The following is an 81,307-nucleotide window of genomic DNA, read 5'->3' on the forward strand; positions in this document are numbered from 1 at the left end:
ATCGTGGCGACGAGCCGGGCGGTCTGGTTGGCGTCGCATGGGTAGAGCACGGTGCTGCCGTGGACCGCGCGGAGCATCGCCAGGTCCTCCAGGCCCATCTGGGACGGCCCGTCCTGGCCGATGGCGACGCCCGCGTGGGAGCCGACCAGGTTGATGCCGGCGCGGCTGACGGCGGCCATGCGGATGAAGTCGTACGCCCGGGTGAGGAAGGCCGCGAACGTCGACGCGTACGGGACGTACCCGCGCGTCTGGATGCCGACGGCCGCCGCGACGAGCTGCTGTTCGGCGATGTAGCACTCGAAGTACCGGTCGGGGTGGGCCTTGGCGAAGAACTCGGTGCGCGTGGAGTCGCTCACCTCCGCGTCGAGCGCCACCACGTCGCCGCGCGCCGAACCGAGGGCCTCCAGGGCGTGCCCGTACGCGGTGCGGGTGGCGACCGTGTCGCCGACGTCGTAGCGCGGCAGCTCGACGGTGCCGCCCCGGGCGGGCCGGGGAGCCTCCACGTCCGGCGGGCTCTGTACGGACACGTGGTGGGGGTGCGGGCCGCCCAGCTCCCCGATGGCGGCCTCCGCGTCCTTGAGCGGCTTGCCGTGGAAGCCCTCCCGGTCCTCGACCGCGGCGACCCCGCGCCCCTTGTGGGTGGCGGCGAGGATCGCGGTGGGCTGCCGGATGGTGGAGCGGGCCTCGGCGTAGGCGCGGTCGACGGCCTCGACGTCGTGCCCGTCGACCTCGACCACGTGCCAGCCGAAGGCGTGCAGGCGCCGGGCGTAGGCGCCGAGGTCGTGTTCGTGGCGCGTGGGCCCGCGCTGGCCGAGCCGGTTGACGTCGACGACGAGGGTGAGGTTGTCGAGGTGGTTGTACGCGGCGTGCTCGACCGCCTCCCACACCGAGCCCTCAGCCATCTCGCTGTCGCCGGACAGGACGTAGACGCGGTACGGCGCCTGGTCGAGGCGCTTGCCCGCGAGCGCCATGCCGACGCCGACGGGCAGGCCCTGGCCGAGGGAGCCGGTGGCCACGTCCACCCAGGGCAGCCGGGGCGTGGGGTGCCCTTCGAGGCGGCTGCCGAGGGTGCGGTAGGTGGCGAGCTCGTCGTCGTCGATGGCGCCGGCGGCCCGGTACATGGCGTAGAGCAGGGGCGTGGCGTGGCCCTTGGAGAGCACGAACTTGTCGTTGCCGGGGTGGTCGGGCCGGTCGAAGTCGTAGCGCAGGTGGTGCGCGAGGAGGACGGCGCCGAGCTCGGCGGCGGACATCGAGGACGTGGGGTGCCCGGAGCCGGCGGATGCCGAGGCCCGGACCGCGTCGACCCTCAACTGCTGGGCGAGTGAGGCGAGTTCTTCGTAGTGCATGTCACTCCTTGCGAGCGCCGGAGCCGGTCGCGGCGGTGCTGTCGGTGCTGCTCTTGGCGCCGCCGTTCCCGGCGCCGCTCTTGGCCAGTTCGGGCGAGGCGGTGTCCAGCGGTACCTGCCAGGAGCGGACCAGGCCCAGCTGGACGGCCTGCCGGGGCAGCGCCGCGTCCAGCAGCCAGTCCGCGGCGACCCGCACCCGGTTGCCCGGCATGGCGGCCAGGTGGTACCCCCGGGTGACGGCCCCGGCGACGGGCCCGGACAGCGGGACGCCCATCGGGTTGGCGGCCGCCTTCACCCCGCCGAGGTCGACGGCGAAGCCCATGTCGCTGTGGCGGTACGGGGCGGCCTCGCCGATACCGAGGGACGCGGCGACGTTGCGGGCGGCGGTCTTGCCCTGCCGCGAGGCGTGCTGCGCCGTCATGGGCGTGTACTCGCCGGGCCGGTTCAGGTCGGGTACGGCGGCGGCGTCGCCGCAGGCGAAGACGTCGGGGTGGCCGGGCACGCGCAGCTCGGGCGTGACGACGAGCCGGCCGCGTTCGACGGGCAGGCCCAGCTCGGAGACGAGCGGGTCGGGGCGCACGCCGACGCACCAGATGAGGGAGCGCGTCTCGACGAAGTCGCCGTTGTCGAGGAGCACGCCGTCGGACGTGGACTCCTTGACGGAGGTGCCCATCCGCACGTCGACGCCCCGGGCGCGCAGCACCTGGTCGGCGGTGTCGGAGAGCCGCTTGTCGAGTCCGGGCAGGACGCGGTCGGCGACGTCGAGGAGCATCCAGCGGGGGCGTACGCCCTTGGGCCAGGACGGGTACTTGCGCGCGAGCGCGTCGGTGAACATCTTGCCGTGGGCGGCGACCTCCGTGCCGGTGTAACCGGCGCCCACCACGACGAAGGTGCAGCGGGAGGTGCACTCGGCGGGGTCGCCGGCGGACGCGGCGAGCTCTATCTGCCGGGTGATGTGGTCGCGCAGGTAGAGCGCCTCGGGCAGGCCGCGGAAGCCGGTGGCGTGCTCGGCGACGCCCGGGATGGGCAGGAGCTTGCTGACGCTGCCGACGGCGAGGACGAGCCGGTCGTAGCCGAGCTCGCCGGTGGTGCCCTCGGGGTCGGTGTAGTGCACCTTCCGCCCGTCGAGGTCGATGTGGTCGGCTTCGCCCAGCACCAGGCGGACGTGCCGGAGCGTGCCGGGCAGCGAGACGGTGACCCGGCGGGGCTCCAGGATGCCCGCGGAGACCTGCGGCAGCAGGGGCAGGTAGAGGAAGTAGTCGGTGGGGTTGAGCAGCACGATCTCGGCGCGGCCGCGCAGGCTCTTGCTGAGGCCGCGGGCGGTCTGGTAGCCGGCGAATCCCGCGCCGACGATCACGATGCGCGGCCGGCGGCGGGACGGCGTACCGGCGGGCGGGTTGACGGACGGGGTCACAGCGCCTCCAGCGTCAGGTCGAACGGTGACAGGTCGAGTGGTGACGGGTCGGTCGGGGTCGGATCGATCAGGGTCGGATCGGCCGGTGTCAGATCGGTCGGGTCGCACGCCGACGGGTCGGTGTCCGGCGCCGCACGAACCTTCCCGGTGCCCGTGCGGCCGCCTGCCAAACGCCGCCGCCCCGGCGGCGCAGCACCGTGCCGGCGCCCGCCGCGATCCCGGCGGCGGCTCCGGCCGCCGCGGTGGCCAGCACGGCCGGGTGGCGCAGCAGCACGGTGTCCGCGTACAGGTCGCGCGCCTCGGCGTCGAAGCGGCCGTGGGCGCCGAAGTCCTGGCCCAGCGGGCCGTCGACCGGCGCCCACAGGTTGCTGGGGGCGGGTTCGTCGGAGTGCGGCGCGGCCCCCTCACCGGCGCCGTCCCACGGCTCCTGCTGGGCGCGGTATCCGGTGCGGGCGAGGTAGCGGTCGAGCAGCGCGGGCGCGACCGCGTTGGCGACGAGCGTCAGCGCCGTACGGGCGCCGACGCGGTACTCCCGGCGGCCGGGGTGGTCGGCGGCGTGCACGACGGCGCGGGCGGCGACCTCCGGCTGGTAGACCGGCGGGACGGGGCGGGCGCGGCCCGGCATGCGCGACAGCGCCCAGTCGAACTGCGGGGTGTTGACGGCCGGGAGCTGCACCATGGTGGTGCGCACCTTGCTGCCGGCGTGCAGCAGCTCGCAGCGCACGGACTCGTTCCAGCCCTGGATGGCGTGCTTGGCGCCGCAGTACGCGGACTGGAGCGGGACGCCACGGTAGGCGAGGGCGGAGCCGACCTGGACGACGGTGCCGTGGTCGCGCGGCACCATGCGGCGCAGGGCGGCGCGGGTGCCGTTGGCGTACCCGAAGTAGGTGACCTCGGTGACGCGGCGGAACTCGTCGGGATGGATCTCGGTGAAGGGCGCGAAGACGCCGACGAAGGCGTTGTTGACCCAGACGTCGATCGGGCCGAGCTCGCGCTCCACCCGGTCGGCGGCCTCCTCGACGGCCCGGGTGTCGGAGACGTCGACGGACACGGTCAACGCGGTGCCACCGGCGGCGCGTACGTCGGCGGCCGCGCCCGCGAGCCCCTTCTCGCCACGCGCGAGCAGCGCCACGCGGTCGCCGCGCGCGGCGAAGGCGCGGGCCGTGGCGCGGCCCACCCCGCCGCCGGCTCCGGTGATCACGACCGTGCGGGCGGCCTCGGCAAGGTTCGCGTTCATGGGCGGCGGGTACCCGGGCGTCCCGGCGGATAACGCCGGAGGGAGGAGGCCCGCATGCCCATGCCCGAGGCGTCCGGGGGCGGCGGTCAGGACGTGGTGGCGCTCTTGGAAGAGCAGCACGTACGGCTCCGCCGCCTCTTCGACGAGCTGATGGGGAGCGAGGGGAAGGCGCGCGAGGAGCGCTTCGGTGAACTGGCCGGGCTGCTCGCGGCGCACGAGGCCGCGGAGGAGGAGATGGTCCACCCGTTCGCGCGCGGCCGCATCGAGGACGGCGAACGGATCGTCGAGCAGCGGCTGGAGGAGGAGAAGCGCGTACGGGCGGGGCTGCGTGCCCTGGAGGAACTGGGCGGGCAACTCGGCGTGGACACCCCGGAGTTCGCGGAGCGGTGCGCGGCGCTGCGGGACGACCTGCTGGCCCACGCGGAGGCCGAGGAGCGCGAGGAGTTCGCCCGGTTGCGGGAGACCTCGGAGCACGACCAGCTGGAGAACCTCGCGAAGGCGGTGAAGGCGGCTCAGGCGGTGGCGCCGTCGCGGCCGGGCCGCGGAACAACTCCTGCGACCAGATAGCGAGATGGGGATCTCACGATCCGACACACCGGCGTACGGTGACGGCATGACGGATGCTGTGTACACCCATGGCCACCACGAGTCGGTGCTGCGGTCCCACCGGTGGCGTACCGCCGCCAACTCCGCGGCCTATCTGATCGACCGGCTCCGGCCGGGCCTCGACGTACTGGATCTGGGCTGCGGCCCGGGCACCATCACCGCGGACCTGGCCGCGCTGGTCGCCCCCGGCCGGGTGACGGCCGTGGACACCGCCGAGGACGTACTGGACCAGGCGCGCGCGGTGGCCGCCGAACGGGGCCTGGACAACGTCGGGTTCCGTGTCGCCGACGTACTCGCGCTGGACTTCCCCGACGACTCCTTCGACGTGGTCCACGCCCACCAGGTGCTCCAGCACGTGGGCGACCCGGTGGCCGCGCTCCGCGAGATGCGGCGGGTGTGCCGCCCCGGCGGTGTCGTCGCGGCGCGCGACAGCGACTACGGGGCCTTCACCTGGTTCCCCGAGGTGCCGGTACTGGACGGCTGGCTGCGGCTCTACCACCGGGTCGCGCGCGGCAACGGCGGCGAGCCGGACGCCGGACGCCGACTGCTCTCCTGGGCGCGGCGCGCCGGCTTCACCGACGTCACCGCCACCGCCTCGACCTGGTGTTTCGCCACCACGGACGAGCGCGCGTGGTGGAGCGGGCTGTGGGCGGACCGCACGACCGCCTCGGCGTACGCCCGGCTCGCGGTCGAGGGCGGGTACGCGACCGAGGACGAGCTGGCCGCCATCGCGGAGGGCTGGCGCGCATGGGGCCGCGAGGAGGACGGCTGGTTCCTGGTGCCGCACGGCGAGGTGCTGTGCCGGGCGTGAGACCCCACCCCGGCGAGCGGATCACATGCTCCGCCGCCGTCAACTACCCTCGCCCGCATGGAGATCATCGGCGCCACGCTGCGCATCTGCCTCGACGACCCGAACACCCTGGAGGAGTCGGTCCTCTTCTACGAACGGCTCACCGGCAGCCCCGCACTCCGCTTCGAACGCGGCGGCGTGTCGGTGGCGGCGGTGGGGTGCTTCCTGCTGATGACGGGCCCGCAGTCGGAGCTGGAGGTGCTGCGCAAGGTGGCGGCCACGATCGCGGTGGACGACGTCGACGTGGCGCGGGACAGGCTCGCCGAGGTCGGCGCACGGGTCGTGGCGGGCCCGGTGCCGACGCCGGTGGGGCGCAACCTGATCGCGGCCCACCCGGACGGCTCGGTGTTCGAGTACGTCGACCGACGGCGCCCGTAGCGGCGCGCGTAGCCACGCGGCGCGGCTGCCCCCGCCGCAGTAGCGCTGTGTAGTCGCATGACGCGGTCACTCGGCCCGGCCGTTCGGACGGATCCCCGTGAGAACGGCCGGGCCCACCCACATGTCCTATATGATTCATTTAATGCTTTTGCGCAGCTTTGACAGTGGGTGAGCAGTGCAATGCCCTCCGAGCGACAGGCCCACGGACCCGGACCCCACCCCGACGACCCGCGCGACGAGCCCCGCGACAGCGGGCGCAGCGACGGACGTCAGGGGCCGCGCAAGCGACTGTCCGCTCCCAAGGCGATGCGTTTCGCCGCCGACCAGCTGTCGGAGCTGCTGGGGAGAGCCCCGGAGTCCATTTCGGCCCTCCGGCCCACCGAGGACGGGTGGGAGGCGGAGGTGGAGGTCCTGGAGCTCGAAAGGATCCCCGAGACCACCAGCGTGCTGGCCAGCTACCGGGTCACGCTCGACGCGGACGGCGAGCTGATGGCGTACGAACGGATCCGTCGCTATACGCGGGGCCAGATCGACCCACGAAGGTGAGGAGGCACCATGACCGTGGTGCCACAAGGCGGCGGAGGCGCCGTCGCACGCGGCGGGGGCGGTGGCTCGTCGTCATCGCTCTACGACGTGCTGGAACTGGTTCTGGACCGCGGCCTCGTCATCGACGTGTTCGCCCGCGTGTCCCTGGTGGGCATCGAGATACTGAAGGTCGACGCCCGCGTCGTGGTGGCCAGCGTGGACACGTACCTCCGCTTCGCCGAGGCGTGCAACCGCCTCGACCTGGAGACCGGACGGAAGGCTCCGGCGCAGCTGACCGACGTGGTCGGCGAGGTCACCGAGGGCGGTGCCCGCGGCAAGAGCAAGGGAGCTCTGACGGGGGCCGTGGAGGCGTTCTCCGAGTCGTTCCGCAAGGGCCGGGACGAGGGGCGCGAGGAAGAGCCCGAACCGGTCGAGGAGCGTGAGAGGCCCCGCTCCGAGCGCAGGCCCCCCAGGCACCGGGAAGAGTGAGCCCCATGTCGGTCTACGTCTACGCGATCACGGCCGCGACCCATCCCCTCGGGCTCGACGGCGTGGCCGGGGTGGGAGACCCCCCGCGGCAGCTCCGCGTGGTGAAGGGCTCGTCGCTCGCCGCCGTCGTCAGCGACGCGCCGGACGGGCTGCGCGCCAAGCGCCGCGACGTGCTCGCCCACGAGACGGTCCTCGAAGAACTGATGGGCCAGGCGACCGTGCTCCCGCTGCGCTTCGGCGCCCTCGCCCCGGACGACGAGTCCGTCCGCGAGACCCTGGAGGAGCGCGCCGACGCGTACCGGGAGCGGCTCGCGGCCCTCGACGGCTGCGCCGAGTTCCACCTGAAGGTCGCCTGCGACGAGGACGTCCTGCTGCGCGAAGTGCTGCGGCAGTCCGACGACGCGCGCCGCATGAACGACGAGGTCCGGGCCGGACGCGGCGGGCAGGAACTCAAGCTGGCGCTCGGCGAGCTCGTCGCCCGGGAGGTCGGCGCCCGCCACGAGTCGTTCGGCTCCGGCATCGTCGAGGCGCTGCGCCCGCTGGCGCGCGAGACCAAGGTGTCCGATCCGGCGGGGGACGACTTCCTCGGCGCCTCCTTCCTCGTCGAGCGGTCCCGGCAGCAGGAGTTCGCGGCCCGGGAGGCCCAGCTGGCCGAGGAGTACGGCGAGGACTTCGACTTCCGGATGCACGGGCCGCTTCCCCCGTACAGCTTCGTCTAGGCGCCGGTCATGGGCGTACTGAGTCAGCTGCTCACCCTCCCGCTCGCCCCGGTGCGGGGCGTGGGGTGGGTGGTGCGGCGCGTCACCGAGGCGGCGGAGCAGGAGTACTACGACGAAGGGCCCGTCATCCGCGAGCTCGCGCGGCTGGAGCACGAACTCGTCTCGGGCCGGATCGACCAGGAGACCTTCGACCGGCGGGAGGACGAGCTGCTGGACCGGCTCGACGAGATCCGCCGCTTCCGGGAGGGCACACCATGACGAACATGACGACCGGCGCCGCGCTGCTCGGCGGCTACGTGCTGGGCCGTACCAAGAAGGGCAGGTTCGCCATCACCGTGGCGAGCTGGATGCTCCGCAAGAAGATCGACCCCACCAAGGTCAGCTCGCAGATCATGGGCTCGCCCGCCCTGGGGCACCTCGGTGGCCGGATCCGCGAGGAGTTGCTCACGGCCGGCCGCGAGGCCGCCGCCACGGCCGTGGCCGCCCAGGCGGACCGGCTGGCCGACACCCTGCACGAGCGGACCCTCAGCCTCCGGGAGCAGGCCCCGGCCCGCGAGCGCGACCGCGAACAGGACCGGGAGCCCCAGGACCAGGACGAGAACCAGGACCGGGAGCCGGACCGGGGGCGGGACCGGGAACCCCAGGACCAGGACCGGGGACGCGACCGCGAGCGTACGAAGAGGAGGGCCGAGGAATGACCGGCAGCAGCGGACCCGCGGGCCTGACCGGCGAGGCCGGCAACCGGCTCATGGAGGAACTGCGGCAGTACATGGAGGCCCGGGCGGAGCGGGCCGTCACCACCGTCGGGGAGCGCCTCGGTGAGGCGACCAAGCAGCTCGGCGATCCGAAGAAGGCCCTGGGCTCCGCGGTGATGTCGCAGGTGACCGGCGGTGTGAAGGACAAGGTGTCCGGGCTGCTGGGCCTGGGCGGCAAGGGTGGGCGCAAGGGCGAGACCAGGGCCAAGAGCGTCGTCGTCATCGAGGACATCGACGTGGGCGTACCCGTCCGCCACGCGTACGACCAGTGGACGCGCTTCCAGGAGTTCGGCCGCTTCGCCAAGGGCGTGGTCAACGTGGACCGCGCCGACGACACCACCTCGCAGTGGCAGGTGAAGGTCGCCAAGGCCAACCGCAGCTGGAAGGCGACCGTCGTCGAGCAGGTCCCCGACGAGCGGATCGTGTGGACGTCGGAGGGCGCCAAGGGCACCACCAAGGGAGCCGTCACCTTCCACCCGCTGGGCGACAGCCTGACCAAGGTGCTGCTGGTCCTGGAGTACTTCCCGAAGGGGCTGGTGGAGAAGACCGGGAACCTGGTGCGCGCCCAGGGCAGGCGTGCCCGTCTGGACCTGAAGCTGTTCCGCAAGTACGTCACGTTCCAGGACGAGCCCCCCGAGGGCTGGCGCGGCGAGATCCACGACGGCCGGGTGGCCGAGGACCGCGGAGAGGACGAGGACCGCGGGAAGGACGAGGACCGCGCCAAGGGCGAGGACCGCAGGAAGGACGAGGCCCGGCAGGACGACGACCGCGTGAGGGACGACGACCGCGGAGAGGACGAGGAGCCGGGGACCGAGACCGAGGAGCCGTACGAGCGCGAGAAGAGGTACGACGACGATGCGCCCGAGGACGACGATGCGCGTGACGACGAGGACTACGAAGCGTACGAGGAGTACGAGGACGAACGGCCGCGCCGCCGCGCCCCCTCGCGCCACTGAGTGGCGCCGGACCGAAGCCGTCCGGCCGTGAACGACCCCCTCCCCCGCGACCTCGGCTCCTTCCCCTCCCGCGCGGGATCGCCGTACGGGCAGGGTTCGTCGACCAACCTGGCCGACATCCTCGAACGCGTCCTGGACAAGGGCATCGTCATCGCGGGGGACATCCGGATCAATCTCCTCGACATCGAGCTCCTCACCATCAAGCTGCGCCTGCTGGTGGCATCGGTCGACAAGGCCAAGGAGATGGGCATCGACTGGTGGGAGCACGACCCGGCGCTCTCGTCCCGGGCGACCGAGCGGCCCGGGCTCGCCGAGGAGAACCGGCGGCTGCGCGAGGAGATCGCCGCACTCCGCACCGGCCGGCGGGCCGTCCCGGCGGGCGGGGAAACCGTACGGGACGAGGAGGACCCGGGCGACGGGCGGCGTTCCGGAGGCCGGTGATGAGCGGCACGGTCCGTTACGTGTACGGGGTCGCGGAGGCGGCACCGGGGCTGGACGACGGCGTCGCCGGGCTGCGGGGCGTCGCCGGCGCGCCGGTCCGCGCGGTGACGGACCGCGGGGTTGCGGCGGTGGTCAGCGACGTGCCGGCCGCCGATTTCGAAGAGGCCCCGCTCGCCGCCCACCTGGAGGACCTCGCCTGGCTGGAGGCCGTGGCCCGGGCCCACCACGGTGTCGTCGACGCGGTGGCGGCCCGCGCCACCGTGCTGCCGCTGCGGCTGGCCACGGTGTACCGCGACGACACGGGGGTCCACGCCCTGCTGACGGCGGGCCGGGACGAGTTCCTGCCCCGCCTCGCACACCTCGCGGGCCATGTGGAGTGGGGCGTGAAGGTCTTCTTCGTGCCTCCGGCGGACGCGTCGGCGGCCGGCTCGGCCCCGCCTCCCGAGGACGAGCTGAGCCCCGGCCGGGCCTACCTGCGCACCCGCCGCCACGAACGGCACGCCCGGGACGACGCGTACCGCGAGGCCCTGGCGGCGGCGGAGCGCGTCCACACCGCCGCCCGTTCCCGTGCCGTCGAACACACACGGCACCGGGTGCAGCAGGGGCCACTGGTGCAGGGGCCGTTCGAGAACATCGCCAACCACGCCTACCTGGTGGCGGCCGACCGGTCCGACGCCTTCCGCGCCGCCGTCGAGGAGGCGGCGGCGGACACCGAGGTCGTCCGCGCCGAGGTCACCGGCCCGTGGGCACCGTACTCCTTCGCGGCCGCCGCGCCGGCCGCGCCCGGGCGGGAGGCGGGCACGGGATGACGAGCGCGAGCGGCAGGGAGGGCGCAGGGGGCGTCGGCGGCGGGGCGCGGGCGCCCGGCCGGCAGATCGCGCTGATCGACCTGCTGGACCGGCTGCTCACCAGCGGGGTCGTGGTCACCGGCGACATCACGCTGTCCGTCGCCGACATCGACCTCGTACGGATCTCCCTGCGCACCCTGATCGTGTCCATCAGCGCGGAGAATCCCTCCCCGTGGACGGGCCTCCCCCTGCCCGACGTGCGAGGCGTCCCGGGTACCGGGCAGGTGCGGGATGTCCGATGACCCCGGCGGGCCCGTCGACCGCTACCGGGAGCTCGCCGACGCGGCGGCCCGCGCCTTCCGGCTGCTCCCCGCCGCGCCGCGCGAGCTGCCCCGACCCGGCGCCGGGCGCCCGTCCGCGCCCACGCACCGGATCAACGCCGACCCCGACACGGTGGAGCGCGACCTGATGAGGCTGGTCCTCACCCTGGTCGAGCTGCTGCGGCAGCTCATGGAGCGGCAGGCGCTGCACCGGGTGGACGCCGGTGACCTCACCGAGGACGAGGAGGAGCGCCTCGGGACGACCCTCATGCTCCTGCACGACCGGATGACCGAGCTGTGCGCCCGCTACGGCCTGACCATGGCGGAGCTGAATCTGGACCTCGGCCCGCTCGGCAGTCTGCTCCCGCCGCCCGAGGATCCGCGTTGATCCTGCTTTGACCCTGATTGGCCCGCGCCGCAGCGGGCAGAAGCGGACTGGAGGTGACAGATATGAGCAGTGAGAAGAAGGCGAAGAACGCCGGTCAGACCGCCAAGGGGAAGGCGAAGGAGGCCGTCGGAAGGGCTACGGGGAACGAGAGCCTGGAGATGGAGGGCCGGGCGGAGCAGGCCAAGGGTGACGCCAAGCAGGCGGTCGAGAAGGCCAAGGACACCTTCAAGCACTGACCGCCGGGGTTCCGGGTCACGGGCGGCGGAAGCGGGGAAGCCCGCTTTCGCCGCCCGTTCCCATGCGGTCACACGTCCGCGACCATGTCCGCGGTGATCGCCCAGCGCTCGTGGTCGCGCCACTCCCCGTCGACGAAGAGGAACGCGGGCGAGAAGCCCTCCAGCCGGAAGCCGGCACGGCGTACGAGCGCGAGGGAGGCGGTGTTCAGCGGCTGGACGTTGGCCTCCAGCCGGTGCAGGCCCAGCGGGCCGAAGGCGTACTGCAGCACCAGGCCGAGCGCCTCGCTCATCAGGCCGCGCCCGGCGGCGTGGGCGAAGGCTCCGTACCCGAGCGCGCCGCTGAGGAAGCCGCCGCGCACGATGTTGTTGATGTTGACGAACCCGGCGATGGCGCCGTCCGCGTCCCGCTCGCAGACCAGGAAGGACTCGCGGTCGTCCCCCTCGACGAGGGGCCGGGCGTAGCGGGCGTACGCGTCGGCGTCCACGGGGGGGAAGAGCCAGGGCCTGTGCAGTTCCCGGCTCTCCCTCGCCCGCGCGGTGAACTCGTCGGCGTCCTCGTACGTCAGGTGGCGCAGGGCCACGCGGGGGCCCTCGGTCAGGTACGGAGGGGTGGACGAACGGATGCCGTGCATCCGGTCAGGCTAGCCGGGTGATCAACGGACCGCCGCCCCCGGGACCAGGACGAGTGGATCCTGGTCGCACGGGGGCGGTGGAAGCGGCCGTACGGGTGAGAGGGCTCAGTGGTGGGTGAGGACCACCTGGCGCTCGTCGTCCGCGTCGTCGGCCTCCGCCGGGTCCGGGCGCTGGATGAGCAGGGCGGTGACGACTCCGACGGCGAGCAGCGCGAGCGCCGTGTACATGGCGTGCTGGTAACCGGCCTCGGTGACGCCGCCCGCGTCGCTGCCCGCCGTGATCATGGCGGAGGCGAGGGCGATGCCGAGCGAGGCCCCGATGCCGAAGCAGGCGCCGTTGAGGCCGGAGAGCGAACCGGGCTTGTCCTTGGGGGCGGTGGTGACGGCGAGACCGTTGAGGCCGGTGAGCATGAAGCCGCCGTACGTGACGCCGAGCGCGGCGAGGGCGGCCACCAGGATCCACTCGTTGTGCAGGAACAGCGTGGCGAAGACGAAGATGGCGAAGTTGGCGATCGCGCCGGCGACCACGATCGTGCGCCAGCCGATCTTCGGGCCGAGGCGGCCGGTCAGCGGGGCGGACACCACGCCGATCAGCTGGATGGGGGTGAGGAAGAGGACGGCGGCGGTGACGGCGGAGAGGCCGAGGCCGACCCGGGCGTCCTGGGAGAAGAGCGGGATGGTGAGCGCGATCGCGCCGAAGGCTCCGCCGAGGGTGCAGATCGTGGTCAGCAGCAGCGGCCAGGCGCGGCGCGAGGCGAGGACGTCGAGGTCGATGACCGGGTTGGCGGCGCTCTTCTGCGAGACGACGAAGAAGACGAGTGCGGCGACGCCGCCGATCAGGAAGCCCAGGGTGAGGGCGGAGGTCCAGCCCCAGGCGGCGCCCTGGGCGAGGCCGACGAGGATGCCGGTGAGGCCGAGGGCGAGGGCGGCGATGCCGCGGGAGTCGAAGCGGGCGTCGGCGTCGGCGGTGGGCGGGACGTCGGGGACGTACCGGCGTACGCCGAGGAGGCCGGCGACGGCGATCAGCGTGGAGCAGACGAAGATGCCGCGGAAGCCGATGGTGTCGGCGATCTGGCCGCCCGCGATGGCGTCGACACCGGCGAGGCCGCCGTTGACGGCGGTGATGATGCCGGCGGCCTTGCCGAAGCCGGCCGGGGTGAGCAGCTGGTTCAGGGTGAGGAAGGCGAGGGTGAACATCGCGGCGGAGACGCCCTGGAGGACGCGGCCCGCGATGAAGATCTCGATGTTCGGCGCGAAGACGCAGAGCAGGTTGCCGACGATCAGGACGACCGCGCAGAGCAGCATCATCGGCTTGCGGCCGCGCTGGTCGCTCAGGCGGGCGAGGGTGACCTGGCCGATGGCCGCCATGAGGAAGAACAGCGTCTGGGAGAGGCCGGCGGCCGCGGTGGTGGTGCCGAGGCGCTCGATGACATCGGGCAGTGCGGGGCTGAGCATGGTGGCGTTGATCTGGTAGCCGAGGACGGCGAGCACCATCGCCAGCAGCATGGGGCCGCGCCCCGCCAGGTCGGATGTGGCCGCTTCGGCTCCGGAACGCGTCCGGCCGAACGAGATGGACATGTCGGCCCCTTTGCCTTGGATGTCATGTCGAATGGCGCTTGTCAGACAAGCATTGCTGACACAGCCTGGGATCTACGCGCGTCGACGTCAAGACCTCCGAGCAAACTTTTGGCGTTTTCGCAGCTCAGATGAGAGGGACCAGGGAGGTTGGCCATTGCCTGCCCGGGTCGGCTCGGCATAACTTGCAGACAAGTGAGCCGAGGAGGGGCAGTGGTGGTCAGCGCAGAGCAGCGGAGACCGGTCGTGGTGCTGTACGAGCGGATCGTGGACGCGATCCACGCGGGCACCTATCCGCCCGGCTCCACCCTCCCCTCCGAGCCGAAGCTCGCCGCCGAGCTGGGCGTCAGCCGCCCGGCCCTGCGCGAGGCCCTGCTGCTGCTCCAGGAGGACGGCCTGCTGTCGGTGCGCCGCGGCGTGGGCCGCACCGTCAACGACCGGCCGCCGCGGCGCGGCTTCGAGCACATCCAGCCGCTCGAGGAGCTGATCGGCGCGGGCGCGCCGGTGCGCGTGCGGGGGCTGCTGCGCACGGTGGAGGAGCCGACGGACTTCACCACCCAGCACCTGCTGGCACCCGCCCGCGCGGAGCTGCGGTTCTGGGAGTCACTGCTGGCGGCGGACGGTACGGCGGCGGCGCTGAGCCAGGAGTGGGCGGCGGCGGAGGACGTCCTGGAGCGGGTGCACCCCGCCTTCGCCCGGGCCCTGGACGCCCAGCCCGACCCCGTCGGCACCTCGATGCTGGCCGTACTGACCGGCGCCTCGCGCGGCGTGCCGCTGTCGGCGCACAGCACCGTGACGGCGACGCTCGTCGGCCAGCGGCGCGGCGAACAGCTGGCCCGGTCGGCCGACACCCCGGCGGTGCTGGTCACGCAGGTGGTGCGGGTGGGCGACACCCCGGTCATGGCGGCCAAGCACATGCTCCCGACGGGCGCGGCGGCGCTCCCGGTCCTCCAGTCGTCCTGAGGCCCTCACCCGGCGCCCTTCGGGCGGCCGCGCCAGTGGGGGCTGTCGCCCGCGTCACGGCGCCGCCCGCGCCCCTTGGCGTACACTCGCGCCCCATGCACTTGTCTGACAACCTCCCCGCCGCTGCCCTCGCCCCCGCCGACTGGATCGTGCGCGCCCCCAAGGCCGTCCTCCACGACCATCTGGACGGCGGCCTGCGCCCCGCCACGATCATCGAGCTGGCCCGCGACTGCGGCTACACCGGCCTGCCGACCGAGGACCCGGCCGCGCTGGCCGTGTGGTTCCGGGACGCCGCGGACTCCGGGTCGCTGGAGCGCTACCTGGAGACGTTCGCCCACACCTGTGCGGTGATGCAGACCCGCGAGGCGCTGTTCCGCGTCGCGGCCGAGTGCGCCGAGGACCTGGCGGCGGACGGCGTGGTCTACGCCGAGGTGCGGTACGCCCCCGAGCAGCACCTCGCCGCCGGGCTCACCCTCGACGAGGTCGTGGAGGCGGTGAACGACGGCTTCCGCGAGGGCGAGCGCCGCGCGGGCGGCCGCATCACGGTCGGCACGCTGCTGACCGGCATGCGCCACACGGACCGCTCGCTGGAGATAGCCGAGCTGACCGTCGCGCACCGCGAGCGCGGCGTGGCGGGCTTCGACATCGCGGGCGGCGAGATCGGCAACCCGCCGGCCCGCCACCTGCCCGCCTTCCAGCACCTCAAGCGGCACAACTGCCACTTCACCATCCACGCGGGCGAGGCCGTCGGCGCCGAGTCCATCCACGAGGCGGTGCAGGTCTGCGGCGCCGAGCGGATCGGCCACGGCGTCCGGATCACCGACGACATCGCCGAGGACGGCACGCTCGGCCACCTGGCCGCGTACGTCCGCGACAACCGCATCGCCCTGGAGGTCTGCCCGACCTCCAACCTCCAGACGGGCGCCGCGAAGGACTACGCCACGCACCCCATCGACCAGCTGCGCCGCCTCGGCTTCCGCATCACGCTGAACACCGACAACCGCCTGGTCTCCGGCACCACCATGAGCCGGGAGTTCCAGCACATGGCGGACGCCTTCGGCTACGGTCCCGAGGTCTTCGAGGAGTTCACGGTCGCCGCCGTCGAGGCCGCGTTCCTGCCGCTGCCGGAGCGCCGGCGCCTCATCGACGAGGTGATCCACCCGGGTTACGCCGCCCTCGCGGCCGGCCGCTGAGCCACCGGGCCCGGCCGCGCGGGAGTGCTCCGGCGTCGGTCAGACGTCGTACCCCTGCGCGGCCAGCCAGCGGTGCACCGCCGCCTTGTCGGCGACGCTGACGTGCACGGGGCCCCGCCGGGCGGGGCCCTCGTCCCGGTTGAAGGCCGTCTCGGTCACGCGCGCCGTGACCCAGTCGGCCAGCTCCCGGGCGGCATCGGGCGACAGCCGCCCCCGCTCCCAGCCGCGCCTCGCCTCCTCGGCCGCGGGCGCGTCGAACCGGGCGGCCTCCTCCAGCCATGCGGGGACGAGGCGCGCGGCGACCTCTTCATCGGGCGGCGGTGTGGAAGGCCTGGAAGGCGTACCTGAGGATTCGCTCATGCGGACAAGGTGACCGGACGGCCCGCCGGCCATACCCGGGCGGCACCCGAGTGCGCCCGATCGGACGCGGCCCGCAGGTGCTGCGGCGCGCCCTGCGCCGCCGCGGCCTGACGACGGGGGCGGCTCACCGCAGCGCAGGCACCTCGCACGTCAGCGTGCCCTCCTCCGCGTCCAGGACGGCGGGCACGCCCAGCGGCACGGTCAGGTTCGTCGGGCCGTGCCCGAAGCCCAGCTCCTCGACGACCGGCACACCGAGCCCGGCCAGCCGGTCGCGCAGGGTCGCGCGGACCGCTTCGTACGGGCCGCAGGCCTGCCAGGAGCCGAGGGCGACACCCGCGACGCCGTCGAGCCATCCGGACCGCAGCAGCTGGGTGAGCGCGCGGTCCAGACGGTACGGCTCCTCGCCGGTGTCCTCCAGGAGGAGCAGGCCGCCCCGCGCGGACGGCCGCGCCCCGGACGTGCCGAGCTCGGCGGCGAGGAGGGTGAGGCAGCCGCCCAGGGTGACGCCCCGCGCCCGGCCGGGCACCAGCGGACGGGCGGTGTCCAGGCCCAGGGTGCGTACGGACTCGGGGTCGAGGAGCGTGGCGCGCAGCGACTCCCGGGTGCGGGCGTCCTCAAGGAAGGTGACCGCGGCGGCCATCGGGCCGTGCAGCGTGGCCAGGCCCAGCCGTACGGCGAACGCCTCGTGGAGCGCGGTCACGTCGCTGTAGCCGACGAACACCTTGGGCCGGGCCGCGCGCATCGCCGGCCAGTCGACGAGGTCGGCCATGCGCTGGGCGCCGTAGCCGCCGCGTGCGCACAGGACCGCCGCGACCGTCGGGTCGCACCAGGCCCGCGTCAGGTCGCGGGCGCGTGCCGCGTCCTCGCCCGCGAGGTACCCGAGGCCGCCCGGGTGCCGGTCGAGGACGTGGGGCCCCACCACCGGGTCGAGCCCCCAGCCGCGCAGGATGTCCAGCCCCGCACGGAGCCGCTCCTCGGCCACCGGCCCGCTGGTCGCGACGATCGCGACGCGGTCACCGGGCCGCAGCCGGCGCGGCCGCTCCAGCGGGCGGACGACCGGAGGGGTCACTTCCGCAGCTCCAGCAGCGGTACGTCGAAGCGGGTGACGCCGAAGACCTGGACGTACAGGGCGAGTTCCGACTCCAGCGCCCGCGTCATCGTGTCGGCCTGCCGGAAACCGTGCCCCTCCCCCTCGAAGGCGAGGTACGTGTGCGGTACGCCGCGCCCCGCCATCCGGGCCAGGAAACGTTCCGTCTGGGCGGGCGGGCAGACGACGTCGTCGAGCCCCTGGAGCAGCAGGAACGGCGCGGTGATCCGCTCGGCCAGCTCGATCGGCGCACGCTCGCGGTAGCGGCCGGGGACCTCGCCGGGCGGGCCGATCAGGGACTCCAGGTAGCGGGACTCGAAGTCGTGGGTCTCCTCGGCCCAGCCCTCCAGGTCCAGGACGGGGTAGAGGAGCGTGCCGCAGGCGTAGACGCGGGTGACGGCGAGCGAGACGGCGGCGGTCCAGCCGCCCGCGCTGCCGCCGCGGATCGCGAGGCGGGCCGGGTCGGCGGTGCCTTCGGCGGCGAGCGCCTCGGCGACGGCGGCGCAGTCCTCGACGTCCACGACGCCCCACTGCTCGCGCAGCCGCTCGCGGTAGGCGCGCCCGTAGCCGGTGGAGCCGCCGTAGTTGACCTCGGCGACGCCGATGCCGCGCGAGGTGAAGTAGGCGATCTCCAGGTCGAGGACGAGCGGCGCGTGGCCGGTGGGGCCGCCGTGCGCCCACACCACGAACGGCGGCAGCTCGTCGTCGGGGGCGCTGCGGTCGGGGTTGTGCGGTGGGTAGATGTGGGCGTGGATCTCGCGGTTGTCGGGGCCGGTGAAGGTGCGGATCTGCGGTTCGGGGTAGTACGCGGGGTCGACGGGGTCGTCGTGCGCGGAACCGATCACCCGTGCCCTGCCCGTGCCGGTGTCGAGTTCGACGACCTCGTACGCGCTGCGGGGGCTGGCCGCGACGCCGACGACGCGGCTGCCGTGGGCGGCGAGGGTGGGCGCCCACTCGGTCCAGGGCCCGGCGGCGTCGACGAGTTCGCCGGTCTCGGGGTCGAGTATGCCGAGGGCGGTGGCGCCCCGGCCGTGGATGACGGCGACGAGGCCGTTGTCGAGCGGGTGGAACCACCGCATGCCCACCTTCCACAGCGGCCCGCCGAACTCCTCGGCGCGGCCGGTGCACAGCGCGGCCGGCGTGGACGAGCCGGGCCGCAGGCGGTACGGCTCCCACCAGCCGCGCCGGTCGGAGACGTACAGCAGCGACCCGTCGGCCGCCCAGTCGGCCTGGCAGACCGCCTCGCCGTCACCGCCCCCGGCCTGCCGTACGCCCGTGAAGGGGCCGTCCTCGTTCACCTCCCCGGTCATCAGGAGCGTGCCGTCCCACGGCATGTCCGGGTGGTCCCAGGCGATCCACGCGGCGCGGCGCCCGTCCGGTGAGAGGCGGGGTCCGGTGACGAACCGGTGCGTGCCGTCGGTCAGTTCGCGTACGGCGGCCCGGTCGTCGGCGGCCGAGCCGTCGAGCGGTACGGCGGCGATGACCCGCCGCACGTCCCCCGGCCCCTCGCCGGTGAACTCCTCCAGGACGCACCACACCTCGCCGCGCTCGGGGCGGACGACGGGGTCGGCCCAGCGCAGCCCGCCGCCGACCGGGGAGAGCGGGGTGAGGGGGCGCGGCGGGGTGTCGCCGTCGGGCTCGTACGCGTACAGCCGCTGGTCGGGGAAGTGGCTGAAGACGACCAGCGGTCCGGTCGCGCGCACCGTCCCGGCCCAGGGGCTGCCGCCGTACTCGAGGACCCGGCTGCGGACGTTCCACGGGGCGGGCAGCACCGGCTCCTCGGTGCCGTCGGTGCGCCGGCGCACCAGGGTGCGCCGGCCTCCCTCGGTGGGCCGGGGCTCGGTCCACCACATCTCGTCGCCGACCACGCCGACGTACTCGGGACGGCCGTCGTGCGCGGCGGCGAGCGAGGCGCCGATGGGTGACGGCCAGGTTCCGTAAGCCCCCGTGGGTACCATCCGGGTGCTCCCCCTCACATGTTCTTGTCGCGCGGTCTTACGCGTTACGCGGTCTGCAGGTAGCGGTCGAGGACGCGGATGCCGAAGTGGAGCGCCTCGATGGGGACGCGCTCGTCGACGCCGTGGAAGAGCGCCTGGTAGTCGAAGCCGATGGGCAGCCTCAGCGGGGAGAAGCCGTAGCCGGTGATGCCGAGGCGGGCGAAGTGCTTGGCGTCGGTGCCACCGGACATGCAGAACGGCACGACGTGCGCGTCCGGGTCGAAGTGCAGCAGCGCGGCGCGCATCTTCTCGTACGTCGGCGAGTCGACCGGCGCCTGGAGGGCGATCTCCCGGTGCTGGAACTCCCACGCGACGTCCGGGCCGGTGAGCCGGTCCATGGTCGCGGCGAACTCGTCCTCGCCGCCGGGGACGAACCGCCCGTCGATGTGGGCGCTGGCGGTCCCCGGGATGACGTTCACCTTGTAACCGGCGTGCAGCATGGTCGGGTTGGCGCTGTTGCGTACGGTCGGCTCGACGAGGGCGGCGGCCCGGCCGAGCTTCGCCAGCAGCGCGTCCGCGTCGAAGTCGGGCGCGTCGACGTCGGCTTCGATGCCGTACAGCGCGGCGATCTCGGTGAGCGCGGCGCGCACGGTGGGGGTGAGCCGGACGGGCCACTGGTGCTCGCCGATGCGGGCGACGGCCGCCGCGATGCGGCTGACGGCGTTCTCCCGGTTGACCTTGGAGCCGTGGCCGGCCCGGCCCTCGGCGGTGAGCTTGACCCAGCCGGTGCCCCGCTCCCCCGCCCCGATGGGGTAGAGCGCGAGGTCGGGTCCGGCGTGGAAGGTGTAGGCGCCGGACTCGCCGATGCCCTCGGTGCAGCCCTCGAAGAGGTGCGCCTGGTGGCGGGCGAGGTAGCCGGCGCCGTCGATGGCGCTGGCCTCCTCGTCGGCGGTGTACGCGATGACGATGTCGCGCCGGGGCCGGATGCCGTGGCGCGCCCATTCGCGGACGACCGCCAGGATCATCGCGTCCATGTTCTTCATGTCGACGGCGCCCCGGCCCCAGACCAGCCCGTCGCGGACCTCGCCGGAGAAGGGGTGCACGTCCCAGTCGTCGGCGTCGGCGGGGACGACGTCGAGGTGGCCGTGGACGAGGAGGGCGTCGGCGGACGGGTCGGTGCCCTCGATCCGCGCCACCACGTTGGTACGGCCGGGCGTGCGCTCCAGCAGGGCCGGTTCCAGGCCGGCCTCGGCGAGCTTCTCGGCGACGTACTCGGCGGCGGGCCGCTCCCGGCAGTCGCCGCTGCCGCGGTTGGTGGTGTCGATCCGGATGAGCTCGGAGGTGAAGGTCACGACCTCGTCGAGCGCCTCCGAGTCGGTGTCGAAGGGCCCGTTCTCCGGGGTGCCCAGGGACGTCACGTCAGCCATACTGCTCCTCCACCGCGGCCGAGACGATCGTGGTGACCGCCTTGAAGGCGCGGATGCCCTCGTACATCGTCTCGCTGGTGTACGCCACCCGCCGCTCCCCGCTCACCGCCACGCCGGGTACGACGGTGGCGGCCGCCGCGAGGTGCTCGGCGTCGAACTCCAGCTCCACGGTGAACGGCCCGCCGCGCACCGGTTCGTACCGTACGGCGAGAGCGGTCGCCTCCTTGGCCGCGGCGCGGATGTCAGCGGCCGTACGGGTGGGGGTGCGGCACACCGCGGCATACCGCGACACGTGGTCCTTGACCGCGACCTTGCGGGCCTCGGGCGCGTAGCCGAGTGCGTCGTCGCAGGTCAGGTCGTCGCCGGTGACGAGGATGACGGGTACGCCGTACTCGGCGACGACATGCGCGTTGAGCAGGCCCTCGCTGGCGCGCACGCCGTTGAGCCAGACGCCGGTGATGGAGTTGGCGAGGTAGGTGTGGGCGAGGACGCCCTCGGTGCCGGCGCCCGTGTGGTAGCCGACGAAGGCGACGCCGTCGACGTCGCCGTGCTGGACGCCCTCCACCATGGACAGCGACTTGTGGCGGCCGGTGAGCATCTCGGCGCGCTCGTCGAGCCGTTCCAGCAGCAGGTTGCGCATGGTCCAGTGGGCTTCGTTGATCAGGACGCGCTCGGCGCCGCCGTCGAGGAAGCCGAGGACCGCGGCGTTCACGTCGGAGGTGAACAGGGCGCGGCAGCGTTCCCACTGGGGTGTGCCCGGCAGCACGTCGGCCGGCCAGGTGACGCCGGTGGCGCCCTCCATGTCGGCGCTGATGAGGATCTTCAAGCCCACTTGGCGTGCCACTCCGTTCCGTCGTGCGTTCCGTGCTGCGTGCGTTCCGTGCTGCGTGCGTTCCGTGCTGCGTGCGTCGCGTGCGTTCCGTGCTCCGTGCGGGAGAGGTCCGACCCTACCGACCGCCCCGGGCCCCGAAACAGACCCCGCGTACCGCATGTCACGCCCGTCGCTGGGTACCCCGGGCGGCGGGAGAGCCGGACGGACGTGGGCTGGACGGAGGTGTGGGCCATGACGACGGCATCGCGGACCGCCCGTATCGACGCCGGTGACGCGCCCCTGGTCGGCGACCTGGCGCTCCCGGCGGACGCGCGGGCCGTGGTGGCCTTCGCCCACGGCAGCGGCAGCTCGCGGCACAGCCCCCGCAACCGGGCGGTCGCGGAGGCGCTCCGGGAGGCGGGGCTCGGCACCCTGCTCCTCGACCTGCTCACCCAGCAGGAGGAGCGTGTCGACATGGTCACCGCCGAGCTGCGCTTCGACATCGCGCTGCTGGGGCGGCGGATGACGGCGACGGTGGACTGGCTGGGTACGGAGCCGGACACGGCGGGGCTGCCGGTGGGGCTGTTCGGCGCGAGCACCGGGGCCGCGGCGGCGCTGGTGGCGGCCGCCGAGCGGCCGGACGGCGTCCGGGCCGTGGTGTCGCGGGGCGGGCGGCCGGATCTGGCGGGCGACGAGGTGCTGCCCGCCGTGCGCGCGCCGGTCCTGCTGGTGGTCGGCGGCGAGGACCACCAGGTGCTGCGGCTGAACGAGGAGGCCGCGGAGCGGCTGAGCGCCCCGTACCGCATCCACGTGGTGCCGGGTGCCACGCATCTCTTCGAGGAGCCGGGGGCTCTGGAGGAGGTCGCGGCGGCGGCGCGGAAGTGGTTCGGCCAGATGGCCGTGCCCGGCGGGGCGGGAGGGCAGTGAGCGAGGGAGGTGAGGGAGCCGTGCTCCTGCGGAACCGCACCGAGGCCGGGCGCGAACTCGCCGCCCGCCTCGCCGGCCGGCAGCGCGAGGGCCGGCTGACGGATCCGGTGGTGCTGGCCCTGCCCCGCGGCGGGGTGCCGGTCGCCGTCGAGATCGCGAAGGCGCTGGGCGCGCCGCTGGACGTCCTCGTCGTCCGCAAGATCGGCGCGCCGTTCAATCCGGAGCTGGGCGTCGGCGCGGTGGCCGGGGACGGGCCGCCGCTGTACGACCAGCGGACGCTGGCCATGCTGGACCTCACGGAGGACCGCCTCGGGCCGACGGTGGCGCGCGAACGGACCGAGCTCCACCGGCGCGAGGACCTCTACCGGGGCGGCCGGCCGCTGCCGGACGTACACGGCCGCACGGTCGTCCTGGTCGACGACGGCCTGGCCACCGGCGTCACCGCCCGCGCGGCGCTGAGGTCCGCGCGCGGCCTGGAGCCGGCCGAGCTGATCATGGCCGTGCCGGTGTGCTCGCGCGAGGCGGCGGAGCTGGTGGGCGCGGAGGCCGACGACCTGGTCTGGCTGCACCAGCCGCGGCCGTTCTCGTCGGTGGGCCAGTGGTACCTGGACTTCGACCAGGTGGGCGACGACGAGGTGATCCGCCTCCTGAGCGCGGCGCGCGAGCCGCGCGGGGATGCGGCGGGCGGCGGGTCGGCGGACGATGGGGGACGTGTTGAGTGACATGAGGAGAGGCGCGGAGGCGCCCGTGGAAGCAGCCCGGCGGGCCCTGCTGTCGACCGGCACGCACCCGATGGAGCCGGCCGAGGTGTCCGCGTGCGTGGGCACGGACGCGGACGGCTGGGCGCGGTTCGCCGCCCACTGGGACGACCTGGCGCCGGACCCGTACGCGGCCGAGAGCGGCACGGTGCGGATGCGCCGGTACGGCACGTTCGCCCTGACGCGCGACGGACGGCTGACCCCGCGGCCGCACGACGCGTTCGTCCAGCCGGAGGCCAGCAATCCGATGTACGTCGGCGTCGACCGGCACTTCGAGCCGCTGACCGACGCGTTCACCGCCGATCCCCTGCTGGCGTCCCTGATCCGGCTGCTCGGGCGGGTGGCGAGCTGTCTGGAGGACCGGGACGAGTGGCAGGTGAAGGTGCACCCCTTCCGGGTGCTCGCCTCCGCCGGGCAGGACGGGCAGCCCACCCCCGAGGGGCGGCACCGCGACGGCGTCACGCTCGTCACCTCGCTGCTGATCGGCCGCGAGAACGCCACGGGCGGCGCCAGCTCGGTGTACGGCGCCGACGGCGAGCACCTCCTGACGACGACGCTCGACGAGCCGGGCAGCCTGCTGCTGGGCGACGACCGGCGCACCCTCCACGAGGTGTCCCCGATCCGCCCGCTCGCCCCGGAGCGGCCCGCGCGCCGCGACGTCCTGGTGACGACGCTGCTCCCGCCCGGCTGAGGCCCCGCCTTACGCGCCGTCTTCCGGGCACGTGTCGCGGACCAGGCCCTCCACCACCGCGCCCAGGCGCGGCTCGGCGGCCAGGCGGGCCCGCTGGCGCTCGGCGCCGGACCCGCGCAGCTCCAGCCGCCGCAGGAAGGCCGCGACCTCGCCCTCGTCCCCGTACGCGCGGAGGGCGGGGCCCACGTGCTCGACCAGGCGCCGCGCCTGGACCGGCGTGGGCAGCACGCGCCCGGTCGGCGCGTCGACGCCGTGGCCGGACCAGCCGTCCCGCGCGGCGCGCCAGTACGCCGCGCGCAGCAGCTCGGCGCCGGTGCGGGGCCCTGGGTCGCCGGCGGCCACGCGCCGGGCGGCCGTCGCGACGAGCGCCCTGATCAGCGCCGTGAGCGCCACCGTGTCGTCCACGTCCGACAGGACGTCCATGGTGCGGACCTCGACCGTCGGCAGGCGCGGGTTGGGCCGTACGTCCCAGAACGGCATGCCGGGCTCCAGCATCGCCTCACTGGCCGCCATGGCGGCGGCGATCCGCTCGTGATCGGCGAGCGACTCGGCGTACGGCGGCGGGCCGAGGCACGGGAAGCGGCCGCGGATCACGGAGCGCCAGCTGGCGTAGCCGGTGTCCCGGCCCTGGTGGAAGGGCGAGTTGGCGCTCATCGCGACGAGCAGCGGCAGCCAGGGCCGCAGATGGTTGCCGACGAGGACGGCCGTCTCCCGGTCGGGCAGGTGGACGTGGGCGTGGAAGGCGCAGACGGCGAAGTCGTCGTGCATCGCGCGGTACTGCCGTGCCCCCGCCCCGTAGCGCGGATGGCCGGCGATCTCGGCGCGCCCGCCGTCGCCGCCGATGACCGGCGTGCCGGAGGCGCACAGGCGCAGGCCCTCGGCCCGCGCGGCGGCGGCCAGGCCGGCGCGGACGGCGAGCAGCTGGGCGCGCAGCTCGTCCACGCGGGAGCAGGGCGCGGTCTTCCCCTCGACCTGGTACTCCGTGAACTCCCCCGAGACGCTCTCCGCGAGTGGGGGCGGAACGCGCGCGACCACGCGCGTACCGGCCGCTGCCGCGCTGTGGTCGGCCGGGTCGACGAGGAAGAACTCCTCCTCCACCCCGACCGTGGGCGGCTCGCCGAAATCCGGGCTGTTCACGGATTCAGCATCGCGCCCTTCGGCGGCGTTGTCGCCTTGGATGGCGTACGCGCTCGCCCACGGCGCCTCGCGGGTCTTGTGGCTGTTCCTCACCGTCGAGGTGGCCTGCGGAATCGTCCAGCTCGTCCCGTGGCGACGGAGTCCCGCCTTCCCTGTAGTGGCCCGGTGACGGACCTCGGGAGCGGCAGGGGGCTACCGCGCGTGCCCGCCGACCCCGGCTTCCAGGCGCTCCAGCAGTTCCGTGCGGTGCAGGTCCGCTATCGGCGCGAGCAGGTCGGGGTGGCGCAGCAGCGCGGCGGCGCGCCGGTCGTGTTCGTCGGGCGTGACCAGGCGGCGGAAGTCGACCGGTGCCCCCGTCAGGCGGCCGCAGGCGGCCAGCGCGTCCATGGCGGTCGCGGCCAGCCCCGGGGTGCTGAGCAGGACCGCCGCCCAGCTGGCGACGACCTCGTCGACCCAGGTGCGCCAGGCGTAGGTGTCGGCGTCGGTGTCGTCCGCGCCGGTGACCCAGTCGAGCCGGGCCGAGCCGCCCGGCCCGGCGATGGCGACGAGCGCCGCGTCCAGGTCGGTGGGGTAGCGCAGCCACGCCGCAACGGTCACGGCCTGCCGCGCCTGTACGCCGGCGAGGGCGGACTCCAGCGCACCGCCGCCCGACGGGTAGGCGCGGGTCAGCCACTGCGCGGTCGCCGTGATGAGCGGGGTGAGGTGGTGTGCGGTCACGCCGGAACGCTATCGCCGCCATTCGCGGCGACAAATGGCGTGGCTCACGGGAAGTGCGTGGCCTGAACCACATCATGGGCATCCGAATCCCGCACACCGCGCAGAGGAGTGAGGTCATGGGACACGGCGGAGACGTGATCGCGGAGCTGACCAGCGACCACGAGGAGGTGGAGGAACTGTTCAGCACCATCGAGGAACTGCCGTCCGGTGACGAACAGCGGAAGCAGTACGCGGACCAGGTCACCATGGAACTGGTCCGGCACTCGGTGGCCGAGGAGGAGTACCTCTACCCGGCGGTGCGCAAGCACATCGACGGGGGTGACGCCCTCGCCGACAAGGAGCTCCGCGACCACGCCGCCGCCGAGCAGACCATGAAGGACCTGGAGGGCTGCGCGGCGGACGACCCCCGCTTCGACATGCTCATGAACAAGCTCATGACGGAGATCCGGGCGCACGTGGTGGACGAGGAGAACAACCTCTTCCCGCGGCTGCGGGAGGCGTGCTCCCCCGAGATGCTGAACGAGCTGGGCGACAAGGTGCGCCAGGCGAAGAAGACCGCCCCGACGCGCCCGCACCCCTCGGCCCCGGACAAGCCTCCGGCGAACAAGCTCCTCGCCCCGGGCGCCGGGATGGTGGACCGCCTTCGCGACATGATGTCCGGCCGCGGCAAGAGCTGAGCCGGCCCCTGACGCACGTGCTGAGGGCCGCCCGGTGGATCTCCGGGCGGCCCTCAGCATGTCCCCCGGTAGGGGGCGCCGGGGACCAGGGCCGCCCATTCCGCCGGGGTGAGCGGCGCGGGGGCGCGGCGGCAGAGGCTCTTGACGACGGTCTCGGCGTCCAGGTCGTGCGCGCGGGCCTCCGTGTGGGAGCCCGCGACGTGCAGCTTTCGGCCCGCCGGATCGAAGGCGAGGTCGAGGACGGCGTCCCCCGGACCGGGCAGCTGCGTGCCCAGGGGCTGGTGGGACGGTACGTCCCAGAGCCGCACCGCTCCCGCCGCGTCTCCGACGGCGAGGGTCCGGCCGTCGGGTGAGAACGCCAGGGCGGTGACCGCCCCCGGGGCGCCGACCGTGAGCGGGGCGAGGACGCCGAGACGCCGGTGCCCCGTGCCGTCCCACAGGGCGACGTGCCCCTGGTCCGTGCCCACGGCCAGCAGTGCACCGTCGGGACTGAACGCGAGGGGGTGGTCCCGCCCTCCTCGCCATGCCTGATGCGACAGCGCCCCGCGCGGGAGCTCGACGACCGTCCCGGTTCCGGCGGCCAGCCTGTCGCCGGATGGCCGGAGGGCGAGAGCCGAATGGCCCGTCTCCGCGTCCTTCGCGTCGGCGAGCTTCCTCCCTCGGGTCAGGTCCCACACGCCGTTCGGAGAGGCGGCGTACGCCGGCGGCTTCTTCGCCCGGCCGGGGTTGCCGGCCAGGAGCACGGCGATGAGCGGTCCCCGGCCCCCCGGCTCGGTGAGGGTGCCCTCGCTGCGGCGGTGGCGGACGCTCCAGAGCCTCGCGGGCTGGGCGCTGGTGTGCGTCGTACCGTACGTGAGCCATGCTCCGTCGGGGCTGAACGAGTTGAGCCGCGTCGTGTAGCCCTCGTCGACGCTCGGGTCGGCCGGCAGGGGCAGGCTCGGCAGGGTGACCGGTGGAGTCCCGCCCTCTAGGTCGCGCAGCCGGAAGCGTGCCGTCCCCGCCTGGTGGCTTTCGGTCAGCAGCAGACGGGCGCCGGGCCCGAAGCGTGCGGACTGCAGTGGGGCGGCGTGCCAGGTCCGGGTGGTCAGGGCCAGGCCGGGAACGAGGGTACGTACGGCCGCCTCCTGACCGCCGTCGGAGGTCAGGTACCGCAGGGTTCCGCCGGAGGCGTCGATCGTGAGCGCCGTGGCCGCCTCACCGGCCAGGGGATAGCGGAAGACGGGCGGAGGGGCGGCCCCCGACCCGATTGGCTCGAGGCTCATGCGGGAGGCCGGCACGGCCGGAGTCAGGGCGTCCGTTCGCCACAGCAGCGCTTCGTCCTCGCCGAGCGCCGCCAGGTAGCGGGAGTCGGCGCTGAAGGAGAACTCGCGGAGGCCCGTACGCATGACGCGGGCCCGCAGCCGGCCCGTCGCGGGGTCGATCAGCCGGATGCCCTCGGGGTCGAGGAGGGCCAGGGCCCTGGCGTCGGGGGTGAAGCCCAGGGAGAGCTCTCCGCAGTCGACCCGCATCGCGCGTGCCTTCGCGGGGGTGGCGGGGCGTCCCGGAGAGGCGAGGTTCCACAGCGTCAGGGCGCTGCCGACGCACACCGCGGCGGCACGGTCGTCGGGGCTGACGGCGACGCGTGCGGGGGCCGTCGCGTCCCCGGCGGGGGCCGGGAAGTGGTCGAGGACGCGGCGCCCGTCGCGTACGTCCCAGAGCTGCACGCCCGCGTCCAGCAGCAGGACGGCGAGGTGGTCGGAGCCCTCCCACGACGCGCGGAACGCGACCGGCCGCTCCGGCAGGCGGGCGAGGACCCGGCGGGTGCCCGTGGCGGTGTCCCAGGCGAGGATCTCGTCGTCCATCGGATCGGTGCCGAGGACGTGGCGGCCGCTCGGACTGGGGGTGACCGAGTGGTTCGGTCCGGCACCGGGCAGCGCGCGGGTGGCGGCATGGCGCCGGGTGGAAACGTCCCACTCCTCCAGCCGGTCGCCCCGGTGCAGGCGCAGGGTGCGGCCGTCGGGGCTCAGGAAGATGTCCTTGGGGGTGGCCGCGCCGGAGGCCGGAGCGGTGAAGAGGTCGGACTCGGGCTGGGTGGCCGCCCGCATCAGCGCGGCGTACGTCTCCGGAGTCCGGGCGATCCGCCACGCGGCGACGCTGAGCCGCACCGCCGTACGGGGGTCGCTGCGGCGCATGCTGTCGGCGAGGGCGGCGACGCGCCGGGCCGTGAGCTGGGCCTGCTGCTGCTCGCTGGTCCGGTTCTGCTGCCAGGCGACGACGCCCGCGACGAGCACGAGGACGAGAAGCAGGGACACGCTCCCGGCCAGTCCGCGCAGGCGGCGGCGTTCCCGGGCCCGGCTGACGCGGCTGGTTTCCAGGAACTCCCGCTCCAGCGCCGTCAGCTCGCTCGTGCCGGGCCCGCCGAAGTGTGCCTCCGCCTCGTCCAGCCGCGCCCCTCGGTACAGCGCTCCGGCGTCGCGGCCCAGGTCGTTCCAGGCGACGGCCGCCTGGGTGAGGCGGCGCAGGATCCGCAGGCGGTGCCGGTCCTCCTCGATCCATGTCCGCAGCCGGGGCCAAGCGGTGATCAGCGCCTCGTGCGCGAGCTGGACGGCGGTGCCGTCCAGGGTGATCAGCCGGGCACGAGCCAGGCGTTCCAGTACCTCGTCCACCCCGTCGCTCCCGGCCGTCGCGGCCGTCGCGGCCGTGCTTGCGGGGCCGTCCGTCCGCAGCTCCGCGCGGTCCGCGGGGCGGCGGGTGTCGGGGGTGCCGTCGCCCGGGGTGATCAGCCGGAGCAGGATCCTGCGTACCAGGACGCGCTGCCCGGCGGTCAGCCGCCCGTACAGGTCCTCCGCCGTCTTGGCGATCGCCCCGCGCACCCCGCCGGCCGCCTCGTACGCCCGTAGGGTCAGCACGCGCCCGGAGCGCCGGCGCCAGGTTTCCAGCAGGGCGTGCGACAGCAGGGGCAGGCCCCCCGGTTCGCCGGCGGTCTCGGTCACCAACCGGGTGGTGAGGGCGCGTTCCACGATCAGGCCGCGTACGGTCGCGGGTCTGACGATCGCCTCCCTCAGTTCCGCGGGGCTCATGGGCCCTACGGGCAGGGCGGCGTCCTTCAGGACGGACACGAGTTCCGGGTACTCCAGGCACCGGCCGTAGAAGTCGGCGCGCACGCCCAGCACCACGCGCAGTCGGCTGCCTGGCTCCCGGGCGGCGAGGAGACGGCGGAGGAACTCGGCTCGTTCGGCGGGATCCGCGCAGAGGGTGAAGACCTCCTCGAACTGGTCCACCAGCACGAAGGTGTCCCCCGCGCCGGCGGCCGGCTCCAGCGCGTCGGCGTGCGTGCGCGCCGGACGGTCGCCCGGGGTGAGGATGCGCAGGGCGGCGGGGCGGTCCTCCGGCAGGTCGGCCTGGCGGAGACGGGGTATCAGACCGGCGCGCAGGAGGGAGGACTTGCCGCTGCCGGAGGGGCCGAGCACCGCTGTGCACCGGTGCGTGCGCAGCAGCTCCATCAGCCCGTCGACCAGTTCCTCGCGCCCGAAGAACACGTCGCTGTCGGCCGGTTCGAACCGGGTCAGCCCCCGGTACGGCGATTCCTCGCCGTCGTCCTCGGCGCGGGACGACGCGGCCGCGTCCTCCGCCGCCGCGTGCCACCGCTTCTCCCACCGCGCCGCGTCACCGCCGCAGGCGGCCACGTACGCCAGCGTCACGGCGAGCGTGGGCAGCTTCTCGCCGGAGGCGGCCTGGGACAAGGCCGGAGCGGAGTAGGTCGTTCGCTGCGCCATCGCGCGGTAGGTGGGCCCGCCCGCTGCCGCGCGCAACGCCCGCAGCTCCGCGGCGAACCGCTCCACCGGCCCCGCGTTCGGGTCCAGCGGCTTCTCCCGACGCCCCACGTCCGCCCCCTCGGCCCCTCGGCCCCCGGTGCCGGGCCACGCCGCCGTCCTGTGGGAAGCGGCCCGGCTCAAGATCGACCGCCACCGTACGAAGGTGCGAAGAGTCGTGACAAGGCCCGTTTCCGGCCGCCCCGGCTCGACCACCCCATGTCCCCCCCATGTCCGACAGCTGTCCCGGAATTGAAAAGCCCCAGGTGAGGGGGGTGCTTAACAAATACCGCCCCGACAAGATCGGTCGAGCCGGAGGACGGGGCGCGGCAGCGTCCGCCCGTCGTCCGACGGCGTGCGGTACCCGGAGCGCGGTCGCGTACTCCGGTACTACGACACCTCTTGTACGGAAAGGGATACGCACTCATGACCAAGACGATGCGTGGTCTCGTCCCCGCCGCCCTCGCCGGCGCGCTCCTCCTCGGCGGCGCCGCCTCGGCCATGGCCGCCCCGGCTCCGGCCCCCGCCTCCGGTGAGCAGGTGGCGGCCGCCGCGTTCTACTGCGGCTACCACAGCGGCACCAAGTACGCGGACCGCGGTGACCGAGGCAACCACGTGAAGGAGATCCAGTGCCTCCTGCGTGACTACTGGGGTTACGGCATCGGCTCGTCCGGCATCGACGGCGACTTCGGGCCGTCCACCGAGAGCGCGGTCAAGAAGTTCCAGCGTGACCGCGGGCTCGCCGCCGACGGCAAGGTCGGGCCGAACACCTGGCGGGCGCTGCGCGGCTGACGACACGAGCCGGGACCGGCCGGGGCGCTGCCCTGGCCGGTCCCGGCCGGTCCTGGCCGTCGACCAGCCCGCCTCGACACGAGGAGACACATGCGACTCTCCCGAAGACACATCCTCCTGACAGCCTGCTCGGCAGCCGCCGCCACGGCGCTCTCGCTCAGCGGCGCCCGGACCGCTGCCGCCGCCATACCTTCCCCCGCCGGACCCGGCACGCGGGACATGCTCAAACCCACGGACCCGGACGCCATCATCCCGGTGGTCTCCGACCACTGGTACGCCGAGGGCGTGTCCCGCGAACCGCTCAACGGCTGGGTCCACTGCACGGGCGGGGGCGAGCGCTGATGGCGTCCCGGCTGGTCACCCGTGCGGCATGGGGCGCCAAGGCGCCGAAAAAGGTGTCCCACGACATACGGCCCGGCGACGGCGGTGTGGCCGTCCACCACATCGGCGAAAGGCCGCTGGCCCTCGCAAGCCATGCCCAGTGCGCTCCACTGGTACGCAGTGTGCAGGACACCCATATGAGCGGGGAGTACGACGACATCGCCTACTCCTTCCTGGCGTGCCCGCACGGCTATGTGTTCGAAGGCCGCGGATACGGCGTCAGGACCGGGGCGAACGGCACCAAGGACGCCAACGACCGCTTCTACGCGGTGTGCGCGCTGACGGGCGGACCCGCCGGCGGCTACGACCCCGTCACCCCCGGGTTGGTCGAGGCGATCCGCACCGCCATCGCCGGCCTGCGTTCCCTCGGCGGCGCCGGGGCCCGCATCGTCGGGCACCGTGATCTCACGGCCACGGAATGCCCCGGGGCGCTCTACGCGTATGTGCGCGACGGGCGGTTCGAGCCCGGAACCGCCCCGGGGCCGGGCGGGGAGGAACCGCCTCCGCCCGGGCAGGAGGTCCCCTGGCCGGGCGTGCTGCTGCAGTACCCGCCCGTCACCGTGCACTGGAGCGCGAGGACGTGGCAGGAACAGATGCGCAAGCGCGGCTGGACCATCGACGTGGACGGCGCGTACGGGGAGCAGTCCCGCCGGGTGTGCCTCGCCTTCCAGCGGGAGAAGGGGCTCACCGTCGACGGCGTCGTCGGCCGCGACACCTGGCAGGCGGCCTGGCGCGCCCCCGTGACCGCCCCCGCGGACGGCGACAGCTCCCACCGCGACGCACCGCCCTGGCCCGGGGTGCTCTTCAGCTACCCGCCGTTCACCCGGCACCCCGGGGTCGCCACGTGGCAGGCCCGCATGCGCGAGAGGGGCTGGTCCCTCGACGCGGACGGGGTGTACGGCAGCCGGTCGCGGGAGGTGTGCCTCGCCTTCCAGCGGGAGAAGCGGCTCACCGCGGACGGCACCGTCGGACCGGCGACCTGGCAGGCGGCCTGGTCCGCCCCCGTCACCTGAGACCACGTCACCTGACATCGAATCACCTGACACCGGAAGGAGACCGCCTTGCTCCCCTCGCCCACGCCCCGCGGCCGTGGCCGCGCACGGATCAGCACCTGGATCGGCACGTTCGCCGCCGCGACCCTGGCCGCGCTCACGGTCACGGCCACGTCCGCCCGCGCCTCCACCGCGCCCCCGGCCGCGCCCCAGCCGACGGTCGCCGCCGCGCCGAGCGACGGCCTGCCGGGCTACTGCGGCCACTACTCCGGCAGCGACATGGTCATCCGGGGAGAGACCGGGAAGAAGGTCCTGGAAATCCAGTGCCTGCTGCGGCAATGCGGCTACGCCGCAGAGCTCGACGGCGTGTTCGGACCGGGCCTGGAAGCGTCCGTCAAGCGCTTCCAGCGCGACCACGGCATCGCCCCCGACGGGAAAGTCGGCCCGCACACCTGGCGAGAGCTGCGGAAGTGCGGTGACCCGGCCGCGGCCTGATCCGGACCCGTCGTCAGTCGCCGTGCCCCAGCTGGAGGTCCCGTTCGGTGCGCCCGCCGCCCGCCACCTGGAGCACCGTCGCCACGGGCGGGTAGCCGGAGGCGATGACCGTGTACGCGCCGGACGACAGGTCCGCGAAGCGGAAGACGCCGTCGGGGCCCGTGGTGAGCGTGTCGACCACGTTGCCCGCGGCGTCGAGCAGCGTCACGCGCGCGTCCTCCACGAGGCGGCCGCCGGTGGTCCGTACGGTTCCGCGCAGCATCGCGCCGCCGGCCAGCTCGATGATCTGCCGGGTCTCGCGGGAGGCGTGCACGCTCACCGGCAGGGCGACGGGCCGGAAGTCCGGGGCACTCGCGGCCAGGGTGTACTCCCCCGCGACCAACGCGGCCATCACATAGCCGCCGTCGCGGCCGCTGCGCGTGGCGGCGACGACCTCGCCGCGTACGTCGGTCAGGGTGACGGCGGCGTCCCGTACGGGCGTGCCGTCGGCGGTGACCACGGTTCCGGCGAGGCGCCCGGCGCCGCCGAGCGCGATGTCGAGCTCGACGGGCCGGTCGCCCGCGGTGACGGTGACGCTCACGGCCTGCGGCTGGTGCCCGGGGGCCGCGGCGATCAGCACGTACGCCCCGGGCCCCGGCACGCTGAGCGCGTACCGGCCGTCGTCGCCGCTCGCCCCGCGCCCGACCTGCCGCCCCTGCCCGTCGACGAGCGTGAGGGCGGCGCGCGGTACGCAGCTGCCGTCGTGGTGCTGGACGGCGCCGCAGACGGGCACGCCGGAGCCGTACGGCGAGGAAGGCCAGACGGCCCCGTCGGAAGCGGAAGCGGGAGCGGGGCCGAGGTCGGGAGCGGGAGCGGCGGTGCGGGCCGCGGGAACGGAGGCCGTCGACGCGGTGGGGGCGTTCTGGGACACCAGCGGTTTCTCCTTGAGGAAGCAGGCGAGCAACAGGCCCAGCGCGAGTACGGGCACCAGGACGACGAGGAAGAACCGCGGCGTCATACCGCCGTGTCCCTGGACGCCTCCGTCGCCCGCCAGGGTGGAGACGGCGGCGGCGCCCAGGCAGCCGCCGAGCAGCCGCACCTGGAAGTGCGCGGCCGTGGCGGCGCCGAGGTCGGCGCGCGGCGCGGCCTGCTGGACGGCGGCGACGAGCGCGGGCAGCGCCAGACCGACGCCGGTGCCGAGCACGGCCTGCCAGACGCTGTGGTCGAGGACCGGCGTGCCGGGTTCGAGGCGGGAGAGCAGCCCCGTGCCGACGGCGGCGACGGCGCAGCCGAACACCGGGTGGATCCGGTGGTGCCCGGTGCGGGCGATGAGCTGTCCGGAGACCAGCGAGCCCAGCACGATGCCGCCCGCGAGCGGGACGAGCGGCGGCAGCGCGCCCCGCGGCCCGAGGAGCACCGGCAGCCAGGCGGCGGCCGCGTACAGCGCCGTGCCGGTCAGCGCGCCCACGAGTCCGCTGACGAGGAGGGGGCGTGCGAGCCCGAGCGGCACGAGCGGTTCGGCGGCGTAGTGCCCGGCGACGAAGGAGAGCAGCAGCGTTCCGGCGGCGCCGCAGGCGAGGCCGAGGATGACGCGGGAGTCCCAGGCGTACCGCGTACCGCCCCAGGTGGCCAGCAGCACCAGGCAGGTGGAGGCGGTGCCCAGCAGCAGCGCGCCGAGGACGTCGAAGCGGCGGCGCTCGTCCGCGTACGACGGCCGGAGCGGCCGGAGCGGCCTCAGCCCGGCGCCGACGACGATCAGCACCAGCAGGCCCAGGGGGGCGTTGGCGTAGAAGATCCAGCGCCAGGAGACCCGCACGGCCTCCCCGACCGGCGGCCCGGCCACGGCGGCGGCCCCGAGCACCGCGCCGAGCACGCCCAGGAAGCGGGCGCGGGCCGGGGCGGGAACGAGGTCGGCGGTGATCGCGTGCGCGCCGGCCAGCAACCCGGCGGCGCCGACGCCCTGCAGGGCGCGGCAGGCGATGAGCTGGTCCATGGTGCGCGACCAGCCGGCCAGCGCGGACCCGGCCACGAAGAGGACGAGGGCCGCCTGGAAGACGCCCTTGCGGCCGCGCAGATCCCCGAGCCGGCCCTGGACGGGCAGGGTCACGGCGGCGGCCAGCACGGGGGCGACGACCACCCACACCGACCGCGCGCCGCCGCCGAGTTCGTCGACGATGCGCGGCAGGAAGGGGACGACGGCCGTCTGCTGGAGCGCCGCGAGGAGCAGCGCGAGCACGAGCGCGGTGAAGACGAGGCGGACGTGCCGCTGCGCGGGGGCGTCGGCCGGGTGGTCCGGACCGGGTGGCGGCGCGTCCTCCGGAGCGGCCGCCTGCTCGTCATCGGTCAGCGTGATCCCACCCACGAACCTGCTCCCCTCCGTCGCGTCCGCTCCGGCGTCCGCTCGGACGCCTGCGCGGCGCCATTCTTCGCATTGCGCGCTCAGCGGGAGCAAGCCGCCCAATTGGGGTGACGGCGGGCGTGGGAGAGGGGGCGGCCCCCGGCCATCAGGGGCTTTGCCGCGCTCCCCGGCGTACGCAACGCCGAGGAGCGGACGGCAAGATCACCCGAATCGGTGACCCGTACCGGTGGCCTTGGCCCGAGGCTCTACTTCTCGACCTCGGAGGCAAGCTTGGCGAGCACCTCGTCGTAGATGCGGCCCAGGCCCTTGGGGGCAAAGGTGCGCTCGAAGAAGCCGCCGATGCCGCCGGCGCCGTTCCAGACGGTGGTGACGACGACCCGGGAGCGGCCCTCGCCGGCCGGGGTGACGGTCCAGGTGGTGACCATGGAGGAGTTGCGGTCCTTCTCCACCAGGCGGCCGTCGCTGGGCTCGGTCACCTCCAGCAGGCAGTCGCGGACGCGCTTGCTGGTGGCCTGGAGCTTCCAGTGGACGAGGGTGCCCTCGCCGTCGCCGCCCTCGCGCACCTGGTACTCGCTGAAGTGCTGGGGCAGCAGCTTCGCGCGGGTGTCCTTGTAGTCGGCCAGCGCGTCGAACACCGTCTCCGCGTCCGCCGCGATGACCCGCTCCGTCGTGGCCTCGACCTGCGCCATGCCTTGTCCTCCAGCACTCGTTCCATAAGGGGGACCCAGCCAACCACTTGGACCGGACACGCCCAAATCGAGGGCCCCACGGACAGGGCGCAAGCGATCATGGGAACAATTGTTCTATTCTCTGGCCCATGCGCTGGGACCATCTGAGCGACCGCTCCGCCGACGCCGTGCTGTTCGGTACGGACGCCGTGACCACCCGTACCTTCGACACGCCCGAGTTCCGGGGCATCACGTTCCACGAGGTGCGGGCCCGTTCGATCGTGAACCGGGTTCCCGGCGCCTCGCGCATGCCGTTCGAATGGACGGTCAACCCCTACCGGGGCTGCACCCACGCCTGCGTGTACTGCTTCGCGCGCAAGACGCACAGCTACCTCGACCTCGACACCGGACTCGGCTTCGACTCGCAGATCGTGGTGAAGATCAACGCCCCCGACCTGCTGCGCCGTCAGCTCGCCGCCCCGAGCTGGCGGGGCGCGCACATCGCGATGGGCACGAACGTCGACTGCTACCAGCGCGCGGAAGGCAGGTACCGGCTCATGCCGGGCATCATCGCCGCCCTGCGCGACCGGGCGAACCCGTTCTCGATCCTCACCAAGGGCACCCTGCTCCTGCGCGACCTGGAGCTCATCCTCCAGGCCGCCGAGGTCACCGACGTCTCCATCTCGGTCTCGGTCGGCTTCACCGACCACGAGCTGTGGCGCACCGTCGAGCCGGGCACGCCCGCGCCCGAACGCCGCCTCGACGTCGTACGGACCCTCACGGACCACGGCGTCGAATGCGGGGTGCTGATGGCCCCGGTCATCCCGTTCCTCGGCGACCACCCCGACCAGCTGCGCGCCACCGTCCGCGCGATCGCCGCCTCCGGGGCGGTCTCCGTGACCCCGCTCGCCCTGCACCTGCGGCCCGGCGCACGCGAGTGGTACATGTCCTGGCTGCACCGCCACCACCCGCACCTGGTGGGCCGGTACGCGCGGCTGTACGCGGACGGGGCCTACGCCCCGAAGTGGTACCAGCGCCGGATCACCCGTCAGGTGCACGAGTTCGCCGACGAGTTCGGCATCGGGCCCGGCCGGCGCCGGGGTGAGACGCCCCCCGTCCCGGTCGCCGAGGAGCCCACCCAGCTCACCCTGTTGTGAACGGACTTCTGATCAGATCCTCTGATCGGGTCAAGTCTGACCGGAAGCCGACTTCCGGGCCGGATTGCGGGGACGATCCGCCGAGGGACCGTTCCGTCCGGCTCGGGAGGCCATATGCAGAAACGCGCCGCAGTGCTGATCGCCGCCGGGGCGGTGATGGCGGGCGCCGTCACCGCCGTCCCCTCCATGGCGGAGCCCAGAACCCCCGAGCCGAGAGCCGCGGCGCCCAGCTGGAAGGCGTGCGCCACCAAGCAGTACCCCAAGCTCCAGTGCGCGACGGTCCGGGCACCGCTGGACCACGACGACCCGGGCGGCGAGCAGATCACGCTGGCGCTGTCGCGGATCCCGCACACCGCGAAGACCTCGCAGGGCCCGCTGCTCGTCAACCCGGGCGGCCCGGGCGCGAGCGGGCTCACCATGGCCGGGTTCGTCGCGGCGTCGCTGCCCGCCGAGGTCGCCGCGCAGTACGACATCATCGGCTTCGACCCGCGCGGCGTGGGCGCGAGCAAGCCGGCGCTCGACTGCAAGCCGGGCTACTTCGCCCCCGTACGCCCCGACTCCCTGCCCCGCGACTTCGACACCGAGCGCACCAACCTCACCAGGGCCGCGTCCTTCGCGCGGGCGTGCGACGACAAGTACGGCACCCTGCTGCACCACATGGGCACGGTCAGCGCGGCGAAGGACCTGGACGTGATCCGGCAGGCCCTCGGTGCGGAGAAGATCAACTACTTCGGTTACTCGTACGGCACGTACCTCGGCGCCGTCTACGCCAAGCTCTTCCCGCAGCGGGTGCGGCGGGCCGTGCTGGACTCCGTGGTCGACCCGCAGGCGGTGTGGTACGACGCCAACCTCGCGCAGGACCTCGCCTTCGACGCCCGCCACAAGGCGTTCCTGGCCTGGGTCGCGCGGCACGATGCGACGTACCGCCTGGGCACCGACCCGGCGAAGGTCGAGGCGCGCTGGTACGCGATGCGCGCCGCGCTGGCGAAGGCCCCGGCGGCGGGGAAGGTGGGCCCGGCCGAGCTGGAGGACACCTATCTGCCGGGCGGGTACTACAACGGCTTCTGGCCGACGCTGGCCGAGGCGTTCTCCGCGTACGCCAACGAGAAGGACACCGCGCCCCTCGTGTCGGCCTTCGAGTCGCTGGCGGCGGCCGACCCCACGGACGACAACGGTTACTCGGTCTACACGGCGGTGCAGTGCCGGGACGCCGCGTGGCCCCGCGACTGGGGCCTGTGGCACCGCGACAACTGGGCCGTCCACGCCAAGGCGCCCTTCTCCACCTGGAACAACGCCTGGTACAACGCGCCGTGCGCCTTCTGGCCCGTCGGGTCGGCGACCCCGCCGGAGATCGCGAACGACGCGCTGCCCCCGGTACTGCTCTTCCAGGCGACGGAGGACGCCGCCACGCCGTACGGCGGCGGCGTCAGCGTCCGCCGCGCGCTGCGCGGCTCCAGCCTGATCGTCGAACAGGGCGGCGGCAACCACGCGATCACCCTGGCCGGCAACGCCTGCCTCGACGGCCACTTGGCGCGCTACCTGGAAACCGGCGAGGTCCCCCGCGCCACGGTCACCGGCACCGGCGCGGCCGCCGACGCGGACGCGGTCTGCGCGGCGACACCGGAGCCGAGCCCCCGGACGGCCCGCGCGGCCGCCCCGCTCCCCCACCCGGCCCACCGCGTCTGACCAGGGCTGATCAAGACGACACCCCCTACGGCCCCGGCCGCTCCAGGCGCGTGAGCGCCTCCGTGGCGGCCGGGGCCAGGCGCGGGCGGAGGCGGGCCGCTTCGAGGACCGGCCGGGCGCGGGCGTCGCCCAAGGCGCCCAAGCCCTCCGCGCAGGCGACCGCCACCCGCCAGTACGGGTCGGCCGGATCGGCGAGGCGCCGCTCCAGGACCGTGACCAGCGCCGGTACGGACTCGGGCGCCCGCAGCCGGGCCAACAGCCGTACCGGCGTGAGCGCGTAGGCGACGCGCAGCTCGTTGGTGGCGAGCGCGGCGGCGGCCCGCGCCGTCCGCGGATCACCCAGCCGCGCCAGCGCGTACGCGGCGGAGACGCAGCGCTCCGGGTCCCGGTGGTTCAGCAGCAGCACCAGCGCCTCGAAGGCGCGCCGGTCACCGGCGAGCCCCAGCCGGAACGCCGCGAGCTCGCGCGCCCACAGCGGCTGACCGCCCCGCGTGAGCACCGCCGCGAGCTCCTCCGGGTCGTCGACGGCGACGAGCCGTTCGTACGCGTCCGACGCGCCCGCCCCCTCCGCCTCGTCCCGCAACCGGTCCACGAGCGAGCGGAACTCCTCATCCACGGCCGTCATGGCCGTCAGCGTAGCGAGCGTCACATGGTCCGGGGAGTCCCAGGACTGGCGCGCTCGTTACCCGCCGGTTAATCTCAAGTGAGCGGGACACACCCGCGAACGCACTCACGGCGGCCTGGTGACGCAGCCGCCGCGAGCGCCGTGTCCGTCGGTTCGGCACACCTGGCACTTCTGTACGACGTGGCTCCGGGACAGGGTCCGTCGCTTCTCCACCGCGACCCGCGCGCGACGCGCGGCAGCGCGAACGCACCCGCATGTGCACTCGCGCTCACGCCGAGAACGCACGCGCTCCGCGAGGCACCGCACCGCACGCATCGCCGCCGTGCGCGCCCGCGCCCCTCATTCAGTCGTCACTCATCCCTGGAGTCCCGTGATGGACACCCCTCTCTCCACCATCGCCGTCGTCGGTCTGGGCACGATGGGCTCCGGCATCGCCGAGGTTCTCGTCCGGGCGGGCCGTGAGGTCATCGGCATCGACGTCAGCGAGGCCGCCGCCCGCCGCGCCGTCGGCTGCCTGGAGGCCGCCACCGCCCGCTCCGTGGCCCGTGAGCGGATCACCGAGGAGGAGCGGCGCGACATCCTCGCCCGCTTCCGCACCTTCTCCGACCTCCGGGCCGCCGCCGACGCCGACCTCGTGATCGAGGTCGTGCCCGAGTCGTACGAGCTCAAGCAGCAGGTCTTCCGGGAACTGGACGGCATCGTCCGCCCGGACGCGATCCTCGCCACCGGCACCAACGCCCTGTCGGTCACGCGGCTCGCCGCCGACTCCGCGCACCCCGAGCGCGTGCTGGGCCTGCACTTCTTCAACCCGGCCCCGGCGATGAAGCTGGTCGAGGTGGTGTCCTCGGTGCTGACCGCCCCGCAGGCCGTCGCCGCCGTCACGGACCTCGCCCACCAGCTGGGCAAGGAGCCCGTCGCCGTCGGCGACCGGCCCGGCTTCGTCGCCGACGGCCTCCTCTTCGGCTACCTGAACCAGGCCGCGGCGATGTACGAGTCGAAGTACGCCTCCCGCGAGGACATCGACGCCGCGATGCGGCTGGGCTGCGGCCTGCCGATGGGCCCGCTCGCCCTGCTGGACCTGATCGGCATCGACACCGCCCGTACGGTCCTGGACGCGATGTACGCCGAGTCGGGTGACCGCCTGCACGCCCCCGCGCCGGTCCTCCGGCACCTGAGCGAGGCAGGCCTGACGGGCCGTAAGGCGGGCCGGGGCTTCTACACGTACGAGGAGCCGGGCAGCGGCGTCGTGGTGCGCGACGCGCTCACGCCCTCGGAGACGGCCGCCACGGGCGAGGTCCGCGAGGTCCGCTCCGTCGGCGTCGCGGGCTCCGGCACCATGGCGAGCGGCATCGCGGAGGTCTTCGCGAAGGCCGGGTACGCCGTGGTCCTGGCCGCCCGCTCGCTTGAGAAGGCCGAGACGGCCAAGGGGCGCATCGCGAAGTCGCTCGCGCGCTCCGTCGAGAAGGGCAGGCTGACCGCCGAGGCGGCCGACGAGGCGCTCGCCCGCGTCACCCCCGCCGGCTCCCTGGACGCCTTCGCCGACGTCGACCTCGCCGTGGAGGCGGTGGCCGAGGACCTGGAGGTCAAGCGGCAGCTGTTCGCCACGCTCGACAAGGTCTGCAAGCCGGGCGCGGTGCTCGCCACCACCACCTCCTCCCTGCCCGTGGTCGCCTGCGCGCGCGCCACCTCGCGCCCGCAGGACGTGATCGGGATGCACTTCTTCAACCCGGCGCCCGCGATGAAGCTGGTGGAGGTCGTCCGTACGGTGCTGACCGCCGACGACGTCCACGCCACCGTCCGCGAGGTGACCGCGAAGATCCGCAAGCACCCGGTGGACTGCGGTGACCGGGCCGGTTTCATCGTGAACGCGCTGCTCTTCCCGTACCTGAACAACGCGATCAAGATGGTCGAGAACCACTACGCCTCGCTCGACGACATCGACGCCGCGATGCGGCTGGGCGGCGGCTACCCGATGGGTCCCTTCGAGCTGCTGGACGTGGTCGGCCTGGACGTCTCGCTCGCCATCGAGCGGGTGCTGCACCGCGAGTTCCGCGACCCCGGCCTGGCGCCGGCCCCCCTCCTGGAGCACCTGGTGGCGGCCGGCTGCCTGGGCCGGAAGACGGGGCGCGGTTTCCGCGAATATGCCCGGCGCTGAGCCGTACGGGGAGTGGGGCGGGCTGCTCGGCGGGGCGGCCGAGCGGTCGGGCAGCCCGGCCCCACAGGCGCGGTCTCCTGCACCGATGCAGTACGTTCAGGTCATGTCCCAGCCCGCTGATGCCGCCCGCCGACCCCCTCGTGCCGCCTCCTCGTCCGACGCCCCGGAGAGTGCCGCGGGCAGCCGCGCCGCCGCGCAGCGGCTCAAGATGCGCCGTGAGCTCGCGGCCGCGGCCATGGAACTGTTCGCGACCAAGGGGTACGAGGCGACGACGGTCGACGAGATCGCCGCCGCGGCGGGGGTCGCCCGCCGGACCTTCTTCCGCCACTTCCGTTCCAAGGAAGAGGCGATCTTCCCCGACCACGACGACACCCTGGTGCGCGCCGAGGCGGTGCTCAACGCCGCCCCGCCGCACGAGCACCCGCTGGACACGGTCTGCCGGGGCATCAAGGAAGTCATGAAGATGTACGCGGCGTCCCCCTCGGTCTCGGTCGCGCGCTACCGCCTCACCCGCGAGGTACCCACCCTGCGGGAGCGCGAGATCGCCTCGGTGGCCCGTTACGAACGGCTGTTCACGCGTTATCTGCTGGGCCATTTCGACGAACGCGACCACCACGACGGCAACGACGACCCGCTGCTGGCGGAGGTGGCCGCGTCGGCGGTGGTCACGGCGCACAACCACGTGCTGCGCCGCTGGCTGCGGGCCGGCGGCCAGGGCGACGTGGAGGCGCAGCTGGACCACGCCTTCGCGATCGTGCGGGAGACCTTCGGCACCGGCATAGGCGCCGGCCGCTCCGGTGCGGGCGGCGCCCCGGTCCCGACGCCGGCCGCCACGGCGAGCACCACCGGCGACGTGCTGGTGACGGTGGCCCGCACGGACGCGCCGCTGGAGGAGATCATGCGCAGCATCGAGCGCACCCTGAAGGAACACGGCTAGCCGCTCTCCTTCCCCACGCCCGCCGGGCTCGACGTCACCGTCGAGCCCGGCGGGCGTTTGGCATGCCGGAAAACCCTGCGCCCGATCGATCATCGCTCATCTGTGACCGGCAGATGACATCTGAGAGAAATTGTTGGCACTCAGTGTCTTGCGGCCTGGCACGCGGTGTCATACGTTGATGTTGTCCGGGCGGCCGGCGTGCAGAGAACTTCTCGTACGCCGGCTGTCCCCGCACAACATCGTTGTCGCGCGCCCGGACGCCTGCGTCACAGGCACTCTTCGCGCACCACCCAGCGCTGCCAAGCCGAGCACCACCCGCCGAACCGACGGCACACCTCCCAGCAGCACTTCCCCGACGTTCAACCCAGCGTCTTCCCCTCAAAGACGCTTCTTCGCCGGAGGCAACACCGTGAAGGAAATCCTGGACGCGATCCAGTCGCCGGACACCACGACCGCCGACTTCGCCGCACTGCCGCTCCCCGAGTCGTACCGCGCGGTGACCGTGCACAAGGACGAGACCGAGATGTTCGCCGGTCTCACCACGCGCGAGAAGGACCCGCGCAAGTCGCTGCACGTCGACGACGTGCCGCTGCCCGAACTGGGTCCGGGCGAGGCCCTGGTGGCCGTCATGGCGTCCTCGGTGAACTACAACTCCGTGTGGACGTCGATCTTCGAGCCGGTCTCGACCTTCGCCTTCCTGGAGCGGTACGGAAAGCTCTCGCCGCTCGCCAAGCGCCACGACCTGCCGTACCACATCATCGGCTCCGACCTCGCGGGCGTCGTCCTGCGCACCGGCCCCGGCGTCAACGCCTGGAAGCCGGGCGACGAGGTGGTCGCGCACTGCCTGTCGGTGGAGCTGGAGAGCCCCGACGGCCACTCCGACACGATGATGGACCCCGAGCAGCGCATCTGGGGCTTCGAGACCAACTTCGGCGGCCTGGCGGAGATCGCCCTCGTCAAGTCCAACCAGCTGATGCCCAAGCCCGACCACCTCAGCTGGGAGGAGGCGGCGGCGCCGGGCCTGGTCAACTCGACCGCGTACCGCCAGCTGGTCTCCCGCAACGGCGCCGGCATGAAGCAGGGCGACAACGTGCTCATCTGGGGCGCCAGCGGCGGCCTCGGCTCGTACGCCACCCAGTTCGCGCTGGCCGGCGGCGCCAACCCCATCTGCGTCGTCTCCAGCGACCAGAAGGCCGACATCTGCCGCTCGATGGGCGCCGAGGCGATCATCGACCGCAACGCCGAGGGCTACAGGTTCTGGAAGGACGAGCACACCCAGGACCCCAAGGAGTGGAAGCGCTTCGGCAAGCGCATCCGCGAGCTCACCGGCGGCGAGGACATCGACATCGTCTTCGAGCACCCCGGCCGCGAGACCTTCGGCGCCAGCGTCTACGTCACCCGCAAGGGCGGCACCATCACCACCTGCGCCTCCACCTCCGGCTACATGCACGAGTACGACAACCGCTACCTGTGGATGTCGCTGAAGCGGATCGTCGGCTCCCACTTCGCCAACTACCGCGAGGCGTGGGAGGCCAACCGCCTGATCGCCAAGGGCAAGATCCACCCCACCCTGTCGAAGGTGTACGCGATGGAGGACACCGGCCAGGCCGCGTACGACGTCCACCGCAACCTCCACCAGGGCAAGGTCGGCGTGCTCTGCCTCTCCCCCGAGGAGGGCCTGGGCGTGAAGAACCAGGAGATGCGGGACCAGCACATCGACGCCATCAACCGCTTCCGTAACGTCTGAGGTCTGAGGTTTCCTAGATGACAGAGCGTCAGAAGGACCGGCCGTGGCTCATGCGGACGTACGCCGGTCACTCCACGGCGGAGGCGTCGAACGAGCTGTACCGGCGCAACCTCGCCAAGGGCCAGACCGGCCTCTCGGTCGCGTTCGACCTGCCGACGCAGACCGGGTACGACCCCGACCACATCCTCGCCCGCGGCGAGGTGGGCCGGGTCGGGGTCCCGGTCTCGCACCTCGGTGACATGCGCCGGCTGTTCCAGGACATCCCGCTGGAGCGCATGAACACGTCCATGACCATCAACGCCACCGCCATGTGGCTGCTGGCGCTCTATCAGGTGGTCGCCGAGGAGCAGGGCGCGGACATCACCAGGCTCCAGGGGACGACGCAGAACGACATCGTCAAGGAGTACCTGTCGCGCGGGACGCACGTCTTCCCGCCGGGTCCGTCCCTGCGCCTGACCACCGACATGATCACCTACACGGTGAACCACATCCCGAAGTGGAACCCGATCAACATCTGCAGCTACCACCTGCAGGAGGCGGGCGCCACTCCGGTCCAGGAGATCTCGTACGCCATGTCCACGGCGATCGCCGTCCTCGACGCGGTGTTCGCCTCCGGGCAGGTGCCCGAGGAGCGGAAGGGCGACGTCGTCGCGCGGATCTCCTTCTTCGTGAACGCAGGCGTCCGCTTCATCGAGGAGATGTGCAAGATGCGCGCCTTCGGCCGCATCTGGGACACGATCACGCGCGAGCGGTACGGCATCGAGGACCCCAAGCAGCGCCGGTTCCGCTACGGCGTGCAGGTGAACTCGCTCGGGCTGACCGAGGCGCAGCCGGAGAACAACGTCCAGCGCATCGTCCTGGAGATGCTGGCCGTGACGCTGTCGAAGGACGCCCGAGCCCGTGCCGTGCAGCTCCCGGCGTGGAACGAGGCCCTGGGCCTGCCCCGCCCCTGGGACCAGCAGTGGTCCCTGCGCATCCAGCAGGTGCTGGCCCACGAGAGCGACCTGCTGGAGTACGACGACATCTTCGCCGGCTCGCACGTCGTCGAGGCCAAGGTGGACGCCCTGGTCACCGAGTGCCTCGCGGAGATCGAGCGGATCCAGGAGATGGGCGGCGCGATGGCCGCCGTCGAGTCGGGCTACCTCAAGTCGCAGCTGGTCTCCTCGCACGCCGAGCGGCGGGCCCGGATCGAGGCCGGCGAGGAGAAGATCGTCGGCGTCAACATCTTCGAGACGACCGAGCCCAACCCGCTCACCGCCGACCTGGACACCGCGATCATGACGGTGGACCCGGCCAACGAGGCGCGCGTGGTCGCGAAGCTGCACGAGTGGCGCGACAACCGCGACGAGGGCCGGGCCCAGGAGGCCCTGGCCCGGCTGAAGGCGACGGCGGCCGGGGACGAGAACCTGTTCCCCGCGACCCTGGAATGCGCCCGCGCGGGCGTCACCACCGGGGAGTGGGCCTGGGCACTGCGGGACGTCTTCGGCGAGTTCCGGGCGCCGACGGGCGTGTCGTCCGCGCCGGTGGCGGTCGCCGCCGAGGAGGGCACCCCGCTCGCCGCCGTACGCGAGAAGGTGGCGCGGACGGCGTCCGAGCTGGGCGCGGGGCGGCTGCGGCTGCTGGTCGGCAAGCCGGGCCTGGACGGGCACTCCAACGGCGCCGAGCAGATCGCGGTGCGTGCGCGGGACGCCGGCTTCGAGGTGGTCTACCAGGGCATCCGGCTGACGCCCGAGCAGATCGTGGACGCCGCCCTGGCGGAGGACGTGCACTGCGTGGGACTGTCCATCCTGTCCGGCTCGCACGCCGAGCTGGTCCCCGACGTACTGGCCCGGCTGCGTGAGGCCGGCGCGTCGGACATCCCGGTGATCGTCGGCGGGATCATCCCGAACGCCGACGCCGCCGAACTGAAGCGGGCGGGCGTGGCCGCCGTCTTCACCCCGAAGGACTTCGGTATCACCGAGATCATCGGACGTATCGTCGACGAGATCCGGACAGCGAACAAGCTCAACCCTGTAGAAACCACGGAGGTCCCCGCATGACGACCGTCAACCGTCTCCGCCCGCGCCGCTCCTGCCTGGCGGTCCCCGGCTCCAACCCGCGCTTCCTGGAGAAGGCGCAGGGGCTGCCGGCCGACCAGGTCTTCCTGGACCTGGAGGACGCGTGCGCGCCGCTCGCCAAGCCGGAGGCGCGGCACACCATCGTCAAGTTCCTCAACGAGGGCGACTGGACGGGCAAGACCCGGGTCGTGCGGGTCAACGACTGGACCACCGAGTGGACGTACCGCGACGTGGTCACGGTCGTCGAGGGTGCGGGCCCGAACCTCGACTGCATCATGCTGCCGAAGGTGCAGACCGCCGAGCAGGTCGTGGCGCTGGACCTCCTCCTCACCCAGATCGAGAAGACGATGGGCTTCGAGGTCGGCCGGATCGGCATCGAGGCGCAGATCGAGAACGCCCAGGGCCTCAACAACGTCAACGCGATCGCGCAGGCCTCGCCGCGCATCGAGACGATCATCTTCGGCCCGGCGGACTTCATGGCCTCCATCAACATGAAGTCGCTGGTCGTCGGCGAGCAGCCGCCCGGCTACCCGGCGGACGCGTACCACTACATCCTGATGAAGATCCTGATGGCGGCCCGCGCCAACGATCTGCAGGCGATCGACGGCCCGTACCTTCAGATCAAGAACGTGGACGGCTTCCGCGCGGTCGCCGGCCGCGCCGCCGCGCTCGGCTTCGACGGCAAGTGGGTGCTCCACCCGGGTCAGGTCGACGCGGCGAACGAGGTGTTCTCGCCCTCCCAGGAGGACTTCGACCACGCCGAGCTGATCCTGGACGCGTACGAGTACTACACGTCCGAGGCGGGCGGCAAGAAGGGCTCCGCGATGCTCGGCGACGAGATGATCGACGAGGCCAGCCGCAAGATGGCGCTCGTCATCTCCGGCAAGGGCCGCGCCGCCGGCATGACCCGTACGTCGAAGTTCGAAGCCCCGGAGGCGTGAGCACCATGCAGTTCGGCCGTACCTACGAAGAGTTCGAAGTCGGTGCCGTCTACAAGCACTGGCCCGGGAAGACGGTCACCGAGTACGACGACCACCTCTTCTGTCTGCTGACGATGAACCACCACCCCCTCCACATGGACACGAACTATGCGGAGAAGACGACGGATTTCGGGAAGAACGTCGTCGTCGGCAACTACATCTACTCGCTCCTGCTGGGCATGTCCGTGCCGGACGTCTCCGGCAAGGCGATCGCCAACCTGGAGATCGAGTCGCTGCGCCACGTGGCGCCGACCTTCCACGGCGACACCATCTACGGCGAGACCACCGTCCTCGACAAGACGCCGTCGAAGTCGAAGAGCGACCGCGGGATCGTGTACGTCGAGACCAAGGGCTACAAGCAGGACGGCACGCTGGTCTGCGTCTTCCGCCGCAAGGTGATGGTGCCGACCGAGCAGTACATCAAGGAGCGCGGCGGCGAGCAGCCGGGCCGCCCGGAACCGAAGGTGCAGGAGAAGTAGCCATGGCCCGACTCGCCCAGACCCACGGTCTGACCGATGTCCAGCAGGAGATCCTCTCCACGGTCCGGGACTTCGTCGACAAGGAGATCATCCCGGTCGCCACGGAGCTGGAGCACCGCGACGAGTACCCGCAGGCGATCGTCGACGGTCTGAAGGAGCTGGGTGTCTTCGGCCTGATGATCCCGGAGGAGTACGGGGGGCTGGGCGAGTCCCTGCTCACGTACGCGCTGTGCGTGGAGGAGATAGCGCGCGGCTGGATGTCCGTCTCGGGCATCATCAACACCCACTTCATCGTCGCGTACATGCTCAAGCAGCACGGCACGCAGGAGCAGAAGGACACCTTCCTGCCCCGGATGGCGGCCGGCGAGGTGCGGGGCGCCTTCTCGATGTCGGAGCCGGGGCTCGGCTCCGATGTGTCGGCGATCACGTCGAAGGCGGTCAAGGACGGCGACGAGTACGTTCTGAACGGCCAGAAGATGTGGCTCACGAACGGCGGAACGTCCACGCTCGTGGCCGTCCTCGTCCGAAGTGACGAAGGACACCCCGAGGGCACCGCGCCCCACAAGTCGATGACGACCTTCCTCGTGGAGAAGGAGCCCGGCTTCGGAGAGGTCCGGCCCGGCCTGACCATCCCGGGGAAGATCGACAAGATGGGCTACAAGGGGGTCGACACCACCGAGCTCATCATGGACGGACTGCGCATTCCGGCCAATCGCGTGCTCGGCGGGGTCACCGGCCGAGGGTTTTACCAAATGATGGACGGCGTCGAGGTGGGACGCGTGAACGTGGCGGCACGTGGCTGTGGCGTCGCGCAGCGTGCCTTCGAGCTGGGTGTCTCGTATGCCCAGCAACGTCACACTTTCGGGAAGCCGATCGCTCAGCACCAGGCGATCCAGTTCAAGCTGGCCGAAATGGCTACCAAGGTCGAGGCCGCTCATGCCATGATGGTCAACGCAGCTCGCAAAAAGGACTCCGGGGAGCGAAACGACCTGGAAGCAGGGATGGCGAAGTACCTCGCCTCCGAGTACTGCAAAGAGGTCGTGGAGGATGCCTTCCGTATCCATGGTGGCTACGGGTTCTCGAAGGAGTACGAGATCGAGCGTCTCTACCGAGAGGCTCCGATGCTGCTGATCGGTGAAGGTACCGCCGAAATCCAGAAAATGATCATTGGGCGTCGGCTGCTCGAGGAGTACCGGTTCCAGGGTTGATTGTCGCTTTTCGGTCGGTTCGGCCGCGAAGAAGATCACACCCTGTCATCTTCTTCCGGCCGCCGACTCGGCTTCTGGCTTGCCCAGTTGCGGCCCGCAACCGATAGCATCGCCGAAAAGCCGCCGTCCCCCGCATCCGCGCGGCATCATCCGCTACGAAGGTCATCCATGCCCCACAGCCAAACCTCTGCACCTCGCGACAGCCGATTTGGCGTGCGTATCGCTCGCGGAGCATCGCCGTGGCTTCTGCCGACCGTCGCCACCGCAGCACTCAGTCTTGCCCGCGCGCGCCGTTCCAAGCGTGCCGCGGCCATCGCCGTGCCCACCACCGCGCTCGCGGCGGGCATGCTGTGGTTCTTCCGCGACCCCGAGCGCGAGATCGCGCAGGGCAGGGTCATCTCGCCCGCCGACGGGGTGGTGCAGAGCATCATGCCGTGGAAGGACGGGCGCACCCGGGTCGCCATCTTCATGAGCCCGCTGAACGTCCACGTGAACCGCGCCCCGCTGGCGGGCACGGTGACGTCGGTGGAGCACATCCCCGGCGGCTTCGTGCCGGCGTTCAACAAGGAGAGCGAGAACAACGAGCGCGTTGTCTGGCACTTCGACACCGAGCTCGGTGACATCGAGATGGTGCAGATCGCGGGTGCGGTCGCGCGCCGCATCGTGCCGTACGTCCCGCAGGGGACCAAGGTCGAGCAGGGCGAGCGCATCGGTCTGATCCGCTTCGGATCGCGCGTTGACATCTACCTTCCGGAAGGTGTCGACGTCGCAGTCGAGGTCGGTCAGACCACGACCGCGGGGGTGACTCGAATTGACCGTGATTGATCCCGACACACGGGCCGACTGGGTGGCCGACGCCGAGGCGGACATCGTGGAGGAAGCCGAGGAGATGCCGCTGTCGCTGCGTCTCTCAATAGCGGACACCCTCACGCTGGGCAACGCCACGTGCGGCTTCATGGCGGTGTACTTCACCACCACCGGCATCCTGATCCCGCACCTCACCGGGAGCCAGGAGACCGGCATGGCGCGGCACAGCGCCGCCACGGCCGTGATCCTGATGCTCCTCGCGGCGATCTTCGATCTCTTCGACGGGCTGGTGGCGCGCAAGCTGCGCAGCTCGCCGATGGGCGCGGAGCTGGACAACCTGTCCGACCTGATCAGCTTCGGGCTCGCCCCGGCGTACTTCGTACTCGTGTACGGGATGGTCGCGGACGACGCCCACCAGAAGGTCTCGGCGGTGGCCGCGATCGTGGTGCTGCTGGCGGTGGTGCTGCGGCTCGCCAGATTCAGCTGCGTGACCATGAAGGACGGCATGTTCCAGGGCATGCCGTCCCCGTTCGGCGCGCTGACGGTCGTGTCGATCGTGCTGCTGGAGCTGCCGTTCATCCCGACGCTGCTGGCGATCATCGGCACGGCGTGGCTGATGGTCAGCCGGGTCGAGTACCCGAAGCCGCGGGGCATCCTCGCGGTGGCGATGCTCAGCTGGATCGTCGGGGCGATGGGTCTGCTGGCGGCGTGGGCGTTCGACGCGCCGGGCGGCCAGCTGCTGCTCCAGACCGGCTGCGCGCTGCAGGTCGTGCTGGGCGCGGTGATCCCCCTCTTCGCGACGGCCCGGCGGGTGAACACCTTCCGCGACAACCGGCGCGTGAGCCGCGAGGCGCGGGCGGCGCAGCTGCCGTAGTCCCCGTCGTACGGATGTGAGAAGGGCCCGGGTGCTTCCCCAAGCACCCGGGCCCTTCCGCTGTGCTCAGGGCCGGTCCAGGACCTTGTAGTAGTACGTCGTCGGGTGCGGGACGCCGTCGGGGGTGAGGGCGTAGCCGGGGATGGAGCCGGCCCGGGTCCAGCCCGCCTTCCGGTAGAGGCTCTCGGCGCCGCTGCCCGTCTCGGTGTCCAGCACCAGCAGGGTGCGGCCCTCGGCGGCGGCCGCGCGCTCGGCCGTCTCCAGCAGGCGGCGGCCCAGCCCCCGGCCCCGGGCCGCGCGGTGCACCAGGAGCTTGGCGACGTCGGCGCGGTGCGGCTGGTTGGGCAGGCCCGCCCGGACCAGGCTGATCGTGCCGGAGACCGTGCCGTCGGGCCCGTACGACGCCCAGACGGTCCGTACGCCCCGCTCGGTCTCCTCGGCGGCGCCGCGCCACCAGGAGGCCGCCTCCGCGGGGCTCAGCGGGGCGAGGAAGCCTACGGAGGCGCCGCCGTCGACGGCGTCGACCAGGAGCGCGGCGAGCCCCTCGGCCGCGTCGGCGTGGATCCGCCGTGCGGTGAGGGGCTCGATGCGGTGCTGCGGGTCGGGGTGATCACTCATGGGGCGAGCTTCACACGCCCGGGTTTCGGCGCGGTGACGGGGGCCTCCCCTCCGGTCAGCCGCCCGGGGTGAAGCCCTGCGCGGCCTCGGCGGCCTGCGGCTGCCGGACCACCCTGGCCCCGCCGGGCACGGTCTTGTCGGGCTGGAGGATGGCGCTCTGCCGGGACGACGGCGCCTTGGGGTCGGAGAAGTCGTGCGTCATGCCGAAGCCCGCGTCGTGGGCCTTCAGGGTCAGCAGGGCCCTGCCGACGCCCTCGCGGGTCAGGTCCTTGGCCGCGCACGCCTTCTTCAGGGCCTCGCCGAAGACCTGGGCCGCGGACCAGCCGGCGACGACGCCGTTGTCGAGGGAGTCCTTCGGGTAGGCGGCGCGGTAGTCCGCCACCAGCTTGCGGGCGGCCGGGGTGTCGGCGCCGATGGGCAGGCTGGGTGTGGCGACGTAGTACGCCTTCTGAAGCGCCGGCCCGGCCTGGGTGGCCAGCAGCTGCGGGGAGAAGGCCGAGTTGTTGCCGATGACCGGCACGGCGAGCTTCACGGCCGCGGCGACGCCCACGAAGGAGGCGGCCTGGCGCGGGCCCGTGCTGAGGAGGACCGCCTTGACCCCGGCCTGCTTGAGCGCCGCGACCTGCGCCGACATGTCGTTGTCGGTCGGCTTGACCTTCTGCTCGACGACCGTGAGCCCGGCCTGCCCGGCCATGTGCTGCGAGCCCTCGAGGGCGTTCTCGCCGTAGTCGCCCTCGAAGTAGACGTGGCCGAGCTTGTCGCCCTTCCGCAGGCCCTTCTCCTTCATCAGGAAGTCGACGGCGTTGATCGTCTCGATGTCGTACGTGGTGCCGATCACCCGGATGTGCGGGCTGCCGAGCAGCTCGGCCGACCAGGCCTGCGGCAGGACGAGCGCCTTGTCCCCGTCGATCCGCTGCTTGACGGCGGCCACGAACGGCGAGCCGATGAACTGCGGGAAGCCCAGCACCTTCGGCTCCAGCTCGGTGTACCCGGCGAGCGCCTTCTGCGGGTCGTAGCCGTGGTCGCGGACGGTGAGCTCCACGGTGCGGCCGCAGACGCCGCCCGCGGCGTTGAGCTGCGTGACGTACAGCTGCTGGGCCTGGGTGATGCTCTTGCCGAGGGTGGCGTACACGCCGGTCATGTCGGTGAGCGCGCCGAGCCGGATCGTCTCGGCGTCGACGCCCTCGCCGGTCTTCACGCCGTCGGCGCCGGCCGCGCCCTGCGTGCCGGTCTTCGCCTTGGAGCTGCATCCCGCGACTCCGGCGGTCAGGGCGACGAGCGCGGTGAGGGCGGCGGCGAGCCGCCGGTGTCTGAGCATGGTCATCGTTCCTCCGCTGGGGTACCTGAGGGTCGTACGGGACGCTTGGCGGCAAGGCCGGCCAGGCCGCCGGGCAGGAAGAGCACCACCGCGACGACGGCGGCGCCGTACAGGTAGCGCGCGGCCTCGCCCGGGGCGACGCCGCCCGTGCCGGGGGCGGAGACCAGGGGCAGGGCGTCGCTGTAGCGGTTCAACAGCTGCGGCAGCAGGGAGACGAAGACGCCGCCGGCCACCGCACCCGCCACCGAGCCGAGACCGCCGATGACGATCATGGCGAGGTACTCCAGCGAGAGGAGCATGCCGAAGTACTCGGGCACGGTCCGCTGGAAGACCAGCGCCAGCAGCACCCCGGCGAGCCCGGCGTACATCGACGACAGCACGAACGCCGCCGCCCGGTAGCGGGCGACCGGGATGCCCAGCACCCCGGCGGCGATGCGGTGGTCCCGGATGGCGTTGAGCGCCCGCCCGGGCCTGCCGCGCAGCACGCCGCGGGCGAAGAGGGCGGCGGCCGCGAGCAGCGCCAGTCCCAGGTACCAGAGCTTCTCGGCGGCGCCGAACGGGACCGCCGCGACGAGGAGCTCGGTGTCGTCGAAGGTGACGCCGAGGAGGCTGAGCGGCGGGACGGCGCGGCCGTTGAAGCCGCCGGTCAGGTCGTGGGCGTTGAACAGCACGTGCTGCCCGATGAAGATCAGGGCGAGGGTGGCGATGCCGAGGTACGCCCCGCGCAGCCTCCCCGCGATCGGGCTGAACAGCCCGCCGGCCGCGCCCGCCAGCGCCACCGCGCCGACGGCGGCGAGCCAGCCGGGCAGGCCGAGTCCGGCGAGCCCGTCGGTGCCGTCCCCCGCGAGGGCGCAGTAGCCGTACGCGCCGACGGCGAGGAAGAAGGCGTGCCCCATGGACAGCTGCCCGGTGGCGCCGGTGAGGAGGTTGATGCCGACGGCGCCGATCGCGGCGGCCATGGCGAAGAGGCCGGCCTGCAGCCAGAAGCGGTCGAGGTAGAAGGGCAGGGCGAGGAGGAGGGCCGTGGCGAGTACCCACGCGTACGTACGCGGGCGGGTGAGCCTCTTCGAGCGCCTTTTCCAGACGGTGTCAGACACGCGCGAGCTCCTTCGTCCCGAAGAGCCCCGCGGGGCGGATCAGCAGGACCGCGACCATGACGAGGTAGGGCGCCAGGTCGCCGATGCCGCGGCCGAGGAAGGCCAGGTCGCTCTGGTAGCCGGTGGCGAGGGACTCGGTGACGCCGACGAGCAGCCCGCCGACGAGCGCGCCGGTGGTGGAGTCGAGGCCGCCGAGGATGGCCGCGGGGAAGGCCTTGAGTGCGGCGAGGGAGGTGGAGCGCTCCAGTCCGGGTGTGGGGAAGACGGTGAGGAAGAGGGCCGCGACGGCGGCGAGGCCCCCGGCCACCGCCCACGCGCCGAGCGAGACCCGCCCGAGGCGTACGCCCATCAGCGCGGCCGTGGACGGGGACTCGGCGGCGGCGCGCATGGCGACGCCCCAGGAGGTGAACCGGAAGGCGAGCAGGAACGCCGTGATGAGCAGCGCGGCGGCGAGGAACGCGGCGATCCGCGTCTGGGCGAGGGTGACCGGGCCGAGGCTCACCACCGCGTCGCCCCACGGGTCGCCGAGGGCGAGCACGTCCGTACCGATGCGGCGGGTGAGCTCGGTGGTGAGGAGGATGTCCACGCCGATGGTGACGATGGCGAGGACGCTGTGGTCGGCGCCCCGGTGGCGGCGCATCACCAGGAACTCGACGGCGGCGCCGACGAGCGCGGCGCCCGCGATCCCGGCGGCGAGCGCGGGCCAGAAGCCGAGACGCTCGTGGAGCACGGCGGTGACGTACCCGCCCGCGAGGAGCAGGGAGGCGTGGGCGAAGTTGACGACCTCGGTGGCGCGGAAGATGACGACGAAACCGAGCGCGATGAGGGCGTAGACGGACCCGAGGGAGAGCCCGTTGAGCAGGAGTTCGGTGAAGGTGGTCACTCGGCGGTGTCCTCTCCGAGGTAGGCGCGGACGACGGCCGGGTCGTTCTGTACGTCGGCGGGGGCGCCGTCGGCGATGCGGCGGCCGAAGTCGAGGACGGTGACCGTGTCGGCGAGGCGCATCACCACGCCCATGTCGTGTTCGACGAGGACGATGGAGATGCCGAGGCTGTCGCGGACGCCCGCGATGACGGCGGCGGTGCGGCGGCGTTCGTCGGCGGTCATGCCGGCGACCGGCTCGTCGAGGAGGAGGAGCCTGGGCTCCATGCACAGGGCGCGGGCCAGTTCGGCGAGCTTCTGCTGCCCGTACGGGAGGGAGGCGGCCGGCTGGTCGAGCCGGTCGGCGAGTCCCACGAAGTCGGCGATCTCGCGGACGCGGGCGCGGTGGCGGGCCTCCTCGCGGGTGGCGGACGGCAGCCGGAGCCCGGTGGCGAGGAACCCGGCGCGGGTGAGGCGGTGGCGGCCGAGCATCAGCGCGTCGGCGACGGTGGCGCGGGGCGGCAGGGCCAGGTTCTGGAAGATGCGGGCGACGCCGAGGGCGGCGATGCGGTGCGGGGGCAGGCCGGTGAGCTCGTGGCCGTCGAAGCGGACACTGCCGGAGGTGGCGCGGTAGACGCCGGAGAGCACGTTGAAGGTGGTGGACTTGCCGGCGCCGTTGGGGCCGATGACGGCGTGGACGGTGCCGGGGCGGACGGTGAAGCCGACGCCGTCGAGGGCGGTGAGGCCGGCGAACCGTACGGTGAGGTCGCGGACTTCGAGGATGGTCACGCCCCCTCCCAGGGGGCCAGCCGCCGGGCGTGGGCGGGTGACGGGTCGTCGGCCGCCCGCTCGTCCACGACGCCGAGGTAGCGGCGGCGGATCTCGTCGGATGCGGCGAGCTCGGCGGCGGGTCCCGCGGCCGTGACCTCGCCGACTTCGAGGACGTACGCGTGGGTCGCGAGGCGCAGGGCGAGCGCGGCGTTCTGCTCGACGAGGAGGACGGAGGTGCCCTGGGCGTGGATCTCGCGGAGGGTGCCGGCGATCCGGGCGGCCATCAGGGGCGCGAGGCCGAGGGACGGCTCGTCGAGGAGGAGCAGGCGCGGGGAGGCCATGAGGGCGCGGGCGACGGCGAGCATCTGCTGTTCGCCGCCGGAGAGGAGGCCGGCACGCTGGCGGGCGCGTTCGGCGAGGACGGGGAAGAGGGCGTGGACGCGGCGCAGGGCTTCCGCCTTCGTGCCTCTGCTCGCGGCGAGGGCGCCCGCGCGCAGGTTGTCCTCGACGGTCATGCGGGCGAAGACCTGGCGGCCCTCGGGTACGTGGCACAGCCCGGCGGCGACGACCCGGTCGGGCGGCAGGCCGTGCAGGGGGCGGCCGGCGAAGGTGACGGTGCCGGCGGTGGCGGCGCCGCCGTGGAAGGCCAGCGTGCGCGACAGGGCCCGCAGCAGGGTGGACTTGCCTGCGCCGTTGCCGCCGAGGACGGCGACGACGGTGCCTTCCGGTACGTCCAGCGAGACGTCGCGCAGGGCCCGCACCTTGCCGTACCCGGCTGTCAGACCCCGCACCCGCAGGGCGGCAGCACTCATGGAACCCCCTCGATGCTTGTTCGGTGGCGCTCACCCCAGCACCGGGGCGGGTCCCCCGTCCACGTGGGCCGTCCGAATCGCTGCCGGTGCCCAGCGGGCGCGGCGGCGGGTTGTGCACGCGCACAACACCACGTGTCAGGGGCATGCCGGATGGGGTGCGGAGGTGGCATCCTCCGGCCATGGGAGCCCGTGGACCACGTACCGGAGACGACTGGAAGCTGCTCGGCCAGGCCTGTACGACGCTGCTGGAGCGGCTGCCGGAGCTGGTGGACCGGCACCTGCGGGAGTTGCACGCGCACTCCCCCGCGTACGAGCGGGTCATCGGCTACGACCAGCACTGGCAGGAGGCGCGCGACGCGATGCGCATCGGCATCGAGATGATCTCGGCGCCACGGGCCGCGCCGCGCCGCGACCTGGAGCACGCCGAGTGGCTGGGGCGGCGGCGCGCCGAGCAGGGGCTGCCGCTGGAGCTGGTGGTGCACGCCTACCGGCTCGCCGGGCACCTGGTGTGGGACGCGCTGCTGGAGGACGCGGGCGCGGACGCGGGGCGCCTCGCCGCGCTGATGCAGGCGGCGACGATGGTGTGGTCGGCGGTGGACGCGCAGACGGACACCGCGTCGGAGGCGTACCGCGTCACCGAGCGGGAGCTGCGGCGCCGTACCGACGAGCAGCTCCAGGCGCTGCTCGACGCCCTGCTGGACGGCGGCCGGTCGCCGGAGGTCTCGGCGCGGGCCGCGGCGGGCCTGGACCTGCCCGAGCGGGGGCGGTACGCCGTGGTGGTGCTGCGCACCGAGCGGCGGGACGTGGCGCACCGGCGGCTGGCGGGGCCGGGGCTGCGGTTCGTCTGGCGGATGCGGACGGACTGCGAGATCGGCGTGGTGTCGCTGGCGGACGGCACGGGGCTCGACGCCCTGGTGGAGCTGATGGAGGGCCGCTGCCCGGGCCCCGGCGGCGTCAGCCCGGTGGTGTCGGGCCTGACGGAGCTGGGCAGGGCGCGGCGCCTGGCGGAACTGGCGCTGCGCACCTGCCCGCCCGACGCCCCGTCCCTCGCCCGGCTGGACCGGCGGATGGCCGGGGCGCTGGTGGTCAGCCAGCCGGAGCTGGCGTCCCTGCTGGTCTCCGAGGTCCTGGGTGCGCTGCTGGACCTGGACCCGGCGGACCGGGCGGTGCTGCTGGAGACCCTCGACGTGTGGCTCGACTGCGAGGGCTCGGCGGGGCGGGCGGCGAGCCGCCTGTACTGCCACCGGAACACGGTCTTCAACCGGCTGCGCCGCCTGGAGCAGCTCACCTCGCGGTCGCTGTCGCGGCCGAGGGACCTCACGGAGATGACGCTGGCCCTGGACGCGTTCCGCCTGACGGCGGGGTGAGTACGCGGTTTGAGTACGTGTACTCATCGCCCGGCCCGGCGGGGTACCGACACTGGGAGCACACCGACGAGAAAGGCCCCCGCCGCCCATGCCGCCCTACTGCCGCACCCTCCCCTGCCTCGCCCTCACCGGCGCCGTCGCGGCACTGCTGCTGACCGGCTGCGCTTACCGGGAGCGGGTCTGCCTGCCCGACCACTACCCCGTGCTCGCCGTGAACAACTCGGGCGGCGACTGCGTCCCCGACGGCGAGGAGCCCGGGGAGGGCTGGGCCCGCTACCCGGAGGGCAAGGTCCCGGAGTACCTGAACGACGAGTGGGACCGCTACTGGGACGACAAGACCCTCGACGAGCGGGGCCGGATCGTCCCGCAGCCGACGGGCTGAAGGCCGAGGACCTCCCGGAAGTCGGCGAGCGCGGCGATCGCTTCGTCGTACCGGTCGGCGACCTCCCCCGGGTACGCCGCCGCCCCCGGGGTCCGGCGGATGCCGGTCCGGGGGCGGTACGCGTGCGGTGAGGGGTTACGACAGGAAGTCGCGGGCGATGTTCGCCGCCTGGCGTTCCAGCAGGGGTCCCGCCTCGGCGATGCACTTCGCCGTGTCCGGCTCCAGGTCCGTCAGCGGGTAGGCGCGGCGGATGCCGGCCCGGCCGAGGGCCTCGGGCTGGAGGGCGAGGCGGCCGCAGACCGCGACGACCTCGATGCCGGCGGCGCGGGCGGCCGCCGCGACACCGGCGGGGGCCTTGCCGTGGAGGGTCTGCTCGTCGAGGGAGCCCTCGCCGGTGATGACGAGGGTCGCGCGGTCGAGCGCCGGACCGAAGCCGAGGACGTCCAGCATGACCTCGATGCCGGCGCGGAAGCTCGCGCCGAGGCCGACCAGCGCGCCGTAGCCGATGCCGCCGGCCGCGCCCGCGCCCGGGGAGGCGGCGAGCTCGGTGGCCCGGGGGCCGATGGCGTCGGCGAGGACCTCGGCGAAGTGGGCGAGGGCCGCGTCGAGCTCGGCCACGTCCTCGGGCGAGGCGCCCTTCTGCGGCCCGTACACGGCGGGCGCGCCCTTCGGGCCGGTCAGCGGGTTGTCGACGTCGCTCGCGAGGACCAGCTCCACGTCCTCGAAGCGGGCGTCGAGACCCGACAGGTCGGCGGTCGCGAGGTCGCGCAGGGCGCCGCCGCCCGGGCCGACGGGCTTGCCGTCCGCGTCGAGGAAGCGGGCGCCGAGAGCGGCGAGCATGCCGGCGCCGCCGTCGGTGGTGGCGCTGCCGCCCACGCCGAAGACGATGGTGCGCGCGCCCGCGTCCAGCGCGGCGGCGAGCAGCTCGCCGGAGCCGTACGTGGTGGAGGTCAGCGGCGCGAAGACACCCTCGGGCAGCAGCTGGAGGCCGGAGGCCTCCGCCATCTCCACCACCGCCGTGGTGTCGCGCAGCGCGTACGCGGCGGTCACCGGCTCGCCGAGCGGGCCGGTCACCCGTACCTCACGCCGTTCGAACCCGGCCGCGACGGCGGCCGCGACCGTGCCGTCGCCGCCGTCGGCTACGGGCAGGGTCTCCACCTCGAGCCCGGGGACGACGTGCCGGAGCCCGGCCGTCACCCGCTCCGCGACCTGTACGGCCGTGAGCGAACCTTTGAACTTGTCAGCCGCGACGAGTACACGCGCGGCCTCAGTTACTGCTCCGTCCGTCACCCTTGCATCCCTTGCTATCGAACAGGCAGTCGCGCCGAGGCCGACCCTATCCGTACTCCCGGAGGCTGTGCCACCCCTGTCCGGCGTACGGACCCGCTGGTCAGGCCCGTGACCAGGGCCAGTGGGCCGCCCGCCCGGCCTCCAGCAGCGGCACCATCCGGAAAGCCGCGTCCGTCAGGCCGCCGAAGGTGTGCCGGTTGTCCCGGCCGGAGGGCGCATGGCCGGGGCGGTAGCCCGCGAGGTTCCACGTGTAGACCGGCACGTCCGCCGGGACCTGCGCCGGCGGGTCGCCGTAGTGGCTGTAGGTGGCCTGCTCGTCGGTGACGATCAGCACCCGGTCGTGGCCGCGGTAGTGCGCGCGTACGGCCTCGGTGGTGCGGGTGCCGCCCAGGTCGCCGAAGCGGTCCAGCACCTTCAGGACGGACTCGCCCGCGCGGTACTCCACGGGGCTGCTGGTGGTGCCGAACTGCACCAGGTCCGCGTCGGCGGCGCGCAGCGCCAGCGCCGTACCGAAGACGGCGGCCGCGTCCGCCCGGTTCAGCTCCGAGCGGGCGGACAGCGGCTCCCACATCGAGCCGGAGCGGTCGACCAGGACGAGGGTGCGGCCGGGCAGCGCCGGCACATTGGCCAGCGAGTGGCCGAGTGCCTGCTCCAGCGGGTAGGACCAGCGCAGCGAGGGCGCGTGCTGGTACGCCGCGAGGTAACGGAACGGGAACTGGCGGGAGGCGGCGACGGTCTCCGGGTCGGAGATCTTCGCCGCGACGCGCGCGGCGACCTCGTCGCTGACGCCCGCCTGGTCGAAGTTGCGCAGGTTGCGCAGGAGGGCCATCACGCCCATGGAGGGGATGACCGCCTCCCAGGCGGCCGCGTCCAGCGGGCCCTGGAGCCAGCCGGCGAGGGCCTCCCAGGTCATGCCCGCCTCGGCGAGCCGCTCGGCCCCGCCCGGCCCGGTGACCACGGCGCGGCGCTCGGCGACCGGCAGCTCCATCAGCGCCCGGTGGGCGGTGAGCATGCGGTGCGAGGCGGGCGGGAGCGCGGTCTCCGGGTGGTGGCGGCGGTCGAGGGCGTACCGGAACAGCTCGCCCTGCCACGGCTGCTTCGCCGGGTCGGGCGCGGCGTGCACGAGGTTGAGGATGTCGCCGAAGCGGTAGCCCTTGGCGGCCGTGTCGTACTTCAGCAGCGACCGGGCGGTGTAGAGGCACCGGACGGCGTCCGCGATGCCCCGCTTGACCGGCTTGGGCACGTTGCGCCCGTACCGGGAGGTCCAGTAGCCGAGGAGCTCGCCGGGCTCGTCGGCGCGCTGCAGGACGGAGGCGATGACCTGGCGGCCCGTGGGGCCCTCGGTGGCGCCGGCGTCGAGGCGTGCCTTGACGTACTCGGCGGCGCCGACGAGGGAGGCGGTCCGCAGGTTGCCCTCGCCGCGCAGCCAGCCCAGCAGTCCGGCGGTCCACTCGGGGTCCTCGACGGCGAGCGTGCGGACGAGCGCGGCGAACCGGTCGTCGCGGTCCTCGGCGGACTCGTAGAAGGTGTTCTGCGTGACGAAGTTGGCGACGGCCAGCAGGAACAGCTCGGAACGCGGGTCGCGCAGCACGCCGGTGCCACCCTGGTGGGTGGTGGCGCTACCGGTGGAGCGCACGGGCGAGACCGCGCGGGCCACGGCGGCCACGGCGGCCGAGGCACGGGTGTTGAAGCGGGCCATGATGTGGTGAATCCCCCCGAATTCGGTGGGGACGCGGCAGGGAGCACCGCCGCGCCTCCCGAGATCAAAGTGGCCGCGGCGTGCGTTCTCTACAGGAAGGAGCCGCGGTCCGGCGCACCGGGAGGTGCGTGACGTACAGGTGTCCAGAGATCAAGGCCGGCGGAACCGACAGTGGTGCTCTACCAACTGAGCTACACCGGCCGGAAAGCCGGTGACGGGACTCGAACCCGCGGCCGCCCCATTAACAGTGGAAGTAGGTCCTGCCTTCGCACCTGGACGTTGATCACTGTAGGCAGTCACCTGTTCGAGCGCCACGGATTAATTTCTGCGCACGGCCACGCTGTGCGCGGCCGGTTAGGCTGACGCCCGTGAGCACCGATTACGCGACGTACATCGCCGGTCTGCCCCGGGTGCTGGCCGGGGCCGCCGCGCTCTTCCGGGACGCGGAGGGGCGCGTGCTGCTCGTCGAGCCGAACTACCGCGAGGGGTGGACGCTGCCCGGCGGCACCATCGAGTCGGACGCGGGCGAGACCCCGCGGCAGGCGGCCCGGCGGGAGACGCTGGAGGAGATCGGCCTCGACGTGGAGCTGGGCACGCTGCTCGCGGTGGACTGGTCGCCGGGGCCCGGGCGGCCGCCGATCGTGTCGTACGTGTACGACGGGGGTGTGCTCAGCGGGGAGCAGTTCCGGGCGATCCGCCTCCAGGAGGAGGAGCTGATCTCCTGGAAGCTGGTGGAGCGCGCGGAGCTGCCGACGTATCTGCTGGGCGCGCTCGGTCCGCGCGTGCTGCACGCCCTCGACGCGCTGGCGGACGGCGGGGGCCCGGTGGAGCTGGAGTACGGGCGTCCGCCGCGCGCGAGGTAGCCGCTGACCTCCGTCGGAAAGGCGTTCGCGGGGGCGGACGGGTGCTGCTTACGCTCGCGGCATGACTCTCGTCGCGATCCTCAGCGGTGCCGGCATCTCCACGGACTCGGGCATCAGTGACTACCGGGGCCCGAACGGCCTGTGGCGGCGCGATCCGGAGGCGGAGAAGCTCGTCACGTACGCCTTCTACATGGCGGATCCGGAGATCCGGCGCCGCTCGTGGCGGATGCGCCGCGACAGCGCGGCCCTGCGGGCCGAGCCGAACGCCGCCCACCGGGCCGTCGCCGAGCTCGAGCGCACCCCCGGCTTCGCGGTGCGGGTGCTCACGCAGAACGTGGACGGCCTGCACCAGCTGGCCGGGATGCCCGACCGCAAGGTGCTCGAACTGCACGGCACCGCGCGGGCGGTGGTGTGCACCCGCTGCCATGCGCGCTCCTCGATGGCGGACGCGCTGGCGCGGGTGGAGGCGGGCGAGGAGGACCCGGCGTGCGAGGCGTGCGGCGGGATCCTGAAGTCGGCGACGGTGATGTTCGGGGAGCGGCTCGACCCGGTGGTGCTGGGCGAGGCGATGTCGATCGCCAAGGCGGCCGAGGTCTTCCTCGCGGTCGGTTCGACGCTCCAGGTGCAGCCGGCCGCCTCGCTGGCGGGCATCGCGGCCGAGCACGGGGCGCGGCTGATCATCGTGAACGCCGAGCCGACGCCGTACGACGCACTCGCCGACGAGGTCGTACGGGAGCCGATCGGCACGGCGCTGCCGGAGTTGCTGGGGCGGCTGCGGAGCTGAGGGGGGGCTCAGGTCAATGGGGCAGCGCCAGCAGGCGGCCCTCACCGACGAACGCGACCTCGCCGCCGACCTTCACCGAGTGGATGTGCTCCCCGTGGCCGTGCGCGCTGACCAGCATGCGGCTGGGCCGGCCGGTGAACCGTCCCTGCCGCAGGACCACCTCCTCACCGTCGCCGGTCCGGCCGTGGCGGCGCAGGTAGGCGGCGGCGCAGCCGGCGCCGCTGCCGGTGGCGACGTCCTCGGTGTGTCCGTCGTTGTTCCAGTGCCTGGCCTCCATGGCGGCCGCGTCGATGAGGTAGGCGTACTGGGCGCCGAGCCCGGCCAGCCGGGCCGAGAGGTCCGCGTCGATCCGGGCGCGGGCCAGTGCGCCGGGGCGGACCGGCAGGACGAGGTAGCGCAGGCCGGTCGACACGACCTCCGGCGGCAGGTCCGGGTCCAGGTCGCCGGCGTCGAGCGAGAACCACGACGCGAGGTCGTGCGCGACCGCGGCGTCAGCCGCGGCCGTCGCGGCCGGTCGGCCGAGGAACGCGGCCGGCCCCTGGTCCAGCACGCTGGTGTACCGCGTCGCCCCGCGCCGCCGCGTCGTGACCTCGACGGTGCGGGCCTTCAGCCGCAGCGACCAGGTCTCGCTGTCACCGGCGCCGTGCAGGGCGTGCAGGACGCAGGCCGCCCCGATGAGCGGGTGCCCGGCGAAGTCGAGCTCCTCGACCAGATCGAAGACCCGCGCGGTCCAGCCGCCGTCCACCACGTCGTCCGGAGCGAGGAAGACGGATTCGAAGTGCCGCAACTCCTTGGTGATCCGCTCCATCTGGCCACCGCTCAACCGGGCGGCGTCGGGGAAGACGGCGAGGCTGTTGCCGCTGTAGGGCCGGCTGCTGAAGACGTCGACGTGGAGATAGCGCATGCCCGTACGCGTTACCCCATCAGCACGTCGGGGTGCAGACCGCCCATGCAGACGGCTCCGTTCACGCCGAAGCCGCTGCCCGCGTTGCTGCTGAACCTGCCGGAGCCGATGGTGCCGGCCGGCTTCCAGCCGGAGTCGTACTCCCAGATGACCGCACTGACCGGCAGGTTGTTCACGTACGACGCTACGGAGTACATGTAGTACGGATAGCCTCCCAGGACGAAACACGCCTTGGTGCTGGTCGAGGTCAGCCGCAGGTCGTTGTAGTTGGGGCTGTTGTACAGGCACAGCTTTCCGGACGGGCAGCCGCCGACCGCAGCCGCCGGAGCCGTGGTGGCGGCGAGGCCGCCGACCGCCATCGCCAGCGCGCTCATCGCGAGAGTGGCCTTGCGAACCCATGCCATGTCGAGCCCTTCGTTGCTGCGAGGTGCACCCGGCGTGCCGCAGGATCATAAATTTGTTCGATCGCGGAAGGTGAGACGCCTCGATCGATCTGGCCGGAATCCATCCCTTGTCCCGCATCGCACGGCTTGATCTCGATGGCGGTTCCTAGAAGAGCGCGTCCGGCTCCGGAAGTCCGCTCTCGAACGCGAGCAGACGCTGCTTGCGCTCCAGACCGCCGCCGTAGCCGGTCAGGCCGCCGCTCGCGCCGATGACCCGGTGGCACGGGACGATGATGCCGATGGGGTTCTTGCCGTTGGCCAGGCCGACCGCGCGGGAGGCGCCGGGTTTGCCGAGGGCCACGGCCAGTTCGCCGTACGAACGGGTCTCGCCGTACGGGATCTTCCGCAGCTGCTCCCAGACGCTGCGCTGGAACGGTGTGCCGTCGAGGTGCAGCGGCAGGTCGAAGACGGTGAGCTCGCGCGCGTAGTAGGCGTCGAGTTGGCGGACGGCCTCGGCGAAGGGGCGCGGGTCCGGGGCGCCGAAGTTCTCCTCCGGGGGGCGGTGGCGCTGGTCGGTCATGTAGAGCCCGCTGAGGACCCCGTCGGTGGCGACGAGGGTGAGGAGGCCGTACGGGCTGTCGACCACGGTGTGCTGACGGTGCATCGGAGGGCTTCCTTCGAGTCGTTACGCGGGCAGGTGGTTGATCGGGTGGCTGTCGGTGGCCCACAGGTACTGGACGGCGTACGCGCGCCAGGGACGCCAGGCGGCGGCGCGTGCCGTCAGCGCGGCGGGGGTCGAGGGCAGGCCGAGCCCCGCTGCGGCGCGGCGGACGCCGAGGTCCGTGGGGAGGAAGGCGTCCGGGTCGCCGAGGGCGCGCATCGCGATGGCCTCGACCGTCCAGGGGCCGAAGCCGGGGAGCGCGGCGAGGCGGGCGCGGGCCTCGTCCCAGTCGGTGTCCAGGCCGAGCCGGAGCGAGCCGTCGGCGAGGGCGCCGACCAGGGTGGTGAGGGTGGCCCGGCGGCTACGCGGCAGGGCCAGGGCCTCCGGGTCGAGGGCGGCGAGCGCCTCGGGGCCGGGGAAGAGGTGCGTGAGGCCGCCCTCGGGGTCGTCGACGGGGGTGCCGTGCGCCGTGACGAGCCGTCCGGCGTGGGTGCGGGCGGCGGCGGTGGAGACCTGCTGGCCGAGGACCGCGCGTACGGCGAACTCGGCGGCGTCGACGGTGCGGGGGACCCGGCGGCCGGGGGCCTTGTCGACGAGGGGCGCGAGCAGCGGGTCGGTGCGCAGCTGGTCGTCGATGGCGACGGGGTCGGCGTCCAGGTCGAGCAGGCGGCGGCAGCGGCTGATGGCGAGGGTGAGGTCGCGCGGGTCGGTGAGCGAGAGGCGGCAGGCGATGTGGTCGGGGCGGGGCGCGAGCGCGACGATGCCGTGGCCGTGCGGCAGGGCGAGGGTGCGGCGGTAGGCGCCGTCGCGCCACTCCTCGACGCCGGGGACGGCGGTGGCGGCCAGGTGCCCGAAGAGGTTGTCGGGGTTGAGGGGGGCGCGGTAGGGCAGCCGCAGCGCGATCACGCCGGGGGTGTGGGGCGTCTTCGCCGCGCTGCGGGCGGCCCGGGCGCGCAGCTCGCTCGGGGCGAGGGCGAAGACCTCGCGGACGGTGTCGTTGAAGGTGCGGATGGAGGCGAACCCGGCGGCGAACGCCACGTCCGCCATGGGCAGTTCGGTCGTCTCGATGAGCAGCCGCGCGGTCTGGGCGCGCTGGGCGCGGGCGAGGGCAAGCGGTCCGGCGCCGAGCTCGGCGAGGAGCTGGCGCTCGATCTGCCGGGTCGAGTAGCCGAGCCGGGCCGCGAGCCCGGGCACGCCCTCGCGGTCGACGACCCCGTCCTGGATGAGGCGCATGGCGCGGGCGACGGTGTCGGCGCGGGCGTTCCACTCGGGAGATCCGGGGCTGGTGTCGGGGCGGCACCGCTTGCACGCGCGGAAGCCGGCCTGCTGGCAGGCGGCGGCGCTGGGGTAGAAGGTCATGTTCTCGGGCTTGGGCGGCACGACCGGGCAGCTCGGCCGGCAGTAGATCCGGGTGGTGACGACGGCCGTGAAGAACCAGCCGTCGAACCGGGCGTCCTTGGAGCGGACGGCCCGCACGCAGCGATCGGTGTCGGTGTGCATGGCGGTGTGCATGGTCCAAGCATTCAGCAGCGGAGCGCGCGGGGCTGGCGGGAATACGACACCATCCTCGCACTGCCTGCACGCTCGCGCGTCGCCTGCCCGGGGTCAGCTGCCGGCCCGGGTTGCTCGCCGCCCGGGCTACTCGTCGCCGGGTTACGTGTCGCGTACGCGGGCGGCGGCCAGCTCGGCCTCCCTGATCACGGTGTCGGTGTCGACGTCGACGAGCGCGCCGTGCGCCTTGCGCAGGCGGCCGTCCACGAAGACGTGGCTGACGTTGGGGGGCTGGCCGTTGAGGACGATCTGGCTGATCCAGTCGAAGCGGGGCGCGAAGTTCAGGGTGCCCGGGTCGAGGACGACCACGTCCGCGCGTTTGCCGGGGGTCAGGGAGCCGACGCGGTCGGCCATGCCGACGCACTCGGCGCCGCCCAGGGTCGCCATGCGCAGCACCGCCGGGATGGTGGGGTGTACCTCGGCGTCCTGGTGCAGGGCGCGCTGGAGTCCCACGGCCGCCTTCATCACGTTGAACATGTCGGAGGTGTCGTTGGTGCCGCCGTCGTGGCCGAGCCCGGCCTTCACGCCGCGCGCGTGGAGGGCGGGCAGGCGCATGATGCCGGAGGCGAGGCGCATGTTGCTGAGGGGGCAGTGGGCCACGCGGACGTCGTGCTCGGCGATGAGGGCGATCTCGTCGTCGGTGAGGTGGATGGCGTGGTTCATCAGCAGGTCGGGGCCGAAGGCCCCGGCGAGGCGGAGGGCGCCGATCGGGTCGTCCCTGCGGTCGACGGGGTGTTCGAGGACGTGAGAGTTGAACATCACCCCGAGGTCGCGGGCGATCTCGTGGAAGCGGCGCAGGCGGTTGACCGCGTACATGCCCGCGTGGACGGACACCTGCGCCGAGGCGAGCGGCAGCGGGTCGAGCAGCTCCTTCTTCACGCGGGGTACGAGGTCGGCGTGGGCCTCGCTCTGCATCATCGCGTAGACGAAGCGGAGCCCGGAGTCGTCGAGCGCCTGGACGTAGCGCTCGCTGGTGGCGTACGGGATGGGGTGGACCCAGTCGACGAGGGTGGTGACACCGGTTTGGAGCGCGTCGAGGGCGGCGAGGTGGACGAAGCGGTACATGTCGTCGGGGCCGATGCGGGCGAGGGTCGCGCTGTTGCAGTCGGCGAGCCAGCCGTACAGGTCCTGGGTGGAGCAGCCGCCGCGGATGCTGGACTGCCACAGGTGGTTGTGGATGTCGACGAACCCGGGCAGCACCATGCGGCCGGTCGCGTCGATCACGCGCGCCCCGGTCGGCGCGGCGAGCCGCCGGCCCACGGCGGCGATGGCGCCGTCGCGCAGGAGCACGTCGGCGTGGCGGAGGGTACCGAGGGTGCCGTCCCCGATGCCGGGGTCCATGGTGAGGACGAGCTCCGCGCCGCGGAGCAGGGTGGTGCGGGGCTGGTCGGGTCTCCGCCCTCCCTGCTGGGGCTGTCTACGGGGGACGGGGCGGGCGGCACCGGTCAGACCCGCCGTCACTCCGCCCATGAGGGGGACGGTGCCGAGACCGGCGAGGACGGTGCGGCGACGCGGGTGGCGGGATGCGGAGTGGGGGGACTCGGAGGAAGGGGAGTCGGCGGAGAGGGGTTCGGAGTGGGGGGATGCGGGACGGGGGGATTCCAGGCGGGGGGATTCCGTCATGGGGGTTATATCCCGCGTCGGCACCCCCCGGAAAAGCCCAATTCAGGCCGGGGGGCCGCGCCTTACCCGTCCGCGTGACGGCTGATGGCTAGAGTCGCGCGTGTGGCGGACTCGGACCTCGACTTTTTCACGAACCTGCTCGACTATCCGATGTACGTGGTGACGGCCGCGGCACACGGGGAGCAGGCCGGCTGTCTGGTGGGCTTCGCCTCGCAGTGCTCGATCCATCCGGTTCGCTTCATGGTGTGGCTGTCCACCGCCAACCGGACGTACCGGGTGGCCCGCCACGCGACCCATCTCGGTGTGCATCTGCTCGACCGCGAACAGCTCGGGCTGGCGCGGCTGTTCGGGAGCCGGACGGGTGACGACGACGTGGACAAGTTCGCGCGGGTCGCGTGGGAGGCCCGGCAAGGCGACACACCCGTGCTGCGGGACGCGCCCGCGTGGTTCGTGGGCCGGGTGCGGGAGCGGCTCGACGGCGGGGACCATGTGGGCTTCCTCCTGGACCCCGTGGAGGAATCGCCGTCGGCACCGGGCGGCCGGCCGCGCCCGCTGATGTTCGGCGACGCGAGGGGGCTGGAGCCGGGCCACCCGGCCTGAGTCCGTGCCCTCGGGTTTTTCTGGTCGGTGTTCCGAGCGGTGTCCTCGGCGTTCGCGGGTACGCGCGCTGGCGGGAGGACAAACCGGCGAAAGGAGACACCATGAAGGACTCCTCGATGAGGGCGGTGGGCTGGGCCAGGTCGTTCCCCATCACGGGAGGCGTCCGCGCGGGACGGCGCTGGGCGCGCGAGCACCTGGAGACCCTGGGGTGGACGGAGTACGCCGCCGAGACGGTCGACGACATCCTGCTCACCGTGTCGGAGCTGATCACCAACGCGCACGTCCACGCCCACAGCACCGCGCACCTCGTCCTGACGTGGGACAACCGCTGCCTGCACGTCAGCGTCCACGACTCCGGCGGCGGCGTGCCGACGCCCCGTTCGCCTGACACCACGTCACCGGGCGGTCGGGGCCTCGCGCTCGTCGACGCGGTCTGCGACCACTGGCACTCACACGCCCGGGAGGACGGGAAGACCATCACGGCGTGTTTCACTCCGCCGGGTCCGCCTTCCGCCGGACCGCGGGACGAGCGCGCGTGACGCGGGGCGCATGACGGCGGAGATCCGGGGCTGAGGGAACGCCCTCGACAGGGCAGCTCCGTTCGGTATGTCGCACATCGTTCGTAATTTTGTCAGGACCGTTGACGGCGCATTTCAGCCGGTCTACGGTCCCGTTCGAATTCACGAGCAGCATTCGTCATATCGAACATCCGGGGGCGCCGGGACGCGTCCCCGTGCCCAAGGAGCCGCTGCCCATGCCCGGACGTCGTCGTCACTCCCCCGGCCCGCGCGCCGCCCTCGCCGCCGCCGCGTGCGCCGCCCTGCTGCTGGGCCCGCCGCCCGCGGCGCACGCCGCGGACCACCGCACCGCACGCCACCTCGTGACGGGTTCGGTCACGGGTGACATCGAGGTCCACGACCCGTCCGCGATACGGCTGAAAGACGGCACGTACGTCGTCTACTCCACGCACCACGGCATCGAGGCGCGCACCTCCGCCGACGGCCGCCACTGGCGGCGGGCGGGCTCGGCCTTCCGCTCGACGCCCGCGTGGTGGCGCGCGTACTCCGCCGAGAGCGACCCCTGGGCGCCCGAGGTCCTCCACCGGGGCGGCACGTACTGGCTGTACTACGCCGTCTCGTCGTTCGGCTCCAACCACTCCGCCATCGGCCTGGCCATCTCCCCCACCGGGCGGCCCGGCACGTGGGAGGACCGGGGAGTGGTGTTCTCGTCCAGCACCGCGGACGACTACAACGCCATCGACCCGGCCATCGTCCAGGGCGGCGGCAGGCTGTGGATGTCCTTCGGCTCGCACTGGACCGGCATCCGCATGGTCGAACTCGACCCGCGCACCGGGAAGGCGCGGCCCGGCGCCCCGGTGCACCACCTGGCGACCCGCCCGGACGCCCCGTACGCCGTCGAGGCCCCGGCCATCGTCAAACGGGGCCCGTACTACTACCTCTTCGTGTCGTACGACCGCTGCTGCGCCGGCACCGACTCGACGTACAACATCCGCGTCGGGCGCGCCACTTCGCCCACCGGGCCCTACACCGACCGGGACGGTACGCCGATGACCGAGGGCGGCGGCGAGCTGCTGCTCGCCTCGCGGGGGCGGTACGTCGGGCCCGGCGGGCAGTCCGTCCTGCGCGAACCGGGCGGCCGGGACGTGCTCGTCCACCACTACTACGACGCCGAGGACGGCGGTGTCCCCAAGCTCGCCCTGCGCACCCTGCGCTGGGACGACGCCGGCTGGCCCTCCGTCGGCCGCTGACCGCCCGCCCTCCTCCTCCCTCCCCCGACTCCGAAAGGCCACCATGTCCCGCTCCGCCCCCGCCTCCGGTACCGCGCGCTTCACGCTGGACCCCGCCTTCACCGTGGGCGAGGTCAGCCCCCGGCTCTTCGGCTCCTTCGTCGAGCACCTCGGCCGCTGCGTCTACACCGGCATCTACGAGCCCGGCCACCCCAGCGCCGACGAGGCGGGGCTGCGCACCGACGTCCTGGAGCTGATCCGCGAACTGGGCGTCACCACGATCCGCTACCCCGGCGGCAACTTCGTCTCCGGCTACCGCTGGGAGGACTCGGTGGGGCCGGTCGAGGAGCGGCCGCGCCGCCTGGACCTCGCGTGGCGTTCCACCGAGACCAACCGCTTCGGGCTCAGCGAGTTCATGGCGTTCCTGCAGAAGGTCGGCCCGCAGGCGGAGCCGATGCTCGCCGTCAACCTCGGGACGCGCGGCGTCGCCGACGCCATCGCGCTCCAGGAGTACGCCAACCACCCTTCCGGCACGGCCCTTTCGGACCTGCGCGTGGCCCACGGCGACAAGGACCCCTTCGGCGTCCGGCTGTGGTGCCTCGGCAACGAGATGGACGGCCCCTGGCAGACGGGCCACAAGACCGCCGAGGAGTACGGCCGGCTGGCCGCCGAGACGGCGCGCGCCATGCGCCAGATCGACCGCGACGTGGAGCTCGTCGCCTGCGGCTCCTCCAGCCGGGCCATGCCGACCTTCGCCGCCTGGGAGGCGGCGGTGCTCCAGGAGACGTACGACCTGGTCGACTACATCTCCCTGCACGCGTACTACGAGGAGGTGGACGGTGACCGCGACTCGTTCCTCGCCTCGGCCGTCGACATGGAGTCCTTCATCGAGAACGTCGTGGCCACCTGCGACCACGTGGGCGCCCGGCTGAAGTCGCCGAAGCGGATCGACCTCTCCTTCGACGAGTGGAACGTCTGGTACATGAGCCGTTTCCAGGAGGAGGCGGACGCCAGTCCGCTGGACTGGCCCGAGGCGCCGCGCCTGCTGGAGGACTCCTACAGCGTCACCGACGCGGTGGTGTTCGGCTCGCTGCTCATCACCCTGCTGCGGCACGCCGACCGCGTCACCGTGGCGTGCCTCGCCCAGCTGGTGAACGTCATCGCCCCGATCATGACCGAGCCGGGCGGGCCGGCCTGGCGGCAGACCACCTTCTTCCCCTTCGCGCAGGCCGCCCGCCACGGGCGCGGCGAGGTGCTGGACGTACGGGTGGACGCGCCGCGCCACCGGACGGCGAAGTACGGCGAGGTGCCGCTGCTGCACGCCACCGCCGTACGGGACCCGGAGACCGGGGCCGTCACCGTCTTCGCCGTCAACCGGAGCCAGAGCGAGCCGCTGCCGCTCCGGGTCGCGCTCGGCGGGCTGGGCGTCGGCGGGGTCGTGGAGCACAGCGTGCTCGCCGACGCCGACCCGGACGCGCGCAACACCCTCGCCGAGCCCGAGCGGGTCGTCCCGCACGCGGGCGAGGGCGCCCGGGTGGCCGACGGCGTACTGGAGGTCACCCTCGAACCGCTGTCCTGGACGATGCTCCGGCTCGCCTGACCCCGTCCCCTGTCCCCCGTCCCCCAATGTCCCGTTCCCGAGAGACGAGCTTCATGAGACCACCTCACCTCAGCCGGCGCGGCGCCCTGGCAGCGGCGGCCGCCGCCACGGCCGCCGCGCTGGCCGGCGGCTGTGCCGCACCCTCCGCCGCGGCCGGGGGCCGGACCCGGCTGCGCTTCTGGCACCTGTTCGGCGGCGGCGACGGCGTCACCATGCAGGCCATGCTCGACGCCTTCCGCGCCGAACACCCCGGGATAGCCCTGGAGGCGGCGACCCTGCAATGGGGTGCCCCGTACTACACGAAGCTCGGCATGGCGGGGGCGGGCGGCCGCGCCCCCGAGCTGGCCGTCCTCCACCTCGCCCGCCTCGCCGGGTTCGCCCCCGGGCGGCTGCTCGACCCCTTCGACCTGGACCTGCTCGGCGAACTCGGCGTCCGCGCCGCCGACTTCCCGTCCGACATCTGGCGGCGCGGCCAGGCCGGCGGCAAGCAGTACGCCGTACCGCTGGACACGCACCCGCTGGTCCTCTACTACCAGACCGAGGTGTGCGAGAAGGCGGGCCTGCTGGAGGGCGGCGGTGACCGGCGCACGCTCAAGCCCCTCCGCAGCGCGGCCGAGTTCGCCGACGCGCTGCGGGCGGCGAAGAAGGCCACCGGGCAGCCCGGGCTCGTCACGGAGACCCTGGGTCCGGACTGCATCACACCGTGGCGGCTGTTCGCCACGTTCTACTCGCAGACCGGCGGCCGGGTGCTCTCCGAGGACGGCAGGCGGCTCGTCCTGGACGATGCCAAGGCGCTGACGGTGCTGGAGTTCATGGCCCGGCTCGTCGAGGAGGGGCTGTGGGTGCGGCGCGCCGACTACGCCGCGGCCGTCGGCATCTTCAACGGCGGGAAGACCGCGTTCCACCTCAACGGGGAGTGGGAGGTCACGTCCTTCCGCATCACCGGTCTGAAGTTCTCGATGACCCGGGTCCCGGGGCTCTTCGGCCGGCCCACCGCCCAGGCCGACTGCCACGCCTTCGTCCTGCCGCACATCGCGGGCCGGGGCGGCGCCCCCGACGAGGCGGCGCACACGCTCGTCGCCTGGATGCTGAAGCACTCGGTCGCCTGGGCGCAGGGCGGGCACGTACCGGCCTACCTGCCGGTGCTGGACGACCCCGCGTACCTGGCGCTGCACCCGCAGTCCGCGTACCGCGACGTGGTGGACGACGTGGTGCTCGACGACCCGGCGTGGTTCACGGGCTCCGCCTCCCGCATGTGGATCGAGCTGGGCGGCGTCTTCTCCGGCGTCCTCACCGGGTCCCGCACGCCGCGCGCCGCACTGACCGAGGCCAAGCGGCGGCTGCGGCGCCTCCTCGACACCCGCGACCCCCTCTCCGGAGCGGCCTCATGAGCACCGTCAGAGTGAGCCGCCGCTGGACCGAGCACGGGCTCGTGTTCGTGGCGCCCTTCCTCGCCGTCTACGGGCTGTTCCTGGTGTGGCCGCTGGTCTCGGGCGTCGGGATGAGCCTGACCAGCGAGAACATCACCGCGTCGGGCGCCGCGTTCGTGGGCCTGGACAACTACGCGGAGGCGGTGCGGGACCCCGCGGTGTGGTCCTCGCTGTGGAACACGGTGTGGTTCACCGTGCTGTCCACGGTGCCGCTCGTCGTCGTGGGCCTGGGACTCGCGCTGCTGGCGCACCAGTTGCGGGTGGTGCAGTGGCTGTGGCGGCTGAGCTGGTTCGCGCCGTTCCTCCTGCCGTCCGGCGTGGTGTGCCTGCTCTTCGCGCAGATGATCTACCCGTCGGGCTTCGGGCTCGCCGACCAGCTGCTGGCCTCGGCCGGCCTGGAGCCGGGCATCGGCTGGCTCACCGACGAGCGCTACGCGATGCTCTCCATCGTCCTGACCACCGTGTGGTGGACCGTCGGCTTCAACTTCCTGCTCTACCTCGCCGCCCTCCAGGCCATCCCGCTCCACCTGTACGAGGCGGCCGAGCTGGACGGCGCGGGCGCGTGGCGCCGGTTGTGGCACATCACGCTGCCGATGCTGCACCGGACCACCGGACTGGTCGTCGTCCTCCAGGTGCTGGCCTCGCTGAAGATCTTCGACCAGGTGTACCTGATGACCGGCGGCGGCCCGGACGACTCCACCCGACCGATCCTCCAGTACGTCTACCAGCAGGGCTTCACCGGTTACCGGATCGGCTACGCGTCGGCGGTCTCCTACCTCTTCTTCGCCCTGATCCTGACCGTCTCCCTGGTGCAGCCGTGGCTGTCCCGGCGACGCCGAGCCGAGGAGGCCGCCACGTGAGCGCGCCCGCCGTCCCCCGCCCCCGTACCCGCTGGTCCGCGGGCCGGACCGCCCTGTTCGCCGTCGGGCTGCTGCTCGCGGTGGCGTGGCTGCTGCCGCTCGCCTGGGCCGTCGCCACCTCCCTCAAACCGGAGGGCGAGACGACGCGCACCCCGCTGGAGTGGTTCGGCTCCACGGTCACCCTCGACGCGTACGCCAAGGTGTGGGAGTCCGGCGACCTGCTGCGCTGGACGCTCAACTCCGCGTACGTCTCCGTGATGACGACCCTGCTCACCGTGGTGCTGTGCGCCATGGCCGCGTACGGCTTCACGCGCACCGACTTCCGCGGCCGGAAGCTGCTGTACGGGCTGGTGCTCGCCGGCATCATGGTCCCGCCGCAGGTGCTGATCGCACCGCTGTTCGCGGAGATGGTGCAGCTCGGGCTCGTCGACACGTACTGGGGCGTGATCCTGCCGCAGGTGGCCGTGCCGGCGATGGTCTTCATCCTGGTGAAGTTCTTCGACGGCCTGCCGCGCGAGCTGGAGGAGGCCGCCTTCGTCGACGGGGCCGGGCGGTGGCGGGTCTTCTGGACGATCGTGCTGCCGCTGTCGCGGCCGGTGCTGGCGGCCGTGGCCGTCTTCACCTTCATCTCCACCTGGAACAACTTCCTCTGGCCGTTCCTGGTGACCACCGACCCGAACGGCATGACGCTGCCCGTGGGACTGGTCAACGTCCAGTCGTCGTTCGGTGTGCGCTACGCGCAGATCATGGCGTCCGTGGTGATCGCCGGACTGCCGCTGCTGGTGATCTTCATGCTGTTCCAGCGGCAGATCGTCCGGGGCATCGCGCACACCGGCCTCGCCGGCCAGTGACGCCGCCTCACCCATCCCCCTCAAGGAGAAACGCATGAGCCGCACTTCTCCGCACCGCCCCCACCCGCACCACCGCCGCCCCCGCCGCACCCTGCTCACCCTCCCCCTCGCGGTGCTGCTCGCCCTCGTCCCCGGGACGGCCTCCGCCTACCCCGCGCCCGGACACGTCACCGGGGACATCGCCGTCCACGACCCGTCGATGCTGCGCGACCCGTCCGGCCAGTACCTGCTGCACTCCACCGGGGAGGGGCTCCAGGTGCGGACGTCCACCGACCGGGTCGCCTTCGGCCGGGCCGGGAACGCCTTCACCACCCGGCCCGGCTGGTGGAAGGAGTACTCCTCCGTCCCGGAGGCGTGGGCGCCCGACGTGTCGTACCAGAGCGGGCGGTACTGGATGTACTACTCCGTCTCCTCCTTCGGCTCCAACACCTCCGCGATCGGGCTCGCGGTGTCGTCGACCGGCCGCCCCGGCAGCTGGTCGGACCGGGGCGTCGTCATCGCCTCCCGTACGGGCGACGACCACAACGCCATCGACCCGCACCTGTTCGTGGACGACGACGGCAGGTGGTGGCTGTCGTTCGGCTCGTGGTGGAGCGGTCTGAAGCTGATCCCGGTCGACCCGGCCACGGGCAAGCGGCTCGCCGGCGACACCGCGCTCCGCCCGATCGCGGCGCGGCCGGGTGGCGGCGGCATCGAGGCGCCGTTCATCGTGAAGCGGAACGGCTACTACTACCTCTTCGCGTCGTACGACCGCTGCTGCGCCGGCGCCGACTCCACCTACCGGATCAAGGTGGGGCGCGCGACCGCCGTGACGGGCCCGTACGTCGACCGGACCGGCACGCCGCTGACGAACGGCGGCGGCACGCCGGTCATGGAGACCCAGGGCCGGTACATCGGCCCCGGCGGCCAGTCGGTGATGCGGGACGTCGACGGCGACCTGCTCGTGTACCACTACTACGACGGCCAGGACGGCGGCCGCTCCAAGCTGGGCGTCAACCTGCTGAACTGGAGCGGCGGCTGGCCGACGGCCTACTGAGTCCGGTGTGCGCCCAGGTGCCGGCCGAAGAAGGCGGCCACGTGGTGGCGCACGGCGGGCACGGACACGGCCGGGTCGATCGTTCCGACGAGTTCGGCCCGGCCCTCGGCGGTCATCAGCCCGGCCGCCTCCAGTTGGGGCGCGAAGGCGGCGTAGTCGGTGAACACGCCGTGCGCGGCACCGTCCAGCTGCCGTCGCACGGTGCGTCCCCGCGGGTGCGCGAGCATCGCCGACCAGGAGCGTTCCAGCGCCTTCCGGTCGGTGAAGCCGTCGGTCCCCAGCAGGAGCAGTGGCCGGTCCACGCCGTCCAGGGCGACCGGGAACAGCTCCCCTTCGCGGCCGGGCGCATCGGCCGGGTGGTCGAGGTAGCCCTCCAGGTTGACCGCCGCGCCCAGGCGGGCGTCCTCGTACAGCGCCTGGGCCGCGGTGGTGCCGCCGGCGGAGTGGCCGTAGATCCCCACGCGCCGCAGGTCCAGGGCGCGTCCGAGGTGGAGCGGCAGCGCGCGGCCCGCCGCGTCGGGGTTCCTCCCGGCCGCCAGCTCCGCCAGCCGGTCCAGGACGAACCGGGTGTCCGCGACGCGGGTGCCGATCACGGTCTGGAAGAGCGCGGGATCGGTGCGGGGGTCCCTGGTGAAGACGGTCTGGCGCAGGACGCCGTCCCGGTACGCGGCCGGGGCCGGGAACTCGACCTCGCTCGCGTCGCCGGGGTGGTCCATGGCCACCACCACGTGGCCGCGCGAGGCCAGTTCCTCGGCGAGCCCGGTGCCGAGGGTGCGCGGATCGCCGCCACCCGGGCTGTACAACAGCACCGGCCGCGGTACGGGCAGCGCGGGCGCGCCCAGGTGGGCGTGGGTCGTGGTGGCCGCCCAGTCCACCCCGGCGCGCGGCAGCTGCGGGCGCATCGCGGGGGCGAGCTCCGCGAAGGACCGCGCGGCGCCCGGCGTCATGTGCGGGGCCCGGGGGTACGCGCGGACGGTGCGGGCCGGGTAGAGCACCGTGACCATCAGCTCCCGGACGGGGATGCCCGGGTCCCAGGGGTCGCGCCGGGAGCGGTCGACGAGATGCAGCGTGATGGCACCGATCCGGTACGGGCCGGTCGGCGCCGGCAGCCGCGGGACCACATCGCCGCCCTCGGCCCCCGTCCCTGCCCCTGCCCGGGCCCGGGCGGTGCCGCCCAGGGCCATGAGTGCGGTGGCCAGTACGGCTGAGGCGGTGACGGTACGGCGGCTCACCGCGGCGGGGCCTCCGGGCCCGGGCGTGTTCTGCGACATCTCTCTCCCCTGTCCTCTCGGTCACGTCCCGCGCGAGCGCGGGGGGCATGACCGCATGCTGCGGGCCGGAGGGGAGCGCGGGCCATCGTTCAGGCCCTGCCCGAAAGGATGGCGTGGAGACGGGGCCGCCCCGCGGGGGTGAGTGACGCGCGCCGCCGCAGAGCGTTAAGCCGTTTGTGTCAAAGACCGTCAACACCGCAACCGCCACCGTCAACACCGCAACCGCCACCGGCGATGCCGGCGACGGCGCGCCGCCCGCCCCGCCGCCGTTCCTGCTGACGACACCGCAGGGCGGGGCGGCGCGCACCCTCCTGTCGTACGTGGCCGCGCTGCCCCTGCCGTCACCCGATGCCCGGCTGCTCGCGGTCGTCCTCGCCATCCGGGCCGCCCGCACCGGCATCGGCAACATCACGGGCATGGACCTGCGGTCGCTGAGGCTGACCGACCCCGCCGAGGCCGTCGCCGCGCTGAGCGGCCTGGGGTGGCAGGTGCCCGACCGGCTCCTCGGCGGGGACCCGGACGTTCCCGTCCCCGTGACGGTGCCGGGCCTCGCCGAGGGGACGGACCGGCCCCTGCCGTTCGGCAAGTTCATGCGTTCCCGGGTGTCGGGCTGGACCATCCGCACCATGAACTCCAAGCCGGTCAAGAAGACGGCGCCGGATGCGCGGCTCGCCGCCCTGTTCCTGGCCGCCCACGCCTCCGCCGAGCTGCACGGGACGGTGCCCGACGACCTGCCCGAAGCCTGCCGTGCCGTACTCCCCGACCTGCTGAGCAGGGCGTTCCTCGCCGAGCTCGCGGGCGACCGCTACCGCCTTGCCCCGGGGGTACGGCACCTCGCCGGCCTGCTGCCCCACCCCGACGACCAGGACGAGCCCGCAGCGGTGCCGTCGCAGCGCGCCCCCGAGGTGCCGGAGGTCGGCCCGGCCGAGTGGGAGGCGTGGAAGGCCGGAGCCAGCCCGGCCCTGCGGCGGCACGCCGAGGCCGTCGAGCACTGCGCCGTGTGCAGGATGCCCCTGGGGCGGGTGGCGACCGCTTTCGTCGCCACCCGCCCCTTCGTCCCGGCGCCGCGGTCCGTACGCGACGCCTACGACGTCTGGCAGGAGAAGCACCCCGACCGCGGCCCGCTGGCCGCGCGGTTCACCGTCGCGTTCCGCGCGGAGCACGGCCACGGCCCCTCCTACACCCAGTTGTGCGCCGGCCTGGGCTGGAAGCTGTCCCGGCATGTGCGCACCGTCGTCGTGGAGCGGCTGCTGGCGGACGGATGGCTCACCGACACCTCCCCCGTGCCGTGGACCCTGCGCCCGGGGAAGGCCGCCCAGGCGGCCGGGATCGTCCTTCCGGCGCCCCGGTGAGACACGCTGAGCGACCGGGCGAGTGCGTACGGCGAGCACGGGGCGGGCATGGGCGGCGCCCGCCCGGCCGGGGGAGACGGCTTCACCGGACGAAATGGTGGATATCGACTTAACCTGGTGGTATTCACTCTCCAGAGCCTGGGGGAATCATGGAACTCGGCTTCCTCAAACCGCTCTTCGACCGGCCAGGCCCATGGGCTTCCGTCTACCTCGACACCTCGCGCGCGACCGAGGACGCGGCGAAGATGCAGGAGCTCCGCAACCGGGCGGCCGCGTCCCAGCTCATCGACGCGGGCGCCGACGCCTACACCGTGCGGGCGGTGACGGACACGCTCGCCCGTGAACCGGTCTCGGGCGCGCCACCCGGCCGGGCGCTCTTCGCCACGGGCGCCGAGGTCGTGCTGGACGTCCCGCTCTCGGTGCCGCCGCCCTCCACCCAGGCGACCTGGTCGATCCTGCCGCACATCGCGCCGCTCACCGGCCTGCGGGGCGACGAGCCGCGGTGTCTGGTCGCCTACATCGACCACACCGGCGCCGATCTGGAGCTGCGCGATGCGCAGGACCGGCGGGTCGTGGGCCAGGCGCAGGGCAAGGAGTGGCAGGGACGCGGGCACCGCAGCATTCCCGAGGACCGCTACGAGTGGCACTACCGCAACAAGATCGAGAACAGCTGGAACGAGACCGCCGACAACATCGCGGCGGAGATCGCCCGCGCCTGGCCGGAGTGCGGCGCCGACCTGCTGGTCCTGACCGGCGATCCGCGCGAGCGCAGGGCCGTGCACAACCGGCTGCCGGAGCGCGTCCGGGCCGTCACCGAGGAGGCCGGGAACGGCAGCAGGTCGCCGGGGGCCTCGAAGCGGGTGCTCGACCAGCAGATCGCCGAAGCGTGCGAGAGGTTCGCGCGCGCCCGGCTCCAGGACGCCCTCGAACGCTTCTACACGGGGCGCGGCAGGCCGGGCGAACACCGGGAGTCCGCCTCCGTCGACACCGGCCCCGGGCAGGCCGCCGAAGGCATGCCGGCGGTCGTCGACGCCGTACGCAGACACCAGGTGGCGACTCTGCTGCTGACGCCGGACGCCTCCGACGCGCGCCGGGAGGTGTGGATCGGGCCGGGCGTCGACCAGGTCGCCGTACAGCGCTCCCAGGTGCGGGCGATGGGGGTCGCCAGGCCCGAGCGTGCGCGCGCCGACGACGCCCTGCTGCGGTCCGCCGCGGCGGCCGGTGGCGAGGTGCTCACCGTCCCCGACGGGATGCGGGGCCCGGCGGGCGGCCTGGGCGCGGTGCTGCGCTGGAGCATGTGACGCCACCGCGGGCGGCGCGGCCGTGCACGCGTACGGTCGCGCCGCCCGGTCTCATGCGGTGCCGCTGCTGCGCAGGCCGGACGGTACGTCGGCCCCGCCCCGACCACCGGCCTTGGCGGTGTCCGCGGTGGCGGTGGCGGTGGCGGCGGACAGGAGGCGCAGCGCCGCCTCCGACGGCGTACCCGGCTCGGCGCTGTAGGCGAGCAGCCGCTGGCCCGAGGCGTCGGACAGGTGCATGCTCTCGAATTCGAGCTCCATCGGGCCGACGAGGGGATGGTGGAACCGCTTGGCGCCGGAGGTGCAGTTGCGCACCGGGTGGCGGGACCACAGCGCGGCGAACTCGGGGCTGTTCATGGCCAGTTGGCCGATGAGCTCGGCGAGGTGCCGGTCGTCGGGGTGGCGGCCGGCGGTCAGGCGCAGCGCGGCGAGCGCCGTCCTCGCCTCCTCCTCCCACTCCGTGTAGAGCTCGCGGGTGTGCGCGTCCAGGAAGAGCAGGCGGGTCAGGTTGGGCCGCTGCGTGGGGCTGTCGGGGCTGTCGGGGTCGATGTGCCCGGCGAGCAGCGCGTGTCCCAGGGGGTTCCAGGCCAGGACGTCGTTGCGCCGGTCGAGGACGACGGCCGGGACCTCGCCCATCGCGTGGAGCAGGTTCCGGAGGCCGGGGCGGGCGTGCTCGGGACGCGGGGCCTGGGGGCGGCGGGGCCGGGCGGGGCGGGCCAGGTCCTTCAGGTGTGCGCACTCGTCGTCGCTGAGCCGCAGCGCCCGCGCGATGGCGTCCAGGACGGCCTCGGAGGCGTTGGTGCTCTGGCCCTGTTCGAGCCGGGTGTAGTGGGTGACGCTGACACCGGCGATCAGGGCCAGTTCCTCGCGGCGCAGGCCGGGCACGCGCCTGCGGGTGCCGTGCGGCGGCAGGCCGACGTCCTCCGGGCGCAGTCGGGCGCGGCGGCTGCGCAGGAAGGCTCCGAGTTCCGATTGAGTACCCATGCCGTCCAGTCTCCCCGCCGGGCACGCCGGTTGCGAGCGCTGAGGCTACTCACGTCATGAGTAGTCTCCGGCCTCGTGGTCTCCCCCCGCCTAGCCAGAAGAGAGGTCTGGGTAGCCGGTGGCGCCGGCGCCAAGGTTGTTCCGTCACCGCCTGGTTGGACGAGACGAAGCGAAGGGAGCCCGGACATGTCGGCCGTTGTCGAAGAGGTGAAGTCGGTTGGTGAGGGGAGGAGGGTTGGTCCGTCTCGGATGACGGGCCGGCAGCGGTTGGTGCTGGTGGTGTTGCTGGTCGCGCAGTTCATGCTGGCGGTGGACTTCTCGATCCTGAACGTGGCGTTGCCGGTGATCGGTAACGGGCTGGGGTTCTCGCTGGCGAACCTGCAGTGGATCGCGACCGCGTTCGCCTTGTGCGCGGCCGGGTTCACGCTGTTGTTCGGCAGGGTGGCCGACCTGTTCGGCCGGCGCCGGCTGTTCCTGTTCGGCCTCGCCCTGCTGGGCGTGTCCTCCCTGGTGGGTGGTCTTGCCACCACCCCTGAGGTGCTGATCGCCGCCCGCGTGGCCCAGGGCCTTGCCACCGCCGCCGTGACTCCGGCCGGCCTGTCGCTGCTGACCACCTCCTTCCCCGAAGGCCCCCTGCGCGACAAAGCCCTCGGCTTGAACGGTGCGCTGATGTCGGCCGGGTTCACCACAGGCGCCATCCTCGGCGGCGTCCTGACCGACCTGCTCTCCTGGCGCTGGGCGTTCTTCATCAACGTCCCCGTCGCCCTCGCCGTCCTGCTCATCGC

Annotated in this window: 81 protein-coding genes and 1 tRNA gene (1 of these 82 running past the window's edge); 50 read left to right on the forward strand and 32 right to left on the reverse strand. The window is 73.3% G+C overall.

Annotated elements, in window-relative coordinates; translation table 11 throughout:
* From ACZ42X_RS03805 to ACZ42X_RS03815, 3 genes are all read right to left on the reverse strand, one after another.
* Positions 1-1,346, reverse strand: the 5' portion of a protein-coding gene (locus tag ACZ42X_RS03805; protein WP_468283912.1) for a transketolase. It extends 502 nt beyond the left edge of the window; only the first 1,346 of its 1,848 coding nucleotides appear in the window; it begins with the start codon at positions 1,344-1,346; its stop codon lies beyond the left edge, outside the window.
* Between the two features lies 1 nt (position 1,347).
* Entirely contained in the window at positions 1,348-2,760 is a 1,413-nt protein-coding gene (locus ACZ42X_RS03810; protein WP_468283914.1) for an NAD(P)/FAD-dependent oxidoreductase, read from the reverse strand.
* An 88-nt stretch (positions 2,761-2,848) separates the two neighbouring features.
* Positions 2,849-3,997, reverse strand: coding sequence for an SDR family oxidoreductase (locus tag ACZ42X_RS03815; protein ID WP_468283916.1), 1,149 nt, complete (start codon positions 3,995-3,997; stop codon positions 2,849-2,851).
* Positions 3,998-4,051: 54 nt separating this feature from the next.
* Here ACZ42X_RS03815 and ACZ42X_RS03820 point away from each other — a divergent pair, with 54 nt between their 5' ends.
* The 14 genes from ACZ42X_RS03820 (at position 4,052) to ACZ42X_RS03885 (ending at position 11,448) form a co-directional block, all read left to right on the forward strand.
* A complete protein-coding gene (locus tag ACZ42X_RS03820; RefSeq protein ID WP_468283918.1) occupies positions 4,052-4,564 on the forward strand; it encodes a hemerythrin domain-containing protein in 513 nt (170 codons plus the stop codon).
* 46 nt (positions 4,565-4,610) lie between these two features.
* The gene (locus ACZ42X_RS03825) at positions 4,611-5,414 is read left to right on the forward strand and encodes a methyltransferase domain-containing protein (RefSeq protein ID WP_468283920.1); all 804 of its coding nucleotides are present in this window, start codon (positions 4,611-4,613) and stop codon (positions 5,412-5,414) included.
* A 57-nt stretch (positions 5,415-5,471) separates the two neighbouring features.
* Positions 5,472-5,831 carry a VOC family protein gene (locus tag ACZ42X_RS03830; protein WP_468283922.1) on the forward strand — a complete coding sequence of 120 codons (360 nt, stop codon included), beginning with the start codon at positions 5,472-5,474 and terminating at the stop codon, positions 5,829-5,831.
* Positions 5,832-6,011: 180 nt separating this feature from the next.
* Positions 6,012-6,377 (forward strand): gas vesicle protein GvpO, encoded by a 366-nt coding sequence (locus ACZ42X_RS03835; protein ID WP_468283924.1) that lies wholly within the window; start codon positions 6,012-6,014, stop codon positions 6,375-6,377.
* A 9-nt stretch (positions 6,378-6,386) separates the two neighbouring features.
* On the forward strand, positions 6,387-6,845 hold the full coding sequence (gene gvpJ, locus ACZ42X_RS03840) for a gas vesicle protein GvpJ (protein ID WP_468283926.1): 459 nt from the start codon (positions 6,387-6,389) through the stop codon (positions 6,843-6,845).
* 5 nt (positions 6,846-6,850) lie between these two features.
* Positions 6,851-7,564: a GvpL/GvpF family gas vesicle protein gene (locus tag ACZ42X_RS03845; RefSeq protein WP_468283928.1), complete on the forward strand. Its 714-nt coding sequence runs from the start codon at positions 6,851-6,853 to the stop codon at positions 7,562-7,564.
* A gap of 9 nt (positions 7,565-7,573) precedes the next feature.
* Positions 7,574-7,822, forward strand: coding sequence for a gas vesicle protein GvpG (locus tag ACZ42X_RS03850; protein ID WP_468283930.1), 249 nt, complete (start codon positions 7,574-7,576; stop codon positions 7,820-7,822).
* Positions 7,819-8,262, forward strand: a complete 444-nt coding sequence (locus tag ACZ42X_RS03855; protein ID WP_468283932.1) for a hypothetical protein — start codon at positions 7,819-7,821, stop codon at positions 8,260-8,262. The genes ACZ42X_RS03850 and ACZ42X_RS03855 overlap by 4 nt, the downstream gene beginning before the upstream one ends.
* Positions 8,259-9,275, forward strand: coding sequence for an SRPBCC family protein (locus ACZ42X_RS03860; RefSeq protein WP_468283934.1), 1,017 nt, complete (start codon positions 8,259-8,261; stop codon positions 9,273-9,275). Before ACZ42X_RS03855 ends, ACZ42X_RS03860 begins: the two co-directional genes overlap by 4 nt.
* Positions 9,276-9,302: 27 nt before the next feature.
* Positions 9,303-9,716, forward strand: coding sequence for a gas vesicle protein (locus ACZ42X_RS03865; protein ID WP_468283936.1), 414 nt, complete (start codon positions 9,303-9,305; stop codon positions 9,714-9,716).
* Positions 9,716-10,525, forward strand: a complete 810-nt coding sequence (locus ACZ42X_RS03870; RefSeq protein ID WP_468283938.1) for a GvpL/GvpF family gas vesicle protein — start codon at positions 9,716-9,718, stop codon at positions 10,523-10,525. Before ACZ42X_RS03865 ends, ACZ42X_RS03870 begins: the two co-directional genes overlap by 1 nt.
* The gene (locus tag ACZ42X_RS03875; RefSeq protein WP_468283940.1) at positions 10,522-10,806 is read left to right on the forward strand and encodes a gas vesicle protein; all 285 of its coding nucleotides are present in this window, start codon (positions 10,522-10,524) and stop codon (positions 10,804-10,806) included. Before ACZ42X_RS03870 ends, ACZ42X_RS03875 begins: the two co-directional genes overlap by 4 nt.
* The gene (locus tag ACZ42X_RS03880) at positions 10,796-11,212 is read left to right on the forward strand and encodes a gas vesicle protein K (RefSeq protein WP_468283942.1); all 417 of its coding nucleotides are present in this window, start codon (positions 10,796-10,798) and stop codon (positions 11,210-11,212) included. Before ACZ42X_RS03875 ends, ACZ42X_RS03880 begins: the two co-directional genes overlap by 11 nt.
* A 62-nt stretch (positions 11,213-11,274) precedes the next feature.
* Positions 11,275-11,448 (forward strand): CsbD family protein, encoded by a 174-nt coding sequence (locus tag ACZ42X_RS03885; protein ID WP_468283944.1) that lies wholly within the window; start codon positions 11,275-11,277, stop codon positions 11,446-11,448.
* Between the two features lie 68 nt (positions 11,449-11,516).
* On the opposite strand, the gene ACZ42X_RS03890 is transcribed toward ACZ42X_RS03885, so the two are convergent.
* Positions 11,517-12,080, reverse strand: a complete 564-nt coding sequence (locus tag ACZ42X_RS03890; protein ID WP_468283946.1) for a GNAT family N-acetyltransferase — start codon at positions 12,078-12,080, stop codon at positions 11,517-11,519.
* Between the two features lie 105 nt (positions 12,081-12,185).
* Positions 12,186-13,658, reverse strand: a complete 1,473-nt coding sequence (locus ACZ42X_RS03895) for an MFS transporter (RefSeq protein ID WP_468283948.1) — start codon at positions 13,656-13,658, stop codon at positions 12,186-12,188.
* 210 nt (positions 13,659-13,868) lie between these two features.
* On the opposite strand from ACZ42X_RS03895, the gene ACZ42X_RS03900 reads away from it, so the two are divergent.
* On the forward strand, positions 13,869-14,618 hold the full coding sequence (locus tag ACZ42X_RS03900) for a GntR family transcriptional regulator (RefSeq protein WP_468283950.1): 750 nt from the start codon (positions 13,869-13,871) through the stop codon (positions 14,616-14,618).
* Between the two features lie 95 nt (positions 14,619-14,713).
* Positions 14,714-15,811, forward strand: coding sequence for an adenosine deaminase (locus ACZ42X_RS03905; protein ID WP_468283952.1), 1,098 nt, complete (start codon positions 14,714-14,716; stop codon positions 15,809-15,811).
* Positions 15,812-15,850: 39 nt separating this feature from the next.
* On the opposite strand, the gene ACZ42X_RS03910 is transcribed toward ACZ42X_RS03905, so the two are convergent.
* The 5 genes from ACZ42X_RS03910 to ACZ42X_RS03930 all read right to left on the reverse strand — a co-directional run bounded on the left by ACZ42X_RS03910 (position 15,851) and on the right by ACZ42X_RS03930 (position 21,448).
* Complete coding sequence (locus tag ACZ42X_RS03910; RefSeq protein ID WP_468283954.1) at positions 15,851-16,171, reverse strand: hypothetical protein; 321 nt, start codon at positions 16,169-16,171, stop codon at positions 15,851-15,853.
* Positions 16,172-16,295: 124 nt separating this feature from the next.
* Positions 16,296-17,240, reverse strand: a complete 945-nt coding sequence (locus tag ACZ42X_RS03915) for a S66 peptidase family protein (RefSeq protein WP_468283956.1) — start codon at positions 17,238-17,240, stop codon at positions 16,296-16,298.
* Entirely contained in the window at positions 17,237-19,216 is a 1,980-nt protein-coding gene (locus tag ACZ42X_RS03920; RefSeq protein ID WP_468283958.1) for a prolyl oligopeptidase family serine peptidase, read from the reverse strand. The genes ACZ42X_RS03915 and ACZ42X_RS03920 overlap by 4 nt, the downstream gene beginning before the upstream one ends.
* A 44-nt stretch (positions 19,217-19,260) precedes the next feature.
* Positions 19,261-20,622, reverse strand: coding sequence for a M20/M25/M40 family metallo-hydrolase (locus tag ACZ42X_RS03925; protein ID WP_468283960.1), 1,362 nt, complete (start codon positions 20,620-20,622; stop codon positions 19,261-19,263).
* Positions 20,615-21,448 carry a M55 family metallopeptidase gene (locus ACZ42X_RS03930; protein WP_468284128.1) on the reverse strand — a complete coding sequence of 278 codons (834 nt, stop codon included), beginning with the start codon at positions 21,446-21,448 and terminating at the stop codon, positions 20,615-20,617. Before ACZ42X_RS03930 ends, ACZ42X_RS03925 begins: the two co-directional genes overlap by 8 nt.
* Before the next feature lie 237 nt (positions 21,449-21,685).
* On the opposite strand from ACZ42X_RS03930, the gene ACZ42X_RS03935 reads away from it, so the two are divergent.
* From ACZ42X_RS03935 to ACZ42X_RS03945, 3 genes are read left to right on the forward strand one after another with little or no spacing between them, the layout of a single operon-like run.
* Positions 21,686-22,360 carry a dienelactone hydrolase family protein gene (locus ACZ42X_RS03935; protein ID WP_468283962.1) on the forward strand — a complete coding sequence of 225 codons (675 nt, stop codon included), beginning with the start codon at positions 21,686-21,688 and terminating at the stop codon, positions 22,358-22,360.
* Positions 22,361-22,380: 20 nt separating this feature from the next.
* A complete protein-coding gene (locus ACZ42X_RS03940) occupies positions 22,381-23,082 on the forward strand; it encodes a phosphoribosyltransferase (RefSeq protein ID WP_468283964.1) in 702 nt (233 codons plus the stop codon).
* Positions 23,083-23,107: 25 nt separating this feature from the next.
* Entirely contained in the window at positions 23,108-23,809 is a 702-nt protein-coding gene (locus ACZ42X_RS03945; protein WP_468283966.1) for a 2OG-Fe dioxygenase family protein, read from the forward strand.
* A 9-nt stretch (positions 23,810-23,818) separates the two neighbouring features.
* On the opposite strand, the gene ACZ42X_RS03950 is transcribed toward ACZ42X_RS03945, so the two are convergent.
* The gene (locus tag ACZ42X_RS03950; protein WP_468283968.1) at positions 23,819-24,946 is read right to left on the reverse strand and encodes a carboxylate-amine ligase; all 1,128 of its coding nucleotides are present in this window, start codon (positions 24,944-24,946) and stop codon (positions 23,819-23,821) included.
* 192 nt (positions 24,947-25,138) lie between these two features.
* Positions 25,139-25,663 (reverse strand): hypothetical protein, encoded by a 525-nt coding sequence (locus tag ACZ42X_RS03955; RefSeq protein WP_468283970.1) that lies wholly within the window; start codon positions 25,661-25,663, stop codon positions 25,139-25,141.
* A gap of 116 nt (positions 25,664-25,779) precedes the next feature.
* On the opposite strand from ACZ42X_RS03955, the gene ACZ42X_RS03960 reads away from it, so the two are divergent.
* A complete protein-coding gene (locus tag ACZ42X_RS03960) occupies positions 25,780-26,340 on the forward strand; it encodes a hemerythrin domain-containing protein (protein ID WP_468283972.1) in 561 nt (186 codons plus the stop codon).
* Positions 26,341-26,393: 53 nt separating this feature from the next.
* On the opposite strand, the gene ACZ42X_RS03965 is transcribed toward ACZ42X_RS03960, so the two are convergent.
* Positions 26,394-30,203, reverse strand: a complete 3,810-nt coding sequence (locus ACZ42X_RS03965) for a WD40 repeat domain-containing protein (RefSeq protein WP_468283974.1) — start codon at positions 30,201-30,203, stop codon at positions 26,394-26,396.
* Positions 30,204-30,557: 354 nt separating this feature from the next.
* Between ACZ42X_RS03965 and ACZ42X_RS03970 the strand changes: the two genes are divergently transcribed.
* The 4 genes from ACZ42X_RS03970 (at position 30,558) to ACZ42X_RS03985 (ending at position 32,791) form a co-directional block, all read left to right on the forward strand.
* A complete protein-coding gene (locus ACZ42X_RS03970; RefSeq protein ID WP_468283976.1) occupies positions 30,558-30,923 on the forward strand; it encodes a peptidoglycan-binding domain-containing protein in 366 nt (121 codons plus the stop codon).
* Between the two features lie 90 nt (positions 30,924-31,013).
* On the forward strand, positions 31,014-31,265 hold the full coding sequence (locus ACZ42X_RS03975; protein ID WP_468283978.1) for a hypothetical protein: 252 nt from the start codon (positions 31,014-31,016) through the stop codon (positions 31,263-31,265).
* Positions 31,266-31,318: 53 nt separating this feature from the next.
* The gene (locus ACZ42X_RS03980; protein WP_468283980.1) at positions 31,319-32,317 is read left to right on the forward strand and encodes a peptidoglycan recognition protein family protein; all 999 of its coding nucleotides are present in this window, start codon (positions 31,319-31,321) and stop codon (positions 32,315-32,317) included.
* A 48-nt stretch (positions 32,318-32,365) separates the two neighbouring features.
* Entirely contained in the window at positions 32,366-32,791 is a 426-nt protein-coding gene (locus ACZ42X_RS03985; protein ID WP_468283982.1) for a peptidoglycan-binding domain-containing protein, read from the forward strand.
* Positions 32,792-32,804: 13 nt separating this feature from the next.
* Here ACZ42X_RS03985 and ACZ42X_RS03990 read toward each other — a convergent pair whose 3' ends face one another.
* Complete coding sequence (locus ACZ42X_RS03990) at positions 32,805-35,132, reverse strand: MFS transporter (RefSeq protein WP_468283984.1); 2,328 nt, start codon at positions 35,130-35,132, stop codon at positions 32,805-32,807.
* A gap of 242 nt (positions 35,133-35,374) precedes the next feature.
* Positions 35,375-35,818: an SRPBCC family protein gene (locus ACZ42X_RS03995; RefSeq protein ID WP_468283986.1), complete on the reverse strand. Its 444-nt coding sequence runs from the start codon at positions 35,816-35,818 to the stop codon at positions 35,375-35,377.
* Positions 35,819-35,946: 128 nt separating this feature from the next.
* On the opposite strand from ACZ42X_RS03995, the gene ACZ42X_RS04000 reads away from it, so the two are divergent.
* Positions 35,947-36,954, forward strand: coding sequence for an Rv2578c family radical SAM protein (locus ACZ42X_RS04000; protein ID WP_468283988.1), 1,008 nt, complete (start codon positions 35,947-35,949; stop codon positions 36,952-36,954).
* Between the two features lie 114 nt (positions 36,955-37,068).
* On the forward strand, positions 37,069-38,640 hold the full coding sequence (locus ACZ42X_RS04005) for an alpha/beta hydrolase (protein ID WP_468283990.1): 1,572 nt from the start codon (positions 37,069-37,071) through the stop codon (positions 38,638-38,640).
* A 25-nt stretch (positions 38,641-38,665) separates the two neighbouring features.
* Here the strand turns inward: ACZ42X_RS04005 and ACZ42X_RS04010 are convergent, their stop codons facing one another.
* Entirely contained in the window at positions 38,666-39,256 is a 591-nt protein-coding gene (locus ACZ42X_RS04010) for a HEAT repeat domain-containing protein (RefSeq protein ID WP_468284130.1), read from the reverse strand.
* A gap of 382 nt (positions 39,257-39,638) precedes the next feature.
* Here ACZ42X_RS04010 and ACZ42X_RS04015 point away from each other — a divergent pair, with 382 nt between their 5' ends.
* From ACZ42X_RS04015 to pssA, 9 genes are all read left to right on the forward strand, one after another.
* The gene (locus ACZ42X_RS04015; protein WP_468283992.1) at positions 39,639-41,420 is read left to right on the forward strand and encodes a 3-hydroxyacyl-CoA dehydrogenase family protein; all 1,782 of its coding nucleotides are present in this window, start codon (positions 39,639-39,641) and stop codon (positions 41,418-41,420) included.
* Between the two features lie 103 nt (positions 41,421-41,523).
* Positions 41,524-42,357 (forward strand): TetR family transcriptional regulator, encoded by an 834-nt coding sequence (locus ACZ42X_RS04020; RefSeq protein ID WP_468283994.1) that lies wholly within the window; start codon positions 41,524-41,526, stop codon positions 42,355-42,357.
* Between the two features lie 409 nt (positions 42,358-42,766).
* Complete coding sequence (ccrA, locus tag ACZ42X_RS04025; RefSeq protein WP_468283996.1) at positions 42,767-44,104, forward strand: crotonyl-CoA carboxylase/reductase; 1,338 nt, start codon at positions 42,767-42,769, stop codon at positions 44,102-44,104.
* 17 nt (positions 44,105-44,121) lie between these two features.
* The gene (locus ACZ42X_RS04030) at positions 44,122-46,143 is read left to right on the forward strand and encodes a protein meaA (RefSeq protein ID WP_468283998.1); all 2,022 of its coding nucleotides are present in this window, start codon (positions 44,122-44,124) and stop codon (positions 46,141-46,143) included.
* Entirely contained in the window at positions 46,140-47,102 is a 963-nt protein-coding gene (locus ACZ42X_RS04035) for an HpcH/HpaI aldolase/citrate lyase family protein (protein ID WP_356645562.1), read from the forward strand. The genes ACZ42X_RS04030 and ACZ42X_RS04035 overlap by 4 nt, the downstream gene beginning before the upstream one ends.
* Positions 47,103-47,107: 5 nt before the next feature.
* Positions 47,108-47,620 carry a MaoC family dehydratase gene (locus tag ACZ42X_RS04040; RefSeq protein ID WP_361416820.1) on the forward strand — a complete coding sequence of 171 codons (513 nt, stop codon included), beginning with the start codon at positions 47,108-47,110 and terminating at the stop codon, positions 47,618-47,620.
* A gap of 2 nt (positions 47,621-47,622) precedes the next feature.
* Positions 47,623-48,828, forward strand: coding sequence for an acyl-CoA dehydrogenase family protein (locus ACZ42X_RS04045; protein ID WP_355363236.1), 1,206 nt, complete (start codon positions 47,623-47,625; stop codon positions 48,826-48,828).
* 168 nt (positions 48,829-48,996) lie between these two features.
* Positions 48,997-49,653 (forward strand): phosphatidylserine decarboxylase, encoded by a 657-nt coding sequence (locus tag ACZ42X_RS04050; protein ID WP_355363238.1) that lies wholly within the window; start codon positions 48,997-48,999, stop codon positions 49,651-49,653.
* Positions 49,646-50,509, forward strand: a complete 864-nt coding sequence (pssA, locus tag ACZ42X_RS04055) for a CDP-diacylglycerol--serine O-phosphatidyltransferase (protein WP_355363306.1) — start codon at positions 49,646-49,648, stop codon at positions 50,507-50,509. Before ACZ42X_RS04050 ends, pssA begins: the two co-directional genes overlap by 8 nt.
* Positions 50,510-50,575: 66 nt before the next feature.
* Here the strand turns inward: pssA and ACZ42X_RS04060 are convergent, their stop codons facing one another.
* Genes ACZ42X_RS04060 through ACZ42X_RS04085 form a run of 6 tightly spaced genes read right to left on the reverse strand, consistent with a single transcriptional unit; the run spans position 50,576 to position 55,986 of the window.
* Positions 50,576-51,127, reverse strand: a complete 552-nt coding sequence (locus ACZ42X_RS04060; RefSeq protein ID WP_468284001.1) for a GNAT family N-acetyltransferase — start codon at positions 51,125-51,127, stop codon at positions 50,576-50,578.
* A gap of 55 nt (positions 51,128-51,182) precedes the next feature.
* The gene (locus tag ACZ42X_RS04065) at positions 51,183-52,451 is read right to left on the reverse strand and encodes an ABC transporter substrate-binding protein (RefSeq protein ID WP_468284003.1); all 1,269 of its coding nucleotides are present in this window, start codon (positions 52,449-52,451) and stop codon (positions 51,183-51,185) included.
* Positions 52,448-53,542: a branched-chain amino acid ABC transporter permease gene (locus ACZ42X_RS04070; protein WP_468284005.1), complete on the reverse strand. Its 1,095-nt coding sequence runs from the start codon at positions 53,540-53,542 to the stop codon at positions 52,448-52,450. The genes ACZ42X_RS04065 and ACZ42X_RS04070 overlap by 4 nt, the downstream gene beginning before the upstream one ends.
* On the reverse strand, positions 53,535-54,425 hold the full coding sequence (locus tag ACZ42X_RS04075) for a branched-chain amino acid ABC transporter permease (protein ID WP_468284007.1): 891 nt from the start codon (positions 54,423-54,425) through the stop codon (positions 53,535-53,537). The genes ACZ42X_RS04070 and ACZ42X_RS04075 overlap by 8 nt, the downstream gene beginning before the upstream one ends.
* Entirely contained in the window at positions 54,422-55,192 is a 771-nt protein-coding gene (locus tag ACZ42X_RS04080; RefSeq protein WP_468284009.1) for an ABC transporter ATP-binding protein, read from the reverse strand. Before ACZ42X_RS04080 ends, ACZ42X_RS04075 begins: the two co-directional genes overlap by 4 nt.
* Entirely contained in the window at positions 55,189-55,986 is a 798-nt protein-coding gene (locus tag ACZ42X_RS04085; protein WP_468284011.1) for an ABC transporter ATP-binding protein, read from the reverse strand. The genes ACZ42X_RS04080 and ACZ42X_RS04085 overlap by 4 nt, the downstream gene beginning before the upstream one ends.
* 179 nt (positions 55,987-56,165) lie before the next feature.
* Between ACZ42X_RS04085 and ACZ42X_RS04090 the strand changes: the two genes are divergently transcribed.
* Together ACZ42X_RS04090 and ACZ42X_RS04095 are read left to right on the forward strand one after the other, a co-directional pair.
* Positions 56,166-57,353 (forward strand): RsbRD N-terminal domain-containing protein, encoded by a 1,188-nt coding sequence (locus tag ACZ42X_RS04090; RefSeq protein ID WP_468284013.1) that lies wholly within the window; start codon positions 56,166-56,168, stop codon positions 57,351-57,353.
* 88 nt (positions 57,354-57,441) lie between these two features.
* Positions 57,442-57,735 carry an SCO0607 family lipoprotein gene (locus ACZ42X_RS04095; protein ID WP_468284015.1) on the forward strand — a complete coding sequence of 98 codons (294 nt, stop codon included), beginning with the start codon at positions 57,442-57,444 and terminating at the stop codon, positions 57,733-57,735.
* 135 nt (positions 57,736-57,870) lie between these two features.
* Here ACZ42X_RS04095 and ACZ42X_RS04100 read toward each other — a convergent pair whose 3' ends face one another.
* From ACZ42X_RS04100 to ACZ42X_RS04110, 3 genes are all read right to left on the reverse strand, one after another.
* Positions 57,871-59,025 carry a glycerate kinase gene (locus ACZ42X_RS04100; RefSeq protein ID WP_468284017.1) on the reverse strand — a complete coding sequence of 385 codons (1,155 nt, stop codon included), beginning with the start codon at positions 59,023-59,025 and terminating at the stop codon, positions 57,871-57,873.
* A 100-nt stretch (positions 59,026-59,125) separates the two neighbouring features.
* A complete protein-coding gene (locus ACZ42X_RS04105) occupies positions 59,126-60,724 on the reverse strand; it encodes a TROVE domain-containing protein (RefSeq protein WP_468284019.1) in 1,599 nt (532 codons plus the stop codon).
* 209 nt (positions 60,725-60,933) lie between these two features.
* Positions 60,934-61,003, reverse strand: a tRNA-Asn gene (locus tag ACZ42X_RS04110).
* Positions 61,004-61,092: 89 nt separating this feature from the next.
* Here ACZ42X_RS04110 and ACZ42X_RS04115 point away from each other — a divergent pair.
* Both ACZ42X_RS04115 and ACZ42X_RS04120 read left to right on the forward strand, forming a co-directional pair.
* Complete coding sequence (locus ACZ42X_RS04115; protein WP_468284021.1) at positions 61,093-61,587, forward strand: NUDIX domain-containing protein; 495 nt, start codon at positions 61,093-61,095, stop codon at positions 61,585-61,587.
* Positions 61,588-61,648: 61 nt separating this feature from the next.
* On the forward strand, positions 61,649-62,371 hold the full coding sequence (locus ACZ42X_RS04120) for an SIR2 family NAD-dependent protein deacylase (protein WP_468284023.1): 723 nt from the start codon (positions 61,649-61,651) through the stop codon (positions 62,369-62,371).
* A gap of 13 nt (positions 62,372-62,384) precedes the next feature.
* Here ACZ42X_RS04120 and ACZ42X_RS04125 read toward each other — a convergent pair whose 3' ends face one another.
* The 5 genes from ACZ42X_RS04125 to ACZ42X_RS04145 all read right to left on the reverse strand — a co-directional run bounded on the left by ACZ42X_RS04125 (position 62,385) and on the right by ACZ42X_RS04145 (position 67,340).
* Positions 62,385-63,275: a PhzF family phenazine biosynthesis protein gene (locus ACZ42X_RS04125; protein ID WP_468284025.1), complete on the reverse strand. Its 891-nt coding sequence runs from the start codon at positions 63,273-63,275 to the stop codon at positions 62,385-62,387.
* An 11-nt stretch (positions 63,276-63,286) separates the two neighbouring features.
* Positions 63,287-63,679: a peptidase inhibitor family I36 protein gene (locus ACZ42X_RS04130; protein ID WP_468284027.1), complete on the reverse strand. Its 393-nt coding sequence runs from the start codon at positions 63,677-63,679 to the stop codon at positions 63,287-63,289.
* A 145-nt stretch (positions 63,680-63,824) separates the two neighbouring features.
* Complete coding sequence (locus tag ACZ42X_RS04135) at positions 63,825-64,322, reverse strand: methylated-DNA--[protein]-cysteine S-methyltransferase (protein WP_468284029.1); 498 nt, start codon at positions 64,320-64,322, stop codon at positions 63,825-63,827.
* Between the two features lie 21 nt (positions 64,323-64,343).
* A complete protein-coding gene (locus ACZ42X_RS04140) occupies positions 64,344-65,819 on the reverse strand; it encodes an AlkA N-terminal domain-containing protein (RefSeq protein WP_468284132.1) in 1,476 nt (491 codons plus the stop codon).
* A 153-nt stretch (positions 65,820-65,972) separates the two neighbouring features.
* Complete coding sequence (locus ACZ42X_RS04145; protein ID WP_468284031.1) at positions 65,973-67,340, reverse strand: amidohydrolase family protein; 1,368 nt, start codon at positions 67,338-67,340, stop codon at positions 65,973-65,975.
* Between the two features lie 237 nt (positions 67,341-67,577).
* Between ACZ42X_RS04145 and ACZ42X_RS04150 the strand changes: the two genes are divergently transcribed.
* The 8 genes from ACZ42X_RS04150 (at position 67,578) to ACZ42X_RS04185 (ending at position 75,617) form a co-directional block, all read left to right on the forward strand.
* Positions 67,578-68,093 (forward strand): flavin reductase family protein, encoded by a 516-nt coding sequence (locus ACZ42X_RS04150; protein WP_468284033.1) that lies wholly within the window; start codon positions 67,578-67,580, stop codon positions 68,091-68,093.
* A 101-nt stretch (positions 68,094-68,194) separates the two neighbouring features.
* Positions 68,195-68,632 (forward strand): ATP-binding protein, encoded by a 438-nt coding sequence (locus ACZ42X_RS04155; RefSeq protein ID WP_468284035.1) that lies wholly within the window; start codon positions 68,195-68,197, stop codon positions 68,630-68,632.
* A gap of 215 nt (positions 68,633-68,847) precedes the next feature.
* Positions 68,848-69,861 (forward strand): arabinan endo-1,5-alpha-L-arabinosidase, encoded by a 1,014-nt coding sequence (locus ACZ42X_RS04160; protein WP_468284037.1) that lies wholly within the window; start codon positions 68,848-68,850, stop codon positions 69,859-69,861.
* Positions 69,862-69,904: 43 nt separating this feature from the next.
* Positions 69,905-71,440, forward strand: coding sequence for an arabinosylfuranosidase ArfA (gene arfA, locus ACZ42X_RS04165; protein ID WP_468284039.1), 1,536 nt, complete (start codon positions 69,905-69,907; stop codon positions 71,438-71,440).
* 53 nt (positions 71,441-71,493) lie between these two features.
* Positions 71,494-72,831: an extracellular solute-binding protein gene (locus tag ACZ42X_RS04170; RefSeq protein ID WP_468284041.1), complete on the forward strand. Its 1,338-nt coding sequence runs from the start codon at positions 71,494-71,496 to the stop codon at positions 72,829-72,831.
* A complete protein-coding gene (locus ACZ42X_RS04175; RefSeq protein WP_468284043.1) occupies positions 72,828-73,730 on the forward strand; it encodes a carbohydrate ABC transporter permease in 903 nt (300 codons plus the stop codon). The genes ACZ42X_RS04170 and ACZ42X_RS04175 overlap by 4 nt, the downstream gene beginning before the upstream one ends.
* On the forward strand, positions 73,727-74,581 hold the full coding sequence (locus tag ACZ42X_RS04180) for a carbohydrate ABC transporter permease (RefSeq protein ID WP_468284045.1): 855 nt from the start codon (positions 73,727-73,729) through the stop codon (positions 74,579-74,581). The genes ACZ42X_RS04175 and ACZ42X_RS04180 overlap by 4 nt, the downstream gene beginning before the upstream one ends.
* 34 nt (positions 74,582-74,615) lie before the next feature.
* Positions 74,616-75,617, forward strand: a complete 1,002-nt coding sequence (locus ACZ42X_RS04185; RefSeq protein WP_468284047.1) for an arabinan endo-1,5-alpha-L-arabinosidase — start codon at positions 74,616-74,618, stop codon at positions 75,615-75,617.
* On the opposite strand, the gene ACZ42X_RS04190 is transcribed toward ACZ42X_RS04185, so the two are convergent.
* Positions 75,611-76,888 carry an alpha/beta hydrolase family protein gene (locus tag ACZ42X_RS04190; protein WP_468284049.1) on the reverse strand — a complete coding sequence of 426 codons (1,278 nt, stop codon included), beginning with the start codon at positions 76,886-76,888 and terminating at the stop codon, positions 75,611-75,613. The genes ACZ42X_RS04185 and ACZ42X_RS04190 overlap by 7 nt on opposite strands.
* A 176-nt stretch (positions 76,889-77,064) precedes the next feature.
* Here ACZ42X_RS04190 and ACZ42X_RS04195 point away from each other — a divergent pair, with 176 nt between their 5' ends.
* The gene (locus tag ACZ42X_RS04195; protein ID WP_468284051.1) at positions 77,065-78,240 is read left to right on the forward strand and encodes a hypothetical protein; all 1,176 of its coding nucleotides are present in this window, start codon (positions 77,065-77,067) and stop codon (positions 78,238-78,240) included.
* Positions 78,241-78,389: 149 nt separating this feature from the next.
* Positions 78,390-79,541: a baeRF2 domain-containing protein gene (locus ACZ42X_RS04200; RefSeq protein ID WP_468284053.1), complete on the forward strand. Its 1,152-nt coding sequence runs from the start codon at positions 78,390-78,392 to the stop codon at positions 79,539-79,541.
* A 51-nt stretch (positions 79,542-79,592) separates the two neighbouring features.
* On the opposite strand, the gene ACZ42X_RS04205 is transcribed toward ACZ42X_RS04200, so the two are convergent.
* A complete protein-coding gene (locus tag ACZ42X_RS04205; RefSeq protein WP_468284055.1) occupies positions 79,593-80,522 on the reverse strand; it encodes a helix-turn-helix domain-containing protein in 930 nt (309 codons plus the stop codon).
* 186 nt (positions 80,523-80,708) lie between these two features.
* Between ACZ42X_RS04205 and ACZ42X_RS04210 the strand changes: the two genes are divergently transcribed.
* On the forward strand, positions 80,709-81,307 hold a 599-nt coding region (locus ACZ42X_RS04210), incomplete at its 3' end, for an MFS transporter (RefSeq protein WP_468284057.1).

It is taken from the genome of Streptomyces sp. NPDC030862, assembly GCF_055571835.1.

What these genes read in the sequence shown, in the direction of transcription:
- ACZ42X_RS03885 (WP_468283944.1), top strand. Translation starts at nt 11,275, where the DNA reads ATGAGCAGTGAGAAGAAGGCGAAGAACGCCGGTCAGACCGCCAAGGGG.
- ACZ42X_RS04170 (WP_468284041.1), top strand. Translation starts at nt 71,494, where the DNA reads ATGAGACCACCTCACCTCAGCCGGCGCGGCGCCCTGGCAGCGGCGGCC.
- ACZ42X_RS04095 (WP_468284015.1), top strand. Translation starts at nt 57,442, where the DNA reads ATGCCGCCCTACTGCCGCACCCTCCCCTGCCTCGCCCTCACCGGCGCC.
- ACZ42X_RS03860 (WP_468283934.1), top strand. Translation starts at nt 8,259, where the DNA reads ATGACCGGCAGCAGCGGACCCGCGGGCCTGACCGGCGAGGCCGGCAAC.
- ACZ42X_RS03960 (WP_468283972.1), top strand. Translation starts at nt 25,780, where the DNA reads ATGGGACACGGCGGAGACGTGATCGCGGAGCTGACCAGCGACCACGAG.
- ACZ42X_RS03895 (WP_468283948.1), bottom strand. Translation starts at nt 13,658, where the DNA reads ATGTCCATCTCGTTCGGCCGGACGCGTTCCGGAGCCGAAGCGGCCACA.
- ACZ42X_RS03995 (WP_468283986.1), bottom strand. Translation starts at nt 35,818, where the DNA reads ATGGCGCAGGTCGAGGCCACGACGGAGCGGGTCATCGCGGCGGACGCG.
- ACZ42X_RS03855 (WP_468283932.1), top strand. Translation starts at nt 7,819, where the DNA reads ATGACGAACATGACGACCGGCGCCGCGCTGCTCGGCGGCTACGTGCTG.
- ACZ42X_RS04140 (WP_468284132.1), bottom strand. Translation starts at nt 65,819, where the DNA reads ATGCACACCGACACCGATCGCTGCGTGCGGGCCGTCCGCTCCAAGGAC.
- ACZ42X_RS03925 (WP_468283960.1), bottom strand. Translation starts at nt 20,622, where the DNA reads ATGGCTGACGTGACGTCCCTGGGCACCCCGGAGAACGGGCCCTTCGAC.
- ACZ42X_RS04005 (WP_468283990.1), top strand. Translation starts at nt 37,069, where the DNA reads ATGCAGAAACGCGCCGCAGTGCTGATCGCCGCCGGGGCGGTGATGGCG.
- ACZ42X_RS04020 (WP_468283994.1), top strand. Translation starts at nt 41,524, where the DNA reads ATGTCCCAGCCCGCTGATGCCGCCCGCCGACCCCCTCGTGCCGCCTCC.
- ACZ42X_RS04065 (WP_468284003.1), bottom strand. Translation starts at nt 52,451, where the DNA reads ATGACCATGCTCAGACACCGGCGGCTCGCCGCCGCCCTCACCGCGCTC.
- ACZ42X_RS04175 (WP_468284043.1), top strand. Translation starts at nt 72,828, where the DNA reads ATGAGCACCGTCAGAGTGAGCCGCCGCTGGACCGAGCACGGGCTCGTG.
- ACZ42X_RS04050 (WP_355363238.1), top strand. Translation starts at nt 48,997, where the DNA reads ATGCCCCACAGCCAAACCTCTGCACCTCGCGACAGCCGATTTGGCGTG.
- ACZ42X_RS03815 (WP_468283916.1), bottom strand. Translation starts at nt 3,997, where the DNA reads ATGAACGCGAACCTTGCCGAGGCCGCCCGCACGGTCGTGATCACCGGA.
- ACZ42X_RS04145 (WP_468284031.1), bottom strand. Translation starts at nt 67,340, where the DNA reads ATGGGCGGAGTGACGGCGGGTCTGACCGGTGCCGCCCGCCCCGTCCCC.
- ACZ42X_RS04035 (WP_356645562.1), top strand. Translation starts at nt 46,140, where the DNA reads ATGACGACCGTCAACCGTCTCCGCCCGCGCCGCTCCTGCCTGGCGGTC.
- ACZ42X_RS04200 (WP_468284053.1), top strand. Translation starts at nt 78,390, where the DNA reads ATGGAACTCGGCTTCCTCAAACCGCTCTTCGACCGGCCAGGCCCATGG.
- ACZ42X_RS04105 (WP_468284019.1), bottom strand. Translation starts at nt 60,724, where the DNA reads ATGGCCCGCTTCAACACCCGTGCCTCGGCCGCCGTGGCCGCCGTGGCC.
- ACZ42X_RS04060 (WP_468284001.1), bottom strand. Translation starts at nt 51,127, where the DNA reads ATGAGTGATCACCCCGACCCGCAGCACCGCATCGAGCCCCTCACCGCA.
- ACZ42X_RS04040 (WP_361416820.1), top strand. Translation starts at nt 47,108, where the DNA reads ATGCAGTTCGGCCGTACCTACGAAGAGTTCGAAGTCGGTGCCGTCTAC.
- ACZ42X_RS04155 (WP_468284035.1), top strand. Translation starts at nt 68,195, where the DNA reads ATGAAGGACTCCTCGATGAGGGCGGTGGGCTGGGCCAGGTCGTTCCCC.
- ACZ42X_RS04125 (WP_468284025.1), bottom strand. Translation starts at nt 63,275, where the DNA reads ATGCGCTATCTCCACGTCGACGTCTTCAGCAGCCGGCCCTACAGCGGC.
- ACZ42X_RS03835 (WP_468283924.1), top strand. Translation starts at nt 6,012, where the DNA reads ATGCCCTCCGAGCGACAGGCCCACGGACCCGGACCCCACCCCGACGAC.
- ACZ42X_RS03845 (WP_468283928.1), top strand. Translation starts at nt 6,851, where the DNA reads ATGTCGGTCTACGTCTACGCGATCACGGCCGCGACCCATCCCCTCGGG.
- ACZ42X_RS04120 (WP_468284023.1), top strand. Translation starts at nt 61,649, where the DNA reads ATGACTCTCGTCGCGATCCTCAGCGGTGCCGGCATCTCCACGGACTCG.
- ACZ42X_RS03905 (WP_468283952.1), top strand. Translation starts at nt 14,714, where the DNA reads ATGCACTTGTCTGACAACCTCCCCGCCGCTGCCCTCGCCCCCGCCGAC.
- ACZ42X_RS03880 (WP_468283942.1), top strand. Translation starts at nt 10,796, where the DNA reads ATGTCCGATGACCCCGGCGGGCCCGTCGACCGCTACCGGGAGCTCGCC.
- gvpJ (WP_468283926.1), top strand. Translation starts at nt 6,387, where the DNA reads ATGACCGTGGTGCCACAAGGCGGCGGAGGCGCCGTCGCACGCGGCGGG.
- ACZ42X_RS03830 (WP_468283922.1), top strand. Translation starts at nt 5,472, where the DNA reads ATGGAGATCATCGGCGCCACGCTGCGCATCTGCCTCGACGACCCGAAC.
- ACZ42X_RS03910 (WP_468283954.1), bottom strand. Translation starts at nt 16,171, where the DNA reads ATGAGCGAATCCTCAGGTACGCCTTCCAGGCCTTCCACACCGCCGCCC.
- ACZ42X_RS03825 (WP_468283920.1), top strand. Translation starts at nt 4,611, where the DNA reads ATGACGGATGCTGTGTACACCCATGGCCACCACGAGTCGGTGCTGCGG.
- ACZ42X_RS04135 (WP_468284029.1), bottom strand. Translation starts at nt 64,322, where the DNA reads ATGCACCGTCAGCACACCGTGGTCGACAGCCCGTACGGCCTCCTCACC.
- ACZ42X_RS03890 (WP_468283946.1), bottom strand. Translation starts at nt 12,080, where the DNA reads ATGCACGGCATCCGTTCGTCCACCCCTCCGTACCTGACCGAGGGCCCC.
- ACZ42X_RS04150 (WP_468284033.1), top strand. Translation starts at nt 67,578, where the DNA reads ATGGCTAGAGTCGCGCGTGTGGCGGACTCGGACCTCGACTTTTTCACG.
- ACZ42X_RS03935 (WP_468283962.1), top strand. Translation starts at nt 21,686, where the DNA reads ATGACGACGGCATCGCGGACCGCCCGTATCGACGCCGGTGACGCGCCC.
- ACZ42X_RS03975 (WP_468283978.1), top strand. Translation starts at nt 31,014, where the DNA reads ATGCGACTCTCCCGAAGACACATCCTCCTGACAGCCTGCTCGGCAGCC.
- ACZ42X_RS03970 (WP_468283976.1), top strand. Translation starts at nt 30,558, where the DNA reads ATGACCAAGACGATGCGTGGTCTCGTCCCCGCCGCCCTCGCCGGCGCG.
- ACZ42X_RS04000 (WP_468283988.1), top strand. Translation starts at nt 35,947, where the DNA reads ATGCGCTGGGACCATCTGAGCGACCGCTCCGCCGACGCCGTGCTGTTC.
- ACZ42X_RS03850 (WP_468283930.1), top strand. Translation starts at nt 7,574, where the DNA reads ATGGGCGTACTGAGTCAGCTGCTCACCCTCCCGCTCGCCCCGGTGCGG.
- arfA (WP_468284039.1), top strand. Translation starts at nt 69,905, where the DNA reads ATGTCCCGCTCCGCCCCCGCCTCCGGTACCGCGCGCTTCACGCTGGAC.
- ACZ42X_RS04090 (WP_468284013.1), top strand. Translation starts at nt 56,166, where the DNA reads ATGGGAGCCCGTGGACCACGTACCGGAGACGACTGGAAGCTGCTCGGC.
- ACZ42X_RS03875 (WP_468283940.1), top strand. Translation starts at nt 10,522, where the DNA reads ATGACGAGCGCGAGCGGCAGGGAGGGCGCAGGGGGCGTCGGCGGCGGG.
- ACZ42X_RS04130 (WP_468284027.1), bottom strand. Translation starts at nt 63,679, where the DNA reads ATGGCATGGGTTCGCAAGGCCACTCTCGCGATGAGCGCGCTGGCGATG.
- ACZ42X_RS04205 (WP_468284055.1), bottom strand. Translation starts at nt 80,522, where the DNA reads ATGGGTACTCAATCGGAACTCGGAGCCTTCCTGCGCAGCCGCCGCGCC.
- ACZ42X_RS03870 (WP_468283938.1), top strand. Translation starts at nt 9,716, where the DNA reads ATGAGCGGCACGGTCCGTTACGTGTACGGGGTCGCGGAGGCGGCACCG.
- ACZ42X_RS04185 (WP_468284047.1), top strand. Translation starts at nt 74,616, where the DNA reads ATGAGCCGCACTTCTCCGCACCGCCCCCACCCGCACCACCGCCGCCCC.
- ACZ42X_RS04190 (WP_468284049.1), bottom strand. Translation starts at nt 76,888, where the DNA reads ATGTCGCAGAACACGCCCGGGCCCGGAGGCCCCGCCGCGGTGAGCCGC.
- ACZ42X_RS04015 (WP_468283992.1), top strand. Translation starts at nt 39,639, where the DNA reads ATGGACACCCCTCTCTCCACCATCGCCGTCGTCGGTCTGGGCACGATG.
- ACZ42X_RS04160 (WP_468284037.1), top strand. Translation starts at nt 68,848, where the DNA reads ATGCCCGGACGTCGTCGTCACTCCCCCGGCCCGCGCGCCGCCCTCGCC.
- ACZ42X_RS04085 (WP_468284011.1), bottom strand. Translation starts at nt 55,986, where the DNA reads ATGAGTGCTGCCGCCCTGCGGGTGCGGGGTCTGACAGCCGGGTACGGC.
- ACZ42X_RS04045 (WP_355363236.1), top strand. Translation starts at nt 47,623, where the DNA reads ATGGCCCGACTCGCCCAGACCCACGGTCTGACCGATGTCCAGCAGGAG.
- ACZ42X_RS04030 (WP_468283998.1), top strand. Translation starts at nt 44,122, where the DNA reads ATGACAGAGCGTCAGAAGGACCGGCCGTGGCTCATGCGGACGTACGCC.
- ACZ42X_RS03820 (WP_468283918.1), top strand. Translation starts at nt 4,052, where the DNA reads ATGCCCATGCCCGAGGCGTCCGGGGGCGGCGGTCAGGACGTGGTGGCG.
- ACZ42X_RS03920 (WP_468283958.1), bottom strand. Translation starts at nt 19,216, where the DNA reads ATGGTACCCACGGGGGCTTACGGAACCTGGCCGTCACCCATCGGCGCC.